The sequence below is a fragment of the Arcobacter pernae genome (genome assembly GCF_049472135.1).
In the GTDB taxonomy this organism is placed as follows: domain Bacteria; phylum Campylobacterota; class Campylobacteria; order Campylobacterales; family Arcobacteraceae; genus Arcobacter_B.
In genome coordinates this window covers 115,344-230,686 of the sequence record NZ_JBMOVV010000004.1, presented here as the reverse complement: position 1 = coordinate 230,686, position 115,343 = coordinate 115,344, and the positions used below count along the sequence as shown (strand labels likewise).

Sequence of the window (115,343 nt, the reverse complement as noted above, 5' to 3'; positions counted from 1 at the left end):
TATTGGGCAGCTCAAACTCAAAGAAGTATTGAAAACTTTCCTATTGGTGAAGAAAAAATGCCAAAAGAGATAGTTCATGGTTTTGCATATCTTAAAAAAGCTTGTGCAATAGTAAACAATAAACTTAAAAGATTAGATGATAAAAAGACAAAAGCAATTTTTCAAGCCTGCGATGAAGTTCTTGATGGTAAACTTGATGGGAATTTTCCCTTGGTAGTATGGCAAACAGGCTCTGGCACACAATCAAATATGAATATAAATGAAGTCGTAGCAAATAGAGCAAGTGAAATTTTAGGTAGTGATTTTAGAGTTGAAAAATTTGTTCATCCAAATGATGATGTAAATAAAGGTCAAAGTTCAAACGACACTTATCCAACTGCAATGAGAATAGCTTTTGTTTTAGAAATTGAAAATAGATTATTACCAGCAATTAAAGTTTTAAAACAAACATTAGAAAATAAAGAAAAAGAGTTTGAAAATATAGTTAAGATAGGAAGAACTCATTTGCAAGATGCCACACCTCTTACTTTAGGACAAGAAATATCAGCTTATGTTCATATGCTTGATAAAGCTTTATTACAAATAGAAGATTCAATAAAATATATAGTAGAGCTTGCTATTGGTGGTACTGCTGTTGGAACTGGTCTTAATTCTCATCCTGATTTCTCACCAATGGTTGCAGAAGTTTTAAATGAAATTACACAAACAAAATATAAATTTAAATCCCACCCAAATAAATTTCATGCTTTAACTTCCCATGATGCAGAAGTAGTATTAAGTGGTGCTTTAAATGCCTTGGCTTCAAATCTAATGAAAATAGCAAATGACATAAGATGGCTTTCATCAGGCCCTAGATGTGGAATAGGGGAGATAAATATTCCAGAAAACGAACCAGGAAGCTCTATCATGCCTGGAAAAGTAAACCCTACACAAAGTGAAGCTATGACTATGGTAGCTGTACAAGTTATGGGAAATCATACAACTATTAGTATAGCAGCATCACAAGGTAATTTTGAGTTAAATGTATTTAAGCCTGTAATTGCATTAAATATTATTCAATCAATTAGGTTATTAAGTGACACAATGCATGCTTTTAATGATAACTGTGCAGTAGGAATTGAAGCAAATAGATTTAATATTGAAAAGTATTTAAATGAATCACTAATGTTAGTTACAGCATTAAATCCATATATAGGTTATGAAAAAGCTGCATTGATTGCAAAAACAGCACATAAAAACGGTACATCATTAAAAGAAGAAGCTATGAATTTAGGTATTTTAACTTATGATGAGTTTGATAAGTATGTAAGACCTGAAGAGATGATTAAAGCAAAAGTGTAAGAGATCTCTTACACTTTGATAACATATATACCTTCAAAATCAACACAAACTTCATTATCTTCAATAATTGAGGATTTGATTTTTAAAGAAGCACTGCCTTTTTCTTTAATTTTTTGTGCAACATTTTCTATCTCTTTAGGTGAAGGTTTTTGTGTATAACAAAGAATATCTTTCGTTACTGGTTTTCTATAAGAGTTTTCATTTTTTATTACAACAATATTTTTACTATCTATATTTAATTCTTGAGAAATTAACCAACACATACTCCAAGAAGAGATAATAGTCATAGTACTTAAACTTCCACCAAAAGCAGTGCCTTTATCATTTATGTTTATTTTTAATGGGGCTGTTGTTATAAGCTCTTTATCATTAAAAGTATTAATTTTTATATCCATAAGCTTTGTTAATGGTATTTCATTATGTAGTTTGTTCTCTAATTTTTTTATCAAAATCATTCCTAATATAATTAAAAGTATGAGATTATAGTAATATCTACTTTAAATCATAGAAAAAATAGTAATGACAGTTTTTGTCAAAAGGTGCACAAAAGTTGTACAAAGTATTAAAAATGAGAAATTTAAGTTTTAAGAGAAAATTATATAAAAGTAGAAAAAAATGAGTAAATTTAGACTCTTTATTGCCCTAGAATACTATTTTTCACTAGGGCATCCTTTTAAAAATAGCTTAATGACAGCTAATTTTGTAACTTTTATTTACATAAATTAAAACTTGTACAATAGTTTGCAATTTTTGTACATACTAATTTTTTTGTTTATGTTATAATGATTCCAAACTTTTTAAATCAAATAGGAGATAATATATGAGTTTATTAGCTGATTACAAAGCACACACGCAAGAAAGACTTAATGAGGGTGGATTACCTCCATTAGCTTTAACTGCTGAGCAAACTGCTGAATTAATAGAATTATTAAAAGCAGATTCTGTAAAGGAAGCAGAGTACTGTTTAGAATTATTTAAAAACAAAATCAACCCAGGTGTTGATGATGCTGCATACGTTAAAGCTGCATTCTTAAATGACGTTGTTCAAGGAAATGTTGCATGTTCTGTAATTTCTAAGTCTGAGGCTGTTGAAATTTTAGGAACAATGATGGGTGGATTTAACGTTACTCCATTAGTTGAAGCTCTTAAAGTTGAAGAAGTTGCTGATTTAGCTGCTACTCAATTAAAGAACACTATCTTAGTATACGATTCATTTAATGATGTAAAAGATTTAGCTGACGCTGGAAATGCAAAAGCTAAAGAAGTTATCGAGTCATGGGCAAATGGTGAGTGGTTCACTAACAAGCCAGCATTAGAAGAAGAAATTAAATTAACTGTTTACAAAATTCCAGGTGAAACAAATACAGATGATTTATCTCCTGCAACTGTTGCATTTACAAGACCTGATATTCCATTACACGCAACTGCAATGTTACAATCAAGAATGGAAAACCCACTTGAAACTATGGAAGAATTAAGACAAAAAGGTAACCCATTAGCATACGTTGGTGATGTTGTAGGTACTGGTTCTTCAAGAAAATCAGGTATCAACTCTGTTCAATGGCACATGGGTAGAGATATTCCAGGTGTTCCAAATAAGAGAACTGGTGGTGTTGTAATTGGTTCTATTATTGCTCCAATTTTCTTCAATACTGCAGAAGATTCAGGATGTTTACCAATCGAAGCTCCAGTTGATGCATTAGAAACTGGTGATGAAATTGTTGTTAAGCCATACGCTGGTGTAATCGAAAAGAACGGTGAAGTTGTTTCTGAGTTTAACTTATCTCCAAACACTTTAACTGACGAAATGAGAGCTGGTGGTAGAATTCCATTAATTATTGGTAAAGGTTTAACTGCTAAAGCTAGAGAAGCTTTAGGATTAGGTGCATCTGATTTATTCTTAGCTCCACAACAACCAGAAGATAATGGTAAAGGTTATACTCAAGCACAAAAAATGGTAGGTAGAGCTTGTGGTATCGAAGGTGTTAAACCAGGTATGTACGTTGAGCCAATCGCAACTACTGTAGGTTCTCAAGATACAACTGGACCAATGACAAGAGATGAGATTAAAGAATTAGCAGCATTATCATTTGGTGCTGATATGGTTATGCAATCATTCTGTCACACTGCTGCTTACCCAAAACCAGCAGATATTAAATTAAGACATACTTTACCAGATTTCATCAACTCTAGAGGTGGTGTTACATTAAGACCAGGTGACGGTGTTATTCACTCTTGGTTAAATAGATTATGTTTACCAGATACAGTAGGTACTGGTGGAGATTCTCATACAAGATTCCCAATTGGTATTTCATTCCCAGCTGGTTCAGGTCTTATCGCATTCGCTGGTGTAACTGGTTCTATGCCATTAACTATGCCTGAGTCTGTATTAGTTAAATTTACAGGTGAAATGCAACCAGGAATTACTTTAAGAGATTTAGTTAACGCTATTCCTTACCAAGCAATCCAAGATGGATTATTAACTGTTCCTAAGAAAAACAAAAAGAACATCTTTGCTGGTAAAATCATTGAGATTGCTGGATTACCAGATCTTAAAGTTGAGCAAGCATTCGAATTATCAGATTCAGCAGCAGAGAGATCAGCAGCAGCTTGTTCTGTTCAATTAGATAAAGAACCAATCATTGAGTACTTATCTTCAAACATCGCATTAATTGAGAAAATGATTGAAGAAGGTTACGAAGATGCTAGAACTCTTCAAAGAAGAGCTGACAAAATGAAAGAATGGTTAGCTAACCCTGAGTTAATTACTCCAGATGCAGATGCAGAATATGCAGCTACTATCGAAATTAACTTAAATGAAATTACTGAGCCAATCTTAGCTTGTCCTAACGATCCAGATGATGTTGATACATTATCTAACATCTTAGCTGATGAAAACAGACCTACTAAAATTGATGAAGTATTCGTTGGTTCTTGTATGACTAACATCGGATTATTCAGAGCTTTAGGTGAAGTTGTTAAAGGTGAAGGTGAAGTTGCTGCTAAATTATGGGTTGCACCACCAACAAAAATGGATGAAGCTCAATTAACTGAAGAAGGTTACTACGCAATCTTTGGAGCAGCTGGTGCAAGACTTGAAATGCCAGGATGTTCTTTATGTATGGGTAACCAAGCACAAGTATCTGAAGGTTCAGTTGTATTCTCTACATCTACAAGAAACTTCGACAACAGACTTGGTAAAAACTCTAAAGTTTACTTAGGTTCTGCAGAAATGGCAGCAGTATCTGCTTTATTAGGTAGATTACCTTCTAAAGAAGAGTACATGGAGATTGTACCTGCTAAAATTACTGAGCAAAACAAAGATGGTGTTTATAAATACTTAAACTTCCACCAAGTTTCTCAAGAGCAATTAACAGGATTAATGGCTTCTAGATAGTCTTAATCTTTTATCTAAACAAAGAGGATTCCCTCTTTGTTTTTTCTAAATATTTTCTTTCATATATTCCTTCAAACCATTTAAATTTTATTTTTATTGTGTATAATTCAAAAAAAATAAAAGGTTTTTAATTGCCATATATCAAAAAAAAACTTACTGTTACTAAAACTATGAAAATAGAAGAGTTTTTACTTCAAGAAACAAATCTAGACAAAAAAACTATTTTGAGTCTAATAACAAAAGGAAAAATTCTAAATGGTAAAAATAAACGACTACAAAAAAATGAAACAATCAAAGATGGCTATATAAATCTTTATGTTTTTGAAGCAATAACAAAAGGTTTAAAACCTTTATTTGAAACTTTCCATTTTGCTATTTTTGATAAACCATCTGGACTTAAAGTGCATCCAAGTGCAATTGATAATGAATATACACTATTAGATGAAATAGAGTTTCATTTAGGAAAAGAAGCCTCATTGGTTCATAGAATAGATGCCCAAACTTCAGGTTTAGTTTTAGTTTCAAAAAATCCATATAGTCAAATGGTTTTAAATAGTATGTTTGAGGAAAAGAGATATACAAAAAATTATTTAGCCTATGTAGAAGGAAAGATAAATGAGTCTTTATGTATAGATAGTAAAATAGCCAATAGCAAAGGTTTAATAAAACTAAAAATGATAACTTCAGAAAACGGCAAAGAGTCATTAACAAAAATAGAACCTATTTCTTATAATAAACAAAAAGATATTACTTTGGTAAAAGCTATTCCTATAACGGGAAGACAACATCAAATAAGAGTGCATCTAGACTCAATAGGACATAGAATAGTTGGAGATCCAATATATGGAATAAGTGAAGAGTCTTGTGATAAGTTACTTAGAAAAGAAATCTCTTTAGAACAAAGAATTGGACTTACAAAAGCTAAGAGATTAATGCTTCATGCACATAGTCTTGAGTTTGAATTTATGAATACAAAATATAAAATTGTTTCAAAACAAGATTTCAAAATATAAAAACTCTTTTATGAAAACTCATTCACTATTAATTAGAAATATTGTATTATTGGACACTATTTTAATATAATTAAGGATTCATCATATCTACTGCAAAAGAGACTAAAAAAAATTCTATTATTGAAAATTCATTAAAGCTTTTTTCTAAAAAAGGTTTTTATAATACAACAATTCCAGATATTGCAAAAGCCATGAAAATGAGCGTTGGGAATATGTATAATTATTTTTCTTCAAAAGAAGAACTTGCTAAATATGCTATAAAATATTCTACTAATATTTTAGCAGCTGAACTTAAAAAAATAAATCAAATGGATATCTCTTCAAAAGATAAAGTATATCTTTTTGTACGAAACTATTTTGAAAATGTTAAAAACTCACCAGAAGTTGTAGAGTATTTTTTAAGAGTATATTTATCAAATAGAGAAGTATTCAAACAAGGTTGTGAAGGCTTTTTATGTGTAGGAGAGTTTGTAACTGAAGTTATGATTCTTTTAGATGAAGGTGCTCAAAACAAAGAGTTTAGAGAACAAGAGTTTTTCCCTGCATTTGCAATGATTATGGGTTGTTTAGGAGGTTTTGCTTTTCTTTCAGGTGAAGCTGTTCTTGACAAAGATATCTTAGAATACTCTGACTCTATTGCCGATAATATATTTAGAGCCTTAAAGTATGAAGAACAATAAACCAACTATTGTTTGGTTTCAAGCAATAACTTGCAATGGTAATACTCATTCATTATTAAGTGCAAATTCTTCAAGGTTAGAGCTATTTTTAAATAGCTTTAATCTTATCTATCACCCATCTCTTACCATAGATACTTCTTTAGATGATATTTTAAAACTAAAAAACATTGATTTTTTATTAGTTGAAGGCTCAATTACTTCTGATGAAAAATATTATTCAATTAATAAAAACTCAACAAAAAATATCTTAGAAGAGTTATCTAAAAAAGCTAGTTATATTATAAGTGTAGGTTCATGTGCTTCTTATGGTGGAGTTCATAAAAAGTTTGAACAAAACGGTGATATTTTTGGTGTTGAAGAAATTATAGACACGCAAAAATATAAAAATCTAAAACATGAGATAGTAAATCTTACTGGTTGTCCAGTTCATCCAGAGTGGATACTTCAAACAGTTTTTTCTTTAAATAGTTTTGGAAAGATGGATTTAGATGATGAAAAAAGACCACGAGAGCTTTATAGTAATTTAGCACATCATGGCTGTACACGAAATGAGTATTTTGAATGGAAGGTTGAAGGAGATTTTGGTCAGAAAGAAGGATGCTTATTTTATGACCAAGGTTGTAGAGGACCTATGACACATAGTTCTTGTAATAAGATTTTATGGAATGATGTAAGTTCTAAAACTAGAGCTGGAATGCCATGTATTGGTTGTACTGAGAAAGATTTTCCAAGAGAAAATATGCTTGAAACAAAGAAAAATATTGGAATTCCTTTAGATGTACCACTTGGAATTCCTAAGCGTGCTTATCTTTCAATAACAGGTGTTGCTAAAACTTTTAAAATTGATAGATTAAATAAAAAATTAATGGACTAATTTTGAAAACAGTAGATATAGTAGAGAGAATAGAAGGTGAAGCAAGACTTAACTGTACTTGGGAAGATGGCTTAGTAAAAGATGCACAAATTGATTTTTTAAATTTCAGAGGGTTTGAATATATCCTAGAAGGCAAGTCTGCATTAGATGCTTTAGTTTATACTCCAAGAATTTGTGGTATTTGTGGACAAGCTCACTTAAAAGCAACTGTTGAAGTTTTAGAAAATATCTACAAAAGTGTAAATGAAGAACTAGTTATTACAAATAAAGCAAAAATATTAAGAGAAATTGGCTTAAATATTGAAATAATTGATTCACATATTAAATGGTTTTATATGTTTATTTTACCTGATGTAATTAAACTAAAACAAAATGACTTAAATGAGTATGCACCGCTAAAAGGTAAAAAATGGTTAGAAGCTTGTAAAACAGCAAGTGAAACTATAAAAGCTTTAGCAATTATAGGTGGTCAGTGGCCACATACTTCTTATATTATACCAGGTGGAGTGGTTAGTGATCCCACTTTACTTGATTTAACTTCAATGATTAATTATTTGGATTTAGCAGTAAACTTTTTTGAAACTTCTATTGCAGGGGTTAGTTTTGATAAATACTTATCTTTTAATAGTGTTGATGATTTAAATCTTTTAAATGGTGATTTAAAATACTTTACAAATTTAAGTTTTGAATACTCTTTACAAAAATATGGTACTTCTTATGATAGATACATCTCGTTAAGTGATTCTACTATTTCAAGAAAAGGTAAGATTAGACAAAGGCTTACAAATAAACTTGATTTAAATAAAATAAAAGAGAATAATGAATTAACATTTGTTGTTGAAGATGATATTCAAAATAAACAGAAACATACTTGGTCAAAAGCAGTTACTTATAACTCAATGTTTTATGAAACAGGACCTCTTTCTCGTGCAATGATATCAAATAGAGAGTTTATTTATGAACTTCATAAATCTTATAAAGATTCAGTATTTACAAGAGTAATGGCTAGAGTTGATGAAATAGCTTATCTTTTACATAGTACAAAAGAGCTAATCAAACAAGTGGATATAAGTGAAGAGTCATATATAAAACCAAAAATTTCATTGAAAGATATACCAAAAGCAAATGCAAAATCAGTTGTTGAAGCTTGTAGAGGTTCGCTTTATCATAATGTCTCAATTGAAAAGGGAATTATCACAAAATATGATGTTATTACTCCAACTGTTTGGAATTTAGGACCACAAATCAAAGATGAAAAAGGAGTGGCACAAAAAGCTATTATTGGCTCTCCTTCTTTAGAAATCGCAAAAATTGTACTTAGAAGTTTTGATGTATGTTCTGTTTGCACAACTCATTAGTATAAAATAACTGTTACCTTTTTAAACATAATAAAAAATATTTTGTAAATAATAATTCTATTATAAAAGCCATCTTTCAGCTTTATATATGAATAATCATTCATAAAATAACCATCTAATGGTTACTTGGTGAATAAGTATTCAAAAATCTTATACTAAAAGCTATTTTAATGCTATAAATCCATGAATATTATTAAGTAAAGAATAAGTTTCATATTGTTAATTTTACAATAGTAAATGAATATTCATTTTTAGGGAGAAGTATATGATTGATTCTACAGAGATGGTAAAAAAAGTTTTTACCCAAAAATCAGGTAGAGTGGACACAAATAAAGGTGACGAATATTATAACTCTTTATTTGAGAAAGCTAAAGAAAGATTATCTACTTTAAGAGCACAAGAGCCACTTAAAGATATAGATATGATGGATGTAATTGAAAGTGAAGGGGTAAACAGAAGAGATTTCATGAAGTGGGTTAGTGCTACAACTGCAACACTTATGTTACCTCCTATGTTTGCTCCTTTAGTTGCTGAAGCAACTGAACTTATGAATAGAGTTCCTGTTGTATGGTTAGAACTTCAAGATTGTGCTGGTAATACAGAAGCACTTTTAAGAAGTAGTGCTCCAACAGTTGATGATTTATTATTTGATGTATTAAGTTTAGAGTTCCACCATGCTTTAATGGCTGGTGCGGGTCATGATGCTGAACATCAATTAGATGAAGCAATTGAACACTTCAAAGGTCAATATTTACTATTTGTTGAAGGTTCAATTCCAATGGGAATGAATGGTAACTATGGAACAATTGGTCCATCAGGTGAAACTTTCCACGACCATTTACAAAGAATTGCAAAAGATTGTGCTGCTGTTGTTGCTGTTGGTACTTGTGCAACATTTGGTGGTGTACCTGCTGCTGCTCCAAATCCAACTGGTGCTGTTGGTGTTATGGATATTGTAAAAGGTAAGCCTATTATTAATATTCCTGCCTGTCCTGCAAATCCTGCAAATATGGTTGGTGTTGTTTTACACTATATTTTAACAGGTCAAGTTCCAGAGTTAGACTCACTATTAAGACCTAAGTTTGCATTTGGTTATAGAATTCACGATAACTGTGAAAGAAGAGCACACTTTGATGCAGGTGAGTTTGTAGAAGAGTGGGGAGATATTGGTGCACAAAACAACTGGTGTTTATATAAAGTTGGTTGTAAAGGTCCTATGACATTTAATAACTGTTCAATTATTAGATATAACGAAGGAACAAACTGGCCTATTGGTGCTGGTCATGGATGTATTGGATGTTCTGAGCCAGACTTTTGGGATAAATATGCATATCAAAGACCAATGGCAAATGCAAATATTAAAGCTCCAACTGGTGGTGTTGAAAAAACAGTTGATGAGTTTGGATTAGGTTTATTAACAGCAACAACTGTTGGTATTGGTGTTCATGCAGTTGCAAGTATAGTAGCAGGTAAAAAATCAGGTGAAGAAGAAGGAGAAGATAAATAATGGCAAAAAAACACTTAGTAATTGACCCAATTACAAGAATTGAAGGACATCTTAGAATTGAGGCAATTATAGATGAAAACAATGTTGTAACAGATGCATACTCTTCTTCTACTATGTTTAGAGGTATTGAAGAGATTTTAAAAGGAAGAGACCCAAGAGATTGTGGTTTACTTGCAATGAGAATTTGTGGTGTTTGTACAGGTACTCACTATCAAAGATCTATTGAAGCAGTTGAACATGCGTTTAATGTAACAATTCCAAAGAATGCAAGGTTAGTGAGAAACTTAATCCAAGGTGCACTTTATGTACATGACCATATTGTTCACTTTTATCACTTACATGCTCTTGATTGGGTTGATATTACAGAAGCACTTAAAGCTGATCCTAAAAAAACTGTAGCAGAAGCACAAAAATGGGCAAAAGTTGCAGGTGATAAACCATGGAATGCAAGTGAAGATAACTATAAAGCTGTTCAAGAAAGAGTTGAAAAGTATATCAAGCAAGGAAGATTAGGTATTTTTGGAAATGCTTATTGGGGATCAAAAGGTTTCAAACTTACTCCTGAGCAAAACTTAATTGGTTTATCTCACTACCTAGATGCTTTAGAAATCCAAAGAGAACTTGGAAAAATGATGGCTATCTTTGGTGGTAAAAACCCACACCCACAATCATTTGTTGTTGGTGGTGTAACTTGTGTTCAAGATATTAAAAATCCTGCAAGAATTGCTGAGTTTAAACAAATACTAAAAGCTGGAAGAAAGTTTACAAAACAAGCATATTTACCAGATGTTTATATGGCTGGAACTATGTATGCTGATGAAGCACTTGAAGGAATTGGTGGAGGTTTAGGTAACTTCATGTCTTATGGTGACTTTAATATGGATGATTTACCATTCTATGAAGCTTCTAAATTATTCCCATCAGGTATTGTAAAAAATAAAGATTTATCAAAAGTATATGAAGTAAATCAAGAGAAGATTACTGAAGATGTAACTCATGCTTGGTATGAGGGAAGTACAAACCTTCACCCATACGATGGTGAGACTAAACCAAACTTTACAGGTTTTGGTAAAAAAGAGAATAATATCGCTTACTTAGATACTGAAAATAAATACTCTTGGATTAAATCACCATTATATGATGATGAGAGAATGGAAGTAGGACCACTTGCAAGAATGATTGTAGGTGTTGCAAAAGGTGATGAGAGAATCTCTAAATATGTAACTACTTTCTTAAAAAATGGTAACTTACCAACAAAAGTTTTATTCTCAACAGTAGGAAGAACAGCTGCAAGAGCTATTGAAACTGAACTTATGTGTGATGTTATGATGGAATGGTGTGATGAGTTAGCTAAAAATGTTGCTATGGGTGATTTATCTACATGGACAGAGTTTGACTTTGATTCTGTATCTGGTGATGCACAAGGTTATGGTATGGCTGAGGCTCCAAGAGGTGGTTTAGGTCACTGGGTTAAAATCAAAGATGGAAAAGTTGCAAACTATCAAGCGGTAGTTCCTTCAACATGGAATGCCGCACCAAGAGATTATAAAGGAAGATTAGGAGCTTATGAAGCTTCGCTTGTTGGAACAAAAGTTGCAAATCCAGATCAACCTTTAGAAATCTTAAGAACTGTTCATAGTTTTGACCCTTGTATTGCTTGTGCTGTACATATTATCGATACTAATGGAAAAGAATTAGGTGTTTATAAAGTAGATCCAATAGGAGGAACTAGCTGTGCCTAAATTAAAAAGGGTTGAAAGAATGACAGGAACTATGAGAATCATACACTGGGCTAATGCTTTTTGTATGGTAGTTGCTGTTATAACCGGGCTATATATTGGTTACCCTTATTATCAAACATTAATAGCTGATCCAGCTGTTGATAAGTATGTAATGGCATGGAATAGATGGGGGCATTTTATTGCTGCTATTATCTTTGATGTTACAGCTATTTTAATAGGGTATTTGTATTTCTTTTCAAGATTTGAGAAACCTTATAAAAAACTAATTCCAAATAAACAAAATATTGTTGAATTTTGGGAAGTGTTTTTAAATTTAATTACATTTAATAGAAGAAAGAAATTTGATTCTTCTCATGCTGATAGTTATAATATTGTATTTTTTACAATCTTTCACTTACTATTAGTATTTATGTTATTTACTGGTTTACAGTTATATGTACATGGTTTAGCTTCTGGACACAGTTCAATTGGAGCTTGGTGGCCTGCAATGCTTCACTTAGTGACAGATTGGACACTATATGTATTTGGTGGAAATATGGGAGTTAGAATAGCTCATCACTATGCTATGTATTTAATCTTAGTTTGGGTTATGTGTCATATTTATTACCAAATCTGGAGAACTATCTTCTGGAGAGAAGGGGATATTGGGATTGTGTTTAGTGGACATAAATTTGTAAAAGAAGAAGAGGATAAAAAACAGGATTAATTCCTGTTTTTATCTTTTTTATAAGCAGTATAAAAATAGTGTTTATAAAAGAGATACAGAAAAAAATAGATAACAACGGAGTTATAAAATGAAGAAAAATATAGTTATTGGTGTAGGAAATATGCTTTTCAAAGATGAGGGTGTTGGTATTTATGCCTCTGAGTATTTAAAACAAAATTATGAGTTTGATGGGGATTTAGAGATTATAGATGGTGGTACATTAGGTTTTAAACTAATGACATATTTTCAAGAGTATGAAAATGTAATCATTCTTGATACTGTATCTATTGAAGAGAATGCAGGTGAGATATATAGACTTCCTTCTGATGTACTTTTAGGTATGGGGAACTATAGAAAAACTGCCCATGAAGTAGAAATAGTTGAAATGCTTGAGATTGTATCTGTTTTAGACTCTCATGCTAAAGTTACTATTTTAGGAATTATTCCTGAAGATATAATCTCTGTTGGTATTGGTTTGACTGAAACTATTGAAAATAGATTTGAAGAGTTTATTTTAAATGCCGTAAAAGAGATAGAATCACTTGGTGTAAAAACTAAAAAAGTAAATAATATAGCCATTCCAGATATTGTAAAAAGCATGATTGGTAGTTATAATGGTGAACACTTAAGTAGAATTCCAAATGAAGAAGATATAAGATATGCAACTAATATATAAAATAGAATTTAACACAACTAACTCATATTTCAAATACATAATAAATAAACTAATAGATGAAGCAAATGTAAATGCCACTTGTAAACAATACAAAGGTTTCATAATCTTAAAGCTTGAAGAGAGTGCTCAAAATATTGAGAGTTTTTTTGCCTTACTTGAAAAAAAGCTTCCTGTTTCGATTTTTTTAGGAAAGTCATATGTAATAGAAGAGTTTGATGAAACACTAGAAGAGTTAGAGTGTAAACACATAAAACAAAATCTTACACTTCTAACAAATGACTCAATCAAAGATATTATAGAAAACAATGATATTGACTTTTTAAATGATATAGTAAAAGTATCAAAAGGTGGAGTTTCAAGATTTGAAACACACAATGGTTTAAAAGATTTGTTTTTACCAAATAAAGAGTTAAGAGAAGAGTTTGAAAGCAAAGGTCATGAAGTAAAACTTCTAATTACTGATTTAAATAAAATCACAGACTTATTTGATGTAAATGCAAAAGATTTACAACTTTTATGCTCTATAGAAAGACCTCTTGTAAAACTAAAGTTTAAACTTTTGCAAAATAAAGGAAATGAGTACTCATCTACAAACTTTATTTATGCAAAAATACCTGATGATAAAGAGACTGTTTTATTTGCTCAGGCTTTAAAACAAAAAGATATTTCTCATATACTTTATGTAAATGATGATGTTTATCAAGATGGACTAAAAGTTACATACTTTAATGATGAAAACCTAATCATTCACGGAGATAAAGGACTTTTCCCTAAATTTGACTATCTTGCAAATAAGAAGTTTAACTCTTCAAAAGAGTATTTTGATGAAAATGGTGGAGTTTATAAAGCAATACTAGCTCAATACAATAAAAGACTTGTTCCAAGTGCAGGAGTTTATTTCTCTTCTAACTCAAATAAAAGCTCAGTTTTAATGAACCTTCCAACAAAGGGCTTAAAAGAAGTAATAGCAATACCAAATATAATAAACTCTTTTGAAAACTGTTTAGAAGAAATAGCTGAAATAGATGAGTTTTGTGAAAGACTTGTTTCAAACTATAAAAACAAATTTCCAACATATTTTGAGGAGATGAGTGTAGATAAAAATGCTCATGGTTTTGAATCTATAATAAATATGTGTGCAAAAGCCTTAGGTATGAAAGGTGGAGCAAAAGAGTTTGAAGATACAGCTTTAAGTATAAACATAAAAAGTGGAATACAAATAGATATGAAGCTTGTAAATTTAGATGGGGTTAATTATCTAGATTATAGAAGAACAGTTCAATCTATCATGTCATATAAGATGGCAGATGTAGATAATGCTACTTTAGCTTACTCTTTTTATGAAAGCCTTAGTGAGTTTATCTGCAACTACACAGATGAGGTTGCAAAAGAGATAAAAGCAAAAGATGTAGTAATGAGCGGAGATATGTTCTCAAACTCAATCTTACTTTCAAAAACACATAAAAAACTAAGTAAAAACTATAACTTCATTCTTCCTAAAGAGTATCCTTTAGATTACTAAAAATAATAGCCTAAATATCTTTTAGGCTATTATATAGTCTAACAAGCAAAATAGCTCAATTTAATAATTAATACAGTATTAAAATATTAATATATAATACTTTAATGTTTAGTTTAATAAAATAAAAAAGGAGCTTATTTGCAAGTAACAAATAATACATATACAAACTATTATGCTCAAACAAATAACACAACAAAAGCAGAAAAAACAGAAGAAAGCTCTTTCGCTTCAATGTTGAAAGATTCACAAAAAGAAGATGTAGATGAGCAAGGAAGATTTCTAAAGTACATGGATAAGTATAATGCTTTTGATTCACTTTCTCAAGAAGATAGAAAAGTCTTTAGAGAAATACTAAAAGATGATAAAGTAACAATGGCTGAAATAGATAGTTTATCTTATAATCAAGCAGAAATCTTCTTGGATTATACTTTCCCTCCAACTAACTTACCTAAAGAAGAATTTAATAAAGGTCCAATTGTGAACATACCAAATCAAGGAGTTCATATGTTATTTGCTACAAGAACAACAAATGATAAAACTTTTAATGAAGCTTTATATAGAACAGCAAGAGAAATAGATGACGACTCATATAGAAGTAAAATCTTAGGACAAGTACGAATGAATATAGCACAAGTTCATTTCGGTTATGAGTTGAAGGCTTCTTTTTATGCTGGTGTAGAAACAGAAAACCAATGGAATTGGGACTATGATAATATGAACATAAATTTTGATGATTTCTTAACTAATGTGATTTCAATGCACGAAAATGAAATTGAGAACCCTCCGAATAATGATCCAGACTTTATAAAACAACACCAAGAAAGACTTGATGGATATAATATAATCTTAAAACATTACAATGACATAAAAAAAGAATCAATTTATGTTTGATTTTTAAAGATTATTGTATAAATAAGAAGAATGATTAATTAATACTTTAAAACCTTCTTCTAAATAATTTTACAATAAGAATTTTTTTATACAATTATAAATAAACTTATATATTGGATGATTGATGAAAACTTTACAAATTGAGATTAAAGGTATAGTTCAAGGAGTAGGGTTTCGACCATATGTATATAATCTAGCTTTAAAACATGACATAAAAGGTTGGGTTAACAATGATGAAAAAGGAGTAAATATAGTAGTTTACTCTTTTGAGCAAAACTGCGAAAATTTCATAAATGAATTAAAAAACAATCCCCCAGTTTTAGCAAGAATAGACTCTTTACAAATAAAAGAAATAACAAAAATAAAAGAGTATAAAAGCTTTGAGATTATACAAAGTACTAACCAGAACAACAAAACTACAATAGTCTCACCAGATATGGCAATATGCCAAGACTGCATAGATGATATAAATGATAAAAACAACTTTAGATACAATTATGCTTTAACAAACTGTACAAACTGTGGTCCAAGATACTCTATAATCAAAACAGTTCCTTATGATAGAGAAAATACCTCAATGAGTGAATTTAAATTATGTCAAAAATGTAAAGAAGAGTATGAAAATCCTGCAAACAGAAGATACCATGCCCAACCAGTTGCATGTGAGTCTTGTGGACCAAATGTAACTTTGTATAATAAAAATAAAGCTATTTCTTTAAATATAGAAGCAATAAAACAGTGTGCAAACTATATAGATGAAGGAAAGATTGTTGCAATCAAAGGCTTAGGAGGTTTTCATCTAATTTGTGATGCAACAAATAGCAAAGTTGTTAAAGAGTTAAGACTTAGAAAAAATAGAGCAAGTAAACCTTTTGCAGTAATGTTTAAAAATATAGAGACTATTAAATATTATACAGCTTTAAGCTCAAAAGAAGAAGAGTTATTAGACTCAAGAGAAAAACCAATAGTTTTAGTCAAAAAAGCACAAAATACAAAGTTATGTGAAGAAGTTGCACCAAGTATTGATAGACTAGGGTGCTTTATAGCTTATACACCTTTACATCATTTACTTTTTAGATTTACAAACAAACCTTTAGTTGCAACAAGTGCAAACTTAAAAGATGAACCTATTATTAGATTTAAAGATGAGATTCTTGAAAAGTTAGGTCATGTTGTGGATTTTGTACTTGATTTTAATAGAGACATTGTAAATGCTTGTGATGATTCTGTTATACAAGTTGTGAATGATGACATTTTGAAGCTTAGAAATGCAAGAGGTTATGCTCCTACAGCTATAAACTTACAAAAAAAAGCAAATAAAAAGATATTAGCTCTTGGTGCAAATCAGAAATCAGCAATAGCAATAGCTTCAGAAAATAATCTTATTTTATCTCCTCATATTGGAGATTTGAACTCTATTGATGCAGTTGAGTATTTCATAAGAACTATTGATACTTTTAAAAGATTTTATGACTTTGAAGCTGATGTTATTGTTTGTGATAAGCATCCAAATTATGAGAGTGTAAAATGGGCAAAATCACAAGATATTAAACTTGTACAAGTTCAACATCATTATGCTCATATTTTATCAACTATGGCAGAATACAAGCTTGAAAAAGATGTTTTAGGAATAGCTTTTGATGGTACAGGTTATGGTGATGATGGAAATATATGGGGTGGTGAAGCTTTTATTTGTAATAAAAAAGAGTATAAAAGAGCTTATCATCTAAAGTATTTTAAACTCTTAGGAGGTGAAAAGGCTGTAAAAGAGCCTAAAAGAATAGCTCTATCTCTTCTTTTTGATAACTATACTTTAGAAGAGGTTCTATCACAAAACAACAGTGTCGTAAATGCCTTTAGTGCAAATGAGATAAAGCTTTTACATACTATGTGGCAAAAAGGTTTAAATGCCCCACTTACAAGCTCAATAGGAAGGCTTTTTGATGCAGTTTCTAGTATTGCAAATCTTGCTCATATACAAAGCTATGAGGGACAAACAGGTCTTTTAATAGAGCAAAATTATGATGAAAAAATAAAAGATATTTATTCCTATGCGTTAAATGAGGAAGAAATAGACATAAGCTCAATGATAAAAGAAATGCTAGAAGATAAACAAACACAACTTATATGTACTAAGTTTATAAACACACTAGTTCAAATAATCCTTGATATTTCAAATAGATATGATGACTTAGAAGTGGTTTTAAGTGGTGGAGTTTTTCAAAACAAAACCCTTTTAGAATTAGTAACAAAAAAGCTTGAAAATCAAAATAAAAAATACTACTACTCAAAACAAATTCCTTTAAATGATGGTGGAATTTCAGTTGGTCAAATCTATCATATAATCTAAAATTTAAACCTAGTTTACTAAATAGAGTAGGGCTATTTAGTAAACATCTTTCAATAATTTTCTTTATAATCTACATAAAAAATAAACTAGAACAATAAATCTATATTTTATTTAAAAACCAACAGTTTATAAAATACTTATACTATTACAAAATGTTTTCTACTTATTACTCTATTTATATTAAATAAAATGTATGAAAATATTCTATAGCTCCTAAAATTAGGCAAAATTTGAAAAAATAATTTTTTGAAAAAATCTTATAAAAATTTCTTTTAAATAGGATGAAAATTCAATACTATAAATTATATAATATGTATATATTTTAATAGTATTAAAAGTATATAGTTTAAAATATATAATAATATATAAATCTTAGTATGTTAAAATCATGAAAAAATTTTAAGGTAACTTATGATTAAAACAACACATGAAATTTCAAATGAAAACGGATATATAAAATACAACTTCTTTGAAATCCACCCTGACTTAGAAGCAATAATCGCAGAAGATTATCATACATACGGAACTGATAAATATGAAAAGCAAGAGTATTGTGAAGCTATGTATAAAAAGAATTTTTACGACAAATATGATGAGAGTTTATACAAAGAAGTTTATGATAAATATATCAACAATGAAAAGTTTAAAGAAAAAGCGATGTTTGTATATAGTGTTATAGACTATGATAAATATAAGCAGTTTGTAAAGCTTAATCCTGAGATTGAAAATCCAAATGAATTAACTATTACATATTCTATTTTAGATAGTAGTGGTGTGAAAGTTCAGATTTATAATCTAGCAATTTCAGATATTGCTTTTGTGTTTTAGTGAGTTTAAGAACTAGACTTTTAAGTCTAGTTCTTATTTTATGATAACTATTTATATTCAATTACAAAAAAAAGAGCTTTTGTTTTTTTCACAAACTTCTTTTTGAATTTTAGGATTTGTTGTTTTATTTTCTACACACTCTTTTAGAATTTCTTGTTTATATTTTTCTAACTTTTTTTTGTCTTGATATATTTTTTCCATATTTTTTAATAAATATTCTTGTCCTTCTTTTTCTAATTTTACTAATGTCTTTTTAGTAGTTATAAGACTTTGATAGTATTCAGTACTTGTATATTTATCTATAATTTTTTCTAACTCTTTTATTTCTTCTTGGACTGATGTATAGTTTTTTTCATATTCATCAAATTTTTCTAATTCAAAGTTTTTATATATTAGTTCTTGAGATTTTGTTGATTACTAGATAGTGTTGTTATTGCTAATGCAGATGATAATACTATTTTATTTATTGTTTTGAAATGCATGTTCGTAATACTTTTCCATAATTCTAACATATATTTAGTAATTTTAGATATTGCATTTGTATTTATAGATTTTAAAGACTAGACTTTTTGTCTAGTCTTTATTTTTAGAAATCTTCCCAAATTTCTTCTTCTTGTGTCTCTTTTGTTTTCTCCTTTACTATCTCTTTTTTTTTAATTGCTTCAAGGTTTTGAGTTTTATTAGAGAATTCTGTTTTTGCTTTTACTTCATTCTTCCCTATAAACTCTTTTGCATCAGCATTTTTTACAATTGTATTTGCAATTGTTGAAGTGTTTGTTGCAATTTGCTGAGTTTGACTTGCAATATTTGCATTTTTTTGTGTTTGCTCATCAAGTGAGTTTATAGCATCATTTATTTGAACTATACCAGTTTGTTGTTCATTTGCAGCATGTGATACATCATTTATAAGTTCTATAGTTTCATTTATATTTGATTTTAATAAAACATAACCTTCTTGCATATTATGAGCAATATTTTTCCCTTCATTTGCTTTTTGTGTTGCTTTTTCAACCAACTCTTTAATCTCTTTTGCTGCTTCTGCACTTCTAGAAGCTAAGTTTCGCACTTCAGCAGCAACAACTGCAAACCCTTTACCAGCTTCACCAGCAGTAGCAGCTTCAACAGCAGCATTAAGTGATAGGATATTTGTTTGGAAAGCAATTTGATCAATAACAGTAATTGCTTCATTAATAGCACTAACTTGAGTGTTTATATCTTCCATTGCTGTAGTTGTTTGAAGTGCAAGGTTCTCACCTTTATTTGCTGAACTTGTTACACTTGAAGTTAAATCATTCATTTTTGTAATTTTTTGTGTTGTAAGTGAAATATTACTAGTTATCTCTTCAAGAGCAGCAGCAGTTTGCTCAAGTGATGCAGCAGCTTCATTTGAACTAATGTTTAATGTATCAACATTTGAAAGTAGTATTTTTGAACTATTGTTTAAAGTAAGACCATTTGATTTATTTTCAACTAACATACTTGTAATAGATATACCCAAACTATTAACACCATTTGCTAATCTTTCTAAATGTTGTTTAATACCAGTTGTATCAACTTTATTTAAATAGTTATAGTTTGAGAACTGCTCTAATACATCTAGAATGTTATCAATATTATGTTCTAAAGTATCTCCCATATTATTTAGAACATCTTTTAGTTTATTTAAAGCTGGATTGTTTACATTTGTTGTAATTCTTTGATATAAGTCACCTTTTTCAAACTCACTTAATACTTCTACTGTTTCATTTATAATTGCTCTATCTTCTTCAATATTCTTTTTAGCAATTTTGATATTTTCATTAACTACCCTTGACATGATACCAATCTCAGTTTTAGTAGTGTTCTTTAGTTCTTCAACATTTGGAATTTCTCTATTTAAATATTTGAAGAAGTTTAGTAAACCTTCTTGGAATTGTGTAATTTGATTGTTAATGTCTCTTGGTATATAAACTCCAAGTATTAATATAATAGATATAACAATAAGTGAAATAATTTTAATAGCAAGTTCTAAGTTGTAGTTTGTTTCAGCTACATTTGGACCAATAGTATCTTGTTCTTTTTTTATAGAGGTTTTAAGTTCTTGTGCAATATTGGCAATATTTGGACCAATAGTGTCTAATCTTTCAATAACTTTGTTTCTCTTATCAATCACTTCAATAACATCATCTAGCCCATTTTTATAAATTTCTATTAGTGCAGTGGCTTCTTTTAATTGTTCTAATCTATTGTTATCTTGAACTTCATCTTGTAAAACTACTATTTGTTTTTTTAGTAAATTAAACTCTTTATGAGCTCTTTGATTATCAGCATGTTTATTTGAAATTAGAAATTTTGCAGCATACAATCTTGCTAAAAGTAGTGTTCTTACAGTTTTAGCAGCTTCAAGTGAAGCTGTTAGATCATTATCCTTTTGAGCACTATTCATTACTTTAGTAAGTAAAGTTTCTATTCCCTTACCATTTATATCTAAGTTTCCATAAACTATTTTATTTCTTTGTTCCATATAATCAACAACCATAAAAAAGTTTTTTCTATACTCTTCTAGATTTTTAGATAACTTTTTTACTAAAGGTTTTCTATTTGTATTTTCAATCTCTTTTATAGCATTGTTGATATGTTGTTTCGTTTTTTCATAATAAAACTCAAAATCTTCAATATCTTTTTTGTTCATGTTATGAATATAATCTTTTACATTCATTCTTACCATCAACATATTTGACTGAACATTACTAGCTAGAACTGTATCTTTAGCCATTTCCCTATAACTTGAAAAGCCTTTAGCAGCTTTATCAATACCAAATATACTATATAATCCAAGTGAAACTATAAGTATACACACAATCGTAAATGAAATAATCAGTTTTAACTTAATTGTTAAATTATTCATTTTTCTTATCTCCTCCATAAATTTTACTTATTTTACTTAATATATGATAATAGTTCTCAGTATTGAAGTTACAATTCTGGTTATATTTTTGAATATATTTTTTATTGTTATTAGTTTATTATTTAATAGTTATAAGTTTATAAAGTAAATTAATTTTGAAATTAATATGCAATAAATTACAATATAGTTACATAATAGTTTAACTTAATTTTAGATAAAATCTTTGTTTTTAAATTAAGGAGAATTATGAATTCATCAAGATTTACGAGGTTTGGATTTATTTTAGCCGCTGTTGGATCAGCAGTAGGGCTAGGAAATGTATGGAAATTTCCATATGTAACAGGAGAATATGGAGGGGGAGCCTTTGTATTAGTTTATTTAATCACTGCTTTATTTATTGGAGTATTTGTATTAATTTCAGAGTTACTTATAGGTAAGCTAGGTAGAAGTGATGCTGTTTCTATGTTTGAGAATTTAGCAGTTAGAAACAAAAAGCTTTGGAAATGGGCTGGTTTTATAGTAATTGTGCCATTAATAATTCTGTCATACTACTCTGTAGTTATTGGATGGATTTTCCATTATATTGCAATTTCATTACAAGGTCTTCCTTCAACAGTAGAACAATCAAAAGATATCTTTATGTCATTGCTTACTACTGATGTTCAAACACAATTAATGTACCACACAGTTGTATTTGTATTAGTTACTGCGATTATTTTAAGAGGTATTAAAGATGGTATTGAAAAAATAAATAAAATTTTAATGCCTTTATTAGCACTTATTTTAGCTATTTTATTTGTTTATTCAATAAATGTAGATAGTTTCTCTAAAGCGGTTCATTTTATGTTTGACCCTGACTTTTCAAAGTTAACATCTGAAGCAATTATTGTAGCTATTGGACAAGCATTCTATACTTTATCTTTAGGTATGGGTATTATTATTACATATGCTGCGTCATTACCAAAAGAAGCTAATATTGTAAAATCATCTATTTTAATTTCAGTTATTGATACATTAGTTGCTATTGTTGCTGGACTTATTATCTTTACTTTACTATTTGATAAAGGTGCAGAGTCTACAAAAGGTGCTGGATTAGTATTTATTTCATTACCATCAGTATTCTATGAATTTGGTTCAATTGGTTCAACTTTAGCATTATTATTCTTTATTGCTATTGCATTTGCAGGTATTACTTCAGCTATTTCTATGTTAGAGCCAATGGTTTCTTACTTTATGAATAGATTTAATATGTCAAGAATTAAAGCTGCTGTTATCTGTAGTGTTTTCTTCTATGTACTTGGTATTGCTGCATTGTTATCAAATATAGGAGATTATTCACCTATGTTAAAGATTGGAGAAAAAGGATTATTTGACTGGTTAGACTTTGTTTGTTCAACTATTTTAGTACCAATTGGTGGTATTTTAGTAGTAGTGTTTATAGGACACTTTATGGATAAAGAAAAAGTTGAGGGTGAATTAGTTCCATTAATGGGTACATTCTTAACTAAAGTATGGTTCTTTATGGTTAGATATATTATTCCAATTGCATTAATTGTAGTAATTTTAAATGAAACAGGATTATTTAAATTCTAAAAGATTAGATACTTTAAAAGTAAAAAGGGGCTAGATATTTTATCTAGCCCCTTTTTTTATACAAATAAAAATATATAAATACTAATTCCCATTATAGAAGTTAGTGTAAGTGAAGCAAATATAGCTTTACCTATTTTTTTATGTTTACTAGTTGAAAACTCTTTAAATCCACTTTTTTTATAAAGCTTATAAGAGCTTATATATAAATACAACCAACCTGCAACAGCAAAAATTGCTATAACAATATGCACTAATAAAAATAGAATTAAGAAGTCATATGACAAAGTACTATCTTTTGCATACTCTATAAAACCTCCCGTAAATCTAACACCTATTTCAAAAATCAAAACCATTACTAATGTAATAGCTAAAATAATTGTCTGCCATAGAAAGTGAAGTTTATATTTTTGATTTATTGCAAGTTTAATACTATATGCTAGTAAAAAAGGAAGTAGTCCAAAATAGATTGTAACTACATCCATAAATAGTAAAGCTTTTGTACCTAAAAAGCCTTGTGCCGTAAACATTTTAGTTGTCTTGAGGCTGTTTTTTTAGTGATTTTTCTATGATAATAAATCCAAATGGAATTAGTGAGTATACAAAATATTGAAAGCTCACACCTTTATCCCAATTACATTTTCTTAATGCTTCAAATAAGAAAATACAAAATAGTATAAATAGTATCCCATGACCCATTCCTACAACTTTTACAGGATAAGGGTTTTCACCAATATATTTAATTGGCATTGCTATAAATACTAAGATTAAGTATGATAAACCTTCTAAAATAGAGATTACTCTAAATCTAGAATACGCGTTTTTTAACATTTTCATCCTTTAAAATAAAAGCATAATTATATGAAAGTTTTGTTTATGAAAGGTTAATGCGTTATATGTTGAAAGAGTTATTTGGTCTTTTTTTTCTTTCTTCAAGATTCTTTTTTATTAAAATATTTATATCTTTTGATAGACATTTAGAAAAATAAATAAAAACAGCATAAGTAGCTATAAATAAAACTAGTAAGAAAAATATTGGTGTTAAGATTGCAAAAATAATATCAAGCATAAAAAATCCTTTAAAGTCTGCATATTACAATATATTTTATTATAATAAGATAATATAAATATTATTATTGAAAGATTTTTATATTTATAAAAAGTTAAAGCAGATTAGTTATAATAGTTTCAAGGAGTTTTTATGAATACAAATAAAGTAATTTTTTCTTTGTTAGTTTTATATATCTTAGCAGATATTATGCACACTTATTTTTTTAACTAAGATTGATTTTTATAAGGAACTCAACTCCTTCATTCTCTTTACTATTACAAGTTATTGTTCCATTTAGCTTACTTGTTATGATATTATAGATTATATTTAAACCAAGTCCAGTACTACCACTATCTCTATTTGTTGTAAAGAATGGTTCAAAAATCTTAGTTAAGTGTTCTTCTTTGATTCCTTTTCCATTATCCTTGTAGTTGATTAGAAGCTGGTTATTCTCTTTTTTTAGACAAATATATATTTCTCCATCATTCATATCTTTGAACCCATGCTTGATTGAATTGATTAATAAATTTGTAATAATTTGAGAAAAATATCCTGGATATGAATAAAGCTCAATATCTTCATCTGTATCAATATTTACAATTACATGATTTTTCTTGATGATATTATTTAAACTAAATAATATATCATAGATGTATTGGTCTAAAAAGAACTTTCTTTCATCTTCACTTGTTTGATCAACTGATATTTGTTTGAAACTTTTTACTAGTTGGGCTGTTCTTTCAAGATTAGAATTAACAAGTTTCGAGATTTCATCACTTACATTTAAATATTTCTCAAAATCCTCTTGAGTCATTTTCTCTTCTTTGTAAAGAAGGTTTATTTTTTTAGTCTCTTCTAATAGATGTGTTATACCAGTAAGTCCTATTCCAACAGGAGTATTTATCTCATGTGCAACACCTGCAACCAAAGAACCTAAGCTTGCTAATTTTTCTGCTTCTACAAGTTTGTCTTGAGTTTGTTTAAGATTGTTTATTGTTGTTTGAAGTTCTTCATTTGATTCTTCTAATTCTTCTGTTCTTTCATATACTTTTTGTTGAAGTTCTTCATTAAACTTTTCAATTTTTTCTTTTGCTTTATTTATTTCAGTAATATCTAAATATGTACCAATAATAAGTTTGGTATTTGTTTTTTCATCTTTAAAAAAGTTTTTATATATGATTATATCTTTTACATTATTTTTAAAGTTTTTGATTTTACAGAATTTACTTTTTGGTTTTTCTTTTTTAAGTACATCAAAATCTATTTCTCTTTGCTCTTCAATTAAGGCATTATCTTTAAATATAGTGATATTTGAACCTATAATCTCTTCTTTTGTTTTACCATAAAATTTTGCAAATGAGTTATTACAGTTTACATAAGTTAAAGTATCATCTTTAATAAAAATAGGAATATTAATACTTTCAATTAATTGATGTTGAAAATCTAATTGTTGATTGATTGTATCAATTCTGTTTTTTAAAGAGTTTCTCATTTTGTCAAAATTCTGAGCAAGTTTTGCGATCTCATCTTTTGAATTTAGATTTATTTCAAAATCAAGATTTCCAGAACTGATTTGCTCTGTGGCATGAGATAGATAGTTTATTGATTTTATAGTTTTACTAACAAAGTAATAAATAATACCTAGTAAAAGAATCAAAACCATTATAGTAGCATTTATAATAGCTTCTTTATATCTTTCAATAGTATTTTGAATTGAAGCATTAGAGTAATAAATGTTTAAAGTACCTAATTGTTCATTTGATATTTTTAAAGGAATAGAACTTTTTATAGAATTTCCATTTAATTTTATTCTTTTGTCAATAAGAATATTTACAACTTCACTAAAATCTATTAATTCAATTTTTAATATATCTTCATCTAAAGATAAGGCATTTAAGTTTGTAGTTAAGATATTTTTATTTAAATCAAAAAGTAGTTGTGCAATTGTGTCTTTATTTATTTTTTTATGATACTCAATTTTTTCAGTTAATTTATTTTCTGCTTCAACTTTTTTTATGTTAATTATATAGTTAACAAAGAGTGATATTGAGATTATTGTTGTAATTGAAATTGATAAAAAAATCTTCATAAAAATAGACATATTCAACCCTTTAAGATATTATACAATAAAGACAACTTAATAAAAGGAAAAATTTGAATAAAAAATCTCTTATTTAATTAAGGATAAAATTATTTAAAGTACACTTTTAGCTAGAAATACTATTTTAAAGGTTATATTAAATGAGTAGTGAACAAATTGAAACAATAATAAAAAATGAAAATTTGGAAGATTTAGATATTAAGACTATAAACGAATTAGCTTATAACAAAGATATTTTAAACAATTTTACAACTAAAGTAAATAAACCTTATTCAAAAATTATTTCTGTTTTAATACATAAAAAACTTGAAGAATCTCAAGCGAAAGTTACATGGACAGAGATTGTTACTCATATGAAAAGTTTGGAAAAAACTTTAAAAAGACCTGTTGGAATAAATGTTGCAAGTGTTGATTATATTGAGAATATTAAAAACAGTTCAGAAGATATGAGAATTATATTAGAGAATGAATTAGAATCTATATCAAAAATAGCAACAATAGATGATTTAACATCTCTTTATAAAAGGGAAGTTTTAGATGTTTTTATAAAAAAGATATATGAAAAAGCAAAAAGAAAAAATAGTTGTTTCTCTTTTGTAATGATAGATATTGATGATTTTAAAAATGTAAATGATACATATGGTCATCAAAAAGGTGATGAGGTATTAAATAAAATATCTACTATTATAAAAAAAAGTATTAGGCAAATGGATATAGCTTTTAGATATGGAGGAGAGGAGTTATGTGTAATCTTCCCTGATACAAAAAAACAGGATGCTGTTAATATTGCTGAAAAAATAAGAGAAAATGTTCAAAAAGAGTACCAAAATGATATGGAGATTACTATAAGTTTAGGTGTAAGTGATAATACAGACTCTTCTAAGAATGAAAAAGAAATTATAGAAATAGCAGATAAGTTTCTTTATGAAGCTAAAAATAGTGGTAAAAATATAGTAAAGTTTTAAAACTCTAAACCATATCAAAATAGTTCATTAAGAATTTCTTCTTGCTTCTCTTTTGCATAGTTAAACTTGAACTCACACTCTTTTAAATAGTAAAAGAAGTAGTCCTCATTAAAGCCTTTATACTTTTTCAAACTCTCTTCTAGGAAAAGCCAAAACTCTTTCAGTCTTGTTTTGTATGAGTTCTGAGAGTGTATTTTACGCCAATTTAAATACTCTTGAAAATGTTCATTACTCTCTTGATTTCTTTTTGGTAATTTGGGCATTAAAAGTGTGTATACTTTATCATTAAAGTGAAAACCAATAACATTTACACCTTCGTATAAAGAGGTTTTATTGGTTTGTTTTTGTTTTGTATTAAAATAATAGTACTCTTCATAGTCACTATAATCTTTAATGGTTTTATTGTATTCTTCTTCTAAAAACTTTGCAATTTTGTATCTTAACTGGTCATATCTGTTTTTTACAGTTCTGTAATTAACACTTAAAATTTTACTACATTCATTTGCATTTATATTTTCACAAAAACTTCTGATTATCTCTTTATCTTTTTGTAGTTTTTTCAAGGAGTATTTTTTATTACAGTTTTTACATTTTATGTAGTTTGAGTCAATATGATAAAAAGTGCTATTTTTACAGTTTTTACATTTCATAAAAACATTTTAGCACTTTTTATCAAAGTTATTGTTTATAAATTAGGTTTAGAAACTAGTCCATTCATCTTCATCATCAGATGTAGTGTCTTTAAACTCTTTTGGACAAGATTTTATTTCATTTGAAGGAGTAGTTTTTGATGAAGTTTTTACTTCATATTTTTTACTCTCTTGTGTTTCATTTGAAGTTAACTCTTTAGCTTGAACTTTATCTTTACCAATAAACTCTTTAGCATTTGCATTTTCTACTACAAGCTTAGCAATATTATCAGTTTGAACTGCTACATTATAAGTTTGATTAGCAATCATTGCATTTTCTTGAGTTTGTCTATCTAGTGCATTTACAGCATCATTGATTTGTTCAATTCCAGATAGCTGTTCTTTACTTGAAGCTTCAACATTTTTAATTAAATCAATAGTTTTGTTAATATCTTCATTTAACTCTTTATATCCAGAGATCATTTCATCAGAAATCTTTTTACCTTCATCAGCTTTAATTGTTGCAGTTTCAACTAACTCTTTAATCTCCTTAGCAGCCTCAGCAGATCTTGCAGCTAAGTTTCTAACTTCTTGCGCAACAACGGCAAAACCTTTACCAGCTTCACCAGCAGTAGCAGCTTCAACAGCAGCATTAAGTGATAGGATATTTGTTTGGAAGGCAATTTGATCAATAACTGTAATAGCTTCATTAATTGCATTAACTTCATTGTCAATTTCTGTCATTGCTTCAGTAGTTTTGTTAGCTAAAGCTTGACCTTGTGATACTGATGTAGTTACACTTGAAGCTAGTTGAGACATTTCAACAACATTTTGTGTGTTGTTTGAGATGTTACTTGATATTTCTTCAATAGCAGCAGCTGTTTGTTCAAGTGATGCAGCAGCTTCATTTGAGTTTTTATTTAATGTATCTACATTTCTTAATAAGATGTTACTACTATTACCTAATGTTAATCCATTAGATTTATTTTCAACTAACATATCATTAATAATATCAGCAAGATTGTTTAATCCAACCGTTACACCACTATTACAACCTTTAATTCTGTGAGTGAAATCTAATGCTGCATATCTTTCCAGTGCATATGAAATATCATTGATATTAGTACAAACTCTTAGTTGTAAGCTATAAAGCATTTCATTTATTTGTTCTCTTAGGTTTTCTAAACTTGCAGTTTTAGTTTCATTGTCTAATCTTTTATTTAAGAAACCATCTTTAATTACATGAACAATATCATTTATTTCATCTAAGAATTTATTATCTGAATCAATAGTATCTTTTGCTTGTTGGATATTTTCATTTACAACTTTAGCCATATCACCAAATTCATCTTTTGAAGAATCATCTAATAACTCTACATGGTCACTTTGTTTATTTACATATTTAAAGAAACTAAGAAGTCCATCTTGGAAGTTTTTAATTGAGCTTAGTAATTGATTTGATAATAAAATACTAAATGTTAAGAATAAAAGAATTGATAACACAGCAATTAAGATTAAAACAATATTCATTGTTTCTTGAGCATCAACTTTTGCTTCTATAGCATTTTCATTAATATTATTTAACTCTTTTTCAAGTTTTAAACCAGTTTGTACCATCTCTTTTATGATATTTAAAACTTTTGGACTATCCTCTTTAATCCCTTTGTTAAAATCATTGATTTTTTCTGGTGCAAATTTGTTAAAGTTACTAATATACTCTTCTGATAAAGAAAGAATATCGTTTGCAAGTTTTAGATTCTCCGAGCTATCAAGTAATGGCTTTAAGTTTTTTACTTGAGTATCAAGAGATTTAAAATCTTCTACAACTTTATTAGCTGTTTGCTCGTTAGGAGCTCTTAAGAATTGGTATACAGAAATCCTACCTTTTAACACTTTCTGTATAAATACATCTGTTTCCACAGCAACATGAGTTCTTTTTTCAGATACACTATTGAAATAACTGAAAACAAAACCTGAAATAACAACTATCCCTATAAATGTAATAGGTAATAGTAATAGTTTTACTTTTGTACTAATGTTTTTTAGCATAGTACCTCCCTTAAAATATTGAAAGCCAAAATAAAATTTTACTTAAATTAGATGAAAAATAAATAAAAAAATACCAACACATGTTATTTATAGTGTTATATTTGTGAATTTGATATGAGAATTACTTATAATAATCATAAAATTATATTATTTAACTCTTTTTGTATTCCTAAAAATACATAAGTGATAGATAAAATTAGATTAGATTTATTTTTTTTGAGATAAACTACTAAAAATGAATAACTATTCACAATAAAATAGATTATAAAAGGAATAAATATGTGTACAGATTGCGGATGTTCAATAACAGACCACCATCATCATGATCATGAACACTCACATGGAGATAGTCAAACTCACCAAGCTGCTCATGAAACTTTACATCATAACCCTCAGTTAAATGATACAAAAACAATTTCAGTTATCAAAAAAATCTTAGATAAAAATGACCACGAAGCAGCTCACAATAGAGCTCACTTTGATAAACAAGGTGTTTTAGGTATTAATCTTATGTCAAGTCCTGGTAGTGGAAAGACTACTTTACTTGAGCATTTAGCTGATATGGTTGATTTTAAATACGGTGTTGTTGAGGGTGACCTTGAGACAAATAGAGATGCGGATAGATTAAAAGCAAAAGGTATTAAAGCAACTCAAATTCAAACAGGAAGTGCATGTCACTTAGATGCGTTTATGGTTCATAAAGGTTTACATGATATGCCTTTAGATGATTTAGATGTATGTTTTGTAGAAAATGTAGGAAACCTTGTATGTCCAGCTTCTTATGATGTGGGAACTCACTTAAATATTGTTCTTGTATCAGTGCCTGAGGGTGAAGATAAGATTGCTAAATATCCAGTAATGTTTAGGTGCGCAGATTTAATACTTATTACAAAGACTGACCTTTTACCTCACTTCCAATATGATGTGGAAAAAGAAAAAGCGGAAGCTAGAAAGTTAAAACCAAATGTAGATATTTTAGAAGTAAATATTAATGATAAAGAATCACTTCAAAGAGTAGTTGATTGGATTGAATTTAAAAGGAAGATGAGATAATGTGTTTATCAATTCCTTCAAAGATTAAAAGTATAGATGAAGAAATGAACACTTGTGTAGTTGATACTATGGGAGTTGAAAGAAGTGCTTCTTTAGATTTAATCGACCAGCCTGTAAAAGTTGGTGATTATGTGTTGTTGCATATTGGGTTTGCTATGAATAAAATAGATGAAGAAGACGCTTTAGAGTCTCTGAAAGTCTATCAAGAGATAATAGATAAAATGGATGAAAATGATAGGCTCGCAGCAATAGAAGAGTCAGAAAACTGTCCTAATAAATAAGTAGAGAACTATGGAAAAAGAACTAGAACTAAATGATTTATATGATGGATTTAGAAATCCAGATGCTATGAAAGCTTATGCAAAACTTGTAAAAGAAGATGCAAGTAAATTAGGCAAAACAATAAATATTATGGAAGTTTGTGGCGGGCATACCCATACTATTATGAAGTATGGAGTGCCACAACTTCTACCAGATAATATAAACTTTATTCATGGACCAGGATGTCCTGTATGTGTTATGCCAAAAGATAAAATCGATAGTGCATATACACTTGCTATGCAAGAAGATATTATCTTAGTTACTTTAGGAGATATGATAAAAGTTCCTGGAAGTAATGGAAGTTTACAAGATGCAAGAAGTAAGGGAGCTGATGTAAGGTTTGTTTACTCTCCAATGGATTGTATAAAAATCGCAGATGAGAACCCTTCTAAAACAGTAGTGTTTTTTGCAATAGGTTTTGAAACAACAACACCTATGACATGTTCACTACTAAAAAGTGTAATAGCAAAAGATATAAAAAATTTATATTTCCATGTAAATCATGTAACAGTTCCAGAAGTAATGGAAGTTTTAGTTCAAAGTGATGATTGTAAGATAGATGCTTTTTTAGGGCCTTCTCATGTATCAGTTATAAGTGGCTCTAAAATTTATGAACCTTTTCCTAAACAGTACAATAAACCCGTAGTTGTAAGTGGTTTTGAGCCTGTTGATGTAATGCAGTCTATTCATATGTTAATTAGACAGTTTGTAGAAAATAGAACTGATTTAGAGGTTGAGTATAAAAGACTAGTTTCTTTTGAGGGAAATCTAAAAGCTCAAGAGATGATTGATACATATTTAAAGAAAGTTACTTTTAAATTTAGAGGAGTGGGTGAAGTTCCTTTAAGTGGTTATGATTTAAAAGATGAGTTTGATAAATACAATGCAAAAGTTATATACAAAGATATTTTGCCAAAAGAGACACCAAAAGAAAACAAAGCTTGTAAGTGTCCAGATATTTTAAAAGGTGTAGCAAAACCAACTGATTGTAAAATCTTTGGAAATGTATGTACTCCTACAAATCCTGTTGGTTCTTGTATGGTAAGTAGTGAAGGTGCATGTGCTGCGTATTATAAATATGGTAATCTCTTAAAATAAGTAAAGGAAATAGATGAAGAAAGTTACATTAGCCCATGGAAATGGTGGAGCAGAAAATCAAGAGTTAATATCTAAGGTTTTTTATAAAGCTTTTGAAAATGAGACTTTAGCAAAAAGCGAAGATGCAGCTATTATAGATAATGGAAGATTAGCTTTTACAACTGATTCTTTTACTGTAAGTCCTATCTTTTTTAATGGAGCCGATATAGGAAAACTCTCTATTTGTGGAACTTGTAATGACTTAGCAATGATGGGCGCAAAACCAAAATATCTTACTTGTTCAGTGATAATAGAAGAGGGCTTTGAGATTGATAAGTTAGAAACTATTGTAAATAGTATGAAAATTGAGCTTGAAAAAAATGGTGCAAAAGTTGTGAGTGGTGATACAAAGGTAGTACCAAAAGGAAGTGTTGATAAGATATTTATAAATACTACTGGAATAGGTGAAGTTCAAAAAGAGGGTATTAGTTCAAACAAAGTATCAACTGATGATGTGATTATTGTAAGTCGTGATATTGGAGCTCATGGGGCAACAATCTTTGCTTCAAGAGAGGGTATGGATATGAATACTGATTTGCAAAGTGATTGTGCCTCTTTATGGCCTCAAGTAGAAGCTTTAATAAATGCAAACATAAACATAACAGCTTTAAGAGATGCTACAAGAGGTGGTTTAAGTGCTGTTTTAAATGAGTGGGCAGTTCAATCTGATATATGTATCGAAGTAAATGAAGAAGCAGTACCTGTAAAAGATGAGGTTAAGGGGTTATGTGAACTTTTAGGCTTTGATGCTATGAGCTTAGCAAATGAAGGTACGTTTGTATTAGCAGTAAAAAAAGAAGACGCAAAAAAAGCAATAGAGGTTTTAAGTAGTTTTGAAAATAGCTCAAATGCTTCTATTATTGCTGATGTTACAAAACAGTATGATAAAAAAGTAGTTTTAAACAGCCCTTGGGGAACAAAAAGATTTTTAGAGTTGCCAACTGGTGAACTTTTACCTAGAATTTGTTAGGAGATTTTTGTGCACGAATATAGTATAGTTCAATCCTTACTAGAGTCATGCGAAGAGCATGCAAAACAAAATGAAGCTAAAGAAGTTACAAAAGTAGTAGTAAAAATAGGTGTTTTATCAGGAGTTGAACCTGATTTATTAAAAACAGCTTTTGATACTTTCAAAGAGCAAACAGTTTGTCATAATGCTGATTTTATTATGAATATTCAAAAAATAATGATTGAGTGTTATAACTGTAATACTCAATCAGAACTTGAAAAGAATGAATTTTCATGTCCAAAATGCCAAAGCACAGACCTAAAAGTCCTTGATGGTGAGGATATGTTTCTTATGTCACTTGAAATGGAATAATCCGTAAGCCCTTAAAATAGGGGCTTTATAATTCTATCGTCTATCTCTTGTATTTAAAGAATATCAGGTATATCAATATTTGTTTCTTTTTCTATAACATTATCAAATACTATCTCAACGGGTGTTATATTTTATCCTCTATGGATTGAAATTTTGAAGTATGTTTTATAAATTCAAGTCTAACAGTTCCAGTTACACTATTTCTTTGTTTGGCTACAATTATTTCTACTTCCTCTATAGGCTAAGTTATAATTTGTATATTATCTTTATATATAATCTAGTAATTAAGCCGTACAGGTTTACTGTTAGTATCAGCCCAATGCGAACTTTTTTAGAATATTACTCAGCTTATTTTTCTGTCATTCTAGCTATCTTAATAATATTAAATGATCTAGCTTCATTTAATATAAAAGGTTAAGCCATAATTTAATCTTTTTATGTTTAATATTAGATAGTATGTCGTATATGACATAAAAATAATTTCGATATTTAATTATTATTGATTTTTATATAATTTTACTTCAGTTTTATTATACTATTGATATATTTATTATGAATCTTTCTATAACAGAATATATCTTTTATAAATAACATTAAAAATTCATTAATAGTAAATTTAAACATGTTGTATAGTTTCAAATAACAAAAATAAAGTTTTAAATTAGTCGAATTCGATGAGTTTAGAAATTGAGGATAAGATAAAATGCTAGAAAAAAATTGGAATGAACAAGCTAAGGGAATACTAAAAGCCCACTTAGCAAGGAAAAGTATAAAGTATCATGATTTAGCGCGTAAATTAAATGCTATGGGTATAGAAGAAAATCAAAACACAATAGCTACTAAGATTAGTAGAGGAGCTTTTAGCTTCGCTTTTTTTCTACAATGTATGGCTGCTTTAGGAATAAACAAAATAGACTTAAATATAGGAGAATAATAAAATGACAGCAATTAACGCATTCAAAGAATTTGATAATAAATATAAAAATATAAAAACTATAGACACGAATTGGTATAAGCAAGAATTAGGTGTTGTAACGAAAAAAGGCGTAAATGCTAATGCCTTTGATTCTAAAGGAGAACCATTAGAAGAGTACATTAGAGCAAGGTTTGTTTATATGCTAATTGCTACAGATAGATATAAGCCAGAAAATATTTGTGTTGAAGCAACACTACCTAAGGGAAATGGTGGTAAATCTATTGATTCTGATATTGTAATTTTTAAAGATAATAACTGGGTAGGTAAAGATTTTGGATCTTCTGAAATTAGGCAGAATATTCTTGTAATTATGGAAGCAAAAAGAAACAGTAAAAAAGAAAACATAGAGTCTGTTATCAATAAACAACTTAGAACAGCAATGAATGAATATGAAGGTAATCCAGAAAATGAAATAAACTTTGTATTTGGTGTGTATTTTGACGAGCAAAAAGATATTGTAATCTTCAAAAAAGAAAACAATCACCCTATAAAAAGATATGATAAAACAAAAATTATGGAAGACGATCCATATAATTTAGGGAACAGAGATCAATTAGAGTCCCTACCAACCTATTCTGATTTTATGGAAAACATAGAGAGATTCAAAGATAAATCAAAATTACTTATATCAGATCTTGAACCTATAGATCAAGATACTTTTGTTGATTTACTAGAACCTTTAAATAGAGCAAAAGATAAAATCGGAGTTTCTTTAGATATACATTCTTTAATTGTTGAATTTTTAACATATAAAGTATATGACGAAAAGAAAGCAAAAAAAGATAGTTCATATCTTAGATTTTATCTTGAGAAAAAAGAAGAAAACATTGCAACAGAAATTCAGAGTTTTAGGAGAAGAATTTATAGCCTTCAAAAAGAAGCACAAAATGATTATGAAACAATTTTAAGTAGTCCAATATTTACATATAATGAAAGAAATGGGAAGCTTCAACCAAACCACAAAGACGGTGAAGATTTTTTAAAAGAGCTTATTAAAGTAATGGAGTTTAAATCTATTTTAAATGCAAGTAATGAAAGTTTTAATCAAATTATTTTCAATAACTTTGGTTCTAGTGTTGATAAAGCTTTAGAGAAACAATTTTTTACACCTATTCCAGCTGCAAAAATGATTGTTCAAATGCTAAGACCTAATAAAGATGAAACACTTATAGATCCTTGTTCTGGAATATGTGATTTTCTTGCTGTTAGTTTTAGAGCTATGCACGACAAAAATTTACACTTAGAAGACATTGGAGAAGCTAAAAACCTTTATGGTTTTGATAAAGATAAAAAAGTTTTAAAACTTGCAGAGTTAAATCTTGTATTAAATGGAGACGGTGGAGCGAATATCCACCATATGAATTCTTTAACTGAAAAATTAGCTTCTAATGGAACAGTTATTCCTGAAGGAAATTTTAACTTTGACGAATATGATCTGATAGATTGGAGTCCAATAGGAAATAAACCTGAATTAAAAAAATTTAATTTGGTTGTAACTAATCCACCATTTGGTAAAGGTAGGGATTTAAAATTAGGTAAAGATAGCAAATGGGATATTCCAAAAAATGTAGCTAAATTATATGAAACATATTGGCTTAAATCTATGAAAGATTTTAAAGACCCTGATACTAAAAAAGTTATTCAAGGTTCAGCTGCAAACTTCATTTATAATAGCAATATCAACTATGAAAATGAAAGTGATTTTGATTTTCCTAAATCAATGGATATGGGAGTATTATTTCTTGAAAATGCAGTTAAGATTTTAGAGGAAGGTGGAAGAATGGCAATAGTTCTTTCTAATTCTATATCTTCCATAAAAGAATGGATAAATATTAGAGCATGGTTTATGTCAAAAATGAGACTAGTAGCAGCTGTTGATTTACCAGCTGGAACTTTTGGAGAGACAAGTGTTGCGACGACTGTTTTATTTGCATACAAGCCTAAGAATAAAGATATATTAAAATCTCAATACAAAGTATTTTCAAAAGAAATTAAAAATATTGGATATGAAGTTAAAACAAAAGATAGAATAGTAACTTTCCAGCCAAGCTTTTTAATTGACGAAACTACATTTGATATTGCTAAGGATAATGACGGAAATAAAGTATTACTAGAAGATTTTTCTACAACTATTGAAGATTTCTCAGACTGGTTAAAATTTCAAGAAGTAGAGCTTAGAGAAGCTTATAATGCTTAAACTGGAGGTGTATTATGCTTACAGACAAGAAAATTAAAACTTTTACAAGTGAACCTTATAATTTTATCTCTGGAGAGATTTTAGAAAGAAACTTTTCTTTTTCTCCTCAGTCACATAGGCAAATAAGTGTTCCTAGTGTAAATTATGTACCTTTATCAAGTTTAATTGAAAAGAAGCAAAAAGGGTTTGAACCAGGAAGTGCTGATTATATAACGTTTGGAGATAATCATTTTGTTAGAATATCAGAAATGAGTGATACTGATTTTACTTTTAGTATATCTAATCAAACAAAAAAACTTTTACCACAAGAAAAAGGAAGTTTAATTAATGAGGGTGATTTATGTTATCAAACAGCAAGTAATGTAGGGAATGTTTGCTTTTATTACGGTAAAAAAGCATTTTATAATAGTCATATTTTAAAATTAGAATTAAAAGAGGAAGATAAGTTTTATATATTTGGTATATTAAAATCTGCTTACAATAAAGAGCAAGTAGATATTGGCGGCTCTATTAAAGGCTTAGATAATTTTAGTGAAGATTTTCTAAACAATACTATGATACCAATGCCCAAAAATCAAGAAAGTAAAAAACTATTATCTTTAATAGTTCAAAATATTATAGATAAAGAGCAGCAAATCAAGTTAAAAAATAAAGAAATTAATTCATTAATTAAAAATGAACTTGAAACACATTCACATACTGAATTAAAAATGCCAGTATCCAATGAGGTATTACAAAATAATTTTAGATTTGATAGTGGACTGTACTCACCAGAATATAAAGCGATTAAAGAGTCAATAGAGTTTTATGAGGGAGGTTATTTTAATCTTTTAGATCATTACAATTCTAAAAGAGGACAAAATCTACAAGTTAGTAATATTGGAATAAGTATATATACAAATGAGAAAAAAGATAATTTTTATAGATTAGTGACTAATGTGGAATTTACAGAAGATAGAACTATCTCAACATTTAGATATTTAGGGAATAAAAAAGACTTAACTTTAATACCTAATGATTGTATTATGCTAAGTGCTGACGGTTCAGTTGGTCGTTGTATTTATGTTGACGATCTAGGAAAGACAATTACAAATATACACCCTTGGATTTTAACAGCTAAAGATAAAAATAGAGCAAAACATAAAAATATCTTTACGGCAATGTTTTTAGGTTATCTTAGAACTGTAGGTTATTATGAAAAAATTCAAGATAAATCAAATGGCGGTGGTATCAAAGCTCCGCATTTAGAGAATTGGATTAAGATTCCAGAGTTTCCAGATACTTTACAATGCATTATTTCAAAAAAATATCATAATAAAATAGATAGAAATAAAGATTTAACACTAGAAAACTATCTTGGAAAAGAAAAAGAAAGAAATGCAAAATTAGGAATATGGCAATTAAATATGGAGTTATTTGATCTCAAAGATCAAATAGAGAATTTAGTACATGATATAGTTTATGATATTGAAATTAAGATAGAAGATTATTTACAAAAACAAGAGGACTAAAACCCTCTTGTCTCCACAAATAGAACCTTTTTATCATTATACTGTAAATTTGATAAATTTAATTATTTTTATAAGTTTTGTATCTTTTTTAATATTGTAGGTTTATAAAAGATATATAGACCAAGGTGTTAATAAAAATAACTGAATTGTGTAGTATTTATTGAAATTTCTAATTTTTCTTAGAAAAAGCCATTATATGTATCTTATGAGTTTGGAGATGAATTAATATATATTTAAATTTATAACTGATATTCTTTTCATAACAAGTAAAAAATAATTTAAGGCTTTAGAAAAAATGTAAAATTTACATATAAAGAACAGTTATGAAAAAAATATTATTAGAGAAATTAATTTATAAAAACTACTTAAAAACTTCATTGACTTCACTTTTGTTAATTGAAGTTTTATTGATTATTATATACTTTGCAGTAAATAATAATATGACAAATACTAGTGTTAATTTTATATTAAAAGATATAAAAGAAAATACTTATGAACTTGTAGAGAGTCGTATTCAGAATCTTTCAAATAAATTTTCATATATTGAAAGCTTTACTAAAATCTTACAAAATGAACATGAATACTTTTTTGAAAATCAACACTTATATGAAAATAGAGGCAAGGAAGAGCTATTTAAATACTCTAAATATGGAGTATATTATAAGTATAAAAATAATGGTGGAAGTTCAGTAATATTATCAAGAGATACTAGTCTTACACCAAATCTGAAGAAAACCCTTTATGATACTGAGTATTTCGATAAAACATTAAAATCAATTGTTGAAAATGATAAGAGTATTATTGCTGCATATTTTAATTCTAAAGATAACTTTAGTAGATACTATCCTTTTATTCCAAAAGTTTATTCTGTTTTCCCAAAAGATTTAAATATGACTAATTATAACTTTTATAATAAAGCACTAATTCAAAGTAATCCAAGTAAAAAACCAGTTTGGACAGATGTTTATTTAGATCCTGCTGGAAAAGGGTGGATGATAAGTAGTGTAGCACCTATTTATAATGATGAAAAACTAGAAGGTGTTTCAGGTGTGGATGTTACAATAGATAGTTTTATAAAAGATTTTTTGAATATCAAACTGCCTTATGATGGAAAGTCTTTTATTTTAAGTTCAAATGGAAAAATAGTAGCAATGCCTAAAGGAATTGAGTCTATTTTAAATATTGATGAGGTTACAGCTTATAACTATAAAGATAGTTTGTTAATTGAAAAGACTATTTATAAATCTGATAAATTTAATCTTTTAAACTATCATGATAAAAAAGTTGCTGATAACTTTAAAAATATAATAGCTTCAAAACCTTATAGTCATAAAATGACTTTTGAAGGTAAAAACTATTTGGTATTTACTAAAAAACTTGAAAAAACTTCATGGCATATTATATCTTTAATACCAGAAGAGAAAATATTAGAAAAGATTAATAGTCTTAAAATGGATTATGAAAAGTTAGGATATTTAATCATAGCATGTATTCTTATTTTCTATTTTTTATTCTTTATCTTCCTTTACTATAAAGCAAAATGTTTAGTAAATGATATAAATAAACCTTTAATGAAAGTAATTGATTTAACAAGAAACATTGGTAAAACAAAAAACATTAGAAAACTTGAAAGATGTGGAATTGAAGAGATAGATAAGTTAAGTGATAATTTTAATCTAATGGCACAACAGTTAAATGATAGAACAAAAAAACTTGTTTCTTCTGAAACAAAAAGAGTATTAACAGAAAAACTTGCAAATACAGATACTTTAAGTGGAGCATATAATAGAAGATTTTTAAATGAATTTATAGAAGGTTATTTAAAGATTGTTAAAAGAGAAAAGAATAATTTTTCAATTTTATTAATTGATATTGATAACTTTAAAAAAATAAATGATAGCTTTGGACATGATATAGGAGATGATGTTATAAGAAACTTCTCAAAGTTCACAAAAAGTGCAATCAGAAAAAATGATTTACTTATTAGGTTTGGTGGTGATGAGTTTTTAGTTCTTTTACCAAATACAAAATTTGAAGATGCAAAAAATGTTGCAGAAAAAATCTCAAAGAAGATTTATAAAAGTAATCAAAATCTAGAAGAAAAGTATCATCATACAATTAGTATTGGAATTGCAAGTTATATTGAGAGTGATAATAGTATTGATGATATTATTATTAGGGCTGATAAGTCTTTATACAAGGCAAAAGCTAATGGAAAGAACAATATAGTATAAAATATACAAAAAAACGAATAAAATATGTAATTTTCCTATAAAAAATACATTTTAGTAAGCTAGTTTTATATAACTTTTACGTAAAATTGTAACATTGTTTTTAACAAAAGGAGAATTAATGAAAAAAGTATTAAGTTTAGCTCTTGCATCTGCCTTGACTTGTGGCGTTGCAATGGCAAAAGAGATTAAGGTTGGTGCAGTTATGCCAATGTCTGGTCCATTAGCAGCTTATGGACAAGTAACAAACCTTGGTGTAGAGCTTGCTCATAAACTACAACCTACACTTAAAAATGGAGATACTATTAAATTAGTATTAATCGATAATAAAGGTGATAAGGTTGAGACAGCAAATGCTACAACTAGATTAATCTCATCTGACAATGTTGTTGCAATTTTAGGTGCATTAACATCTACTAATACTGCTCAAACAATTGCTATTGCAGATAAGAAAAAAATTCCAGTAATTGCTTCAGTTGCTACTAATGATAGATTAACTGCAAGAAGAACTTTTGCAAATAGAGTTTGTTTTACTGACTCATTCCAAGGTGAAGTTGTTGCAAACTATGCTAAAGATCAAGGTTACAAAACGGCGGTAGTTGTAGTTGATCAAGCACAAGTTTATTCACTAGGTCTTGCAAAAGCATTCCAAAAAGCATTTAAAGATAATGGTGGAAAAATTGTAAAAGTTATAAAAGTTACTTCAGGAGATAAAGACTTTAAAGCGGTAGTTTCTCAAATCAAGAAAATTAACCCAGACTTTATGTTTATGCCTTTATATCACCCAGAAGCGTCAATGATTGCTAGACAATCTAAGCAATTAGGTTTAGATAAACCAATGTTCAGTGGTGATGGTGTTGCAAACCAAACATTTATTGACTTAGGTGGTGAGTCAGTAGAAGGTTACATGTTTACAGACTTCTTCGATTATACAAATCCTCCATCTCAAACTTCAGCTGAATTTGTTAAATTCCATGAAAAAGAGACTGGAAAAGCTGAAATGAACTCATTTACTGCTTTAGGTGCAGATACTTATAATATTTTAATTGACGCAATGAATAGATGTGAAGATCCAAGTGACTCTATTTGTGTTAACAATGAAATCAAAAAAACAACTGACTTTGATGGTGTTTCAGGAAAAATTACTATTAGTAAAGATGGTAATGCTACAAGATCAGCAGTTATTAAAGAGATTAAGGGTGGAAAAGCTAGCTTTAAAGCGACGGTTAACCCATAATACTTTAACTATTTATTTAAAAGTCTAGCAGCTGATGCTAGACTTTTTTTTTGCTATAAGAAAAGCAATGATATTACTTTTCTTATTGTAAAAGTGGATTTTTTACAAAATTTGGAGTTTCGATGGATTTATTAACATTTATGCAACAAATGGTAAATGGATTTTCTTTAGGGTCTATGTACGCATTGATTGCAATTGGGTATACGATGGTATACGGGGTTTTAAGACTTATTAACTTTGCCCACGGTGACATTATGATGGTTGGTGCCTTTTTAGGTTATGCTTTTTTAGCAATTTTTGAATTACCCTTAAGTATTGCGGTTTTATTGGCAGTTACTTTATCTGCTTTAGTTGGAATCTTAACAGATAAGATTGCCTATAAACCTTTAAGAGATGCACCTAGAATCTCTTTACTTATTACAGCTATTGGTATTTCATTCTTCTTAGAAAATGCCTTTACAGTTTTTGCAGGTGGAGTTCCTAGAGCATTCCCTGTTCCTGAATATATGGAAAATATTTTTAATGTAGCAGGAGTTACATTTACAGTATCTTCTATTATGGTTCCAGCTGTTACATTGGTTTTATTAATTGGAATTTTATATGTACTTTATAAAACAAAGTACGGTATGGCAATTAGAGCTTTATCTTTTGATTTTAAAACTGTAAATCTTATGGGAATAGATGCAAATATGATTATTGCATTAGTATTTGCTTTAGGTTCTGCCTTAGCTGCTGTTGGTGGTATCTTTTGGGTTGTTAATTATCCATCAGTTGAGCCTATGATGGGAGTACTTGTTGGACTTAAAGCATTTGCTGCAGCTGTTGTTGGTGGTATTGGTTCTGTAACAGGTGCTGTTTTAGGTGGATTTATTATTGGATTTACTGAAGTAGTTGTTATTGCATTTTGGCCTGAACTTGGTGGTTATAAAGATGCTTTTGCATTTATTTTCTTAATTTTAGTTCTTATTTTTAAACCAACTGGAATTATGGGTGAAGATTTAGAAAAGAGTAGGTTTTAATGATGAGCGATACTATATTTACAAAACAAAGATTAATCAATTTAAGTTTAATAGTTACAGCAATTTGGTTTACATGGTTCGCACAAGTAACTTTTGATGACTATACAGTAAGAATCATAAATAATGTTGCTATTTTTATAATTTTAGCAGTTTCATATAACCTTATAAATGGTGTTACAGGACAGTTATCACTTGAACCAAATGGTTTTGTTGCAGTTGGAGCTTATGTTACAGCAATTTTAACTTTAGATGCGGATACGATGCTTTATCAATACTATTTAGAAGATCCATCTGAGTGGGTTTTAGCACTACAAGCTGAGTTTGCATGGGCATTATTATTCGCAGGGATTATCTCTGCACTTTTAGCATTGACTCTGTCTTTTCCAGTATTTAGAGTAAGGGGAGATTATTTAGCAATCGTTACATTAGGTTTTGGTTTTATTATTAAAATCTTAGCTATTAATAATCCACAAATTACAAATGGTTCATTAGGTTTAAACGATATTCCTGAATATTCGAACCTTTATTGGACAGGTGGAATTGCCATTTTTGCTGTTGTTGCTATTTTAAATGTAATTTATTCAAAATATGGAAGAGCTATGAAAGCTGTAAGAGATGATGAAGATGCAGCTACAGCTATGGGAATTAATACATTTAAAACAAAAACATTAGCATTTTGTACTTCAGCATTCTTTGAAGGAGTAGGTGGAGGATTATTGGCTGCACTTTTAACTTCAATCAGTCCAGATTTATTTACATTCTTACTTACATTCCAGTTATTAATTATCATTATTTTAGGTGGTTTAGGTTCAACAACAGGAGCAATTTTAGGAACTATCTTTGTAATGGCAGGATTAGAATGGATGAGATTCCTTGATGAACCAATGAATATTTTTGGTTTCCAAACAGAAGGAACACCAGGTATGAGAATGGTTGTGTTCTCATTAGTTCTTATTGTTGTAATGCTTTTTGCAAGAGAAGGACTTATGGGTAAAAAAGAGTTATTTGATCTTAAGATTTTCAAGAGAAAAAAGGGGAGTAAATGATTTTAGAAGTATGTAACGTAACTAAGAAATTTGGAGGAGTTACTGCTATAAATGACACCTCTTTTCATGTAAACTCTAAAGAGATTTATGGTCTTATTGGTCCAAATGGAGCTGGTAAGACTACTATGTTTAATATTATTACAGGAAACTATGAACCAACTGAGGGTGCTATAAAATTTCATGGTCAAACATTAAATGGTATAAAACCTCATAAGATTGTACATAGAGGAATAGCAAGAACATTTCAAAATATTAGATTATTTAATTCAATGACAGTATTAGATAATGTTTTAATCGGATTTGATTATCAGGCCTCTTATACTTATCTTGAAGCAATGTTAAGATTCCCTAGATTCTTTTTGGAAGAGAGACGAATTAGAAAAAGAGCTTTTGAGATTATGGAAGTACTTGGAATTGCAGAGTTTGCAAATGAAATGGCTACATCTTTATCCTATGGGCAACAAAGAAAAGTGGAAATAGCAAGAGCCTTAGCAGCAGCTCCACAACTTTTACTTTTAGATGAACCAGCAGCTGGTATGAACCCACAAGAAACTCATGAATTAGCAGAGCTTTTCTTTAAAATAAGAGATGAGTTTGATGTTACAATCTTATTGATTGAACATGATATGAAGTTTGTAAATAAGCTTTGTGATAGAGTAATGGTTTTAGATTATGGAAAAACTATTTTTGAAGGTGATATAAAAGATGCCATTAAAGATGAAGAAGTTATAAAAGCCTACCTTGGAGATTTTAAACATGCTTAAAGTAAAAGATTTAAAAGTATATTATGGATTAATTAATGCGGTTAAAGGTATTGATTTTGAAGTGGGTGAGGGACAGATAGTTTCACTTATTGGAAGTAATGGTGCTGGTAAAACTTCTACATTACAATCAATTGTAAATGATGTTAAAAAAACTGGAAGCATTGTATATGTAGATAATGATATTTCAAAGATGAAAACTCACAAGATTATACAAAGCCATATTGCACTTGTTCCTGAGGGAAGAAGATGTTTTCAAAATCTAACTATTGAAGAAAACTTAAGAATGGGTGCTTTTAATAATGATGAAAAATATGAAGAATTATTAAAGCATATGTTTGAACTTTTCCCAAGACTAGTTGCAAAAAAAGGTCAGTTAGCTGGAACTATGAGTGGTGGTGAACAACAAATGTTAGCAATTGCTAGAGCTTTGATGTCAAGTCCAAAACTTCTAATGCTAGATGAACCTTCACTAGGACTTGCTCCTAAGATTGTAGGTGAATTATTTGAAATTATTCAAAAACTAAGAGATGAAGGTATTACTATTTTATTAGTTGAGCAAAACGCTTTTGCTGCTTTAGAAATCTCTGATTATGCTTATGTTTTAGAGAACGGTGAAATTGCCCTAGAAGGAAAAGGAAGTGAACTTATTGACTCTGATGAAATTAGAGCAAAATATCTAGGTGCTTAAACTTTAAAAAAGAAATAGTAGCTAAAATACGGCTACTATTTTTATAAACTATTATTTAACAACTATTAACTATCAGATAATATAATATTTATAATAATTAAAAAACTATTTAGGAATTTATGTAAATGCTATTAATGCAATTAGAAACAAAAGAGAAATTTTCATTTTTACAACTTGCTCACTATTTAGCAAGAATTGATAAAAACTTTGGAGAAAAAGAAGAAGAAATAATTTTAGAGTATTGTTCTGAAATGGGTATTGATAATATTGATATTTTTGATGAAGATAACTTTTGTTTGGAAACAGTATTAAGTCATTTTAAATCAAAGAAGAGCCAAAAAATAGTACTTCTAGAACTTATGATACTAATTCATATTGATAATAATTTTGATATAAACGAAAAAGAGTTTATTAAAAAAATTTGTGATAAATTTGAAATATCATTAGAAGATGCAGATGATTTTTCACAATGGGGTAAATCTGTAGCTATGTTATATCAAGTAGCAAAAATCTTTATAAATGAGAAAAAATAAGCATAACTACAATTCTTTAAACTTTCTTAGTAGGAAACTTTTGATAAAATCTCATTATGGAAATAATAGAGACATTAAATACTAAGCTTGATAAAATTTTACACGATTATGAAAGATTGAAATTAGAAAATCAGTCATTAAAACAAGAGTTAGAAACTCTTAAAAATGATAATGATGAATTAACTCGTAATAATCAAGATATGTTTCTAAGAATTGATAGTACTTTAACATTAACGAAGGCACGAAGAAGTGAATAAAGAAATTACATTTTATATTAATCACATGGCATATACTATCAATGTTGATGAGCAAATGGAAGCACAATTAACAAAATATTTAGAGCTAGATAAAGAGAATAATACAAAAGATTTATTAGCAGCTTATATAAGAATTACTCAAGAATATTCAACTTTTAAAAAAGAAGTTGAAAAAATATCAGATAAACTAGCAAGGTTTTAATGAAAAAAGCCTTTTCAATTTTAGAAATTATTATTGTCGTAGTTATAATTTCAATTATATTAAGTTTTGCCATAACAAAGTTTAACTTGATAAATGAAAACACAAATCTTACAAAATTAAAAGCTGATGTAGCTTTGATTCAAAATGGAATTACTAATTTAAAAAAACAAAAAGTTTTAAAAAATGATTATAATCAGATTGAAAAATTAGATTTAGCTTTAGATAATACAGCAAATGAAAAGCTTTTTTCAAATGTTTTACAATACCCTCTAAAAGCAACAAATAGCCATTTAAAAGAAGAGGGCTTTTGGTATAAGAAGTCACAAAATGAGTATTTATATATACTAAATTCAAGTAGTGAAATCTCATTTGAGTTAAAAAATGACTTCTTTACTTGTATAAAACCAAATAATATTTGTAAGGAGCTTTTTTAATGTATTATTATGAACTTGCCTTATTGAAATCTCCTTTAAATCCTTTGACTTATCAAAGTGAAAAGAGTTTAGCCCTTGGCTCAAAAGTCTTAGTAAAATTACAAAATAGAAAAAAACTAAATGAAGCTGTAGTAGTAAAAGAGGTTGAAAAACCAAGTTTTAAATGTGTAAATATTGAAGAGATTACAGATGAGTTTTACGATGAAAAGATGCTACAAGTAGCTAAATTTGTATCACAATATTATGTTTGCTCTTTAGGTGAAGCTTTAAGTGTTTATAGTCCTTTTACAAAAGAGTTTGAAAAAAGTATAGAGTTTGAAACTTTTGATAGTAAGATTGAATTATCAGCTGAACAGCAAGAAGCTTATAATTTTTTAAATGAAAAAAAACAAGCTTTACTTTTTGCAAATACGGGTGCTGGAAAAACAGAGATTTATATCAAAATTATTGAAGAACATTTAAATCAAAATAGACAAGCTGTTTTATTAATGCCTGAAATATCACTTACACCTCAAATGCAAAAAAGATTAGAAAAGGTTTTTGGAAATAGCGTTGCTATTTGGCATTCAAAAATCACTAGAAAGAAAAAAGATGAGATTTTACAAAAACTTCAAGTAGGAGAAGTAAAACTTATTGCTGGTGCAAGGTCAGCACTTTTTTTACCATATAAAGATTTAGGTTTAATTGTAGTTGATGAGGAGCATGATGAGTCTTATAAAAGTGATTCAAAGCCAAGACTTAATACAAAAGATTTATCAATTTATATGGCAAAAAAGTTTGATATACAACTTATTTTAGGAAGTGCAACTGTATCAGCAAGTTCTTTTGCAAAAATTCCATATTATAGACTTGATAAAACTTTTTATGATACTTCAAAGAGATATATTTTTGATGATGGGGAGTCTTGTTTGACTCCTAAAATTTTAAATAAAATTTCACAAACTTTAGACTCTTCAAATCAAGTAATTGTATTTTTACCTACAAGAGCTAACTTTAAGTATCAAATCTGTACTTCTTGTGGTAAATCAGTTGAGTGTCCTTATTGTTCTGTATCTATGAGTTTACATAAAAACGATTTAGCTTTAAAGTGTCATTATTGTGGTTATGCTCAACAAATACCAGATAGTTGTCCTTCTTGTGGCACGGGTATTATTCATAATCTAAGAGTTGGTACTGCACAAATAGAAGAAGAGTTAAAAGAGATATTCCCAAATAAAAATATAAAAAGATTTGATAGAGATGAAATAAAAACAAATAAGCAGTTAAAAACTGTATTAAATGATTTTAACAAAGGTGAAATTGATATTTTAGTTGGAACACAAATGCTTTCAAAAGGGCATGATTACCATAATGTGAAGCTTGCAGTTGTTTTGGGAATAGATTCTGTTTTAAATATGAATTCATATAAATCAAGGGAAAAAGCTTTGTCATTACTAATTCAAATTTCAGGTAGAAGTGGAAGAAAAGGTGATGGGGAAGTAATAATTCAGACGAAAAATGAAGAGTTTTTTGATTATTATCTAAATGAGTCTAATTATAAAGAGTTTTTAGAATCAGAATTAGAGTTTAGAGAGGAATTATACCCTCCATATTTAAAGCTTTCAAAAGTTATTTTTTCTCATACAAATGGTATAAAAGTAAAAGAAGAATTAGATAAATATGTAAGAATTTTAAAATCAAATCCAAATATTGAAGTTGTTGGTTTTGGCCAGTGCGCTATTTTTAAGATGGCAAATAAATATAGATATGAAATAGTTTTAAGGTCAAAAAATGTTAAAGCTATGCTTGAAGCACTACATAGTGTTACCTCTGTTATGGCTACTATAGATATGGACACTATTTATTAAATAAAGATTTAATTATCAAGAAATAGGATTATTTTAATCTTATATTAGTAAAGTTATTGTATAATCGGCAAAATTTTTAGGAGACATTATGGCTTATACAAAAGAAGATTTCAAGAAATTAGTAGAAGACATTCAAGGTCAAGAGTGGTATAAAAACCCTGTTGGTTTTGGTATTGCAAGAATTGACAGAGGGCAAGCAAACCCTGAAAAAGTTCTTCAAGCAACTTACCCATTAATTAACTGGGAAGAAAACTATGGAAGTGCGGCGGTATTATTAAATGCACTTAAAGTAGCTGGAGAAAATGTTGATACTTCAAAATCAGAATTAGTTTGTAAACTTTCTGATACTTTCTTAGCTGAATGTGTAGAAGCATTTAGACCTTATATCCCTGAAGCAAAGGGTGAAGCACACAAAAATGTTCAAGTTATTTCAACATTAGCTTCATTACCAATTGATTCTGGATTAACTGCTGAAGATTATAGAGTTGTATTTATTTTTGAAGATGCAGCAGTAGAGTCTGTAGAAGCAGCTTACTTAAAATTATATGCTTTATCAACTGGAAAAGCAGCTTTAAGATCATTAAACTTAAATGGAATCTTTGGTGCATTACATAATTGTGCATGGGTTGGAAACCAACCAATTGAATTAGACTGGTTAAGAGAAAATGAAATTGCATTAAAATTAGCTGACAAATGGCCAACTATTGATATGGTTGATAAATTCCCAAGATTCTTATCTCATGTAATTCCTGCAGATAACACAAGAATCTTAGAGACTTCAAAAGTTAGATTTGGAGCTCAATTGGCAGCTGGAACAACTGTAATGCCAGGTGCTGCTTACATTAACTTCAACGCTGGTACTGAAGGTGCTGTTATGGTTGAAGGTAGAATTTCATCATCTGCTAAAGTTGGAGCTGGTTCTGACGTTGGTGGTGGTGCTTCAATTCTTGGTGTATTATCAGGAACTGATGGTGTACCTGTAACTATTGGAGAGAACACATTATTAGGTGCTAACTCTTGTACTGGGACTGCTATAGGTGATGGTTGTATCTTAGATGCTGGTGTAACAATTTTACCAGGAACTAAAATTAGCCTATCTGAAAAAGCTGTTGAGCAGTTAAAAGAAATAAACCCAGATAAAGAGATCTCTACTTCTATGAAAGGAAGCGATTTCTTAGGAGTAAACGGAGTTCACTTTAGAGTTAACTCTACAACTGGTCAAACAATTGCAATGAGATCGACTAGAGAAGTTAAATTAAACGCTGACTTACACTAGTATAAAAATTACAGTTTAACTAAAACACTTAAAAGGACAAGAGAAATCTTGTCCTTTTTTTATTTATACTAATATAAATATGCTATAATTTTTAAAATTTTATAGGATAATCAAATAGTGAAACTTCAAAAAATAATACTTCTAATATTTATCACATTAAACTTTTCATATGCAAATAAACTTATCATGGGATATAGAGAAGATGAAAGAAAACCTTTAATTGGTGGAGTAAAAGATAATACAGGTTTATATTTAGAACTTTATTCTCTAGCTGCTAAGAGAATTGGTTATGAGCTTGAAGTTGTACGAAAACCTAAAAAAAGAATTTTATTAGAGATGAAACAAGGTAAAATAGATTTTTATCCAGGATTTACTTTTACAACTCCTCGAACAAAATTTAGCTATTTTATGGAAAATGGTTTACCTGGTGGTGATGTTGGTATTTCTTTAAAAGAGTTTCCAGATATAAAAAGTTTTAATGATTTATTAGGACAAAGGGTATTAGTAGCTGCTGGTGGTCCTACTGAAGCTAGATTAAGTGAACTAGATCATATTAAACTTCATAGAGTGCCAAGGTTAAGTATAGAAAAGGCTTTTAATCTTATAAAATTAAAAAGAGACGATTTTTATGTTTATAATAAATCTTCAATTGATTACTATATAAAAATGAACAATATAGATTATCTAAAAGTTCATAAAGATTGTTGCGGTGGATATAAGCCTATGTATTTAGGTTTCTCTTTAAACTCTGACAAATTTTCATATTTTAAAAACCCAAATTTTGATAAATCTAAAAAGGTTTCTATAGAAAACCTTCCAATAGTTATTGATAAAGCAAGTGTTGCTTATAAGTTTCAAAAAGCTTTGGAAAATATGCAAAAAGAAGGTATAACACAAAAGCTATATGAAAAGTACTATAATTAATCTCTAACTTATAATTTCATATAATCTGTCCTTAATTTCATAGAAAAGAAGATTAATGATAGAACTTTCAAATATTTCAAAAAGCTTTGCAAACAAAGAGTTATTTACAAATTTAAATTTTAGACTAAATAAAGGTAATAAAGTAGGTTTAGTCGGTAGAAATGGTAGTGGTAAATCTACTTTGTTTAAAATCATTTTAGGGGAAGAACATCCAGATGATGGAGAGATAAATATTCCTAAAGGTTATAAAATAGGAGCTTTAAAACAGCACTTAGTATTTACTGAAAATACAGTAAGACAAGAGGGAGCTACTGCTTTAAATGAGGAAGATAAATATAATGTATACAAAGTAGAAAAAATCCTTTTTGGATTAGGCTTTTCTCAAGAAGACTTAGATAAGTCACCTCAAAGCTTCTCAGGTGGTTATCAAATTAGAATTAATCTTGCTAAACTTCTTGTAACACAACCAAATTTATTACTTTTAGATGAGCCTACAAACTATTTAGATATTGTATCTTTAAGATGGCTAAAAGGTTTTTTACAATCTTTTGAAGGGGAAGTAATTATTATTACTCACGATAGGGACTTTATGGATAGCGTAACTACACATACAATGGGTCTAGTTAGAAGAAACCTAGAAGTTATTCCTGGAAACACACATAAATTTTATGCTCAATTAGAAGCAAATGATGAACACTATGAAAAACAAAAAGCTAGTAATGAAAGAAAGAGAAAAGAGTTAGAAGAGTTTATTGCTAAGAATAAAGCAAGAGCATCAACAGCAGCACAAGCTCAATCAAAACAAAAAGAGCTTGATAAAATGGAAGACTTTGGAAGTTTACAAAATGAAGCTACTTTAGATTTTGATTTTAATTATAAAGATACACCTTCAAAAGTTTTATTAGATGTAAAAGATGTTTCATTTGGTTATGATGAAAATAATTTACTATTTAAAGATATATCTTTTGCTTTAAAAAAGGGTGAGACTATTGGAATTATTGGTAAAAATGGTAAGGGTAAATCTACACTTTTAAATACTATAGCAGGTGAATTAAAGCAACTTAGTGGAACAATTGATTTTCATACATCAACAACATTGGGGCATTTTGGTCAAACAAATATAGACCATTTAAATCCAAATAATACAATAATGGATGAGATTTATTTAGGAAATTCTAAATTAGCTGAAGCTAGTGTTAGAGGAATTGCTGGATCTATGATGTTTAGTGGTGATGATATAAATAAAAAAATCTCTCTTTTATCAGGTGGAGAGAAAAGTAGGGTAATGCTTGGAAAGATACTTGCAACTGATGTTAACTTACTTTTCCTCGATGAGCCTACAAACCATCTTGATATGCAATCAATTGATGCTTTAATAAAAGCTATAAAAAACTTTAAAGGTTCATGTTTGATAGTTACTCACTCAGAAGAGCTTTTAAGAGAAGTTTGTGATAGTCTTATTATCTTCTCAAAAGGAACAGCTTCTTATTTTGATAGAGGATATGATGAGTTCTTAGAGAAAATCGGTTGGGAAGAAGAGGAAGAAGAGAAAAAAACTAAAGCAGCTCCAAAAGTAAATAAAAAAGAAAACAAAAAGCTAAGAGCACAGATAATACAAGAAAGAAGCAAAAAAACTTCACCTTTAAAGAAAAAACTAGAAAAATTAGAAAATGAAATCATGGAACTTGAAGATGAAGTTAGTACTCAACAAGAAGAGCTTATAAAAGCTTCAAATGAAGGTGATAATAGCAAAGTAATAGAGCTTTCTCAAATAGTAACTAAAAATGAAAAGCAAGTTGAAGATATGTTTGAACAGCTAGAAATAACTCAACATGAATTAGATGAAATAGAAGAAGAGTATCAGCAAAAGCTAGATGAAATTTAATTATTTTCATCTTTAACTACTTTAAAAGTTAATCCTAATATAATAGTAAAAATTATATAAGGATTAATATGAAAAACTTTTTATTTATAGTTTCAATCTCTTTTCTTCTTACTGCTTGTTCTTTAAGTAGGCAAGTTCAAGAAGTAGATACTAAATCAACAAATATTTTTACAAATTATGTCTCTGAAAGCTATTTAAAAAAAGATGAAGGTTATGACTGGGTAAGTGTAAATCTTTCTAAGAATAATGAAAATAGTTTAAGAGTAAAAGTTCGTTCAAGAGCAGATAGAAAAAAGCCTACCTGTACTTTAGATACACTTGCATACAAAGTTGATAAAAACAAATACAATTTTTATAGTGATGGAAAAACAATAGAGTTATTTGTTTTTGAGAATAAAATAGAGTTTAAAGGTAAAACAAAAGATGATGAAATAGCCTTATATTATTTTTGTTCAGGTGGAGGAAGTATAAAAGGTGATTATATAAAATATGAAAAGTCATTAGATAAAGAACAGATTGATAAAAGAGCTTATGTTAATAGTCTGTCTTATGGCAAATACAGATTCTATATAGATAGTTCTGATAATAAATTAACAATAAAAACTTATGATTTAAAATACTCAAAGCAGCCTTTTGTGCATGATATAAAAGGACAAGTAGTATTTAGTGAAATAGCAGATATAAACAATGATACAAATCCAGAAATCTATATATATTTAAATGAGAATATAGAAGGTAAAACTTATGGAAAATTAATTGCATATAGTGTAAACGCAGCAGTTTCAATGAGTGAAATATATCTTGCACCACTAAAATATAATAAAGAGTTTTTTTCTTCATATTTTGGAAATGATGAATTCAGAGTAGTTGAAAACACTTTAGTAAGAAGATACCCTCTAAAAAATGGAAAAACAAAACAAATCCAATATAAATTAGTAGCAGGTGAGGCTACTTGGCAATTAAAAATTGATAAGATAGTAGAGTATTAGACTTTACTATCTTTAGGTATAAAATACATCACTGTTTCATAAATACCTTCCATATAATGTCTAAGGTATATATCATAGTCTTTACGTATTTCAAGTATCAAATTTGGTACTTCATACCAATCACTTGCTTTATGATAAACACATATAGCTAAGATAGGGTGATATTGTTTTATAGTTGCTTTCGCACCCTCTAGGGCTTTTATTTCATCACCTTCTATATCAAGTTTGATAAAGTCTATTTTTTCTTTGATAAGCTTATCTATTGTGTTTATATTTTGTGTTTGATAGTCATGCTTACAATTGTTTTGTACTTCATCTAGCTTATCTTCTATAAGTTGAGTTTTATTTCCTATCCCACAATTTATAAACTCAACATTTTTTAAATCTGGGTTTTCTCTTTTTGCTATATTTATATGAAGTAAGCTTGGCTCTACACAATATATTTTTTTATAATCAGGATAGTTTTTAAGTATATACTCTAAGGTATCACCAACATAAGCTCCTCCATCTAAGAAGTTTATATTTTTTATATAAGGAACTATTTCTTTATCGAAGTATTGATTTTCATGGTCATTTGTAAAACCTTGCATAAACTCTAAATCATAGCTTATTTTGAAGTTTATTACTTTTTCAAAAACTTCTTTTGATTTTTTATCTTTTAAAAGTTCATATGTTTTTTTATATTGTTCTTTATTTTTTAAAAAATCTTCTTTAAAATCATCCATAAATATAGGTGCAGGTAAGGGTAGTTTACTATAATTGAAAAAACTAAGATAATTAAAGTTTTTATATCCAAGTTCATCTAATCTATTTTTTACTTCAAGTGGACTACCCGTAGAAACACTTAAGATTATAGAGTTTTCTTTAGCTACGTCTTCTATCTTTAGGATATCTTTTTTTCTTGAACTTTGAACTCTTGTGAAATCATCTATTATTCCATCAACCTCAATATGTTTTGATACGGCTTTACCAAATTTATTTATACCTAAAATATATTTTTTGATATCTTTTGAGTTGATAAAAAGCTTAGTAAGCTCTTTATCTTTTGTATTTATATAGTTAAAATCTATTAGATTCATTTATTATTTTTGAGTAAGAAGTTTTAGGCTTTTTGCATTAAAAAGTCTTAATTCTTCACTTTTCATAGCTTTTAGTTCATTTGAGAAACCATTGTTAGCAAATAGAATAAATACATCAGCATTTAAACCAATATCTTTACAATCTTGCATAAGTTTAGTAAGAACTGCTTTTTTAATTTTTGCAGTAGTATTTTTGCAAACACCTACTACGATTTTATTATCTTTAGTTTGTAAAACTACATCAATTTCTCTACTTTTATCCCAGTATTTACCAAGGTCTTTGATACCTTCTTTCTCATAGAAATCTCTTGTATATTCCATACATAATTCTTCAAAAATAAATTCTTGAAATTGTGTAAAATTATTTTGAAATCTCTCTTCAAATTCAGTATATTTTCTATCTCTAATACCTTTATAAATTGGAGATACAAAAGCAAACCAAAACCTTAAAAAGGGAGTAGTAAATAGAAGTTTTTTTGCTATGTCACTATTGTTTGCTTTTTTAGCTAAGAAATTAAAAGAAGATTCAATCTCTATGATTCCTCTATCACATAAGTTTTCAACACTACTCATACCTTCTTCAAAACTAACATGTGCTCTTTTGAAAGAAGAATTAGTTCTTCTATCTCCTAAAGCTACACCACTTAGTATTGCATGGTCAATATGATATCCACCTGTTAAATAGTGTACTTCTCTTTTTAGCTCTTCATAATTGTTTAGTATATGAGATTTAATTAACTCTTCAAGAGGTTTTGTAGTATCAATTTTCACATCGTAGCCACCAAATACACTAAAGTATTTTATTGCTGTTTGCATATCATTAAGATTATTGTTTTCACAAAAAAGCGCAAACTGCTTTTTTGTTGATAGGTCGATTAAAAAAATGTTATTCCTTTTATTTTATATTTTAAATAAATCTTTCGGATTTATATGATAAGAGTTCTTTGTAGCCTGAAACATTAAGTTGTCGTTAACTCTACCAACAACATAACCTTTTTTTATCCATTTACCAACTCTAAGTGTTGGAGCTATTTCATCTAAATGTGAGTAGATTGTATGAAGTCCATTTTGATGCTGAACAATTACAACATTTTCAAGCATTCCGGCATTCTTTTTTGCATATACAACTTTTCCATTTAATACAGATACTACCTTTGCTTTAGGTCTTTTTGTTTTTAAAACAACTGACTCATTAAATAGTTTGATTTTATAAACAGGGTCATAGTATGTACCAAACTTTTTTACAACTTGAAAAGATTTTAATGGAGCAATTGTTTTTTCACCTCTATATTTAGTGATTTTTACTCCAGAAGTTGATGAACCAATTTTTCTAACATCAAGATTTAACTTTTGTGCATATTGTTGGTTTCTATCTTGTGCTGATTCAACCTTATTAGAATTAGAGCTATTTTGTTTTTTTTGTCTTGCTTCTAAAAGTCTTCTTATTCTCTCTTTTCTTTCTCTTTCTTTTTCAATCTCTTCTTTTTTTAGAATATTTAACTTTGAAAGTAAATTTTTTAAAGACTCTTGTTTTCTAACCACTTCTTTTAGTTGTTCTTGATACTCTTTATGTTGTTTTTCTAAATCTGTAAGAGACTCTGAGTGTTTTGATTTTAAAGAGTTTAAAGTCTCTTTTGTTTCTTGTCTTTCTTTGATATATGAAGATATCTTTTTTATTTTATTTTGATTCTCTTTTGTATTACTTGTAACTATTTCATAATTATTATTTAGCTTTAGTATTTCATCTTTTGAGTTTTGAGATAAAATAGTATATATTTCACTATCAACTAACTCTTTTAAACTATCTTTAGAAGCAAGTTTTAAAGCTATTGATGTAGAAAAATCTTCAATAATTGTATCAACAATCTGTTCTTCATTTGTCTTTTTTTGTTTTATAAGACTAGATGATTTACTTTTAAGTAGGGATATTCTTTTTTTAGATTCTTCAAGAAGTTCTGTATGTTTTTCAATATCAGCATTTATTCTTTCGATATCTTTTTCAAGTTTAGAAATATTTTTATTTTGTTCATTAATTTTTTGTGATAACTCATTTATCTTTTGAGTTGTAGCTCTTTTTTTTGATACATTACTACTTAATATTTTTTGATTGTTTTCAATCTTCTTATCAATAGCTTTTGTAGATGTATAAGAAAAGGTACTTAGTAAAATTATTGTGAAAAATATTCTAATCATTGTTAATTTTATACTTTAATAATACACCAATTATCGTAAACATAGAAATACCAAATGATAGTAAAAATAGTTTCGATAACTCATTGTATAGATCTATCTCAACATTTATTATATCTTTTAGCTCATATGGGAAAATAACCATCATATTGCTTGAAACATAATATAAAAATGCACCAACAATTATAAATGAAAACAGTGAACTTAATATAGCATAATTTAGAACACTTGAAGCACTATATAAAATAGAAGCACCATGAAGTCTTAAAATAGCTATCTTTGTACTGTGTTCATGAAACCAAAGTTTTACTTGTTTTGCAATTATAATTATTGCAAAAATTGTAATAATAAAAAATAGAATAAATGTAATACTATTTAATAAAACTAATAAAAGGTATGTTTGATTGTGGTTTTTTGAAAATACTTCTACTTTTCTTATATTTTTATTTTGAAGTAGGGTATCTTTTATCTCATCAAGTTGAGTTGTAGTAGGAAACTCTTCTAAATATATTTGATAGAAGTTTGGAAGCTTCCTTTTTAAAAGCTCAATAGATGTTTCTGATAAGTTTGATTTTATATTATTGATAATACGATTTTTCTTTAAAGTTTGTATTTTAGCTACATCAATTCCCGCTAATTCATTTATATTTTCTTTTATTAACGGAGTATTTGTAATTATTACAATTGAATAATCATCTGATATTCTTTGTTTATAATTATCAACTACATTATCTATTAAAAGATATATTGCAAATGTAATTAGCATTGAAGTTAGAGGAATTAAAAAAGCAAAAATATTTTTAAGAAACTTCATATATCATACCATCCTCTAAAGACAACTGTCTAAACTTTATTCCTAAGTTTTTAGGAACTCTATGCGTTACTACTACGATAGTTATTCCTAACTGTTCATTGGCACCTTTTAATAAGTTCCATACAACTTCAGCTGAATAATCATCAAGATTTCCTGTTGGTTCATCAGCAATAATAATTTTTGGATTGTGGGCAAGTGCTCTTGCAACAGCTACTCTTTGTTGCTCACCTCCACTTATTTCATTTGGGTAGTAACCAGCTCTATGAGATAATCTTACATGAGCTAAAAGCTTTTGAGCTTGGTCTCTTGAAACTTCATTAGAGTAACCATTAATCTTAAGAGGTATCATAATATTCTCTTCAATTGTGTATTCACTAATTAGTTTGTAATCTTGAAAAATAATACCAATATCTTTTCTTAAAACTCTAAGTTTTTTACCACCAATACCAAATACTTCTTGGCCTTCAATTTTTAGACTACCATGTTTTAAAGGGATATCTCCATAAAATGATTTTAATAAAGTAGATTTACCACTACCTGAGTTTCCACCTATAAAGATGAACTCTTTTGATTTGATAGTAAAATTACCTTTTTTTATAATATATTTGTTATCGTCGTATGATAAGTATATATTTTTTGCTTCAATCATTTACTTAAAATCTCTTTTAATTTTTTATGTGCATTTAGGTTTGAACTTGTAGGAATAGGGCTTCCTTGATAATAAGAAACTTTTCCTTCTTCAACTAAGACATATTTACTTACAGGTCTATCAAAATTACCCATAGTAAGTTGGATCATTCCTGAGTTTTCTTTATCTTCTAAAGTAAAAATATCTTCTACGTGAACAAAATATCCATTTTCAACAACAGATTTTGTAGGAATATTTTCAATAAGTTTTAAAAAGTCTTCTACTTCAAAATCAAAATCAAAATCAGGTTTTATATCAATCTGTTCATCTTCTTGAGCTGATACAAGTACTACATCATAGATGTTTTTACCCATTTTCTTCCATCTATCCTCATATTTACTAGATACTTCTAAATCTTTATTGATATCAATTGTAATTCTTCCTTTAGGAAGATTTGTAAGAAGTTCTGTACAATAGTCAAAGTATTTTCTACTATCTGTTCTAAGCTCTAGTGTTCCACCAATTTTTAGAACTCTTAATGCTTCATTTATAAACTCATTTGAGTAGATTCTTCTGTGAGGTTTTTTATCCCATGGTACAGGGAAATGAACAAAGATTTTACCTACTTTGTTTGATTTGATAAACTCCATAAATAGTCTTGCATCATAATTTACGATCAAAACATTGTCAACTTCTTGAAGTTCAAGCTGTTTAGATAATTGTTCAATTGATGGAGTGTGGATTTCAAGACCAATAAATTGTACATCAGGGTTATTCTTTGCTTGGTATATTAAGTGTCTACCACTACCAAAACCTATTTCTATTTGTATCTCTTTTTGTGTATCAAATTCATCTACAAAATAGTTTATATCTTTGATATATTTATTTTCAGGAACAACTTTATTTGATATGTTATTTGTATTTGAGAAAATAATATCAGCATCAATTGCTTTTGCATAACTGTTAATAGCATCTTTTACTACTGATACCGGAGAGATTCTTGTAACTTTGTCAAACTTAACCATTTGATTTTCATCTTTAGGTCTAACTGTTAGTAAAAAGTCTCTATTATCTTTTTGTACAGCAATTTTATACTCTGTGTTTCTAGGTTTTTCTGTAAAATTATATGACTTTGCAATAAATTTAAAGTCCACACCATCACATGATGATGGTGTATTAACTAGGTTAGTTTTCTTATATACGATATGTGGCATTTTCTACTTTACTACTTTTGGATTTTTGGTAAGATTAATTCAGCTTCATCAGTTTTCTCTGAAATTAATCCATATGTGTCATTTGCTTGGATAGAGTATTTGTATTGTACTCCATTGATGATATTATTGTCTTCGAATCTTAGACCTTTAATATCAGTAAATTTTTCTGTTTTACTTTCCCAGAAACCTGTTTGTGTTGTTTTGTAAACATTATATGAAACAGCTCTTTGGTCACCTGGCGTCCAGTTTAAAATAGCTTTAGAACCTTGTATCTGAGCTAGAGTCATTACTGGTTTTGATGGTTTACTTAAAGTCATACCCATTTTTGCATCGATTTTGTCAGAACTTCTTAAGAAGTCTTTATCAACAGCATAAACTTTATAGTAGTATGTTTTACCATCATCATCAATATGGTCTGTATAATCTAAAGTATTTTTAGTAAACTCTTTGTGTTTTGAAAACCCAATACTTTTAAATGGACTTCTATAAATTACATATTTTAAAACATCTTCAGTTGGACTTGGTTCCCATTTTAAAACAATCTTTTTAGGTTGATTTGTTGAAACTTGAAGATTCTGAACACCTATTGGTAAAGGCTTAGTTGTAGCAGCTACTGCCTTGCTTGGTTGAGTTGCAATATCTTCAAATGTATATGCTGTAACTCTATATTTAAAAGTTTCATTATTACCTAAATTAGTATCAATGTATTCAGCATTTAATCTACCTTGGATAGTTTTTAAAGTTACCCATTTACTATTTTTTTCATCAAGTTTTTCTATTTTGTAGTACTCGATTCTTAAATCAGGATGTGGTCTCCATACAATTTTTATTCTATTAGGAAGATTGTTTATTCCTTGAACAAAACTAACTGGTAAAGCTCTTGCTGCTGTACTTACAACATAAGCTTTAGTAGTTTTTGATTCCATCCCATTGTTTGCTTTTGAAGAGATTTGATAAACATACTTTGTGTTTGGTTCTAATTTTGTATCAACAAAGTGAGTAGTGTATCTGTTGTCTAAAGTTTCAATAAGTTTTAATCTTCTACCATCTTTGTGCATATTTGCTCTATAGAAGTTATATCCTACTACTCTTGGGTCGTCTACTCTTTTCCACTCAAATGCTATAGAAGTAATATCTGAAATAGCTTTAACTGAATTATTATCAATTACTTCTATAGTATCGTCAATTTTAGGCTTTATTGGAGTATTTAGGTTGCTTACACTACAACCACTAAATAAAAGAGCTAAAGCTGTTAATGATGTTGTTTTCATCAATGTTGTCATTTATAATCTCCGTTTGAAAGTTGTTATTTAAAAAGTCATTCATATCATTTGGTAAATCTGCTTTAAAACTCATCTCTTTTTTAGTTATAGGATGAGTTAAATATAGATTATATGCATGTAAATAAAATCTATTTATTTTATTTAATTCGCCCTTAAAACCATATAAATTATCTCCTAAAATATGCCTATTTATCGAAGCTAGATGAACTCTTATCTGATGTGTTCTTCCTGTAAACAGCTTTGCTGCAATTAACTCATATTTTTCATTTTTGCTATTGATTATTTTTACAAAAGCTGATTTTGCATTCTTTCCATTCTCTTCTATAGACATTTTTAATCTATTATTTGGGTTTCTTCCAATTGGTTTTTCTATTACTATATTATCTTTTAATGGTAAATCAATTATTGCAAGATAGTATCTTCCCATAGTTTTATCTTCAAGTTGTTTTGATAATCCAACATGGGCTTCATTTGTTTTTGCAACAACCATAACACCACTTGTTCCCTTATCTAATCTATGAACAATTCCATGTCTTTCTTCCCCACTTATTGTAGATAAAGAGATATTTTTTAGTTTTAACCAGTCAACTAAAGTTGCATCTTTAACACTTGGTGCATCATGAACTGTAAGATTATAGGGTTTATTTACCACTAAAATATGTTCATCTTCATATATTACTTTTACATCTTTCCCTTCAAGAGATTCTTTTACAAAAGTTTCATCTTTTACTGGGTTTAGTTCAGTTTCGGGGAAGTGAACATCTACTTTTTGATCTACCTTTAGTTTAAGACCTGTTTTTGAAACAGTCTTTCCATCTACTTTAACATACTCTTTTTTTATAAGTTGTTCTATTTGATTTCTTGATGCATCAATTTGTGATGCAAGAAATTTATCTAGTCTATTTGCTTCTTGAACAATAAAATTTTTATCCATATTTAGATACTCTTTCACTATGCGTTTATTTGATAAGAGGATTATATCCCATTTTGATTATTTATTACTAATCTTTGTTTTACCTTTGGTGTTTTTATCACATCACCTTATAAGTGAAACAAATGAAATATTAGCAAAGAAACAATTAATATACTTTTCAATTTCACTATTTGCTTTTGCATTTGTGTTTATTTTACCAATTAGGAAAAAATTAAGACTAATTCCATTTTTATATTGGGTAGGAATAGCATTGCTTTTAGCTGTAGAATTCTGGGGAGTTACAAAACTTGGTGCAAAAAGGTGGCTGCCAGTACCTATTTTAAATACTACTATGCAACCATCAGAGTTAATTAAGCCTATTTATATCTTAATGCTTGGATATTTAATACATAATAGACCTCCACCAAAAAATGGTTATGGATTAAAAGATTTTATATATTTTTCTTTTTATATTTTATTACCATTTATATTAATTGCAAAAGAGCCTGATTTAGGTACAGCTCTTGTAATGCTTTTAGTTGGTTATGGAATTTTATTTATTATTGGTGTTAATTGGAAGATATGGGCAACTATTGTTTTAAGTATAGGTTTAGCTTCACCTTTAATTTATACTTATTTAATCAAAGATTACCAAAAGAAAAGAATTAAAGATTTTATATCTGAAAAGCCAAGTTATCACGTACAGCAATCAATTATTGCTATTGGTTCTGGTGGACTTGTTGGTAAGGTAAGTGAAGATGCAACACAAACACAATTAAAGTTTTTACCAATTGCGACAAGTGATTTTATATTTGCATATTTTGTTGAAAGATATGGATTTTTAGGGGCATTAGGTTTAATATTTATATATGCCTTATTGATTATGCATCTACTTAGTATGAATTATTATTATAAAGATGATTACGTCATACGGTGTTTTGCATCAGGCTTGGCACTCTTAATATTTTTAAATATGAGTGTAAATATTTTAATGGTTATTGGATTTGCTCCAGTTGTTGGACTTCCTTTACCTTTATTCTCCTATGGAGGAAGTTCATTTATAAACTTTGTAGTTATTTTTGCAATTTTAGAGAACTTACTAGCTTTTAGATATATGGACATGTATAACTATGAAAGAAGGTTATAGCTTATTTTTTACAATAAAATAAGCTATTTACTTTTTATTAAACATTTAGGAGTATCATTGATTTGTGTATGAAATTTTATACAAAAAGGATAAAAAATGACACACGAATTAATGAAATTACCTTATGAAATGGATGCCCTAGAGCCTTTGATGTCAAAGGAAACTTTAGAATATCACTACGGTAAACATCATCAAACATATGTAAATAAATTAAATGATTTAATTAAAGATACAAAATATGAGAATCTATCTTTAGAAGAGATTATTAAAACATCTGAAGGTGGCATTTTTAATAATGCTGCACAAGTATTTAATCATGACTTTTTTTGGAATGGTTTGTCACCAAATGAGAAACAAATACCTAAAAATTTAGAAAACAAACTTTTAGAGACTTTTGGATCAGTAGAAGAGTTTAAAAAAGACTTTATTGATAAAGCAACAACTCATTTTGGTTCAGGTTGGGCATGGCTTGTTAAAGATAAAGAGAATAAATTAAGTATTATTTCAACTGCAAATGCACAAACTCCTATAGTAGATGGTTTAACACCGCTTCTTGTTTGTGACGTGTGGGAACATGCTTATTATATTGATTATAGAAATGCAAGACCTAATTATTTAGAAAACTTTTGGAAACTTATAAATTGGGATTTTGTAGCAAGTAATTTAGAGGATTAAAAAAAAGGCAACTAAATTTGTTGCCTTTTTTTCTATACTTTTAGTTTTCTTTAATTATTTTCTTAACTTCATTAAGAAGGTCAACTGAGGCTTCAATTTCTTCTTTTCTAATTGCAACACTTTCGATATTACAACCTACAGGAATTCCTCTTTTTTTACCAAATTTATATAACTCTTCAAATATATCTCTTGATAGTTTTACAGACTCTTCTAGGATATTACCTGACTCTTTTAAATCCTCTTCTAAATAGTTTGGAATATTAATACCAAGCCATTTCATAAAGTCAAGCGTTTTTGCACTACCGCATGGAGTTAATGTAAAAATAATAGGAACCATTTCTAGGTTATTTTCTTTTACATATTTTGCATAATCAGTTAAAAATATCTTTGATGCTTCTAAGTCATATACACATTGAGTAATAAAAAACTCACAAGAGCTATTGATTTTTGAAGCTACTCTTAAATGCTCATCGTGCTTTTTAGAGTGTCTTTCAGGAATAGCAATACCACCTAAACAAAGATTATCATTTACTTTTCTTTTTAATTCATAAGCTTGTTTTAGTGTAATATTTGTTTGCTGTTCATGTGAAGCAGCACCTACAAATACTGAGTGAACTTGACTTTGTTTAGTCTCTTCAAGCCAAGCTGAAAATCTCTCTTCATTATAGTTACCAACTGCTCTATATACAATTCTTGGAGTTTTTAAATCTTGTAAATAGTTTTTTGAATACTCACAAGGATTGATTGTTTTGATAAATGGAAAAGGTCTTTTTTCATCAGTTCTATCTGATTCATCTTGAATATCATATAAAACTAAACCATCAACATTTAATTTAGAGATTCTTTCAACATGTTTTTTTGCAATCTCTTTGATTTCTTCTTCTGTGTGCTTTACTTTAGGTGGTGTAATACCATATAAAATAATGCCTTCTTCTTTCTTTCTTATCTTATCTGTTAACATTTGTTACCTTGATATAAATTATTAAAATTTTCGTATTTTACTAAGTTATGTTTAAATCTATGTAAAAAATTAAATCTGACCTTGTTTGTAAAGTATATCTTTTAGTATATCTAAATCATAAATTGAAGGCCCACAAGTAGTTTTTGTAGTAGTTATCTTAATAAGTTCTTTCTCTTTATTATCTAAATAATTATATTGTAGAATATAATCTTTTTTAAGTAACTCTTTTGTTGTCTCATCTTCACATAAAGAGTTTTGAACATCTTCTTCAAAACTTTTAAGATTTAAAGCAGCTACATGGGAAAAGTTTTTGTTGATTATTTGATAAGTGTATTCAATCTTTTTTTCAACTTTATCAATATATTTTAAATTTGTATAAGAGTTTACTTTTATGGGCAAATTATCTTTATAGGAATCAATTTGTACCTGAATAAAATAGTCTTCTAGTGCATAAGTCTTTACAATGTCAAGTGTTGTAAATAGAGTTATTATTAGATTAAATGTTACTATTAATTTGGCAAAAAAAGATAAAAACTTAGAACCTTTGTAATTATTTGCAGTTTTTATAACAGCTACAAAAATAAAAATCGTATATAAAAAAAGTATTGTAAATAAAACTAAATTTTTTATAGTTTCTTCTTTATTAAAAGTAAGTTCATAGTAACTATTATCTAAGTTTAAATCTATAAAACTATTTAGTACCAATGTTAATAAAACAAAATAAATCCAAAATACTATATTAAGGGATAGTTTTCCACTTATTAGTTTTTTTAAGAATCCATTTTTTTCGTTCATTTATTTCTTCCTTTTAATATAATCTATAGTTTACATCAAATATTAATTTTGTAGCAGTTTTAGGTTTTGGGTAATCTTTATATGCAATTTTTATTAAATCTAATGTGTAATCATCAAATATTGAATATCCAGAAGATTTAGTTATTCTAAGATTTGATATATCTCCATTTGGATGAAATAAAAAAGAGACTTGATTACTTCCTGCTAATCTCATTTTTCTTGCTATGTATGGATAACCCATTTGATTTAAGACTCTTTGAGTAATAGCTTGGAATTTATTTAAATTTTTCTTAATAAAAGCTTTTTGTACCTTTGTAAAAGTTTCAAACTCTCTACCATAAAGTCTTTCAACTTGATTTATCATTTGTTCTTCTTGTTTATTACTTTGTGATAAAAAGTCTTCAAGTGTTCTACTTTGAATGGAATCTTGCTTATTTACTATTTGATCTTGTAGAATTTTATTTTGTAGTTTTTGGGTTTTCTCAATTTGTTTTTTAGATACCTCTTTTTTAGGCTTTGTTTTTTTTATAGTAGCTGTTTTTTTAGTTTTTTCTTTTGTTTTTGTTTTAGTCTTAACTGTTTTTTCAAGCTTTTGAGCTATTTTAGTTTTTTCTATTTTTTTTGGCTCTTCAATCTGAACTTTCTTAGGTTCTTCTTTCTTTTTTAGTTTTACATATGTGATTTCAGTTGATTTTTTTTCAGTTTTTTCGATTTTATCTATTTGTTTATTCTCTTTTTTTGTTAAAGGAAAAAGAAATAGTAAATGAAAAGTAATAGATAGTAAAAATGCCATTAAAATTAGTTTCATAATGGGATTATAGTAAAAAATTACTAATATAACATTAACCAATGTTTTTATAAGCTTTTATTTTATTATTATGTGTTATACTAAAAGTTATATAAGTTTTAGGGTTTATTTTGAAAGAACAAAGATTTTTTAATATCTTAAGAAATATATTTACAACAAGAATTTATTTACTTATTACCGTTTTAGTTTTTACTTTAATGATATTTATCTCATTTCTAGTGAAAAACACTATTATTCCCTCGTTTAAAGAACAAATTGTAGCGAATATTATCGATGATACCACAAGATTAACATATCGTATTTCTAAAAATATTGATTTTGAGAATTTAAATAAAGAAAAATTAGATAGAAATTTAGAGCATGATTTAAATATATTTAAAATCTATAAAGTACATTATTTTGATGAACATGGAAAGATTATTTATTCTTCAAATCAAAATGAAGCAAAATTAGAAGAAACAGCTAGTTATTTTTTTGATGTAATAGCAAAGGGTCAAATTTATTATGAAATTGATGAAAAAGCTGATATTTCTGTATTAGAAATATATATACCTATATTAAAAGGTACAAAATTTTTAGGTGCTTTTGAAGTTTACTACAATATTAGTTCTCAAATAAGTAGTTTTGAAGAGCTTTCCTCAAAGATTATGAGTTCAGTTGTTTTAAGTGGAACACTTTTTTTAATACTGTTTTTTATAATTATGTATAATGCAAGTAAAAACAATCTTATTCTTAAAAATAATGAGTATAAACTAAAGAATTTAGCTAATACAGATAGTCTTACAAAACTTTATAATAGAAGATACTTTTATAAAATTGCAATGAAAATATTAAAACTTTCTAGAAGAAGTTCACATAATATTTGCGTTTGCATGATTGATATTGATAATTTTAAATTAATCAATGACACATATGGACATCATCTTGGAGATTTTGTTATAAAAAATCTTGCTAAAAATTTGACTGATTTAACAAGAGAAAGCGATATTGTTGCTAGATATGGAGGAGAAGAGTTTATACTTTTATTGCCAAATACAAATTTAAGTGGAGCAAAAGTATTAGCTAATAAAATTTGTAAAACAATAAGTGAACAAGAATTAATTTATAAAAATACAGATTTAAGCTATACCATTTCTATGGGTATTAGCTCTTACAATGGTTCAGACTCTATTGATGATTTTATTATTAAAGCAGATGAATCACTTTATATGGCAAAACATGCAGGAAAAAATCAAGTTGTAGCCTAACTTATTACTTTTTACTATATCGTAAATATTTTTTGGGTATCCTATCACAAATTTATTACTGGATAGGATATTTAATGTTTGATAAGTCAATAAAAGCATATGAAGAAGCAAAAGAAGTAATTCCTGGTGGTGTTGATTCACCAGTAAGAGCTTTTAAAAGTGTAGGTGGAACTCCTCCATTTATTCAAAAAGGTGAGGGTGCTTATCTTTTCGATATTGATGGAAATAAATATGTGGATTTTGTACAATCATGGGGACCATTAATTTTTGGTCATGCTGATAAAGATGTAGAAGAAGCAGTTATTGAAACAGCAAAAAATGGTTTATCTTTTGGGGCACCAACAGTTTTAGAAACTGAACTTGCAAACGAAATTGTAGAAATGTTTGATAATATTGATAAAGTTAGATTCGTAAGTTCTGGAACAGAAGCTACAATGTCTGCTATTAGATTAGCAAGAGGTGTAACTGGTAAAAATGATATTGTTAAGTTTGAAGGTTGTTATCATGGTCACTCGGATTCTTTATTAGTTCAAGCAGGTTCAGGATTAGCTACTTTTGGTAGTCCAAGTAGTCCAGGTGTTCCAGCAGATTTAACAAAACATACTTTACTTTGTGAATATAACAATATTGAAAATTTAAAAAGATGTTTCGAAGATTCAAATGACATTGCTTGTATTATAATTGAGCCAATAGCTGGAAATATGGGATTAGTTCCTGCAAGTGCTGAATTCATAAAAGCTTGTAGAGAGTTATGTGATGCAAATGGTGCTTTATTAATTTATGATGAAGTTATGTCTGGATTTAGAGCTTCATTAAAAGGTGCAAGTGGTATTTTAGAACAACAAGCTGATATTATTACTTTTGGTAAAGTAATTGGTGCAGGTATGCCTGTTGGTGCATTTGCTGCTTCAAAAGAGATTATGGGACATTTATCTCCAGATGGTGCTGTTTATCAAGCTGGTACATTAAGTGGAAATCCAGTTGCTATGAGTGCAGGACTAGTAAACCTTAAAAAATTAAAAGCTAATCCAGCAATTTATGAAGAATTAAATGTAAAAGCTGTTAAGTTAGTTACAGGATTAAAAAAAGTAGCTACTAAAAATAACATTCCTCTACAAGTTGATACAAGAGGTTCTATGTTTGGTTTCTTCTTCTGTGAAGAAGTACCAACAAACTTCAAAGAAGTAGGAAAGTGCGATTTTGATAGATTTGCAAAATTCCACCATGAAATGATTAAGAAAGGCTTCTATTTTGCTTGTTCTCAATATGAAGCAGGATTTATGTCAACTGCTATTTCAGATGAAGATATTGAAGCTTGTATTAATGCAGCTGATGAAGTAATGAAAAATTTATAATTAGGAAAAAAAATGGATATTTTAAAAAACGTTGATTTAGTTAAAAAAGCAAATGTTTACTTTGATGGTAATGTTACAAGTAGATCTTTTACAGATTCTGATGGTGAGAGTAAATCTTTAGGAATCATGATGCCAGGTGAGTACAATTTTGGTACTAATGCAGCAGAATTAATGGAAATTCTTGATGGTGAAGTAGAAGTTAAATTAGCTGGAAGTGACACTTGGAATACATATACAGCAAATACTTCTTTTGATGTTCCAGCAAATTCAAGTTTTGATATTAAAGTTAAAACAATTACTGATTATTGTTGTTCATATTTAAAATAAGGTTTTAATATGGCAAACATAGAAAACAATGAACCAAAACACCAAGGTAAGTTAAGAGCTTTAGATAACTTATCTTTAGGTATTTCAATGGTTGCAGCAGTTGCTATTGGATTTGGTGTAGGATATGGTTTAAAATCTTTAACAGGTTATGAGTGGACATTATGGCTTGGAGTATTTTGGGGTGTAGCAGCAGCTGTTCTTAATGTACAAAAAGCTTATAAAAGAGCTAAAAAAGAGTTTGAAGGTTTAGAAAACGATCCAAGATATGCTCATAGAGCTAAACATGGAGATCAACCACATAATAATGATGAAGATAAATAAAACTATAATTGATTTTGCAAAGGTTTTTATAGTTATTGATCTTTGTTTGGTTTTATACTCTTTATCTTTTCATGATAAATATTGGCTATTAAATGCACAAGCTGCATTTATAGCCTCTTTATTTATTACTATTACATCATTTTTCTCTTATAAAAGAAATATTCAAAACAGACTTTCAAATATTGATTATTCAAAGCAAGAGTATTCAAGTGAGCAAAGAGACAAAGTAGATGAAATTGATGATCCATTTGATTTATATAGTGAGTATGAAGAGATTCCAGAAGAGGAACTTACTCCTGAAAAAATTAAAGAGATAATCAAAGATGAGAAGTCAAAGGTAAAAAGAAATTCTTTAAAGAATACTGTATTTAGTGCAGGGGGCTTTTTATCTATTTATAGAGTTCTTGGATATGGTTTATTAGTTTTTGCATTCTTTGCATTAAATAATAACAATCTTTTTCTACCTGTAGCATTTTTAGTAGGATTAGGCGTTGTTCCTATTGGTGTTTTATTCTCTAAGTTTATTTTTAAAACTTAGAGAATAAATTTAAATAATTAGAGGTAAATCAATAGTAATACTATCTTCTTCACAACTTAAAATAAACGCAGAATGTTCTTTCGCTTTTAGTATAGATACATCCGTTTTTTTATCTGATTGAATTTTTACACTAATTAAAGAGTATTTCTTTCCATCAATTCTTATATATTCACCAATTTTTAGCATAACTGAACACTTTATTGTTGACGCAATATTAAATGTTTCAAGTATTTCATTTACTACTTTTATAAAAGAACTAGCTTCAAGTTTAAAGTCAGGGATTGAAGGATCATAGTTCTTTACATAATTGATTTGGTTTTTGATTTTTTGTGTTGATATTGCTAAGTCTAGTATAGTAAAGATATTAGTTTTATCAACATTAGAAATATTTAGTTTTGACTCTTTTTTTACCATTGCACTTTTATAAAGTTTCATATGAATCTCATCTTCATCTTCATATCTTACTGTAATAGCATAAAAAGTATAGTTCTTCATAGATAAGTTAATATAAGAAGTTTTTGCTCCAAAAGATTGAGAAGCATATTTTAATGCTAACTCAAAAAGCTCATTTTGCTTAATTCTACTAAGCAAAAATTGAGCTTCACTATTGGAGTAAGTGATTTTTCCACTTTGGTTAAAAGATATTATAGGGTTTAAATCTAAATCAACCCATTCTTCAAAGAAGTTCATGTCTTAACTCTCAACATAGTTTTTAAGGTTCTTACCTACTTTAGGGTGTTTTAGTTTTTTAATTGCACTTGATTCAATTTGTCTAACTCTTTCTCTAGTAACTGATAATTCTTTACCAATCTCTTCTAAAGTTCTGTCAGATGCATCTTCCATTAAACCAAATCTCATTCTAACAACCGCTTGTTCCCTCTCATTTAATTGAGCAAGAATTTGATCAATTTGACCTTGTAAGTCTTCTTTCATGATATTATCAACTGGTGTTGGAGCTTTTTCATCTGGTACAAAGTCACCAAATTTACCGTCATCATCAGAACCAATTGGTGCTTCAAGTGATACAGGCTCTTTAGTAATTTTAATTACTTGTTTTACTTTATCAACTGCAAGTCCAACTTCTTTTGCGATATCCTCTACATCTGGCTCTTTACCATTTTCTTGAATACCTTTTCTAATAATTTTATTAATTCTATTAATAGTTTCAATCATATGAATTGGAATTCTAATAGTTCTAGCTTGGTCAGCAATTGCTCTTGAAATTGCTTGTCTAATCCACCATGTTGCATAAGTAGAGAATTTATAACCTTTTTTATATTCAAACTTATCAACGGCTTTCATTAGACCAATATTACCTTCTTGAATTAAGTCTAGGAATGGTAAACCTCTGTTTGTATATCTTTTTGCAATAGATACAACAAGTCTAAGGTTTGATTTAGCCATTCTAGTCTTAGCTTTATCAGTAATTTGCTTACCTCTTTTGATTTGCTCTAAAACGTCTTTTAACTCTTCTGGTTCAAGGTCAAATCCACCTTTAGATGCTTCTTTAGTTTGGAATAACTTTTTGATTTCCATATATGTAGAAACCATTGTTGCTTCAGGAACCATAGAAGTAATTTGTGCTTTAGATAAGTTAATGATGTTATCTAAAATCTTTTGGTGATTAGCTAATAAAGTATCATTAAATAATGGTAATCTATACTCTAATCTTTTTAATTCACTGTCAAATCCAGTATCAGATTTAAGTGCAGTTTCCATTGCTTTTACAATTTCTGTAATAAGTTTAGAAGTAGGACCTAAGTCTAATAATGCTTCTTTTAAGATTTTCTTTTTAAATGCAACTGCTAAATTATGTTGCATTTGGTGAATTTCATCTTCTGATTTTGCTTCTTCTTTAGCAAGGAATTTAAGCCAATCTTTTTTAGCTTTTTCTAAAATCTTAAATGAATCAATAATAGTTTGTGCTCTTTTATCAATTTTTTTAAGTTTTTTCCCTTTACCATCTTCATCATCAGAATCATCTTCAGAAACCTCTTCTTCAGCGTCATCTACAGAGTCTCCATCAGAATCTTCATCATCAAAGTTTCTAAATAACTCTTTTACTTTTCTTTCTCTATTTACTAAAGGTTCTTTATACTCTAAAATGAAATCAATTAAGTACGGTACATAACAGATTGCATCAAGAATTACATCTTCACCTGTTTCAATTTTTTTAGAAATTTCAATCTCTTCTTCTTTTGTAAGTAATGGAATTTGTCCCATTTCTCTTAGATACATTCTTACAGGAGAATCAGATCTAGACCACTCTAATAATTCTTTGTTTTTTAATAAATCGAAAACATCATCTTCGTTTTCAATTAATTTTTCTCTTTGTTCTCTTTTCTTTTTTGCTTCTTCAGCATTCATTCTTTTTGCTTGTTCTTGTGAACTAATTACAGTTACATTATATAACTGTATAAAAGCTAAAAGTTTTTTTACGTTTGCTGCTGATGGAGCTTTAGGAAAGATCTTAATAATTTTTTCATATGTTAATATAGAGTCTTTGTATTCTTTTACAGTTTGCTCTATAGCTTTATTTAAATCTTTTGCACTCATTGACGAAAAATCCTCTTCTTAAGATAGGCATTTATTATACCGAAATTACATAAGAAAGTTATTAAAAATTTGTTATTTAATCAAATATTACTAAAATTTTAGATAAAATGTTTGTTTTCTGAAAATAATCATGTTTAATAAATTGAAATATTTATTAAATACAAGGATACAAAATATGAATAAAATTACTGGAAAAGTATGGAATTTTGGTGCAAACATCGATACTGATGTTATTATTGCAGCAAGATATTTAAATAGTTCAGACCCTGAGCATTTAGCAAAATATGTTATGGAAGATGCAGACCCTGACTTCCCAAATAAGTTACAAAAGGGAGATATTATTGTTGCAGGTGAAAACTTTGGATGTGGAAGCTCTAGAGAACATGCTCCAATCGCTTTAAAAGCAGCAGGTGTAGCAGCGGTAGTTGCACCTTCATTTGCTAGAATTTTTTATAGAAATGCATTCAATATGGGATTACCAATTTTTGAATTACCAGAATCTTTAGAGATTAAAGAGGGTGAAGAAATTTCTATTGATTTAGATGCAGGTGAGATTACAAATAATACAACTAGTAAAACTTATAAATTTATTCCAATTCCAGATTTTATGCAAGAGTTAATTGCAGCTGGTGGATTAATCAACTTTGCTAATATTGAAGCAGCAAGAGAAAAGGAAAATAACTAATGAAAAGATATAATATCTCTTTAATTAAAGGTGACGGAATTGGTCCAGAAATTGTAGATGAAGCTGTTAAAGTTTTAGATACAGTTGCAGGTGCTTGTAATTTTACATTAGATTACAAAGAGTACTTAATGGGTGGAATTGCTATTGATGAAACAGGTGTTCCTTTACCAGAAGAAACAGTTCAAGGTGTTTTAAATTCTGATGCTTGTTTATTTGGAGCAATTGGTGGTGAGAAATGGGATACATTACCAAGAGATTTAAGACCTGAAACTGGACTTTTAAAATTTAGAGAAGAGATGGGTGTTTATGCTAACTTAAGACCTGCTATTGTATATGATGAATTAGTAAATGCATCTACATTAAAACCTGAAGTTATTGAAGGTTGTGATATTATGGTTGTAAGAGAGTTAATTGGTGGTATTTACTTTGGACAACCAAGAGCAAATGATGGTCAAAAAGCTTACAATACTATGGTATATACAAAACCTGAAATTGAAAGAATTGGTAGACAAGCATTTGAGTTTGCAATGAGAAGAGATAAAAGAGTTTGTTCTGTTGATAAAGCAAACGTTCTTGAAGTATCTCAATTATGGAGAGATACAATGGAAGAGATTGCAAAAGATTATCCAGCTGTTGAATTAACTCATATGTATGTTGATAATGCTGCAATGCAATTAGTTAGAAATCCAAAACAATTTGATGTAATTGTTACTGGAAATATTTTCGGAGACATTTTATCTGATACAGCTTCTATGGTAGTAGGTTCAATTGGATTATTACCATCAGCTTCAACAGGTGATAAAACTGCTATTTATGAACCAATTCATGGTTCTGCTCCTGATATTGCAGGGCAAGGTATAGCAAACCCAATTGCAACAATTGAATCAGCTGCAATGATGCTTAGATACTCTTTAGGTGAAGAAAAAGCTGCTGACATGATTAGTAATGCAATTAAAAATGTATTAAAAGATGGATACAGAACTAAAGACTTAGCTGCATTTGATGCAAAAGAAGTTGTTACAACTGCAGAAATGGGTGATATAATCGCTAACTACATTAAATAGTAAAAAAGGGAAATCCCTTTTTTACGACTCTTACTATATATTTACACTTTTACATAATTTTATTTAATAGATTTTAAGAAGCATTTATGCTAAAATGCATAAAACTTTAATTTAGGGACTTCTAATGGATAAAAAATATAGACTTGTTACTAGAAGTGATATGGATGGATTAGTGTGTGGTACACTAATGAAATATCTAGGTATTATTGATGAGATTACTTTTGTACATCCAAAGGATATGCAAGATGGTAAAGTTGAAATAACTGAAAATGACATTACTACTAATTTACCTTACGTAGATGGCGTTTATTTAGCTTTTGATCATCACTTCTCAGAAACATTAAGAAATGATAAAAAAGATAATCATATAATTGATGCTAGCGCTCCTAGTGCAGCAGAAGTTGTTTATCAATATTATGGTGGAAAAGAAAAATTTCCAGAGGCTTTCGATGCAATGATGATTGCTGCTAATAAAGCAGATAGTGCAGCTTTTACAAAAGAGGATATATTAAATCCAAAAGGTTGGGAATTATTAAGTTTCTTAATGGATTCAAGAACAGGTCTTGGAAGATTTAGAGAGTTTACTGTTTCAAACTATCAATTAATGATGGATTTAATTGATTATTGTAAAGATCATAATATTGATGATATTTTAGCTTTACCAGATGTAAAAGAAAGAGTTGATTTATACTTTAAATATGAAAAAGAGTTTAAAGAACAGCTAGAAAGATGTACAAGAGTTGAAAAGAATCTTTTAATTATAGATTATAGGGATGAAGAGATTATTTATCCGGGAAATAGATTTTTAGTTTATGCAATGTATCCAGAAGCAAATATTTCAATCCATGTTGTTTGGGGTAGAGATAAACAAAATGTAGTTTATAGTACAGGTAAATCTATTATCAATAAAACATCAAATACTAATGTTGGTGAATTAATGCTTAAATATGGTGGAGGGGGTCATCAAGCTGCAGGTGGATGTCAACCAAGTCATGAAGATGCTCCAAAAGTATTAGAAGAGTTAATCGCACAAATTAATGCAGATGGATAAGACTTTAAAGTAAAGAAGAGTTATAAACTCTTTTTTACTAATTCATAAAATTCTTTAAAAGAGGGTAACTCAAGGTTTGATTCTCTTTGTTCTTTCCCCCACATTGGTTCAGGAAAATAAGAGTCTTCTTTAAATCTAGCCATAATATGAAAATGTACATGAGGAACATAATTCCCAAATGATGCAATATTTACTTTATCACAATTAAAATATTCTAACATGATTTTTTCTATAATATCTAAGCATCTAAATATTTCCATTTTAGTTTCATTATTACATTGAGATAACTCTTTTATATTGTCATTTGTAAAAATCTTAAGCCATGGAATTTCACTCTCTTCAATTTGTATATTTATTAGTTCATTAGTATAAATTTTAGACATTTATTTCCTTTTTATTTGAATATTAGGATTTTACAACAATAAAGCTGAAAGAGTTTTAAGCTTTAAACTATATTTAAGTAAAAATTAATTATAATCCGAATCCATTTTTTCAACCATCAAGGAAGTTTTTATAAAATATTTGTGTTTTATAAAGAGTTGGTAAGGGGGAAGAAAGCGATCGAAAGTCTGCTTCTCTTACTATATATACATCCAAAAGGGTTTTATAGTTAAGGAAACATAGTTTCCAGCGGCTTTTGCGCTACAGGCGTATGAAAAGTCGCCATGAGGCTTTAAACGTGAAGCACTTCGCGTTTTTTATACGCCTCTTGCCTGTTGAAAAGTGGTAATAAACACAAAAAAGAGGAATGACTGATGAAAGTTAGAGCTTCAGTAAAGAAAATGTGTGATAAATGTAAAGTTATCAAAAGAAATGGTATCGTAAGAGTAATCTGCGAAAACAAAAAACACAAACAAAGACAAGGATAAAAAGACATGGCAAGAATCGCAGGTGTTGATTTACCAAATAAAAAGAGAATGGAATACGCGTTAACTTATGTTTACGGTATTGGTTTACATAACTCTAGATTAATCTTAGATGCTGTAGGTATTGATAGAAATAAAAGAGCACACGAATTAACAGAAGACGAAGCAGCGGCAATTAGAAAAGAAATCCAAGAAAACTACATGGTAGAAGGGGATTTAAGAAAGAAAGTTGCAATGGATATTAAAGCTTTAATGGACTTAGGTTCATACAGAGGTTTAAGACATAGAAAAGGTTTACCTTGTAGAGGGCAAAAGACTAAAACTAATGCTAGAACAAGAAAAGGTAAAAAGAAAACTGTTGGTGCAGCAACTAAATAAGGGATTGTAGATGGCAAAAAGAAAAGTTACTAGAAAAAAAATTGTAAGAAAAAATATTGCTGACGGTGTTGTACATATTGCTGCAACATTTAACAATACTATGGTTACTGTTACTGACAACGCTGGAAACGCTATTGCATGGTCAAGTGCAGGAAGCTTAGGTTTCAAGGGTTCTAAAAAGTCTACTCCTTTCGCAGCTCAAGCAGCAGTTGAAGATGCAATGACTAAAGCAATGGAACACGGAATTAAAAACGTTGGGATTAAAATTCAAGGACCAGGTTCAGGTAGAGATACTGCAGTTAAATCTGTAGGTGCTATTGACGGTATTAGAGTTACTTGGTTTAAAGATGTTACACCATTACCACATAATGGTTGTAGACCTCCTAAAAGAAGAAGAGTGTAAGGAGCAATAGATGGCAAGATATAGAGGACCAGTAGAAAAAATCGAAAGAAGATTAGATGCAGACCTTGGATTAAAAGGTGAGAGAAGACTTAACGGAAAATCTGCATTAGAAAAAAGACCATTCGCTCCAGGACAACATGGACAAAGAAGAGCTAAAATCTCTGAGTATGGTTTACAATTAAGAGAAAAGCAAAAAGCTAAATTCATGTATGGTGTTTCTGAGAAACAATTCAGAAAATACTTCAAAGAAGCTGCAAGAAGAGAAGGTAATACAGGTGCTAACTTAATTACTTTAATTGAGCAGAGATTAGATAACGTTGTATATAGAATGGGATTTGCTTCAACTAGAGCAAACGCTAGACAATTTACAACTCACGGGCACATCTTAGTAGATGGTAAGAAAGTTGATATTCCTTCTTACGTTGTTAAGCCTGGACAAAAAATTGAAATTAAAGAAAAATCTAAAACTAACCCACAAATCGTTAGATCTTTAGAGTTAACTAACCAAACTGGACTTGTTGACTGGGTTGAAGTAGATAAAGATAAAGTATTCGGAATTTTCACAAGAATCCCAACTAGAGAAGAAGTTGTTATTCCTGTAGAAGAGAGATTAATCGTAGAGTTATATTCTAAATAATAAAGCATAAAAGGTAGCCAATGAAGAAGTTTGCAGATACACCGTTTTTACCAACAGAAGTTGAGATCGAAGCTATTAGTGATAATGAAGCTAAGATTTCTGCATATCCATTTGAGAGTGGTTTTGCAATAACTTTGGCACACCCTTTAAGAAGACTTTTATTAAGCTCTTCAGTGGGATATGCACCTATCGCAGTGAAAATTGAAGGTGCTTCACACGAGTTTGACTCTTTAAGAGGGATGCTAGAAGATATAGCTATATTTATTATTAATCTTAAAAATATTAAGTTTAAAATAAATAGTGAAGAAGAGCAAGTAGTAGTAGAATACTCTTTTAACGGACCAAAAGAGATTAAAGGTGAAGATTTAATCAATGCTGATGTAGAAGTAGTTTCTCCTGATGCACACTTAGCTACTATTAACTCTGATTGTAATCTTACTTTCTCTGTAATTATTCAAAAAGGTATCGGATATATGCCTTCTGAAGATATTAGAGATATAGTTGGACCAGATTACATTCCAATCGATGCTTTCTTTACTCCAGTGAAAAAAGTAGTTTACGATATTGAAAATATGTTAGTTGAAGATAATCCTAACTTTGAAAAAGCTGTATTTAATGTACAAACTAATGGACAAATTTCTCCAATTACTGCATTCAAAGAAGCAGTATCTGTTATGTACTCTCAAATGTCAGTATTTAATAAAGTATTTGATTTATCTGAAGTAACAGTAAGTGACGCAGGTGAAGAGCCAGTTGAACTTAAAGATTTAATTATTAAAATTGATGATTTAAATTTAAGTGCTAGATCATTTAACTCTTTAGATAGAGCAGGGTTAAAATACCTTGGTGAATTAGTACTTATGAGTGAAGTTGAAGTTAAAAACATTAAAAACTTAGGGAAAAAATCTTACGACGAGATTGCTGAAAAGTTAGAGTCATTAGGATTCCCAGTTGAAGATACACTTCCAGAAAATGTTGCTTCTGCATTAAGAAGAAAATTAGAGCAACTAAAAGCATAATTTAAGGGTTTAGAATATGAGACATAAGCACGGATATAGAAAGTTAAACAGAACTTCTTCTCATAGAAAAGCATTACTAAAGAACTTAGCAATCGCTTTAATCGAAAGAGAAAAAATTGAAACAACTGTTCCAAAAGCAAAAGAATTAAGAAGATACATCGAGAGATTAGTAACTACTGCAAGAAATGCTGACTTTAACACTCACAGAGCTGTTTTCGCTGCATTACAAGATAAAGAAGCTACTAAAAAATTAATTAACGAAATTGCACCAAAATACGAAGGTAGAAATGGTGGATATACTTCAATAATTAAAACAAGAATTAGAAGAGGTGATGCTACTCAAATGGCATTCATTTCTTTTGTATAATCTTAAATAGTATACATTCTTCAAAAGGTAGGAGTTTTAAACTTCTACCTTTTTTTATTTTTATAAAATAATACTAATAATTACTTCAATCTTAAAAATTACTTTTTAATTTCATTTAATTTTTCTTTACCAAAATTTAATCATTTTTTAGATACAATCGGGTGTATACTACAATTGTAAAATACAGGAGAGGCTTTTGATAACTCTAAAAGAAGCACTTACTTTAAGTGATGATGATATTCAAAAATTAAGAGACGATTTAAAACAAAAAATTAAAGATGACAACACTGGTGCATATGTTGAGCAACTAACTTCACAAGATATTTCTGAATCAGGTTCTGGTATTCCAATAGCTATTAAAGATAATATAAATGTTAAAGACTGGGAAATTACTTGTTCAAGTAATATCTTAAAAGGTTACAAATCACCATATAACGCAACTGTAATTAATAAATTAAATGAAGCAGGTTTAAGCGCATTTGGTAGAACAAATATGGATGAATTTGCAATGGGAAGTTCTACAGAATCTTCTTGTTATGGTAAGACTTTAAATCCAGTGGATAATACTAAAGTTCCTGGAGGAAGTTCTGGTGGTTCAGCTGCTGCTGTTGCTGCAGGTACTGCAATAGCTGCTTTAGGAACAGATACTGGTGGTTCAATTAGACAACCTGCTGCTTACTGTGGTGTTGTTGGTATGAAACCTACTTATGGTAGAGTTTCAAGATATGGAATCACTGCTTATTCTTCTTCACTTGACCAATGTGGTCCTATTACTCAAAATGTTGAAGATGCTGCTATTTTATACGATATTATTTCAGGAAATGACCCAATGGATTCAACATCAGCAAATGTTGAATATGAAGCTGTAACTCCTAAATTAGATGAGAACAGAAAATTAACAATCGCAGTAATTGATAGTTTTGTTGAACAAGCTAGTCCTGCTATTAAAGCTGGATATGAAAAAGCTATTAAAGCTTTAGAAGAAGCTGGACACACTATAGTTCATAAAAATATGTTAGATACAAGTAAAATTTTATCTTCATATTATATTGTAGCAACTGCTGAAGCTTCTGCTAACCTTTCTAGATTTGATGGTGTTAGATATGGAAATAGAAAAGGTGATGCTGGTTTAAAAGATATGTATGTTCAGACTAAAACTCAAGGTTTTGGTGAAGAAGTACAAAAAAGAATTATGTTAGGTTCATTTGTATTAAGTTCTGGTTACTATGATGCATATTACATAAAAGCTCAAAAAATTAGACATTTAATTAAAGATGAGTATGAAGCAATTTTTAATGATGCAGATTTAATTCTTTCTCCAGTAGCTCCTACAACTGCTCCTGAGTTTGGAAGTTTTAAAACATCATTAGAGATGTATTTAAGTGATATTTACACTATTTCAGTTAATTTAGCTGGTTTACCTGCAATTTCATTACCAATTGACAGAGATGAAGATGGAATGCCTGTAGGATTACAATTAATTGGAAAAGCGTATGATGAACAAACTGTGTTTGATGGTGCTTTATCATTAGAAAAAGCTGTAAATTATAAATAAATTAAAAAAATAGGATATTATATTATGAGAATTAGAAAAAGAGCATTAACATTTGAAGACGTTTTATTAGTACCAGCTAAATCTGAAGTATTACCAAAAGAAGTTTGTATTAAATCTAAACTTACTAAAAATATTGAATTAAATATTCCATTTGTATCTGCTGCGATGGACACTGTTACTGAATATCAAGCTGCAATTGCTATGGCTAGACTTGGTGGTATTGGTATTATTCACAAAAATATGGATGTTGAATCTCAAGCTTTACAATGTAAAAAAGTTAAAAAATCTGAATCTGGTATGATTATTGATCCTGTAACTATTAAACCAGATCAAACTTTACAAGATGCAGAAGATATTATGGCTTCATATAAAATCTCTGGTGTTCCTGTTGTTGATGAAAACAATATCTTATTAGGTATTTTAACAAATAGAGATATGAGATTTACAAAAGACTTCTCATTATTAGCTAAAGAAAAAATGACAGTAATGCCTTTAGTTACTGCTAAAGAGGGAACTACTTTAGATGAAGCTGCTGATATTATGCATGCTAATAAAATTGAAAAATTACCAATTGTTGATGAAAACAATAAATTAATTGGTTTAATTACAATTAAAGATATTAATAAAAAAAGAGAATACCCAAATGCTAATAAAGATGAATTTGGTAGATTAAGAGTTGGAGCTGCTATTGGTGTAGGTCAATTAGATAGAGCAAAAGCACTTATTGATGTTGGTGTTGATGTATTAGTACTTGATTCTGCGCATGGACACTCTAAAGGTATTTTAGATACTGTAAAAGCTATTAAAGAACAATTCCCAAATACTGATATTATCGCAGGTAATGTTGCAACTGCAGAAGCAACTGAAGATTTAATCAAAGCAGGTGCTGACGCTGTTAAAGTTGGAATTGGACCTGGTTCTATTTGTACTACAAGAATCGTTGCTGGTGTTGGTGTTCCTCAAATTTCAGCAATTGATGAGTGTGCAGCTGCTGGTGCTAAACATGGTGTTCCAGTTATTGCTGATGGTGGTATTAAATATTCTGGTGATGTATCAAAAGCTTTAGCTGTTGGTGCAAGTGCTGTAATGATGGGTTCTGCATTAGCAGGTACAGAAGAGTCTCCAGGTGAAGTAATCTTATTCCAAGGAAGAAAATTTAAATCTTACAGAGGAATGGGATCAATTGGTGCAATGACAAAAGGAAGTAACGATAGATATTTCCAAGAAGGTACAGCTGCTGATAAACTTGTACCTGAAGGAATTGAAGGTAGAGTTGCATATAGAGGTGCAATCGCTGATATTATTCACCAAATGGTAGGTGGATTAAGAGCATCTATGGGTTATTTAGGATCTAAAGATATTCCTACATTCCAAGAAAAAGCTGAATTTGTTGAAATTACATCTGCTGGACTTAAAGAGTCTCATGTTCATGATGTAACTATTACTAACGAAGCACCAAACTATCACGTATAATAAATTAAAAAGGTAATACACCTTTTTAATTTAAGAAATTCTCATAAAATTAAAATAATTCGGGATTAAATATGGCTAAAAGTCAAAATAACAATAGTGTAAAAACTACAAAAATGAATCTAATTCAAGCAAAAAGCAATTCTACTCCTAAAGCTTTTAGTAAAGATACAACAGTAAAAGATCAAGTTGTAAATGCTAGAAAAGCTGCGAGTCAAAATAAAGCAAAAGCTAAGAAAAAAGCTAAAATTGCAAAAGCTTCTAGAAAAAAATCTAAGTAAAAAACTTTAGATTTTTTTCCCAAATTCTCAAAATATTCACTAAACATACTACTTTTTCTTAAAAATTTTATCTATAAATGGTACTATTATCTATAAAAAAGGAAAATTATATGTTAGATAAAATAAAAAACTATTATAAAATTGCTAAACAAAAAGAAGTTGATGGTTATTTAATAAAAATAGGTATTCTAGGTGTTATCATTGGCGTTGTTTTTTCTATTCCTATTGTCAATCAAATATTTGTATGGTTTATTTTATTTGGTATATGTATTAAACTTTATGATTTTACTGAAAGAATTGAAAGAGATATAGTTCCTTATGATTTTAATAGAATCTTACCACCTCCACCTAAAAAAGATTAAAATAGATGTTTAAAAATATAAATAATCAAATTAATGAATTTACAAAAAATATCAAAGAAATAGAGGGATGTGATAAACTCACATCTTATATGAATAGTAGTTATGTTTCTAGTATTAAGCTTTTGATGTTTGCTTCAAGTACATTTTCTATTTATGCAAAGCTTTTGATATTTTTTATTATAGCAAATGGTGGTTTATTGATGTTTACATTTATAGGTTCACTACCTTTTGATTTTAAACCTTTTTTAGTTGTATCAATTATGTTAATTACATTAATGTTAATTTATACATTTTATTACAAAAATATCTTGAGTTCCAGTATAGAAAAAGTAAAAAATGATATGAAAGAGTAAAAGTAAGCACTTTATTTTTAATTTATGGGGCTAATTGTTTTATCTTAGGTGATATTAACTACTTTTTTTATACAATCACACAAAAAGAAATCAAGGAAATTGAATATGAATTTAATGGTATTTGGTGCACCAGGTGCAGGAAAAGGTACACAAGCAAAATTTTTAATAGAAAAGTATGACATCCCTCAAATCTCTACAGGTGATATTTTAAGAGCTGCTATTGCAGATAAAACTGAAATGGGTATGGAAGCTAAGAAGTTTATGGATGAGGGTCAATTAGTTCCTGATTCAACTATTATTGGTATTATTAAAGATAGACTTGCTGAAGATGACTGTAAAAAAGGTTTCATCTTAGATGGTTTCCCAAGAACTTTAGCACAAGCAGAAGCTTTAAAAGAGTTAATGGCTAATATGAACATCTCTTTAGATAAAGTTATTTCATTAAACGTTCCAGATGAGTTAATCGTTGGAAGAATTACAGGAAGAAGAGTTTGTCCTGACTGTGGTGCTTCATTCCATGTTGACTTCAATCCTTCAAAAGAAGAGGGTAAATGTGACTACTGTGGTGGTGAATTAGTTATTAGAAAAGATGATAATGCTGAAACTGTTAAAAGTAGACTTGGTGCATACCATGATCAAACAGCTCCATTAATTAAATTCTATACTGAAATGGGTGTAATGGTAGAACTTGATGGTACTAAAGATGTATCAGAAGTTACTGCTGATATGTTTGCTGCTATTGAAGCATAATTCTTAATAAAAGAGGTTGCGAAATCAACCTCTTTTAAAACTTCATTTATAAATCACTTCTTTTTTTAATTCATCTACTTTTTTATAAGTTAATATTCATTTAATCTGTATTATGTTAATTTCTTTATATTATTTGACTAAATAGTCAAAAAAGGAAATATCATGCAAGAGATTGAAAAAATAGTAGAAGATGTAAACTATACAGCTGTAAACTTAGGAAGTTTAGATGAATTGATGAAATACTCACTAATTCACAAAGTAAATAAACAAGAAATAGAAGGTAAAGTATTTTTAAAAGATGCTACAAATGCAACAGGGACGGAAATATCATTTAATTCTTTGCCAGCAAAAACAGAACAACCATACTTTCATATTCATAATAAAAATGAAGAAACATATATTATTTTAAAAGGGCATGGATATTTTCAGGTTGATGGTAATTGTTTTGATATAAAAGAAGGCTCAGTTGTAAGAGTTGCACCTAAAGGAGTAAGAGGTATTAGAAATGATTCTAATGATTTTATGACTTATATGGTGATACAATCAAAAGAAAACTCTATGGAAGAGTATTCAACAGATGATGGAAAGAGAGTAGCTTTTGAACCTAAATGGTAAAAACAAAAAATTAGCTTAAAAAATAATTCTTAGTTGTATTATAAAATAAAATTAACATAGTTAAAAAATACTTTAATTTTAGAAAGTAAAATTTTTTTGACTATATTCACGCTATAAAACTTTTGTATTATTCTATTTTTAAAAAAGTAGAAGGATATTTAAATATGAAAAAAGAGAATATTGAACAGAAAGTAATTCAAAAATTAAAAAATATTCAGGATATAGAATTACCAGTAAGTATTTATGATTTAGGGCTTATTTATAAAACTGATGTTGAATTAAAAGATGAAAATGTTTATGTAAATATTGAAACAACAATGATTAATTCAAGATGTAATAGTACATACTCTTTTTCTGAAGAAATAGTGAATCAAATCAAAAGTATTGATGAAGTTGATGATTGTAATGTTAAGTTTGTATATTCACCCAAATGGGATGTATCTATGATTTCACAAAAAGGTTTAGAGCAACTACAAAGTGCTAACTCAAAATGCATGTAGACTTTTATCTTAAAGAAGAAAACTTAAAAAGAGTTATCTATTGTATATAGTTCTTGATTAGTTTTCTTTTTTAATTCATCAACTTTATTTATAAGATCTTCTTGATTTTCAAACTCAAGTTTTTTGCAAATTGATTCTATCAAAGTATATTTAGTCTCAATACTATCATCTATTTTTTTCTTTTCTTGTTCTTTAATTAAAGAATTTCTTTTCGTTATAACATTTTTTAAGTATAAATCAACAGCCTTAGTACTAACTTTGCCATCAATAATAAATATATTTGTCTTTTCTAAAACTTTTTCAACTTTTTGTTTTAACTCATCAAAGTTATATTTATTCTTATCATTTATTAATATTGCTATTTCTTTATCAATATTTTCAAGTTCATTTGTATTCATAAAATTCCAGTATTTAAAAGTATAAAAGAATTTTACCATAAAATTATTATTGCATTAATCAGGCTATACTTTTTTGTTAAAATTCGCAAAAGGAGTTAACTTGGATAAAAAAGTATTTAATCTATTTTTGTTGCTTTTTGTTTTAACTATGGAGTTATTTGCTCATGGTATGAGTGATGAAGAAAAACAAATTATAATTGATGGTGGAAACTTTAGTTATATTTATATTGGAATGACTCATATGCTAAGTGGCTATGATCATTTACTTTTTATATTTGGGATACTTTTCTTTATAAAGAGTATTAAAGAGATTATAAAATTAATAACACTTTTTACAATAGGGCATTCTGTTACTTTAATAAGTGCAACTTTTTATGAAGTACAAATAAACTACTATTTAATTGATGCAATTATTGCTTTAAGTATTTGTTATATAGCTTTTGTAAATCTTGGATTTTTAGACAGCATATTAAAAACTAGATTTTTTAATATGAATATAATGGTTTTAATCTTTGGTTTGATTCATGGATTAGGTCTTTCAACAAGATTACAGCAAATGCCTTTAAATGAGAACGAACTTCTTTTAAATATATTAAGTTTTAATATTGGAATTGAGTTAGGTCAAATAATTGCATTAATAGTTATGTTTTTATTACTACAATTTATTTATAAAACTATTTATTTTAATACTATTAAAAAAGTTGTTAATATTATTTTAATATTCTTAGGTTTTATTTTAGCAATAATGCAGTTTATGGATTATAAAAAAAGTTTAAGTGAAACTAATAGTGAAGAGTTTAAAGATATTATTACTATTTCTATTCCTGCAAAAGGTGAAAAAGAGTATAAATTATGGGTTTTAAAGAATCAAAAATTTAGTTATGAATGGCAAAGTAATGAGAAGTTATATTTCGATTTTCATGGAGAACCATCTACAGCTGTAAATGGGTATTTTGAGAGTTATAAAGAAAAAACATCTTCAAATGACGAGGGATTATTAAAAGCTAAATTTATTGGAACACATGGTTGGTATTGGAGAAATGATACATTAAATAATGTAACAATAATTCTTAAACTAAATGGAGAGTATAAACTTATGCATAAATAAAAGGATATAAAATCCTTTTATTTAACTGTATCTATAATAGTTTCAACAGCTGATTGAACTTTATTTACTTTCTCTTGTGCTTCATCTACATGTTCATTTACACTTCTGTTATTTTCATATCTTCTATCATCTCTGTCATATTCTCTATCTTTTCTTTTTTCCCAATCTCTTTTTTCTGATTCATGCTTTTTGTTATATTTTTTTTCTTCCTTCCAATCTCTTTTTTCTCGCTCTTTTTTCTCTTTCCAGTATCTTTTTTCTCGTTCTTTATCTTTCTTCCATTCTTCTCTTTCATACTTTTTATCTTCTTTCCCAACCCAATCAGGTTTTCCATTTTGTGCCCAGCTAGGTTTATCAGCACTTACAATCTGTGGTAATGCAAGTAAAGAAATAAAAGCAAATGTGATTAATCTTTTTTTCATTTGGAATCCTTTTTTCTTATTGTAGTATATAATTGTATAATAATTGAATATGACTTAATTTATTTAAGTCAATTTTGTACAATCCTTTAAATTGAGATTATGTTATAGTAAACAAAAAGATAGTTATGGAAAAATTTTTTACAAAAATATATTCAAATGAGAATTTACCTTTTTTTCAATTAAGATACTCAAATTCAAATAAACATTTTAAAAAACACTTTCATTCTACATTTTGTTTAGGTATTAACAAACAAGGTTCTAGTATCTATACTAATCAAAATAAGAAGTTTTTGTTAAATAAAAATAAACTAACAGTAATAAACCCTTATGAAGTACATTCTTGTAATTCATGTGACAATATTTTAAATAAATACTATATGATGTATCTAGATGTGTCTTGGTGTTTAAAAATTCAAAAAATAATTAATAAAAACATAACAAAATTTATTTATCTAGATAAAAGTCTTTTGGAGTCAAAAGAGTTTTATAGTAGATTTTTAAATCTATGCGATTTTATTTATGAAAATAATAGTATTGAAGAAAAAGAGAATGAGTTAATAGATTTCTTTTTAGACTTTTTTTCACTTTATTTAGATGAAGACAAAATAAATATAAAGGATGAAAAGTTTGAAGAAATAAAAAACTATATGCAAAATAATTATAAAGAGAATATCTCTTTAAAGGATTTATCTTTAATGTTTGATTTAAATGAATATTACATAATTAGACTTTTCAAAAAGCATTTAAATATAACTCCTCATTCTTATTTACTTAATTTAAAAGTTAACAATGCAAGAACTTATTTAGAAAATGGAGTAAGTATTGTTGAAACTGCATTAGAGTGTGGGTTTTATGACCAAAGTCATTTTCATAGAAACTTTATAAATTTTGTGGCTACTACACCAAAAGAGTATCAACTCAATTTTATACAATAAAAAAATATAATTTTCTAATAAAATTCTTTAATTAAAAAAATTAAGGAATTCTATGACTATATCTTTTATTATATCAATGCTTTCGTTTTGTATTGTTTTATCTATTTCTCCAGGGCCTGTAAATGCTATGATAGTTACATCTGGCTTAAATAATGGCTTTAAAAAAACATTTTCATTTATATCAGGTGCAACAATTGGGTTTACTCTTTTGTTAGTAGTAATTGCATTTACTTATGAAAGTTTTTTTATTTCAACTAATAAAAAGTTTTTATTGATTTTAGAGCTTATTTCAGCATTATTTATCATTTATATTGGATATAAAATTGCTAGTAGTTCTATAATAGATTTAGACACAAAAGAGAGTAAAACTTTGAAGTTTTATGAAGGGTTTTTATTACAGTGGTTAAATCCTAAAGCTTGGCTAGCATGTTTTGCTGGTGTTTCAATGTTTGTAAACTCTAAAGAAACATTAATTCTATTTATTCTTATGTATTTTATTATTTGTTATGTATGTCTAAGTTTATGGGGAATATTAGGTCAAAAAGCCACTATATTTTTTAATACAAAATTTAAAATAAAAGTGTTTAATCTATTAATGGGAAGTATATTGATTTTAAGTGCAGTAGTATTGTTACTAAATAATATCTAAATCTTTTTAGTATAAAATCTGTTTATGATTAAAAAAATACTATTTCCAATACTAATTACATCATCTTTATTATTTGCTGATTTTCAAGAAATAAGAATAGGTAAGATTGACAGATACTACGAAGATAAGATAAATGAAAAACAGTTAAAAGATATTCTAGATGAAATAGAAGAGCATTTTGAGTCAAAACTTGGTTTTGATGTATTTGATTACTCTTCTATGGGAAAACCTATTGATATTGTTTATGTAGAACCATCAAGTATGGAAAAAAGAATAAATAGGGCAATAAAAAGATTTGATAGAAAAAAAGAGAAGATAAGTGAATATCAAAATGAGTTTGAGTCAAAAAAAATTCAGATTGATAAACAAACAAAAATTTATAGAAATCTAGAAAAAGAAGTAAATGATAAAACGAATGAGTTAAATACATATATAAACAAAGTAAATCAAAAAAGGGATGTTAATCAAAAAGAGTTTGATGAAATTCAGATATATGTAAAAACAAAAAAAGTAGTAATAAATCAAAAATTAAAAGAGTTAAGAAAAGAGCAAAGAGCCTTAAAAAGACTTATTAATAGTTTCAATAATAAAGTACATTTATACAATACTCATATCCAAACATATTATGCTATAGCTAATGAAATTGAGTCTTTAAATAGAGGTTTCAAAAAAGTTAAAGGCCAAGCTATTGGAGAGAAACAGATTGTTTTAAAAACTTATATAAAAGATGGTATTACAATAAAAGAAAAAACAGTAACAAATAGTATGAATAAAATAGAGATTTATGGCTTTGAAAGTCTTAGTGAATTAAAAGCAATTTTAGCACATGAAATAGCACATCTAGCAGGAATACCACATATACAAGAGCAGGGTACATTAATGAACCCTATCTTGCAAAAAAATCAAAAGCAGAATTTAAATCTAACTTATGATGATATTTTGAATTTTAAAGAGCACTTTTAAATAATGATTTCACCTTTTGGGGTAGCTCTTACTTCTTCTATTTTAAAACACTCATTTGCTGTGTTTCTAGGAGAAGTTTCTAGGTATTTTTCTACAACTTTATGGATAGTAGTTAATTCTTCTTTTTCAAATAATTCTTCATCAAAATCTTCTTCCATTTTGATAAATTTTAATTCAATAAACTTATCATTTGCTTTTACTTCAATATCTAAGTAATCTAATAATTCTTGAATTAAAAATAGTCTTGGATCTTCTTCATCTAAGTCTTCTTCATTTGCAATTATGTCAAATAATTCACTTAAAACTGCAGGTTCTGGATTTCTAGCTGCTTTAATATACTCTTCATTGAAAATTTTACTTCCACAATGTTTTGAATGGTTAAAATCCATTAAAAAAAGCATAATTGATAGTTTTTTATCATTTAAGTGTTTTACTTGCTTATGTAACATATATAAAATTACATTTGCAACTTTCGTCATATCTATATTCAAATAGTTTCCTTTTTTTTAATTTATATTTGATAATCTGGTGTATTATCATCCCAATCAAAGATGAAACACATTGGTAATTTATCTCTTTTATTTAAGTATTTAGCTGTAATAACAGCACTTATAAAAATAGAAATAATTGCAACAGCAGAAGCTAAAGCTAAAGTAGAAAGTCCTGTTAAACCTTGTCCTACAGTACATCCAATTGATAATACCCCTCCAATACCCATTAAAGCTCCACCAAACATATTATATTTTGATCTATTGATATTTTGGTTAGCAGTACATCCAAAGCTGTATTGTTTGTTTATTTTAGACATTGCAAATGCTCCTAAAACAACACCAATAACAACAGCAATACTAAATGTAAGAACATTTACTTGATAGAAACTAAATAGTTCAAAAGTTTTAGCAGTAGGGTAAATAAAAGTAATACCATTTAATTCAATCATTCTTTCGATACTCTCTTCACCCATAACACCTGTTACATACCATGAAGCAGCAATTAAAAGACCAATTAACACACCATCAACTAAGCTTATTAATCTTTTTGTTTTTTTGATAATAAACGCAAGAATTAAAACAAGAACACCTACTACAAAGTATACATTCATCGTAACATTACCAAGTATTGCAGACCATTCAAGTAAAGTTTCATTTCTTGTAATTGGTGCGAAAAAGCCATTTAAAAGACCATTTGCTGTAGCAAAAGCAAAAATACCTATAAATACTAAAGCAATAAGTGAATTAGGGTCACCTTGAGCAAACTTTACAAGCTGTCTATTTCCACAACCATCTGCAATCATCATACCTGCACCAAAAAGTGCTCCACCTAACATAATTGAAAAATAGTTAATATTTTCTCTATAATAATTTGATTGTGTTAAATCAATTTCATAGTAAGAAGCTACAATTGTAGTAGAGATTATAGCTACTATCATAGCCATAATTACTGATGAACCTCTTTTTGTTGATTTTGTTAGCATATAGTCTTTTATAGAACCACTAAAACAAAACTGCTTTTTTTGTGCAATTGCACCAAAAGCAAGACCAATAATAAGTCCTAAAATATTAATTATTTCATATATCTCAAAATCCATTTTAAACCTCTTGGTTTTCTACTCTCATATCTTCAAGACCTTCTAAGATATCTTCTGCTTGGTCTTGTGTTAGAGTATTATTTTCAATATCTAAAATTACTTCATCAAAGTATAATTTAACTTGTTTCATATACTCTAATTCTTCTTTTAAATCTTTTGCTTCTTTTTTGCTAGCAGTTTTAATATTTGTTTCAAATTCTTCTATTGTTTGGTTTACTTCTACTAGTACATCGTTTTTTAATAGTTCTTCTAATCTTTTAATATTATCCATATGTTATTATCCTTTTTTCGAAATTATAACTAAATCTAAATAAATAAGTTGTTTTAATAAAGATTATAAGAAATGTATATTAAATAAGTTTATATTATTGGTTACTTGAAGTGACTATAACCCAAAGAGTTGGGTTATAGAAAAAGAAACTATTTTTTATGATTAGCTACAGTAGTTGGTATAGTATTACCACTTGCTTGATACTTAAGTGCATCTGTATTATTTTTATAAAATTCTCTAACTTTATCTGCTAGTTTTAGTTTTGTATCTATATCAATTAAACCTTTGTCGTTTATGCAAGATACTAAAGCTTCCACTAAAGTTTTTTGAGCCATTGGAACTTTCTCTTTCCATGAATTTAATAACTCTTTATTTATAAATTTAGGAAGCGAACCCATTATTCCTGCATCATTTTGAGAATGAACTAAAAGTCCAGAAGTTGTACCTCTATCAAGCGTCAATACTTGAAATAAGTATAAAGTGTGGTAGTCTAGTTGTTGTTTTATATCATGTACACTAAATAAAACTCTTTCATTTATTGCTTCTTCTAGTATTTGTGCATATGTATCAATTACACCTTCTCCAAAATTAAGTGCAAAATTGTAATCTGCTTTTTTATTATCAGTTTTGTAGTTTTCTAAATAAAAGTGACTAACACCTCTATGTCTATTAAGAGCAGGAATAAAGAAGTATTTTTCACCTTGCTTAACACCTTCTTCATACTTTTCTTTTGAAAGTTCTTTTAAAGCAGACTCAAACTTTTCTGTATCTTTTTCGTTTTTTATACTTGGATTTAAATCAGCCATAACTCTCCAATAAGAGTATCCATCTCTTAAACATGTAAGTGAAATATGGATATGAATTGATGGAAGTTTAGGATTATTTGGATGGATAATAGTTGAAATAGCAGTTGCACTTTGTAGTTTTTTATCTTCCATATCATCATAATGAACTTGAGATACATTTATACTAGCTGTATTAAACAAAGCCTCATCTCTAGCTTCAAATCTACTTCCTCCCCCATGTATTCCTTCATCTCTTAACCATAAAACTTCTTCAAATTTTTTATCATCACCATATTTTTTACTTAAGTTATTTAATTTATTTGCAAATCTTTCTTGTAAAGACCTAACTAAAATATAAGCCTCTTTTGCTTCTTGTGAGTTTGCCATAATCATATTCATAAAATAAAACCTTCAAATTTTTTTTGTATTGTAACATATGAGTATAAAAACTATTAAGAAAGTTTATTCATGTTTGGTTATACTTCCGAAAATTTAAATGAAGGGAAATTGATGAATATTGGAATTTATATATATGAAAATGCTGAAGTATTAGATTTTAGTGGACCTTTTGAAGTTTTTTCAACTGCATCAAGATTCTTAAATAAAAAAGAAAAATTTAATGTTTTTTTAGTTGCACAAGAGAATAAAACTGTTAAAGCAAGAGGTGGTTTTAATATATTCCCTCATTATTGTTTTGCTGATTGTCCATCTTTAGATGTTTTAATTGTTGTTGGCGGAGTACACAATGATGAGCTTGAAAAACAAGAAGTAATATCTTGGATTAAAGAAAAATCTAAAGAGTGTAAACAAATAGCTTCAGTTTGTACAGGAGCTTTTTTACTTGCTAAAGCAAAAGTTATTAAAAAACAAAAAGTAACTACTCATCATGAAGATATAGAAGATTTAAGAAAACAGTTTCCTAAACTAGAAGTTGTTGAGAATATTAGGTTTGTAGAACAAAATAATATTATTACATCTGCTGGTATTAGTGCAGGAATAGATATGAGCTTATATTTACTGAGTAAACTAAAAGATAAAAAATTAGCTAATAAAACAGCAAAACAAATGGAATACGACTGGAAAACTAAATAAAATAGGAAAAGAGAATTGAAAGATTTAATTAAAGCTTTACCAAAAGCAGAACTACACTTACATATTGAAGGTTCACTTGAACCTGAACTTATGTTTGAGTTAGCAAAAAGAAATAGTATTGAAATACCATATAAAACAGTAGAAGAAGTAAAAACAGCTTATAACTTCACTAATTTACAGAGCTTTTTAGATATTTACTATGCAGGTGCAAATGTACTTATTGAAAAACAAGACTTTTACGATATGACTTGGGCGTATATTTTAAAGTGTAAAGAAGATAATGTTTTACATACAGAAATATTTTTTGATCCTCAGACACATACAAAAAGAGGAATCTCATTTGATACAGTGATTAGTGGAATAAAAGAGGCATTAGAAGAAGCAAAAAATCAATTTGGGATTACTTCAGAAATTATCATGTGTTTTTTAAGACACTTATCTCAAGAAGAAGCTTTTGAGACTCTAGAAGAAGCATTGCCTTATAAAAGTAGTATTATTGGAGTTGGACTTGATTCATCAGAATTAGGAAATCCTCCAAAAAAATTTGAAGAAGTTTTTAAAAAAGCAAAAGAGTATGGATTTAAACTTGTCGCTCATGCTGGAGAAGAGGGTGATGTATCATATATAGAAGATGCACTTGATTTACTTCATATTGAAAGAATAGATCATGGAGTACAAGCTATAAATAGTCAAACTCTAATGAAAAGATTAAAAGAAGAGCAAATACCACTTACAGTTTGTCCAAACTCAAATATAGAGTTAAAAGTATTTGAAAACTATAAGCAACATAATATAAAAGAGCTTTTAGATTTTGGTCTTAATATTACTGTAAACTCTGATGACCCTGCATATTTTAAAGGTTATATGAATCAAAATTTTTATAATCTATATGAAAACTTACCATTAGACAAAGACGATATTATAAAACTTGTAAAAAACTCTTTTAGAAGTTCATTTATAAGTGATGAATTAAAACAAAAGTATTTAAATAAAGTAGATGAAGTAGCAAAGGATTTTTTATAATGGAAGATATTTTAAATTATATAAAAATAAACGAGTTAATACATACAAGTGGACAACCTACAATTGAACAATTTTCTAAACTAAAAGAAGAAGAGTTTGAAGTTATTATAAATATTGCTTTATGTAACTCTTCAAATGCTTTAGAGAATGAAGATAAAATAGTAAGTGAATTAGGTATGACATATATTCATTTACCAATAGATTTTGAAGAACCAAAACTTAGTGATTTAAAGTTATTTATAAATATTTTACAATCATTAGGAGCTAATAAAGTTTTAGTTCATTGTGCTAAAAACTATAGAGTTAGTGCTTTTATGTATGTATATCATAAGTATATACTTCAAACACCATTTGATAATATAGATTTATCAATGTTTGAGCAGTGGAGTCCTAATAAAACATGGCAATCCCTAATGAAAGTAAGCTTTGACGACTTAAAGAAGGCATATTAGCTTTTATAATTAAACCAAATTCTTATATTATTTTTGCTAATATAAATGGGATTAAAATATTAAGTATATTAAAGAAGATGGAAAGAATTTGAGAATTGAGACTAAAACTGAAAAATTTGATGAACCCTTACATTTAGAGAGTGGTAGGATTTTAGAGTCTTTTGAGTTGGTATATGAGACTTATGGAGAACTAAATGAGGATAAATCAAATGTTATTGTAATTTGTCATGCCCTAGCAGGCTCACATCACGCAGCAGGAAGATATGCTAATGAAGCAAAGCCTGGATGGTGGGATAAATTTATAGGTGATGGTAAAGTAATAGATACAACAAAATATTTTGTTATTTGTTCAAATAACTTAGGAAGTACTTTTGGATCAACTAATCCTTTAAGTATAGACCCTTCAACAGGGAAAGAGTATAGATTTAAATTTCCAGTACTTACGATTTCTGATGTTGTAAGAGCACAGATGAAACTTTATAAAAGATTAGGAATCGAAAAAGCAGTAGCTGTAATTGGTGGTTCTATGGGAGGAATGCAAGCTCTTTGTTATTCTATTGAACAACCAGATTTTACTGATACAGTTATAGCAATGGCAACAACTGCTTATACAAGACCGTGGGCAATAGCTATAAATAAAATTGCAATTGAGTCAATTAGACATGATCCAGCATTTAAAGATGGTTTTTATGATACTGATGATTTACAAGCACAAGGTTTACCTGGATTAGCTGTAGGAAGAATGGCTGGCTTAATTGCTTATTTAAGTCCAGAATTATTTAATACAAAATTTGGTAGAGAGTATGCAAGAACAGATGGTTTATATGAGTTGTTTGGTAGATTTGAAGTTGAGAGATATTTAGAATATAACTCATATAGTTTTCCTAAATTCTTTGATCCTTTATCATATTTATATATTTGTAAGACAATGAATATTTTTGATGCAGGAAGAAATAAAGATAAACTTGAAGACTCTTTTGATAAAGTAAAATGTAATTTACATCTTATCTCTTTTAAAGATGATATGCTATTCTTCCCTGAAGAAATGGAAGAGATTAGAGATATTATGATTAAACTTGGAAAGCAAGATCAAATAACTTATAAAATGGTTGATAGTCAATCAGGACATGATTCATTCTTAGTTGAGGTTGAAAAGTTTGAAGACCATGTAAGAGATATTTTAAAAGGAATAGAATAATGAGTGAAGAGATAAAAGAAGAAAAATTAGTATTTGAAGATAAAATTATAAAAGCAAAAACTCTTTTAGATAAACTTTCAAATCCAGAAATTACATTAAGTGATTCATTAGAAGTATATAAAAATGGAATGAAAGAGTTAGAAGAGGCTCAAAAACTTTTAGACGAAGCAAAACTTATTTTTACAACTCAAAATAAAAACTAACACTTCTCCCCAAGGGAGAAGTAACACTACTAATATACTCAACAATCATTTCAAGAGAAGTCAAAGAAATTTAACCTAATTGTGTTATCATTACGTCATAATATAATTTTTATAAACTTTACTTATTTACTAAGGATTTAAACATGAGTGAAATTCATGAATTTTTTAATAGACAGATAAAACTATGGGGTGAAGAGACACAGGATTCACTTCAAAATAAAAAGGTAGCTATTATTGGTAGTGGTGGACTAGGGTGTACTTTAGGTATTGCTTTGGGTGCTTCTGGTATAGGTGAGTTTGCTTTTGTTGATTTTGATGAAGTTGGTGTTCATAATATTCATAGACAAATTGGTTTTAAAGTTGGTGATGATGGAAAGCCTAAATGTGAGGTTTTAAAAGAGTTAGTTGAGTCAAGATGTCCTTATACAAAAGTTACAGCTTACAATGAATCTTTTGATGAGTTTGCAAAAAGAGGATTAGAGTTTGATTTAATTATAGATGCAACAGATAACTTACCAAGTAGAGCAGCTATAAATGAGTATTGTATTCAAAATAATCAACCTTGGATTTATGGTTCAGTAGAAGAGTTTCATGGTCAAGTTTGTTTCTTTGATAAAGCTTCATATGAAGCAGTATTTGTTGTAAATGATAGAAAACCAAATGGTATTGCTTGTCCAATTGTTATGCATATAGGTTCTCTTCAAGCAAACTTAGCTATTAGATATTTAGCAGGACTTCCTGTGAAAAAAGATGTTTTATACTACCTTTCATTTGATGATGAAGGAGTTATTTCTACTAAGAAATTTAACTTACCAACTGCATAAACTATATAAAAATAGCATTATGAAAATATAATGCTATTTTTTCCAACAAAAAATTATTATACATTTCGTGTAACCCTAGTTTAAGTACTTTTTAGCTATACTTCCCAAATTTTATAAAAAAACATGTGGGGAATTTTTTATGCCAAAAAGAGAAGATATAAAATCTATTTTACTTATTGGTTCTGGACCAATCGTAATTGGACAAGCGTGTGAGTTTGACTACTCAGGTACACAAGCTACTAAAACGCTAAAAGAACTAGGATACAGAGTTGTTTTAATTAATTCAAATCCAGCTACGATCATGACTGATCCAGAATTTGCTGATAAAACTTATATTGAACCTATTACAGAAGAAGTTGTTGCTAAAATTATTGAAAAAGAGAATATTGATGCTATTTTACCTACTATGGGTGGGCAAACTGCACTTAATGTTGCAACTACAATGTATGAAAAGGGTATGCTTGATGGAGTACAGTTCCTTGGAGCACACCCTGATGCAATTAAGAAAGGTGAAGATAGACATCTTTTCAATGAAGCAATGATTAAAATTGGTATGGATTTACCAAAAAGTGCAAATGCTTATTCAGTTGAAGAGGCTATCAAAGTTGCAAAAGAGATTGGTTTCCCTGTAATTTCTAGGGCTTCATTTACCCTTGCTGGTGGTGGTTCTGGTGTAGCTTATAATATGGAAGAGTTTAAAGCTCTTGCTGAAGCAGGTATCGAAGCTTCTCCTATCAATGAAATTGAGATTATGGAATCAATGCTTGGTTGGAAAGAGTATGAAATGGAAGTTATCAGAGACAAAAAAGATAACTGTATTATCGTATGTTCTATTGAGAACTTAGACCCAATGGGTGTACACACAGGAGATTCAACTACTATTGCTCCTGCACTTACTCTTACTGATAAAGAGTACCAAGATATGAGAAATGCATCTTTTGCAATTTTAAGAGAAATTGGTGTTGATACTGGTGGATCAAACGTACAGTTCTCTATTTGTCCAAATACTGGAAGAATGATTGTAATTGAAATGAATCCAAGAGTTTCTAGATCTTCTGCTCTTGCATCTAAAGCTACAGGTTATCCAATTGCTAAAGTTGCAACTTTACTTGCTGTTGGATTTACTTTAGATGAAATTACAAATGATATTACTGGAACTGCTGCATCATTTGAACCAGTAATTGATTATGTTGTTACAAAGATTCCAAGATTTACTTTTGAAAAATTCCCTAAAGCTAACTCTACATTATCAACTGGTATGAAATCAGTAGGTGAGGTTATGGCTATTGGTAGAACATTTAATGAGTCTATTCAAAAAGCATTATGTTCTATGGAAACTGGAATTGTTGGTTTTGATCCAATTTGTGATGATTTAGAAAAAATCAAAGCTGAAATTAGAAGACCAAATGCTGATAGATTAAGATACTTAATGGATGGTTACAGACAAGGTCTTACAAATGAAGAACTATTTGAATTATGTAACATTGATCCTTGGTTCTTATCTAAATTTAGAGAAATCTATAACATTGAAACTTCAATGAGTGAAGCTATATTAACAAATGAAGAAGCTATGAGAGAAGCTAAGACAAATGGATTCTCTGATAAGATGATAGGTCTGTTAATTGGTAAAACTGAAGAAGAAGTTTACTCTGCAAGAAAAGCTTTAGATATTGATTTTGAATACAATGAAGTTGATACTTGTGCTGCTGAGTTTAAAGCTTTAACACCATACCTTTACTCTTCAACAAATATTACTAAATTACCAAAAGTTGAAAAACAAGACACTGATAAAAAAGTATTAATTATTGGTGGAGGTCCTAACAGAATTGGTCAAGGTATTGAGTTTGATTATTGTTGTGTACACGCATCATTTGCATTAAATGAAATGGGTATCAAAACAATTATGTATAACTGTAACCCAGAAACTGTTTCAACTGATTATGATACTTCTGATATTTTATATTTTGAACCAATTGACTTTGAACATGTAAGATCTGTAATTGATCAAGAGCAACCAGATGGTATTATTGTACACTTTGGTGGACAAACTCCATTAAAACTTGCAAATGCAATTCATGAAGCTGGTGGAAAAATCATTGGTACTACAGCAGAAGTTATTGATTTAGCAGAAGATAGAGAAAAGTTCTCTACATTTGTTGAAAAAGTAGGATTATTACAACCAGATAATGGTACAGCTGTATTAGTAGATGAAGCAATTGAAATTGCTGAAAGAATTGGATACCCAGTACTTGTAAGACCATCTTTCGTACTTGGTGGAAGAGGAATGAGAATCGTTTACTCTACAGATGAGTTAAAGCAATACATGGATGAAGCAGTATCTGTATCAAATGATGCGCCTGTATTAATTGACAAATTCTTAGATAGAGCAATTGAACTTGATGTTGATTGTATTTGTGATGGTAAAGAAGTTTACATTGGTGGAATTATGCAACATATTGAAGAAGCTGGTGTTCACTCAGGTGACTCTGCTTGTTCATTACCTCCTGTATCAATTTCAGAAGAGTTAATCAAAGAATTAGAAGAAAAAACAAAAGCTATGGCACTAGGACTTGGTGTTGTAGGTCTTATGAATACTCAATATGCAATTCATAAAGGTCAAATTTACTTAATTGAAGTAAATCCAAGAGCTTCTAGAACTGTTCCATTTGTATCAAAAGCTACAGGTATGCCTTTAGCGAAGATTGCAACTAGAGTTATGTGGGGTGAGACTTTAAGAGATGCTTTATCTGTATATGATAAAGATATTGTTCATGAAGATAATGGTGTATTAAAACCAAAATTAAAAGGACACATTGCAGTTAAAGAAGCTGTATTCCCATTCAATAAATTATCAGGTTCAGATCCTATCTTAACTCCAGAAATGAAGTCAACTGGTGAAGTTATGGGTATTTCTGATAACTTTGGTGAAGCTTATGCAAAAGCGCAAAGTGCTGCTAAAAATGGATTACCAACTGAAGGAAAAGTATTTATCTCATTATGTGATTTAGATAAAGAGTTTGCTCCTCAAATTGCAAAAGGTTTAGTTGAAGAAGGATTCTCAGTAGTTGCTACTGGTGGAACTCATAAAGCTATTACGGATGCTGGAATTGAGTGTGAAAAAGTACTTAAAATTTCTGAGGGTAGACCAAACATTACTGATGCAATTACAAATGGTGAAATTGCATTAGCATTTAATACATCTGATGGAAAAGAATCATCAAAATCTGATGGTCAAGATATTAGAAGAGCTGTATTAAAAGAGAATGTTCCTTATGGTACAACAGCTTCAACAGCTTTAGCTTGTATTGAAGCTATGAAAGCATTAAAAAGTGCTGATGGTGTAAATGTAAAATCTATTCAGGAGTATTTAGAAGATTAATGAATTCATCGTTAGTTTATCTTGTACAAACTGATACAACTGTTGGTTTCTCATGTTCTTCGCATGAGAGACTTTCAGATGTAAAACAAAGACCAAGAAGTAAGAAAATATTAAATACTGTAGATTCATTTAATACATTAAATCAAAATACTAGAGTTCCAAAAAAGTTCAGAAAAGAAGTTAGAAGAGCTTCAAAAACAACTTATATTTATCCAAATCTTAAATCTTTTAGAGTAATAAATAAAGAATCATTGTTTTATCCTTTTATATCTAAATTTAAAATATTATATTCTACATCTGCAAATTTAACTGGTAATAAATTTGATGAAGAATTTGCTTTAAAAAATAGTGATGTAATAGTAAATCAAAAAGATGGCTTTAGTGAAAAAATCTCTTCTTCAATTTATAAACTCACAAAATCAAAAAAAATAAGATTAAGATAAGCTCTTATAATAAATCTTTAGGATTTTTAAGAGAAATGCAATATATTTTACATTATAATTTCACTCTTTCAAAATGACCCCGTCGTCTAGAGGCCAAGGACGTCAGGATTTCCTCCTGAAAACGTGTGTTCGAATCACACTGGGGTCGCCAAAATCCACAAATTATACTAAATTTCAAATTTAACATTAAAAACATTGTATTTTTATATTTGTTTAAGATTTCTTTTATAGAATAAAGTAATATTTTATTACTAAAGGATAGGAAAATGAAAATTGAATACTATGATTCATGTTACAGCTCAAAGTTAAGTTCAGTAGAAATATTGTCTCAATTTAAATTACAAGGATTGTTTTTAAGTGCAACAATTTTAATTAGTACTTTTTTTGCAACAATCTCATAAGTTTTATTTACTAATAAACTATTTATTTAATCAAAGGTTTATAAAAAAATTTGATATATTTTGGTTTTAATAAAGCCCCAATTTATAGAAGTTTTAAACCGTTAATTAGATTTTTTTAGATAAAATCATTAGAAATTAGATTAAATGGATTTTATATGATAGTAAATATTACTTTACCAAATAACACTTCTTATGATATTACAATTGATAAATTAAATGAAATATATTTTGATACAAAAGTTGTAGTTGTTACAAACCCAACTGTTAGTGGATTTCATTTAGAGTATTTAAAAAAATATTTAAGTGCAAAAGAACTTAGTGTCGTTACGATTCCTGATGGGGAAGAGTATAAAAATATGGATACAATTGATATGATTTTAAATCATTGTTTTGAACATAGACTTGATAGAAAATCACTTCTTGTAGCTTTTGGTGGTGGAGTAATTGGAGATATGACAGGTTTTGCTGCTTCAATTTACCAAAGAGGTATTAATTTTGTACAAATTCCTACTACCCTTCTTTCTCAAGTTGATGCAAGTGTTGGTGGGAAAACAGGGATTAATAATAAATTTGGAAAAAATCTTATAGGTGCTTTCCACCAACCAAAAGCAGTTTTAATTGACCCTTCAATGTTAAAAACTTTACCAAAAAGAGAGTTTGGTGCAGGTATTGCTGAAATTGTAAAAATGGCAGTTACTTTTAACAAAGAGTTTTTTGAATGGTTAGAACAAAATGATTTAACAAATGAAGACAATATCAAAATTGCAATTGCAAAATCTGTTGAAACAAAAGCAGATGTAGTTTCAAAAGATGAAAAAGAGCATGGAATTAGAGCTGCTTTAAATTATGGGCATACTTTTGGTCATGTAATTGAAAATGAAACTAATTATGATACATATTTACATGGTGAAGCTGTTGGTATTGGTATGGTAATGGCAAATAAATTAGCAGTAAAAATTGGTTTAATGAATGAAGAAGAAGCTTTAAGAGTAAAATCATTATTAGAAAAGTATGATATCCCAACTTCATATAAAATCAAAGATGTTGAAGACTTCTACGAACACTTCTTTTTAGATAAAAAATCTTTAGATAATAAAATCAAATTTATTTTACCAAAAGGTTTAGGAGATTGTGTAATTACTGATGAAGTTAACAAAAATGATGTTATTGAGGTTTTAAAGGATTTCTAAATTGATTAAAAAATTTCTATATTCTGCTTTATTTATTTCTTCTATGCTTTTCTCGCAAGAAGTAAATAGTGTTGATACAATTGCTCCTGAAGATAAAGCAGTTGTTGATGAGATTGAACAAAAGATGATAAAACAGAAATTTGATGCTGCTCAAAAAGAGCTTGAAGCTAAAAAAGCAAGAGAGTTAGCAGAAAAAAAGGCAAGAGAAATTGATATGCAAAATCTTGCTAAAATAAATGTTTTATTAGAGAGAATTAAAAAAATTGATTTAGAACTAAAAGATAATATTCTATTAAAAAGATATTCAAATTATATTTCTTATAGTAAAATCTCAACAGAACTTGCAAATCTTAAAAAAGATATTGCATACAAGAAAAAAATACATAATGAAGAAAAACTTTATCAACTTCACAATAAAATAAAAGTTAAAGAAAATGAGCTTGAACTTATTAAAGAGTATAAAGGTTCACCAATTGGTGGGCTTATTAATCCTCCTGAAGTTGAAGAGTATGAAGAAATAACAAATCCTTTTGGAATAATTAATGCATTATCTCATATCAAAAGATTAGAAGATAATAAAAGACAATTCCAAAATTTAGAAAAAGATATAGAAGAGCTTACAACTAAACTTGATAAAGAATTAGTTTTATATTTAGAACTATTTAATCTTGATCAAAAAAGTGTTTACAAAGATAAAATCACTTTTTTAGATAAACAGAAAAAAGATTTTGTAATGGTTTTAGAGATTGTATCAACAACTCAAATTGTTTATACAAGAAAAATTGAGCAAGTAATATTAGAAATTAAAGACCAAATATCTCAGCAAATTCAAAAAATTATAATTATTCTTGCAATAATTGTACTTTTATGGGTAATTACATTTTTAGTAAAGCTTACACTTAAGAAGTATTTCTCTCAAAATGAGAGTTATTATATGACAAACAAAGTAATCAACTTTACAGTTGTTTTCTTAGTTGTAATGGTTATATTATTCTCTTACATTGACAATGTTTCTTATGTAGTTACAATCCTTGGATTCGCATCTGCTGGTATTGCTATTGCTTTAAAAGATTGGTTTATGTCAATTTTTGGATGGATGGTTATTGTAACATCTGGTTCAATTCAAGTTGGGGATAGAATTAAAGTTACGAGAAATGGTTTAGAAGCTGTTGGTGATGTTTTAGATATTTCATTATTTAAAATTACAATTAGAGAAGATATCACATATACATCATATACAGTAAACAGAAGAACAGGAAGAATTTTCTTTATTCCTAATAACTATGTTTTCTCTGAAATGATTGCAAACTATACGCATTCAGGTTTAAGAACTGTTTGGGATGGAATTGATATTACTATTACTTTTGATTCAAATCATAAAAAAGCTCAAAGAATAGTAAAAGATATTTTAAAGCATTATTCAAAAGGATATACTGATATTACAAGAAAACAGTTATCTAAGATGAGAAGTAAATATCAATTAAGAGCAACAGGTGTTGAACCTAGAGTATTTACTTTTGCAGAGCAACATGGTATGGTTATTTCAGGTTGGTATTTAACTAACTCTTATGCTGCTTTACAGTTAAGAAGTACTATGTCTCCGGAGATTATAAATGCATTTATGAAAGAAGATGATATTCATATTGCATACCCAACTCAACAAATTAATATTAATAGAACAGATAATGCATATGGTGTGTCAGTTAAAAGAAAAAACATTCCTGACGAAATAGAAGATGCAATTATTAGAAGATAAATTAAGGACAAATATTTAATGAATTTTTCAAGTGATAAGCCAAAAGTATACTTTAAAACTTTTGGTTGTAGAACAAATGTATTTGATACTCAAGTAATGATGAGTAATCTTAAAGATTTTGAAATTACACAAAAAGAAGATGATGCTGATGTAGTTGTTATTAACTCATGTACAGTTACAAATGGTGCAGACTCAACTGCTAGAGGTTATATAAATAGTTTAAAAAAACTTCCAAAAGATCCAAGAGTTGTTTTTACAGGTTGTGGAGTTTGGACTAAGGGTGAGAGTTTATTTAAAGAACAAAAAGTTGACTCACTATTTGGACACTCTGAAAAAGAGAATATTAATGAGCTTCTAAAAAAAGAAGAGAGATTTTTCCAAGCGGGTGATTTAGAACATATTGATGAAACTATTGTTGAAGAGTTTGTAGGAAAAAGTAGAGCCTTTATCAAAATTCAAGAGGGATGTGATTTTAGATGTTCTTATTGTATTATCCCTTATGTAAGAGGTGATGCAAGGTCATATAGAGAAGATAAAATTTTAGAACAAGTTACAACTCTTGCAGCAAATGGTTTTGGAGAATTTATCTTAACTGGAACAAATGTTGGTTCGTATGGTAAAAAACAACATACTTCTTTAGCAAAACTTCTAAAGAAAATGTCTCAAATAAAAGGTGTTAGAAGAATTAGAATGGGAAGTATTGAGCCTATTCAAATTGATGATGAATTTAAAGAAATCATAAATGAACCGTTTATGGCTAAACATCTTCATATTGCCCTTCAACATACATCAAAAGATATGTTAAAGATTATGAATAGAAGAAATAAGGTTTTATCAGATTTAGAACTTTTTGAATTTTTAAGAGATAATGGTTATGCTTTAGGAACTGACTTTATAGTAGGACATCCAGGTGAAACTGACGAATTATGGAAAGAGGCTATGGAAAATCTTCATAAGTTCCCACTTACACATGTTCATGCATTTACTTATTCAAAAAGAGATGGAACTCCAAGTGCAACAATGAAACCTGAAATAAAAGGTGATATTGCTAAATTACGATATAACGAATTGACAAGTATAATAGAACAAAAAAATCTTGACTTCAGACAAAACAACAAACAAAGACTTGAAGTTTTAATTGAGCAAGAAAAAAATGGAAAATATATTGGGCTTGATCAATTCTTCAATCAAATAGAGGTTGAATCTCCTGTTGATTTAGTAGGAGATTGGATTTTCATAGATGATTATGAAGCAAAGGCTGATAAAAATGTCGCAAGATTCAAATAAAATAGAGAAAAACTTAGATAAAAACTTCAAGTTGATGGCAATTTCTGCCATCGTTCTTATAATCCTTTTTTTATATACAATTTATAAAAGTAGCGCTCACATACAAAATAGTTCTTATTATTTAGGAATAGGCTTTTTATTTATATTATTAATATTTGCATTAGTACTAAAGTTTAATCAAGAAAAGTTAAGAGATTATATTGAGAGAAAAAGAGGTATTAAGCCAGTTAAAAATTCTGCATTTAATGAAGAGTTAGTGAAATCAAGGGCACAAACTTCAAATGAAATTTTAAACTCAGATATAACAGCAGTTAGCTCAAACATAACTTTTAAAGATATTGCAGGAATTTCAGAGATAAAAGAAGAACTTGAAGAAGTAGTTGATTTTTTAAATGAACCAAAGAAGTATTTAAAATATGGAATTAAACTACCAAAAGGTGTACTACTTGTAGGACCTCCTGGTGTTGGTAAAACACTTATAGCAAGAGCTGTTGCAGGAGAAGCTGATGTACCTTTCTTTTATCAAAGTGGAGCTTCATTTGTACAAATTTATGTTGGAATGGGTGCAAAAAAAGTTAGAGAATTATTTGCAAAAGCAAAAGCAAGTGCCCCTGCAATTGTATTTATTGATGAAATTGATGCTGTAGGAAAAGCAAGAAGTGGAAAGTCAAATGATGAAAGAGAAGCTACACTAAATGAACTTTTAACTCAAATGGATGGTTTTGAGGGTGATAGTGGTGTAATTGTAATAGCTGCAACTAACAAAATTGAAGTTTTAGATGATGCACTTTTAAGAGCAGGGCGATTTGATAGACGTGTGCATGTAGGTCTTCCAAATATTGAAGATAGAAAGAAAATTTTAGAGTTATATTTAAAAGATAAAAATCATGAAATAAATATTGATAAATTAGCAACAGATACTTCAGGATTTAGTTCTGCTTCACTTGCAACATTAATCAATGAAGCTCTTTTATGTATGATAAAAAGAGACTCTAAGATTTTAGATAGTGATGATATTGAAGTTGCTAAAAATAAATTAGAGTTTGGAAAAAAACAGATAAAAATACTTGATGATAAACAAAAAGAGATATTATCTATTTATCAAGCTTCAAAAGCTTATATCTCAAAATCTAAAGTTGCTTTATTTGATGAAAGTGTTGAAAAGTTAAACTCAACATATCCTTCATATCATGAATTATGTGAAAATATCAAAAGAGATTTAGCTGGTATTATAGGTGTTGAAGTTATAAAAAAAGAGAAATATGCAATCAATCATAAAGATTTAGATTCAGCTTATAGTATAGCATCTGAAATAGTTGAAAAGTATAAGATGAGTAGTTCTGTTGAAGAACTAATTACAAATATTAAAAATGATTTAAGAGCTGAGCTTTCACACAATGCTGCAAATATTGAAAGGCTTAAAAACATTATGCTAGAAAATGAGGTTATAAATATTGAAGATATCTAAGACTTATCACTCTGGATTTTGTTTACAAAATGAAGAAGAGTTATTTAAAGAGTATTTAGTAAAAAATGATTTTACAGTTTCAGGGTTTTCATATGGTGCAATTAAAGCTTTTGAAGAAGTTTATTCAAGCTCTGTAAGAGTTGATAAACTTCAACTTTTTTCTCCTGCATTTTTTCAAACTAAAGACAAAAAGTTTAAAAGAATGCAATTAATGTTTTTTAAAAAAGATGCAAAAGCTTATTGTGAGAACTTTTTAGAAAACATCTCTTATCCCAAAAATCTTGATACTTCTAAATATTTTAATCTAGGTACATTTGAAGAGTTAGAAGAACTTTTAAATTATGAATGGGATGAAAATAAACTTCAAACACTTTTAGAAAAAGGCACTAAAATAGAAGTCTATTTAGGTGAAGAAGATAAGATTATAGATAGTTGTGCAGCAAATGATTTTTTTAAAAACTATGCAACTGTTTATTATATGAAAAATCTAGGGCATATATTATAAATTAAATAAATTTGAAAGGATTATAAAATGAGTAAAGAAATAGCAAAAATAGGAATTATTACAGCATCTGATAGAGCAAGTAAAGGTATTTACGAAGATATTAGTGGAAAAGCAATTGAAGAGACAATGAATGATTACTTAACATCATCTTGGGAGCCTGTATACAGATGTATTGAAGATGACCAAAAAACTATTGAAGATACAATGAAAGATTTAGTTGATAATGAAGGTTGTTGTTTAGTTGTAACTACAGGTGGAACTGGACCTGCTAAAAGAGATGTAACTCCTGAAGCAACAGAAGCTGTGTGTGATAGAATGATGCCAGGATTTGGTGAGCTTATGAGAGCTGAATCATTAAAGTATGTGCCAACTGCAATTTTATCAAGACAAACAGCAGGTTTAAGAGGAAGTTCATTAATTGTAAATTTACCTGGAAAACCAAAATCAATTAGAGAGTGTTTAGATGCAGTATTTCCTGCAATTCCGTACTGTATTGATTTAATGGAAGGACCTTATTTAGAGTGTAATGAAGAGGTAATTAAGCCTTTTAGACCTAAAAAGAAGTAAATTATATGTAAAATGTACATAAGATGTACTTAATGTGTAAAAATAATGTTATAAGATTTTTTAATGTTACTATAGGTAATTTTTTTCTTTAGCTTATACAATTTTTATACACTTTCTTTTGCTATTTAGCCTATTGTTCAATACAATGTAAATAGTAGTTAAAAAAGAAAGGATTAAATTGAAAAAAATAGCTATAGCATTAATTTTAGCGCTAGCTACATTTTTTGTAGCTGGTTATGCGTTTAATACGCAGCATGCAACACTTCTTGGAATCATTGTATTTCTTGTTGCACTATGGACAAATGAGGCATTACCATTAGGTGTAGTATCACTGCTTCCAATACTACTTTTCCCTACATTTGATATTATGAGTACAAACGCAACTTCTGTGAATTACTCTAAGTCTATTATTTTTCTATTTTTAGGTGGTTTTATGATTGCAATTGCAACACAAAAGACCAATTTACATAAGTATGTTTCAAATAAGTTATTGACACTTTTCCCAAATACTCCAAGAGGAATACTATTCTCTCTTTCAATAACTTCAGCATTCTTAAGTTCACTTATTTCAAATACAACAACAGCACTTTTACTTATTCCAATTGCTATGTTCTTAACTGATGATTTAAGATTAAAAATGAGATTAGTTCTTGCAATTGCATATGGAGCAAGTATTGGTGGAATTGTTACACCTATTGGAACACCACCAAATTTAATTCTTTTAGGATTTATGGAACAACAATCAATTGAAGCTATTCCTTTTGTTAAGTGGATTTTCCTAACTGGACCATTAGCATTTGTTATGTTATTAATTATTCCATTTGTATTATCTCTTGGTGTAAATAATCTTAAGTTTGATACTCATTTAGAAGATAGAGAGCATTTAAACTCTGAACAAAGAAGACTTTTATATATTTTAGGTTCATTAGTTGTTCTTTTATTAGTTAACTCTAAAATTGAACCATACTATTCTGGATTAGGAATAAATGAGAAAGGTATATTACTTGGTTATGGTTTACTAATGTTCTTACCAAAAATTGGTTTCTTAACTTGGGATGATACTAAAAAAATTCCATATGAGATTATCTTCTTATTTGGTGCAGGTTTCTCAATTGCAGCAGCATTCTCATCAACAGGACTTGCTACTGAAATTGCAAACTATTTATTACAGTTGACTAACTTACCAGTTGTATTCTTAATAATCTTAGTTGCTACACTAATTACATTTACAACAGAAGTTACATCAAATACAGCGCTAATTTCTATTGCTTTACCTATTATTTATTCATTAAGTCAGGTTGCAAATATTGATAGTACATTAATTTTATTTGTTGCTACAATTTGTGCTTCATATGCCTTCATGCTTCCAATTGCAACTCCTCCTAATGCAATTGCTATGAGTAGTGGAGCAGTAAAAGTGAAAGACATGGCTAAATTTGGTATTGTATTTAATATCTTTGGTATTATATGTATTACAACTATAGCTTTAGTTTACTGGCAGTATTATTTATAATAAAAGTATTATAGCCTTTTGGCTATAATGCGCCCATGCAAAATATATTAAAAAAATTAGATTTAACAGATTATATAGAATCATTTTCGAAGCTTTTAGCTAGAGAAAAATCAATCATCTTAGAAGGGGATATAAACCTTCATTTCAAACTTATAAGTGAACTTTCAAAATATGATATAAATGAACCAAAAAAAGTTGAAAATTTAGATAATCAATTAGTTCATCTTCAAAAACAAGGTATTTTAAAAGTTTATGAGATTTATGAATTCATTAAAATAATTAACTATTTTAACTATTTAAAGAGATTTAACTTTGAAGGTAAACTTCAAGAGTGGATAGATAAGATTATTATTCCATCTGATATTAATGAAGTATGTAATTACTTTGATGAAAAATCAAATTTAAAACATGGTGTAAACGATGACTTTGATAGAGTAAATGAAGCTATCAAGAAAAATAAAGAACAAATCAAACAAAGCCTTTACAAATCTATAAATAATAGTAATTTAAGAACATATCTTGTTGATACACAAGTTCACTATGTAAATGGGGAAGAGTGTTTACTTGTAAGGGGTGGTTTTAATCATGTATTAAAAGCTTCAGTATTAGATAGATCAAATTCAGGTTTTTTCTATGTTTTACCTCATAGTGTTAGTTCACTTAAACAAGCACAAAGTGATTTAGTAAATAAAAAAGAAGAAATTTTATTAAAAGTTTGTAAGCAAATTAGTTCAACTTTTGAAAAGAACTTAATGTTTTTAAAATTTATAAATAAAGAGTTTGATAGGTTTGACCACTATCAAGCAAGAATTTTCTTTGCTAAGATAGAGGATAAAAACTTTATTCTGCCATCAAAGAAAAAAACAAATAAACTTGTAAACTTTTCTCACCCAGCTCTACATGATGCAAAACCTATTACAATTGATTTTACTAAATCAGTTGTTATGATTACAGGGGTAAATGCTGGTGGTAAAACTATGATGTTAAAATCTATTTTATCAGCTGTTTTTTTATCTAAGTATTTATTACCTTATAAGGCATCAAAAGAGACGGAAATTGGAAGCTTTAAAAATATCAATGCTGTTTTAGATGATCCACAAAGTGTAAAAAATGATATTTCTACATTTGCAGGAAGAATGGTTGAGTTTTCAAAACTATTCTCATCAAAAAATGCAATAGTTGGTGTAGATGAGATTGAGTTAGGAACTGATTCAGATGAAGCAGCAAGTTTGTTTAAAGTAATAATTGAAGACTTAATGAAAAGAGATATTAAAGTAATTATTACAACTCACCACAAAAGACTAGCTGCACTAATGGCTGCAAATGAAGATGTAGAGTTAATTGCTGCATTATATGATGAAGAGAATCAAAAACCAACATATGAGTTTTTACAAGGAACTATTGGTAAATCTTATGCTTTTGAAACAGCAAGTAGATATGGAATTCCACATAATGTTGTAAAAAAAGCAAAAGAAGTTTATGGAGAAGATAAAGATAGATTAAATGAGCTTATTGAAAGAAGTAGCGATTTGGAGCGAGAATACAAACTTAAAATTGCTAAGCTTGATGAAGAAATTGAGAATATGCAAAGATTATCAAGAAATCTAAAAGAGCAAAAAGAGACTTTAGATGAGCAGATTTATTCTGAAAAATCAAAACTTCATAAAGAGTATAGAGATGCAAGAGAAGAGGCTAAAAAAGCTATTAAAGCTAAAATGGTAAGAGAAAGTCATCAACATCTAAATACATCTCATAAAAAAGCAAGTGAGATTAAAACTAAAAAAGTTGTTGATCCAGTTGAGTTAAAAGTAGGGGATAGAGTTAAGTATAGAAATACAAAAGGTACACTTATTTCTATTAAAGGTAAGAAAGCCTTTATTGAAAATGATATGGGTATGAAAGTACAAGTAAAATTAGAAGATTTACAAAGAAGTGGTAATCCTCCAAAGATAAAAACACCACCAAAAAAAGCTACAGTCAATGTACAAAAACCAGATAGTGGTCATGTAAAACTTGATTTACATGGACAAAGATCTGATGAAGCTATTGATAACTTAGATAAGTTCTTATCTGATGCCTTAATAGCAGGTTTTGATGAAGTTTTAGTTTATCATGGAATTGGTACAGGAAAGTTAGCTTATGCTGTTAGAAAATTTTTAGATTCTCATCCAAAAGTTAAAGGCTATGATGATGCTCATCCAAGCCAAGGTGGTTTTGGCGCAAAGGTTATTAAGCTTTAGAAAGAAAAACACTATTTAAAGTTAGTTTTTTAATAATACTATTAAAGTACTTTTTTCAAATATACTCTTTATAAATACAAAAGGAGTATTTTATGTTTGATAATATATTTTTAGATTTATTTTATGGATTACTTTTTACAGTTACAGCTATATGTAGCTCATCATATAGCTTTTGGATAGGTTTAAATATAAACTTTAATAAATAATAAGTACATGTTTTACACTAGTTCTTTAATGAAAGGATTGATTTTATTGCACAATCAATTCTTTCATTTAAATCACTCATATCATCTTTCATATAATCTGTTTGTATTTTATATACTGTTTTTTTATCTAAAATAAACTCTAAAACAATATACCCTGAATAAATTTTACAACTGTCGCCTTTTTTTCTTTTATCTTCTCTATCATTTTCATAGATATAAAACTTTATGTTTAGGTTTTTATCAAAAGTTAGATTACTCTTTTTATAAGCTTTTATTACTTTAGTAATTCTATTTTTTATCTCTTCCTCTGAAATTATTTCTTTTATATTACTTTTCATAAATTTAGAGTAATCAATATAACCCTCAATTTTATATGAACCATTTTCTAAAAGTTTAATTGCCTCAATAATGTTTGCTTCTGTATTTATCTTTTCAAATGTTGTTGTTTTATTTTGACAAGGAACTCTTTTCAAGTTTTTAGAAGAAGCTTTATTTATTTGGCTAAATACACCATAAAATATAAAACCTAAAAGAATTATTATAACTAAAACTAAACTATTTTTCATAATATAACCTTATATTTAAAATATAAATCATGAGAATATTATCAGATTATTATAAATATGTCAAATGACATATTTATAAGTTTAAGTTATATATTATTTTGCTTGTGAAATTTCTAAATCAATATTTGAAGTTTTTTTACTTTGAGTTTTTACTTTGATTTCATCACTTATGATTACTTGACTTGTTTTAATGTTTTTTGATTTAGTTAAATATTCTTTAATATTTATAACTCTATTTTTAGCCATATTTTCTAAATCTTGTTTTGTAATATTTTGTTTTTTAATAAGATTTTCTTCAAGATATTTAGTATATTCAACTGTATTTAGCTTTCCATTTTTAGTAAAGCTTTTTTTAGAAGTTAGTTTTTTATCAAACTTTTTATACATATCCATCATTACTTCTAAATATCTTTTTTCATAATCTCTGATTTGGTCATTTGGTATTTTTACTTTGATTTGTTTATCAAAGGCATCTTTTTTCATAGCATACATATCTTTTGTTTCATCATATGAAGCAACTAGTTTTAAAGCTAGGTTTGGTCTTTTATTTAAGATTTTAGATATTTTATCAAGTGTCTCTTTTTGTATAGGAGTAATCTCACTTTTTGCAAAATCGAAGTTCACACTTTTTATTTCATTTTCATCAAATCCAAAAATTGCTCCTAAAAGAGAAAATGGTGCAGTTATAGCTTTCATTATTAAGTTAGAGAAAGCTTTCCATACAACTGAACCTATTTGGAATTTTGGATCATCAACATTTCCAGATACAGGAATATTTAAATCAATAACTCCATTTGAGTCTTCAAGTAAAGCTATTGCTAGACCAAGTGGAAGTGAAACTGCATCATCACTTTTCACATCTTTACCTAATTCTATTTTAGTAATAACGATAGAGTTTTGAGCTTCTAAGTCTGATTTTTGGATATTGTATTTTAAATCTAAATCAAGTTTACCACTATCTAACTCTTTTCCTATAAATTTTGAAGTATAAGGAGTAAAGTTTTTCATAGAGATATTTTTAAATACCATATTTACATCTGTAAGTATTTTTATGTCATTTGGATTTACAACACCTGTAATTTTTGTTGTTCCATACTTATCAACTACACCATTTACTTTTAATCTTGTTTTACTAGCTTTTGTTGTGTCTAGCTCTGATATTTGACCATTTAGTTTTGATACTGTTGTGTTAAAAGGAAGTGGTAAGTTTTTATCTTCAAATTCTAAAGAAGCATTTTTGATATTAACAGGGCCTATATTTAGTTTTGCACTATTTTTATTTGTTGTCTTATTCTCTTTTTCTACTTTTTCATTTTTTGCAATCTCTTCTTTTGCTTTTTTAGGAAGAGAAATAGATACTTTTGGATTTATAATATCTGTACTTGAAACACTTAAAAGACCATTTGTATAGCTTTTTATGTCTTTTACTAAAACATTTATATTTGAAGTATCTATTTTTGTTTTCTCTTTTGTATTGTAGATACTAAGATTAGGCTCTTTTAATCTTAGTTGTTTTACTCTTACAAGTTTAGAGTTTTTACTAATACTATTTAAAGTCAATTCAAGATTATTTGCATTTATTAAACTATTTGATTTTTCATTAGCTAGTTTTATTGATGGTTTTGAAATCTTTGCGCTTGAAACAGATATATTTTCACCATTTAAAACAATACTATTTAAATTTAAACCTAAGTTATTTACATCAATCTTTTGTTGCTCTTTTGGCTGATTTAATGTTATTGAATTAATTTTTGTATTAACACTATTTATTGATGTTTTTGAATCAATAAGTTTGATTCCTGAAATATTGACAGAGCCTTTTGAAGTATTTAAATACATAGAGTTTTTAGTGTCTTTAAATATTAGTGCTTTTTTATTTATATCTAGACTTGCAATATTGATTTTACTATCTATTAAATCAAGCTTATTTAAGTTTATATTTAAATCATTAGTATTGATAGAAACTCTATTCTTATCATCTTTAAATGAAAGATTTGGATTATTTAGAGTAAGTTTATTCAAGGCTATATTTGAGCTTTTGATGTTAACTTTATTTGTATTTATAGAAAAGTTAGAGTTATTAACTTCCATATTATTTACAAAGTCATTGAAGTTTAAATTACCATTTGCAAGCTTTACATCACTCACATCTATTTTCCAGTTATTATCTGTTTTTTCTTTAGTTTGCTCATCTTTTTTTTCATTATTTGAATTGATAAGTTTTGAGACATTTAAACCATCTTTATTTTGGTTTATATTTATAACTGGTTTTGATAAAGTCACACCAGATATTTTTATGTCTTCATTTTTTAAGTTTAAATCAACTCTATTTATATCGAAGCTTTCAAGTTTGAAAATATCTTGTTTTTGGCTATTGATATTAAGGTTTGATAACTTTAGTTTATCTGTAAAAAGTTCTAGATTAAACTCATCTTTTGTTGTAATATCAAAGTTTACAACTGTATCAAATTTTGCTTTTTTATCAAGTGTGAAGTTTAACATTTCTCTTTCATACTCTAAAAGCTTTGCAAGCTCTAAGTTTTCTAAAGTTGCTTTTCCATACATAGTAAAAGGCTCTAATCTAAATGCACCTTGAATTAAAAGCTTTGCATTTTCATTTAAAACTAATGAAAAGGTATTTGAAGAAAGTGGGTTTTCAAAGCTTCCTAAATCATATAACTCATAGTTTATATTATCAA

At 28.3% G+C, this 115,343-nt stretch carries 115 protein-coding genes and 1 tRNA gene (2 of these 116 cut by a window edge); 85 read left to right on the top strand and 31 right to left on the bottom strand.

The features are described 5' to 3' along the window. A protein-coding gene (gene fumC / locus ACH5BF_RS06785) for a class II fumarate hydratase (protein WP_423273456.1) crosses the window boundary here: on the top strand, positions 1-1,341 show its 3' portion. It extends 57 nt beyond the left edge of the window; only the last 1,341 of its 1,398 coding nucleotides appear in the window; the start codon falls outside the window, past its left edge; it ends in the stop codon at positions 1,339-1,341. 8 nt (positions 1,342-1,349) lie between these two features. On the opposite strand, the gene ACH5BF_RS06780 is transcribed toward fumC, so the two are convergent. Beyond that, entirely contained in the window at positions 1,350-1,796 is a 447-nt protein-coding gene (locus ACH5BF_RS06780) for a YiiD C-terminal domain-containing protein (RefSeq protein WP_423273455.1), read from the bottom strand. A gap of 365 nt (positions 1,797-2,161) precedes the next feature. Here ACH5BF_RS06780 and ACH5BF_RS06775 point away from each other — a divergent pair, with 365 nt between their 5' ends. The 13 genes from ACH5BF_RS06775 (at position 2,162) to ACH5BF_RS06715 (ending at position 18,885) form a co-directional block, all read left to right on the top strand. Further along, the gene (locus tag ACH5BF_RS06775; protein ID WP_423273454.1) at positions 2,162-4,738 is read left to right on the top strand and encodes a bifunctional aconitate hydratase 2/2-methylisocitrate dehydratase; all 2,577 of its coding nucleotides are present in this window, start codon (positions 2,162-2,164) and stop codon (positions 4,736-4,738) included. Positions 4,739-4,869: 131 nt separating this feature from the next. Then, entirely contained in the window at positions 4,870-5,751 is an 882-nt protein-coding gene (locus ACH5BF_RS06770) for an RluA family pseudouridine synthase (RefSeq protein WP_423273453.1), read from the top strand. Between the two features lie 80 nt (positions 5,752-5,831). Next, a complete protein-coding gene (locus ACH5BF_RS06765) occupies positions 5,832-6,431 on the top strand; it encodes a TetR/AcrR family transcriptional regulator (RefSeq protein ID WP_423273501.1) in 600 nt (199 codons plus the stop codon). Beyond that, the gene (locus ACH5BF_RS06760; protein ID WP_423273452.1) at positions 6,418-7,305 is read left to right on the top strand and encodes an NADH-quinone oxidoreductase subunit B family protein; all 888 of its coding nucleotides are present in this window, start codon (positions 6,418-6,420) and stop codon (positions 7,303-7,305) included. The genes ACH5BF_RS06765 and ACH5BF_RS06760 overlap by 14 nt, the downstream gene beginning before the upstream one ends. A 2-nt stretch (positions 7,306-7,307) precedes the next feature. Beyond that, a complete protein-coding gene (locus tag ACH5BF_RS06755) occupies positions 7,308-8,663 on the top strand; it encodes a nickel-dependent hydrogenase large subunit (protein WP_423273451.1) in 1,356 nt (451 codons plus the stop codon). A 265-nt stretch (positions 8,664-8,928) separates the two neighbouring features. Then, complete coding sequence (locus ACH5BF_RS06750; protein WP_423273450.1) at positions 8,929-10,170, top strand: hydrogenase small subunit; 1,242 nt, start codon at positions 8,929-8,931, stop codon at positions 10,168-10,170. Beyond that, a complete protein-coding gene (locus ACH5BF_RS06745) occupies positions 10,170-11,912 on the top strand; it encodes a nickel-dependent hydrogenase large subunit (RefSeq protein ID WP_423273449.1) in 1,743 nt (580 codons plus the stop codon). The genes ACH5BF_RS06750 and ACH5BF_RS06745 overlap by 1 nt, the downstream gene beginning before the upstream one ends. A gap of 19 nt (positions 11,913-11,931) precedes the next feature. Continuing rightward, complete coding sequence (locus ACH5BF_RS06740; RefSeq protein ID WP_423273500.1) at positions 11,932-12,618, top strand: cytochrome b/b6 domain-containing protein; 687 nt, start codon at positions 11,932-11,934, stop codon at positions 12,616-12,618. Between the two features lie 88 nt (positions 12,619-12,706). Continuing rightward, on the top strand, positions 12,707-13,294 hold the full coding sequence (locus ACH5BF_RS06735; RefSeq protein ID WP_423273448.1) for a HyaD/HybD family hydrogenase maturation endopeptidase: 588 nt from the start codon (positions 12,707-12,709) through the stop codon (positions 13,292-13,294). Then, the gene (locus ACH5BF_RS06730; RefSeq protein WP_423273447.1) at positions 13,278-14,816 is read left to right on the top strand and encodes a Kae1-like domain-containing protein; all 1,539 of its coding nucleotides are present in this window, start codon (positions 13,278-13,280) and stop codon (positions 14,814-14,816) included. The genes ACH5BF_RS06735 and ACH5BF_RS06730 overlap by 17 nt, the downstream gene beginning before the upstream one ends. A gap of 138 nt (positions 14,817-14,954) precedes the next feature. Beyond that, the gene (locus ACH5BF_RS06725) at positions 14,955-15,707 is read left to right on the top strand and encodes a hypothetical protein (RefSeq protein ID WP_423273446.1); all 753 of its coding nucleotides are present in this window, start codon (positions 14,955-14,957) and stop codon (positions 15,705-15,707) included. 124 nt (positions 15,708-15,831) lie between these two features. Further along, complete coding sequence (hypF, locus tag ACH5BF_RS06720; protein WP_423273445.1) at positions 15,832-18,057, top strand: carbamoyltransferase HypF; 2,226 nt, start codon at positions 15,832-15,834, stop codon at positions 18,055-18,057. 411 nt (positions 18,058-18,468) lie between these two features. Beyond that, on the top strand, positions 18,469-18,885 hold the full coding sequence (locus ACH5BF_RS06715; RefSeq protein ID WP_423273444.1) for a hypothetical protein: 417 nt from the start codon (positions 18,469-18,471) through the stop codon (positions 18,883-18,885). Between the two features lie 57 nt (positions 18,886-18,942). On the opposite strand, the gene ACH5BF_RS06710 is transcribed toward ACH5BF_RS06715, so the two are convergent. Beyond that, positions 18,943-19,086 carry a hypothetical protein gene (locus ACH5BF_RS06710; protein ID WP_423273443.1) on the bottom strand — a complete coding sequence of 48 codons (144 nt, stop codon included), beginning with the start codon at positions 19,084-19,086 and terminating at the stop codon, positions 18,943-18,945. Between the two features lie 385 nt (positions 19,087-19,471). Continuing rightward, positions 19,472-21,772: a HAMP domain-containing methyl-accepting chemotaxis protein gene (locus ACH5BF_RS06705; RefSeq protein ID WP_423273442.1), complete on the bottom strand. Its 2,301-nt coding sequence runs from the start codon at positions 21,770-21,772 to the stop codon at positions 19,472-19,474. 246 nt (positions 21,773-22,018) lie between these two features. On the opposite strand from ACH5BF_RS06705, the gene ACH5BF_RS06700 reads away from it, so the two are divergent. Next, positions 22,019-23,365, top strand: a complete 1,347-nt coding sequence (locus ACH5BF_RS06700; RefSeq protein WP_423273441.1) for a sodium-dependent transporter — start codon at positions 22,019-22,021, stop codon at positions 23,363-23,365. Between the two features lie 56 nt (positions 23,366-23,421). Here ACH5BF_RS06700 and ACH5BF_RS06695 read toward each other — a convergent pair whose 3' ends face one another. The 4 genes from ACH5BF_RS06695 to ACH5BF_RS06680 all read right to left on the bottom strand — a co-directional run bounded on the left by ACH5BF_RS06695 (position 23,422) and on the right by ACH5BF_RS06680 (position 26,514). Continuing rightward, positions 23,422-23,892, bottom strand: coding sequence for a DUF420 domain-containing protein (locus ACH5BF_RS06695; RefSeq protein WP_423273440.1), 471 nt, complete (start codon positions 23,890-23,892; stop codon positions 23,422-23,424). A 1-nt stretch (position 23,893) separates the two neighbouring features. Next, positions 23,894-24,193, bottom strand: a complete 300-nt coding sequence (locus ACH5BF_RS06690) for a DUF3817 domain-containing protein (RefSeq protein ID WP_423273439.1) — start codon at positions 24,191-24,193, stop codon at positions 23,894-23,896. Positions 24,194-24,254: 61 nt separating this feature from the next. Continuing rightward, positions 24,255-24,431 carry a TadE/TadG family type IV pilus assembly protein gene (locus ACH5BF_RS06685; RefSeq protein ID WP_423273438.1) on the bottom strand — a complete coding sequence of 59 codons (177 nt, stop codon included), beginning with the start codon at positions 24,429-24,431 and terminating at the stop codon, positions 24,255-24,257. 205 nt (positions 24,432-24,636) lie between these two features. Continuing rightward, positions 24,637-26,514, bottom strand: a complete 1,878-nt coding sequence (locus ACH5BF_RS06680) for an ATP-binding protein (RefSeq protein ID WP_423273437.1) — start codon at positions 26,512-26,514, stop codon at positions 24,637-24,639. 140 nt (positions 26,515-26,654) lie between these two features. Between ACH5BF_RS06680 and ACH5BF_RS06675 the strand changes: the two genes are divergently transcribed. Next, positions 26,655-27,479 carry a GGDEF domain-containing protein gene (locus tag ACH5BF_RS06675; protein WP_423273436.1) on the top strand — a complete coding sequence of 275 codons (825 nt, stop codon included), beginning with the start codon at positions 26,655-26,657 and terminating at the stop codon, positions 27,477-27,479. A 14-nt stretch (positions 27,480-27,493) separates the two neighbouring features. On the opposite strand, the gene ACH5BF_RS06670 is transcribed toward ACH5BF_RS06675, so the two are convergent. Then, complete coding sequence (locus tag ACH5BF_RS06670; protein ID WP_423273435.1) at positions 27,494-28,042, bottom strand: hypothetical protein; 549 nt, start codon at positions 28,040-28,042, stop codon at positions 27,494-27,496. 135 nt (positions 28,043-28,177) lie between these two features. Further along, complete coding sequence (locus tag ACH5BF_RS06665) at positions 28,178-30,157, bottom strand: methyl-accepting chemotaxis protein (RefSeq protein WP_423273434.1); 1,980 nt, start codon at positions 30,155-30,157, stop codon at positions 28,178-28,180. A 279-nt stretch (positions 30,158-30,436) separates the two neighbouring features. Between ACH5BF_RS06665 and hypB the strand changes: the two genes are divergently transcribed. From hypB to ACH5BF_RS06550, 23 genes are all read left to right on the top strand, one after another. Then, on the top strand, positions 30,437-31,210 hold the full coding sequence (hypB, locus tag ACH5BF_RS06660) for a hydrogenase nickel incorporation protein HypB (protein ID WP_423273433.1): 774 nt from the start codon (positions 30,437-30,439) through the stop codon (positions 31,208-31,210). Beyond that, positions 31,210-31,491, top strand: a complete 282-nt coding sequence (locus ACH5BF_RS06655; RefSeq protein WP_423273432.1) for a HypC/HybG/HupF family hydrogenase formation chaperone — start codon at positions 31,210-31,212, stop codon at positions 31,489-31,491. The genes hypB and ACH5BF_RS06655 overlap by 1 nt, the downstream gene beginning before the upstream one ends. A gap of 10 nt (positions 31,492-31,501) precedes the next feature. Further along, entirely contained in the window at positions 31,502-32,629 is a 1,128-nt protein-coding gene (gene hypD, locus ACH5BF_RS06650) for a hydrogenase formation protein HypD (RefSeq protein WP_423273431.1), read from the top strand. Between the two features lie 13 nt (positions 32,630-32,642). Continuing rightward, positions 32,643-33,638: a hydrogenase expression/formation protein HypE gene (gene hypE, locus ACH5BF_RS06645; protein WP_423273430.1), complete on the top strand. Its 996-nt coding sequence runs from the start codon at positions 32,643-32,645 to the stop codon at positions 33,636-33,638. Positions 33,639-33,647: 9 nt separating this feature from the next. Next, positions 33,648-33,989, top strand: a complete 342-nt coding sequence (gene hypA, locus ACH5BF_RS06640; RefSeq protein WP_423273429.1) for a hydrogenase/urease nickel incorporation protein HypA — start codon at positions 33,648-33,650, stop codon at positions 33,987-33,989. Positions 33,990-34,692: 703 nt separating this feature from the next. After that, the gene (locus ACH5BF_RS06635; protein WP_423273428.1) at positions 34,693-34,923 is read left to right on the top strand and encodes a DUF6471 domain-containing protein; all 231 of its coding nucleotides are present in this window, start codon (positions 34,693-34,695) and stop codon (positions 34,921-34,923) included. Positions 34,924-34,927: 4 nt separating this feature from the next. After that, entirely contained in the window at positions 34,928-37,162 is a 2,235-nt protein-coding gene (locus ACH5BF_RS06630; RefSeq protein ID WP_423273427.1) for an HsdM family class I SAM-dependent methyltransferase, read from the top strand. A 14-nt stretch (positions 37,163-37,176) separates the two neighbouring features. Further along, entirely contained in the window at positions 37,177-38,673 is a 1,497-nt protein-coding gene (locus ACH5BF_RS06625; protein WP_423273426.1) for a restriction endonuclease subunit S, read from the top strand. 323 nt (positions 38,674-38,996) lie between these two features. Beyond that, positions 38,997-40,907 carry a diguanylate cyclase gene (locus tag ACH5BF_RS06620; protein WP_423273425.1) on the top strand — a complete coding sequence of 637 codons (1,911 nt, stop codon included), beginning with the start codon at positions 38,997-38,999 and terminating at the stop codon, positions 40,905-40,907. Between the two features lie 118 nt (positions 40,908-41,025). Further along, a complete protein-coding gene (locus ACH5BF_RS06615) occupies positions 41,026-42,141 on the top strand; it encodes an ABC transporter substrate-binding protein (RefSeq protein ID WP_423273424.1) in 1,116 nt (371 codons plus the stop codon). Positions 42,142-42,263: 122 nt separating this feature from the next. Further along, on the top strand, positions 42,264-43,160 hold the full coding sequence (locus ACH5BF_RS06610; protein WP_423273423.1) for a branched-chain amino acid ABC transporter permease: 897 nt from the start codon (positions 42,264-42,266) through the stop codon (positions 43,158-43,160). Beyond that, positions 43,160-44,206, top strand: a complete 1,047-nt coding sequence (locus ACH5BF_RS06605) for a branched-chain amino acid ABC transporter permease (RefSeq protein WP_423273422.1) — start codon at positions 43,160-43,162, stop codon at positions 44,204-44,206. Before ACH5BF_RS06610 ends, ACH5BF_RS06605 begins: the two co-directional genes overlap by 1 nt. Next, positions 44,203-44,970, top strand: coding sequence for an ABC transporter ATP-binding protein (locus ACH5BF_RS06600; RefSeq protein WP_423273421.1), 768 nt, complete (start codon positions 44,203-44,205; stop codon positions 44,968-44,970). The genes ACH5BF_RS06605 and ACH5BF_RS06600 overlap by 4 nt, the downstream gene beginning before the upstream one ends. Then, positions 44,963-45,658: an ABC transporter ATP-binding protein gene (locus tag ACH5BF_RS06595; protein WP_423273420.1), complete on the top strand. Its 696-nt coding sequence runs from the start codon at positions 44,963-44,965 to the stop codon at positions 45,656-45,658. Before ACH5BF_RS06600 ends, ACH5BF_RS06595 begins: the two co-directional genes overlap by 8 nt. Positions 45,659-45,783: 125 nt before the next feature. Continuing rightward, on the top strand, positions 45,784-46,191 hold the full coding sequence (locus ACH5BF_RS06590) for a TerB family tellurite resistance protein (RefSeq protein ID WP_423273419.1): 408 nt from the start codon (positions 45,784-45,786) through the stop codon (positions 46,189-46,191). Between the two features lie 56 nt (positions 46,192-46,247). Continuing rightward, positions 46,248-46,448 carry a hypothetical protein gene (locus ACH5BF_RS06585; protein WP_423273418.1) on the top strand — a complete coding sequence of 67 codons (201 nt, stop codon included), beginning with the start codon at positions 46,248-46,250 and terminating at the stop codon, positions 46,446-46,448. Beyond that, complete coding sequence (locus tag ACH5BF_RS06580; protein ID WP_423273417.1) at positions 46,441-46,650, top strand: hypothetical protein; 210 nt, start codon at positions 46,441-46,443, stop codon at positions 46,648-46,650. The genes ACH5BF_RS06585 and ACH5BF_RS06580 overlap by 8 nt, the downstream gene beginning before the upstream one ends. After that, the gene (locus ACH5BF_RS06575) at positions 46,650-47,084 is read left to right on the top strand and encodes a prepilin-type N-terminal cleavage/methylation domain-containing protein (RefSeq protein WP_423273416.1); all 435 of its coding nucleotides are present in this window, start codon (positions 46,650-46,652) and stop codon (positions 47,082-47,084) included. Before ACH5BF_RS06580 ends, ACH5BF_RS06575 begins: the two co-directional genes overlap by 1 nt. Beyond that, positions 47,084-48,931, top strand: coding sequence for a primosomal protein N' (locus ACH5BF_RS06570; RefSeq protein ID WP_423273415.1), 1,848 nt, complete (start codon positions 47,084-47,086; stop codon positions 48,929-48,931). Before ACH5BF_RS06575 ends, ACH5BF_RS06570 begins: the two co-directional genes overlap by 1 nt. An 88-nt stretch (positions 48,932-49,019) precedes the next feature. Further along, positions 49,020-50,207 carry a tetrahydrodipicolinate N-succinyltransferase N-terminal domain-containing protein gene (locus ACH5BF_RS06565; RefSeq protein WP_423273414.1) on the top strand — a complete coding sequence of 396 codons (1,188 nt, stop codon included), beginning with the start codon at positions 49,020-49,022 and terminating at the stop codon, positions 50,205-50,207. Between the two features lie 117 nt (positions 50,208-50,324). After that, a complete protein-coding gene (locus tag ACH5BF_RS06560) occupies positions 50,325-51,131 on the top strand; it encodes a substrate-binding periplasmic protein (RefSeq protein ID WP_423273413.1) in 807 nt (268 codons plus the stop codon). A 55-nt stretch (positions 51,132-51,186) separates the two neighbouring features. Then, positions 51,187-53,016 (top strand): ABC-F family ATP-binding cassette domain-containing protein, encoded by a 1,830-nt coding sequence (locus ACH5BF_RS06555; protein ID WP_423273412.1) that lies wholly within the window; start codon positions 51,187-51,189, stop codon positions 53,014-53,016. 68 nt (positions 53,017-53,084) lie between these two features. Beyond that, positions 53,085-54,005, top strand: coding sequence for a hypothetical protein (locus ACH5BF_RS06550; protein WP_423273411.1), 921 nt, complete (start codon positions 53,085-53,087; stop codon positions 54,003-54,005). On the opposite strand, the gene ACH5BF_RS06545 is transcribed toward ACH5BF_RS06550, so the two are convergent. The 8 genes from ACH5BF_RS06545 to ACH5BF_RS06510 all read right to left on the bottom strand — a co-directional run bounded on the left by ACH5BF_RS06545 (position 54,002) and on the right by ACH5BF_RS06510 (position 62,147). Beyond that, positions 54,002-55,084, bottom strand: a complete 1,083-nt coding sequence (locus tag ACH5BF_RS06545; protein WP_423273410.1) for an FkbM family methyltransferase — start codon at positions 55,082-55,084, stop codon at positions 54,002-54,004. The genes ACH5BF_RS06550 and ACH5BF_RS06545 overlap by 4 nt on opposite strands. 3 nt (positions 55,085-55,087) lie before the next feature. Next, positions 55,088-55,900 (bottom strand): DUF234 domain-containing protein, encoded by an 813-nt coding sequence (locus ACH5BF_RS06540; RefSeq protein WP_423273409.1) that lies wholly within the window; start codon positions 55,898-55,900, stop codon positions 55,088-55,090. 84 nt (positions 55,901-55,984) lie between these two features. Then, positions 55,985-57,277, bottom strand: a complete 1,293-nt coding sequence (locus tag ACH5BF_RS06535; protein WP_423273408.1) for a murein hydrolase activator EnvC family protein — start codon at positions 57,275-57,277, stop codon at positions 55,985-55,987. After that, the gene (locus tag ACH5BF_RS06530) at positions 57,270-58,088 is read right to left on the bottom strand and encodes a cell division protein FtsX (RefSeq protein ID WP_423273407.1); all 819 of its coding nucleotides are present in this window, start codon (positions 58,086-58,088) and stop codon (positions 57,270-57,272) included. The genes ACH5BF_RS06535 and ACH5BF_RS06530 overlap by 8 nt, the downstream gene beginning before the upstream one ends. Beyond that, positions 58,075-58,737, bottom strand: a complete 663-nt coding sequence (locus ACH5BF_RS06525) for a cell division ATP-binding protein FtsE (RefSeq protein WP_423273406.1) — start codon at positions 58,735-58,737, stop codon at positions 58,075-58,077. Before ACH5BF_RS06525 ends, ACH5BF_RS06530 begins: the two co-directional genes overlap by 14 nt. Continuing rightward, positions 58,734-59,930 (bottom strand): tRNA (guanosine(46)-N7)-methyltransferase TrmB, encoded by a 1,197-nt coding sequence (gene trmB, locus ACH5BF_RS06520; protein ID WP_423273405.1) that lies wholly within the window; start codon positions 59,928-59,930, stop codon positions 58,734-58,736. Before trmB ends, ACH5BF_RS06525 begins: the two co-directional genes overlap by 4 nt. A gap of 11 nt (positions 59,931-59,941) precedes the next feature. Next, positions 59,942-61,213 (bottom strand): hypothetical protein, encoded by a 1,272-nt coding sequence (locus tag ACH5BF_RS06515; RefSeq protein WP_423273404.1) that lies wholly within the window; start codon positions 61,211-61,213, stop codon positions 59,942-59,944. Then, positions 61,161-62,147 carry an RluA family pseudouridine synthase gene (locus ACH5BF_RS06510; protein ID WP_423273403.1) on the bottom strand — a complete coding sequence of 329 codons (987 nt, stop codon included), beginning with the start codon at positions 62,145-62,147 and terminating at the stop codon, positions 61,161-61,163. Before ACH5BF_RS06510 ends, ACH5BF_RS06515 begins: the two co-directional genes overlap by 53 nt. 19 nt (positions 62,148-62,166) lie before the next feature. On the opposite strand from ACH5BF_RS06510, the gene ACH5BF_RS06505 reads away from it, so the two are divergent. Together ACH5BF_RS06505 and ACH5BF_RS06500 are read left to right on the top strand one after the other, a co-directional pair. Next, positions 62,167-63,273, top strand: coding sequence for an FtsW/RodA/SpoVE family cell cycle protein (locus ACH5BF_RS06505; protein ID WP_423273402.1), 1,107 nt, complete (start codon positions 62,167-62,169; stop codon positions 63,271-63,273). Positions 63,274-63,369: 96 nt separating this feature from the next. Further along, a complete protein-coding gene (locus tag ACH5BF_RS06500) occupies positions 63,370-63,948 on the top strand; it encodes a superoxide dismutase (RefSeq protein ID WP_423273401.1) in 579 nt (192 codons plus the stop codon). Positions 63,949-63,988: 40 nt separating this feature from the next. Here the strand turns inward: ACH5BF_RS06500 and ACH5BF_RS06495 are convergent, their stop codons facing one another. From ACH5BF_RS06495 to ACH5BF_RS06485, 3 genes are all read right to left on the bottom strand, one after another. Next, positions 63,989-64,909 (bottom strand): methylenetetrahydrofolate reductase, encoded by a 921-nt coding sequence (locus ACH5BF_RS06495; protein WP_423273400.1) that lies wholly within the window; start codon positions 64,907-64,909, stop codon positions 63,989-63,991. 69 nt (positions 64,910-64,978) lie between these two features. Beyond that, positions 64,979-65,704 carry a hypothetical protein gene (locus ACH5BF_RS06490; protein WP_423273399.1) on the bottom strand — a complete coding sequence of 242 codons (726 nt, stop codon included), beginning with the start codon at positions 65,702-65,704 and terminating at the stop codon, positions 64,979-64,981. 13 nt (positions 65,705-65,717) lie between these two features. Continuing rightward, the gene (locus ACH5BF_RS06485) at positions 65,718-66,497 is read right to left on the bottom strand and encodes an energy transducer TonB (RefSeq protein WP_423273398.1); all 780 of its coding nucleotides are present in this window, start codon (positions 66,495-66,497) and stop codon (positions 65,718-65,720) included. A gap of 125 nt (positions 66,498-66,622) precedes the next feature. On the opposite strand from ACH5BF_RS06485, the gene ACH5BF_RS06480 reads away from it, so the two are divergent. From ACH5BF_RS06480 to ACH5BF_RS06460, 5 genes are all read left to right on the top strand, one after another. Then, complete coding sequence (locus ACH5BF_RS06480) at positions 66,623-67,759, top strand: GGDEF domain-containing protein (protein WP_423273397.1); 1,137 nt, start codon at positions 66,623-66,625, stop codon at positions 67,757-67,759. Positions 67,760-67,833: 74 nt separating this feature from the next. After that, positions 67,834-69,114, top strand: a complete 1,281-nt coding sequence (gene hemL / locus ACH5BF_RS06475) for a glutamate-1-semialdehyde 2,1-aminomutase (RefSeq protein WP_423273396.1) — start codon at positions 67,834-67,836, stop codon at positions 69,112-69,114. A gap of 12 nt (positions 69,115-69,126) precedes the next feature. Continuing rightward, positions 69,127-69,441 (top strand): pyrimidine/purine nucleoside phosphorylase, encoded by a 315-nt coding sequence (gene ppnP / locus ACH5BF_RS06470; RefSeq protein WP_423273395.1) that lies wholly within the window; start codon positions 69,127-69,129, stop codon positions 69,439-69,441. A 9-nt stretch (positions 69,442-69,450) separates the two neighbouring features. After that, positions 69,451-69,762: an AtpZ/AtpI family protein gene (locus tag ACH5BF_RS06465; RefSeq protein ID WP_423273394.1), complete on the top strand. Its 312-nt coding sequence runs from the start codon at positions 69,451-69,453 to the stop codon at positions 69,760-69,762. Further along, positions 69,746-70,300, top strand: a complete 555-nt coding sequence (locus ACH5BF_RS06460) for a hypothetical protein (RefSeq protein WP_423273393.1) — start codon at positions 69,746-69,748, stop codon at positions 70,298-70,300. The genes ACH5BF_RS06465 and ACH5BF_RS06460 overlap by 17 nt, the downstream gene beginning before the upstream one ends. A gap of 9 nt (positions 70,301-70,309) precedes the next feature. On the opposite strand, the gene ACH5BF_RS06455 is transcribed toward ACH5BF_RS06460, so the two are convergent. Together ACH5BF_RS06455 and rpoD are read right to left on the bottom strand one after the other, a co-directional pair. Continuing rightward, a complete protein-coding gene (locus tag ACH5BF_RS06455; protein WP_423273392.1) occupies positions 70,310-70,990 on the bottom strand; it encodes a hypothetical protein in 681 nt (226 codons plus the stop codon). A 3-nt stretch (positions 70,991-70,993) separates the two neighbouring features. After that, entirely contained in the window at positions 70,994-72,856 is a 1,863-nt protein-coding gene (gene rpoD / locus ACH5BF_RS06450) for an RNA polymerase sigma factor RpoD (RefSeq protein ID WP_423273391.1), read from the bottom strand. Between the two features lie 175 nt (positions 72,857-73,031). Here rpoD and ACH5BF_RS06445 point away from each other — a divergent pair, with 175 nt between their 5' ends. The 3 genes from ACH5BF_RS06445 to ACH5BF_RS06435 all read left to right on the top strand — a co-directional run bounded on the left by ACH5BF_RS06445 (position 73,032) and on the right by ACH5BF_RS06435 (position 75,656). Then, on the top strand, positions 73,032-73,541 hold the full coding sequence (locus tag ACH5BF_RS06445; protein ID WP_423273390.1) for a 3-isopropylmalate dehydratase small subunit: 510 nt from the start codon (positions 73,032-73,034) through the stop codon (positions 73,539-73,541). After that, positions 73,541-74,605 (top strand): 3-isopropylmalate dehydrogenase, encoded by a 1,065-nt coding sequence (gene leuB, locus ACH5BF_RS06440; RefSeq protein ID WP_423273389.1) that lies wholly within the window; start codon positions 73,541-73,543, stop codon positions 74,603-74,605. The genes ACH5BF_RS06445 and leuB overlap by 1 nt, the downstream gene beginning before the upstream one ends. 124 nt (positions 74,606-74,729) lie before the next feature. After that, positions 74,730-75,656, top strand: a complete 927-nt coding sequence (locus tag ACH5BF_RS06435) for an exopolyphosphatase (RefSeq protein WP_423273388.1) — start codon at positions 74,730-74,732, stop codon at positions 75,654-75,656. A gap of 20 nt (positions 75,657-75,676) precedes the next feature. Here the strand turns inward: ACH5BF_RS06435 and ACH5BF_RS06430 are convergent, their stop codons facing one another. Next, positions 75,677-76,039: an HIT family protein gene (locus ACH5BF_RS06430; protein WP_423273387.1), complete on the bottom strand. Its 363-nt coding sequence runs from the start codon at positions 76,037-76,039 to the stop codon at positions 75,677-75,679. Between the two features lie 372 nt (positions 76,040-76,411). Between ACH5BF_RS06430 and rpmJ the strand changes: the two genes are divergently transcribed. The 14 genes from rpmJ (at position 76,412) to ACH5BF_RS06360 (ending at position 85,212) form a co-directional block, all read left to right on the top strand. Next, entirely contained in the window at positions 76,412-76,525 is a 114-nt protein-coding gene (gene rpmJ, locus ACH5BF_RS06425) for a 50S ribosomal protein L36 (RefSeq protein WP_254577927.1), read from the top strand. Positions 76,526-76,531: 6 nt separating this feature from the next. After that, entirely contained in the window at positions 76,532-76,900 is a 369-nt protein-coding gene (gene rpsM, locus ACH5BF_RS06420) for a 30S ribosomal protein S13 (RefSeq protein WP_423273386.1), read from the top strand. Between the two features lie 10 nt (positions 76,901-76,910). Further along, on the top strand, positions 76,911-77,303 hold the full coding sequence (gene rpsK, locus ACH5BF_RS06415) for a 30S ribosomal protein S11 (protein ID WP_423273385.1): 393 nt from the start codon (positions 76,911-76,913) through the stop codon (positions 77,301-77,303). A 10-nt stretch (positions 77,304-77,313) separates the two neighbouring features. Next, a complete protein-coding gene (rpsD, locus tag ACH5BF_RS06410; RefSeq protein WP_423273384.1) occupies positions 77,314-77,940 on the top strand; it encodes a 30S ribosomal protein S4 in 627 nt (208 codons plus the stop codon). A 20-nt stretch (positions 77,941-77,960) separates the two neighbouring features. Then, the gene (locus ACH5BF_RS06405; RefSeq protein WP_423273383.1) at positions 77,961-78,959 is read left to right on the top strand and encodes a DNA-directed RNA polymerase subunit alpha; all 999 of its coding nucleotides are present in this window, start codon (positions 77,961-77,963) and stop codon (positions 78,957-78,959) included. Positions 78,960-78,975: 16 nt separating this feature from the next. After that, the gene (gene rplQ, locus ACH5BF_RS06400) at positions 78,976-79,326 is read left to right on the top strand and encodes a 50S ribosomal protein L17 (RefSeq protein ID WP_423273382.1); all 351 of its coding nucleotides are present in this window, start codon (positions 78,976-78,978) and stop codon (positions 79,324-79,326) included. Between the two features lie 196 nt (positions 79,327-79,522). Then, positions 79,523-80,881, top strand: a complete 1,359-nt coding sequence (gatA, locus tag ACH5BF_RS06395) for an Asp-tRNA(Asn)/Glu-tRNA(Gln) amidotransferase subunit GatA (protein WP_423273381.1) — start codon at positions 79,523-79,525, stop codon at positions 80,879-80,881. A 24-nt stretch (positions 80,882-80,905) separates the two neighbouring features. After that, complete coding sequence (guaB, locus tag ACH5BF_RS06390) at positions 80,906-82,354, top strand: IMP dehydrogenase (protein WP_423273380.1); 1,449 nt, start codon at positions 80,906-80,908, stop codon at positions 82,352-82,354. A gap of 71 nt (positions 82,355-82,425) precedes the next feature. Continuing rightward, positions 82,426-82,632 carry a hypothetical protein gene (locus tag ACH5BF_RS06385; protein ID WP_423273379.1) on the top strand — a complete coding sequence of 69 codons (207 nt, stop codon included), beginning with the start codon at positions 82,426-82,428 and terminating at the stop codon, positions 82,630-82,632. Between the two features lie 110 nt (positions 82,633-82,742). Continuing rightward, positions 82,743-82,994 (top strand): hypothetical protein, encoded by a 252-nt coding sequence (locus tag ACH5BF_RS06380; RefSeq protein WP_423273378.1) that lies wholly within the window; start codon positions 82,743-82,745, stop codon positions 82,992-82,994. A 5-nt stretch (positions 82,995-82,999) separates the two neighbouring features. Next, positions 83,000-83,347 (top strand): hypothetical protein, encoded by a 348-nt coding sequence (locus ACH5BF_RS06375; RefSeq protein ID WP_423273377.1) that lies wholly within the window; start codon positions 83,000-83,002, stop codon positions 83,345-83,347. A gap of 105 nt (positions 83,348-83,452) precedes the next feature. Then, positions 83,453-84,097: an adenylate kinase gene (locus ACH5BF_RS06370; protein WP_423273376.1), complete on the top strand. Its 645-nt coding sequence runs from the start codon at positions 83,453-83,455 to the stop codon at positions 84,095-84,097. 162 nt (positions 84,098-84,259) lie between these two features. After that, the gene (locus tag ACH5BF_RS06365) at positions 84,260-84,712 is read left to right on the top strand and encodes a cupin domain-containing protein (RefSeq protein ID WP_423273375.1); all 453 of its coding nucleotides are present in this window, start codon (positions 84,260-84,262) and stop codon (positions 84,710-84,712) included. Positions 84,713-84,876: 164 nt separating this feature from the next. After that, a complete protein-coding gene (locus ACH5BF_RS06360) occupies positions 84,877-85,212 on the top strand; it encodes a metal-sulfur cluster assembly factor (protein WP_423273374.1) in 336 nt (111 codons plus the stop codon). Positions 85,213-85,235: 23 nt separating this feature from the next. Here ACH5BF_RS06360 and ACH5BF_RS06355 read toward each other — a convergent pair whose 3' ends face one another. Then, positions 85,236-85,610 carry a hypothetical protein gene (locus ACH5BF_RS06355; protein ID WP_423273373.1) on the bottom strand — a complete coding sequence of 125 codons (375 nt, stop codon included), beginning with the start codon at positions 85,608-85,610 and terminating at the stop codon, positions 85,236-85,238. A gap of 100 nt (positions 85,611-85,710) precedes the next feature. Here ACH5BF_RS06355 and ACH5BF_RS06350 point away from each other — a divergent pair, with 100 nt between their 5' ends. Further along, the gene (locus ACH5BF_RS06350; RefSeq protein ID WP_423273372.1) at positions 85,711-86,718 is read left to right on the top strand and encodes a HupE/UreJ family protein; all 1,008 of its coding nucleotides are present in this window, start codon (positions 85,711-85,713) and stop codon (positions 86,716-86,718) included. Positions 86,719-86,735: 17 nt separating this feature from the next. On the opposite strand, the gene ACH5BF_RS06345 is transcribed toward ACH5BF_RS06350, so the two are convergent. Then, complete coding sequence (locus tag ACH5BF_RS06345; RefSeq protein WP_423273371.1) at positions 86,736-87,140, bottom strand: hypothetical protein; 405 nt, start codon at positions 87,138-87,140, stop codon at positions 86,736-86,738. 125 nt (positions 87,141-87,265) lie between these two features. Between ACH5BF_RS06345 and ACH5BF_RS06340 the strand changes: the two genes are divergently transcribed. The 3 genes from ACH5BF_RS06340 to ACH5BF_RS06330 are packed head-to-tail and all read left to right on the top strand — an operon-like array spanning position 87,266 to position 89,687. Beyond that, positions 87,266-88,075, top strand: coding sequence for an AraC family transcriptional regulator (locus ACH5BF_RS06340; protein ID WP_423273370.1), 810 nt, complete (start codon positions 87,266-87,268; stop codon positions 88,073-88,075). A 52-nt stretch (positions 88,076-88,127) separates the two neighbouring features. Next, on the top strand, positions 88,128-88,724 hold the full coding sequence (locus ACH5BF_RS06335; protein ID WP_423273369.1) for a LysE family translocator: 597 nt from the start codon (positions 88,128-88,130) through the stop codon (positions 88,722-88,724). A 24-nt stretch (positions 88,725-88,748) separates the two neighbouring features. Beyond that, positions 88,749-89,687, top strand: coding sequence for a matrixin family metalloprotease (locus ACH5BF_RS06330; protein WP_423273368.1), 939 nt, complete (start codon positions 88,749-88,751; stop codon positions 89,685-89,687). Here ACH5BF_RS06330 and ACH5BF_RS06325 read toward each other — a convergent pair. From ACH5BF_RS06325 to ACH5BF_RS06310, 4 genes are all read right to left on the bottom strand, one after another. Further along, positions 89,684-90,178 carry a type II toxin-antitoxin system antitoxin SocA domain-containing protein gene (locus ACH5BF_RS06325; protein WP_423273367.1) on the bottom strand — a complete coding sequence of 165 codons (495 nt, stop codon included), beginning with the start codon at positions 90,176-90,178 and terminating at the stop codon, positions 89,684-89,686. The two genes, ACH5BF_RS06330 and ACH5BF_RS06325, sit on opposite strands and share 4 nt — an antisense overlap. Before the next feature lie 20 nt (positions 90,179-90,198). Further along, complete coding sequence (locus ACH5BF_RS06320) at positions 90,199-91,275, bottom strand: YeeE/YedE family protein (protein WP_423273366.1); 1,077 nt, start codon at positions 91,273-91,275, stop codon at positions 90,199-90,201. Between the two features lies 1 nt (position 91,276). Then, the gene (locus ACH5BF_RS06315) at positions 91,277-91,546 is read right to left on the bottom strand and encodes a hypothetical protein (protein WP_423273365.1); all 270 of its coding nucleotides are present in this window, start codon (positions 91,544-91,546) and stop codon (positions 91,277-91,279) included. Positions 91,547-91,695: 149 nt separating this feature from the next. Then, positions 91,696-92,730 carry a coproporphyrinogen III oxidase gene (locus ACH5BF_RS06310; RefSeq protein WP_423273364.1) on the bottom strand — a complete coding sequence of 345 codons (1,035 nt, stop codon included), beginning with the start codon at positions 92,728-92,730 and terminating at the stop codon, positions 91,696-91,698. 111 nt (positions 92,731-92,841) lie between these two features. Here ACH5BF_RS06310 and ACH5BF_RS06305 point away from each other — a divergent pair, with 111 nt between their 5' ends. The 18 genes from ACH5BF_RS06305 (at position 92,842) to ACH5BF_RS06220 (ending at position 111,872) form a co-directional block, all read left to right on the top strand. After that, on the top strand, positions 92,842-93,423 hold the full coding sequence (locus ACH5BF_RS06305) for a DJ-1/PfpI family protein (protein ID WP_423273363.1): 582 nt from the start codon (positions 92,842-92,844) through the stop codon (positions 93,421-93,423). 15 nt (positions 93,424-93,438) lie between these two features. Next, the gene (locus ACH5BF_RS06300; RefSeq protein WP_423273362.1) at positions 93,439-94,446 is read left to right on the top strand and encodes an adenosine deaminase; all 1,008 of its coding nucleotides are present in this window, start codon (positions 93,439-93,441) and stop codon (positions 94,444-94,446) included. Then, positions 94,446-94,898: a protein tyrosine phosphatase family protein gene (locus tag ACH5BF_RS06295; protein ID WP_423273361.1), complete on the top strand. Its 453-nt coding sequence runs from the start codon at positions 94,446-94,448 to the stop codon at positions 94,896-94,898. The genes ACH5BF_RS06300 and ACH5BF_RS06295 overlap by 1 nt, the downstream gene beginning before the upstream one ends. Before the next feature lie 88 nt (positions 94,899-94,986). Further along, a complete protein-coding gene (gene metX / locus ACH5BF_RS06290) occupies positions 94,987-96,096 on the top strand; it encodes a homoserine O-acetyltransferase MetX (RefSeq protein WP_423273360.1) in 1,110 nt (369 codons plus the stop codon). Then, positions 96,096-96,299 (top strand): exodeoxyribonuclease VII small subunit, encoded by a 204-nt coding sequence (xseB, locus tag ACH5BF_RS06285; RefSeq protein ID WP_423273359.1) that lies wholly within the window; start codon positions 96,096-96,098, stop codon positions 96,297-96,299. Before metX ends, xseB begins: the two co-directional genes overlap by 1 nt. A gap of 143 nt (positions 96,300-96,442) precedes the next feature. Further along, positions 96,443-97,123, top strand: a complete 681-nt coding sequence (locus ACH5BF_RS06280; RefSeq protein ID WP_423273358.1) for a HesA/MoeB/ThiF family protein — start codon at positions 96,443-96,445, stop codon at positions 97,121-97,123. A 139-nt stretch (positions 97,124-97,262) separates the two neighbouring features. After that, complete coding sequence (gene carB / locus ACH5BF_RS06275) at positions 97,263-100,502, top strand: carbamoyl-phosphate synthase large subunit (RefSeq protein WP_423273357.1); 3,240 nt, start codon at positions 97,263-97,265, stop codon at positions 100,500-100,502. Then, positions 100,502-100,945 (top strand): Sua5/YciO/YrdC/YwlC family protein, encoded by a 444-nt coding sequence (locus ACH5BF_RS06270; RefSeq protein ID WP_423273356.1) that lies wholly within the window; start codon positions 100,502-100,504, stop codon positions 100,943-100,945. Before carB ends, ACH5BF_RS06270 begins: the two co-directional genes overlap by 1 nt. Before the next feature lie 75 nt (positions 100,946-101,020). Further along, positions 101,021-101,096, top strand: a tRNA-Glu gene (locus ACH5BF_RS06265). Positions 101,097-101,211: 115 nt separating this feature from the next. Then, on the top strand, positions 101,212-101,346 hold the full coding sequence (locus ACH5BF_RS06260; RefSeq protein WP_423273355.1) for a hypothetical protein: 135 nt from the start codon (positions 101,212-101,214) through the stop codon (positions 101,344-101,346). 155 nt (positions 101,347-101,501) lie between these two features. Then, positions 101,502-102,536 (top strand): 3-dehydroquinate synthase, encoded by a 1,035-nt coding sequence (aroB, locus tag ACH5BF_RS06255; protein ID WP_423273354.1) that lies wholly within the window; start codon positions 101,502-101,504, stop codon positions 102,534-102,536. Position 102,537: 1 nt separating this feature from the next. Beyond that, the gene (locus ACH5BF_RS06250) at positions 102,538-104,292 is read left to right on the top strand and encodes a mechanosensitive ion channel family protein (RefSeq protein ID WP_423273353.1); all 1,755 of its coding nucleotides are present in this window, start codon (positions 102,538-102,540) and stop codon (positions 104,290-104,292) included. 18 nt (positions 104,293-104,310) lie between these two features. Continuing rightward, positions 104,311-105,579 carry a tRNA (N(6)-L-threonylcarbamoyladenosine(37)-C(2))-methylthiotransferase MtaB gene (gene mtaB, locus ACH5BF_RS06245; RefSeq protein ID WP_423273352.1) on the top strand — a complete coding sequence of 423 codons (1,269 nt, stop codon included), beginning with the start codon at positions 104,311-104,313 and terminating at the stop codon, positions 105,577-105,579. Further along, complete coding sequence (locus ACH5BF_RS06240; RefSeq protein WP_423273351.1) at positions 105,560-107,047, top strand: AAA family ATPase; 1,488 nt, start codon at positions 105,560-105,562, stop codon at positions 107,045-107,047. Before mtaB ends, ACH5BF_RS06240 begins: the two co-directional genes overlap by 20 nt. Beyond that, positions 107,034-107,552 (top strand): pimelyl-ACP methyl ester esterase BioV, encoded by a 519-nt coding sequence (bioV, locus tag ACH5BF_RS06235; RefSeq protein WP_423273350.1) that lies wholly within the window; start codon positions 107,034-107,036, stop codon positions 107,550-107,552. The genes ACH5BF_RS06240 and bioV overlap by 14 nt, the downstream gene beginning before the upstream one ends. Positions 107,553-107,579: 27 nt before the next feature. Next, the gene (mog, locus tag ACH5BF_RS06230; RefSeq protein ID WP_423273349.1) at positions 107,580-108,119 is read left to right on the top strand and encodes a molybdopterin adenylyltransferase; all 540 of its coding nucleotides are present in this window, start codon (positions 107,580-107,582) and stop codon (positions 108,117-108,119) included. Positions 108,120-108,297: 178 nt separating this feature from the next. Continuing rightward, entirely contained in the window at positions 108,298-109,632 is a 1,335-nt protein-coding gene (locus ACH5BF_RS06225; protein ID WP_423273348.1) for an SLC13 family permease, read from the top strand. 35 nt (positions 109,633-109,667) lie between these two features. Continuing rightward, on the top strand, positions 109,668-111,872 hold the full coding sequence (locus ACH5BF_RS06220) for an endonuclease MutS2 (protein WP_423273347.1): 2,205 nt from the start codon (positions 109,668-109,670) through the stop codon (positions 111,870-111,872). 223 nt (positions 111,873-112,095) lie between these two features. On the opposite strand, the gene ACH5BF_RS06215 is transcribed toward ACH5BF_RS06220, so the two are convergent. After that, complete coding sequence (locus tag ACH5BF_RS06215; protein WP_423273346.1) at positions 112,096-112,644, bottom strand: hypothetical protein; 549 nt, start codon at positions 112,642-112,644, stop codon at positions 112,096-112,098. 93 nt (positions 112,645-112,737) lie between these two features. After that, positions 112,738-115,343 carry the 3' portion of a DUF748 domain-containing protein gene (locus tag ACH5BF_RS06210; protein WP_423273345.1) on the bottom strand. The gene runs 511 nt beyond the window's last position, so only the last 2,606 of its 3,117 coding nucleotides appear in the window; its start codon lies beyond the right edge, outside the window; the stop codon is at positions 112,738-112,740.

Excerpts from the sequence above, each read along its gene's own strand:
- rpoD (WP_423273391.1), bottom strand. The coding sequence starts at position 72,856 with ATGAGTGCAAAAGATTTAAATAAAGCTATAGAGCAAACTGTAAAAGAA.
- ACH5BF_RS06535 (WP_423273408.1), bottom strand. The coding sequence starts at position 57,277 with ATGATTAGAATATTTTTCACAATAATTTTACTAAGTACCTTTTCTTAT.
- ACH5BF_RS06340 (WP_423273370.1), top strand. The coding sequence starts at position 87,266 with ATGGAAAAATTTTTTACAAAAATATATTCAAATGAGAATTTACCTTTT.
- ACH5BF_RS06550 (WP_423273411.1), top strand. The coding sequence starts at position 53,085 with ATGAAAAACTTTTTATTTATAGTTTCAATCTCTTTTCTTCTTACTGCT.
- ACH5BF_RS06240 (WP_423273351.1), top strand. The coding sequence starts at position 105,560 with ATGTCGCAAGATTCAAATAAAATAGAGAAAAACTTAGATAAAAACTTC.
- xseB (WP_423273359.1), top strand. The coding sequence starts at position 96,096 with ATGAGTGAAGAGATAAAAGAAGAAAAATTAGTATTTGAAGATAAAATT.
- hypE (WP_423273430.1), top strand. The coding sequence starts at position 32,643 with ATGAAGAAAGTTACATTAGCCCATGGAAATGGTGGAGCAGAAAATCAA.
- ACH5BF_RS06665 (WP_423273434.1), bottom strand. The coding sequence starts at position 30,157 with ATGCTAAAAAACATTAGTACAAAAGTAAAACTATTACTATTACCTATT.
- ACH5BF_RS06280 (WP_423273358.1), top strand. The coding sequence starts at position 96,443 with ATGAGTGAAATTCATGAATTTTTTAATAGACAGATAAAACTATGGGGT.
- hypB (WP_423273433.1), top strand. The coding sequence starts at position 30,437 with ATGTGTACAGATTGCGGATGTTCAATAACAGACCACCATCATCATGAT.
- ACH5BF_RS06730 (WP_423273447.1), top strand. The coding sequence starts at position 13,278 with ATGCAACTAATATATAAAATAGAATTTAACACAACTAACTCATATTTC.
- ACH5BF_RS06215 (WP_423273346.1), bottom strand. The coding sequence starts at position 112,644 with ATGAAAAATAGTTTAGTTTTAGTTATAATAATTCTTTTAGGTTTTATA.
- ACH5BF_RS06555 (WP_423273412.1), top strand. The coding sequence starts at position 51,187 with ATGATAGAACTTTCAAATATTTCAAAAAGCTTTGCAAACAAAGAGTTA.
- ACH5BF_RS06775 (WP_423273454.1), top strand. The coding sequence starts at position 2,162 with ATGAGTTTATTAGCTGATTACAAAGCACACACGCAAGAAAGACTTAAT.
- carB (WP_423273357.1), top strand. The coding sequence starts at position 97,263 with ATGCCAAAAAGAGAAGATATAAAATCTATTTTACTTATTGGTTCTGGA.
- rpsK (WP_423273385.1), top strand. The coding sequence starts at position 76,911 with ATGGCAAAAAGAAAAGTTACTAGAAAAAAAATTGTAAGAAAAAATATT.
- ACH5BF_RS06385 (WP_423273379.1), top strand. The coding sequence starts at position 82,426 with ATGGCTAAAAGTCAAAATAACAATAGTGTAAAAACTACAAAAATGAAT.
- ACH5BF_RS06320 (WP_423273366.1), bottom strand. The coding sequence starts at position 91,275 with ATGGATTTTGAGATATATGAAATAATTAATATTTTAGGACTTATTATT.
- ACH5BF_RS06565 (WP_423273414.1), top strand. The coding sequence starts at position 49,020 with ATGGCTTATACAAAAGAAGATTTCAAGAAATTAGTAGAAGACATTCAA.
- ACH5BF_RS06685 (WP_423273438.1), bottom strand. The coding sequence starts at position 24,431 with ATGCTTGATATTATTTTTGCAATCTTAACACCAATATTTTTCTTACTA.
- ACH5BF_RS06600 (WP_423273421.1), top strand. The coding sequence starts at position 44,203 with ATGATTTTAGAAGTATGTAACGTAACTAAGAAATTTGGAGGAGTTACT.
- ACH5BF_RS06295 (WP_423273361.1), top strand. The coding sequence starts at position 94,446 with ATGGAAGATATTTTAAATTATATAAAAATAAACGAGTTAATACATACA.
- ACH5BF_RS06575 (WP_423273416.1), top strand. The coding sequence starts at position 46,650 with ATGAAAAAAGCCTTTTCAATTTTAGAAATTATTATTGTCGTAGTTATA.
- ACH5BF_RS06445 (WP_423273390.1), top strand. The coding sequence starts at position 73,032 with ATGAATAAAATTACTGGAAAAGTATGGAATTTTGGTGCAAACATCGAT.
- rpsD (WP_423273384.1), top strand. The coding sequence starts at position 77,314 with ATGGCAAGATATAGAGGACCAGTAGAAAAAATCGAAAGAAGATTAGAT.
- ACH5BF_RS06690 (WP_423273439.1), bottom strand. The coding sequence starts at position 24,193 with ATGTTAAAAAACGCGTATTCTAGATTTAGAGTAATCTCTATTTTAGAA.
- ACH5BF_RS06460 (WP_423273393.1), top strand. The coding sequence starts at position 69,746 with ATGATGAAGATAAATAAAACTATAATTGATTTTGCAAAGGTTTTTATA.
- ACH5BF_RS06610 (WP_423273423.1), top strand. The coding sequence starts at position 42,264 with ATGGATTTATTAACATTTATGCAACAAATGGTAAATGGATTTTCTTTA.
- guaB (WP_423273380.1), top strand. The coding sequence starts at position 80,906 with ATGAGAATTAGAAAAAGAGCATTAACATTTGAAGACGTTTTATTAGTA.
- ACH5BF_RS06260 (WP_423273355.1), top strand. The coding sequence starts at position 101,212 with ATGAAAATTGAATACTATGATTCATGTTACAGCTCAAAGTTAAGTTCA.
- ACH5BF_RS06605 (WP_423273422.1), top strand. The coding sequence starts at position 43,160 with ATGATGAGCGATACTATATTTACAAAACAAAGATTAATCAATTTAAGT.
- ACH5BF_RS06330 (WP_423273368.1), top strand. The coding sequence starts at position 88,749 with ATGATTAAAAAAATACTATTTCCAATACTAATTACATCATCTTTATTA.
- ACH5BF_RS06465 (WP_423273394.1), top strand. The coding sequence starts at position 69,451 with ATGGCAAACATAGAAAACAATGAACCAAAACACCAAGGTAAGTTAAGA.
- rpmJ (WP_254577927.1), top strand. The coding sequence starts at position 76,412 with ATGAAAGTTAGAGCTTCAGTAAAGAAAATGTGTGATAAATGTAAAGTT.
- ACH5BF_RS06735 (WP_423273448.1), top strand. The coding sequence starts at position 12,707 with ATGAAGAAAAATATAGTTATTGGTGTAGGAAATATGCTTTTCAAAGAT.
- ACH5BF_RS06635 (WP_423273428.1), top strand. The coding sequence starts at position 34,693 with ATGCTAGAAAAAAATTGGAATGAACAAGCTAAGGGAATACTAAAAGCC.
- ACH5BF_RS06220 (WP_423273347.1), top strand. The coding sequence starts at position 109,668 with ATGCAAAATATATTAAAAAAATTAGATTTAACAGATTATATAGAATCA.
- ACH5BF_RS06360 (WP_423273374.1), top strand. The coding sequence starts at position 84,877 with ATGAAAAAAGAGAATATTGAACAGAAAGTAATTCAAAAATTAAAAAAT.
- ACH5BF_RS06315 (WP_423273365.1), bottom strand. The coding sequence starts at position 91,546 with ATGGATAATATTAAAAGATTAGAAGAACTATTAAAAAACGATGTACTA.
- ACH5BF_RS06715 (WP_423273444.1), top strand. The coding sequence starts at position 18,469 with ATGATTAAAACAACACATGAAATTTCAAATGAAAACGGATATATAAAA.
- rplQ (WP_423273382.1), top strand. The coding sequence starts at position 78,976 with ATGAGACATAAGCACGGATATAGAAAGTTAAACAGAACTTCTTCTCAT.
- rpsM (WP_423273386.1), top strand. The coding sequence starts at position 76,532 with ATGGCAAGAATCGCAGGTGTTGATTTACCAAATAAAAAGAGAATGGAA.
- ACH5BF_RS06680 (WP_423273437.1), bottom strand. The coding sequence starts at position 26,514 with ATGTCTATTTTTATGAAGATTTTTTTATCAATTTCAATTACAACAATA.
- ACH5BF_RS06495 (WP_423273400.1), bottom strand. The coding sequence starts at position 64,909 with ATGTTAACAGATAAGATAAGAAAGAAAGAAGAAGGCATTATTTTATAT.
- ACH5BF_RS06620 (WP_423273425.1), top strand. The coding sequence starts at position 38,997 with ATGAAAAAAATATTATTAGAGAAATTAATTTATAAAAACTACTTAAAA.
- ACH5BF_RS06780 (WP_423273455.1), bottom strand. The coding sequence starts at position 1,796 with ATGATTTTGATAAAAAAATTAGAGAACAAACTACATAATGAAATACCA.
- mtaB (WP_423273352.1), top strand. The coding sequence starts at position 104,311 with ATGAATTTTTCAAGTGATAAGCCAAAAGTATACTTTAAAACTTTTGGT.
- ACH5BF_RS06370 (WP_423273376.1), top strand. The coding sequence starts at position 83,453 with ATGAATTTAATGGTATTTGGTGCACCAGGTGCAGGAAAAGGTACACAA.
- ACH5BF_RS06305 (WP_423273363.1), top strand. The coding sequence starts at position 92,842 with ATGAATATTGGAATTTATATATATGAAAATGCTGAAGTATTAGATTTT.
- ACH5BF_RS06270 (WP_423273356.1), top strand. The coding sequence starts at position 100,502 with ATGAATTCATCGTTAGTTTATCTTGTACAAACTGATACAACTGTTGGT.
- ACH5BF_RS06570 (WP_423273415.1), top strand. The coding sequence starts at position 47,084 with ATGTATTATTATGAACTTGCCTTATTGAAATCTCCTTTAAATCCTTTG.
- ACH5BF_RS06430 (WP_423273387.1), bottom strand. The coding sequence starts at position 76,039 with ATGTCTAAAATTTATACTAATGAACTAATAAATATACAAATTGAAGAG.
- ACH5BF_RS06490 (WP_423273399.1), bottom strand. The coding sequence starts at position 65,704 with ATGAACGAAAAAAATGGATTCTTAAAAAAACTAATAAGTGGAAAACTA.
- ACH5BF_RS06515 (WP_423273404.1), bottom strand. The coding sequence starts at position 61,213 with ATGACAACATTGATGAAAACAACATCATTAACAGCTTTAGCTCTTTTA.
- ACH5BF_RS06485 (WP_423273398.1), bottom strand. The coding sequence starts at position 66,497 with ATGGCATTTTTACTATCTATTACTTTTCATTTACTATTTCTTTTTCCT.
- ACH5BF_RS06525 (WP_423273406.1), bottom strand. The coding sequence starts at position 58,737 with ATGATTGAAGCAAAAAATATATACTTATCATACGACGATAACAAATAT.
- ACH5BF_RS06380 (WP_423273378.1), top strand. The coding sequence starts at position 82,743 with ATGTTAGATAAAATAAAAAACTATTATAAAATTGCTAAACAAAAAGAA.
- ACH5BF_RS06740 (WP_423273500.1), top strand. The coding sequence starts at position 11,932 with ATGACAGGAACTATGAGAATCATACACTGGGCTAATGCTTTTTGTATG.
- ACH5BF_RS06655 (WP_423273432.1), top strand. The coding sequence starts at position 31,210 with ATGTGTTTATCAATTCCTTCAAAGATTAAAAGTATAGATGAAGAAATG.
- ACH5BF_RS06745 (WP_423273449.1), top strand. The coding sequence starts at position 10,170 with ATGGCAAAAAAACACTTAGTAATTGACCCAATTACAAGAATTGAAGGA.
- ACH5BF_RS06405 (WP_423273383.1), top strand. The coding sequence starts at position 77,961 with ATGAAGAAGTTTGCAGATACACCGTTTTTACCAACAGAAGTTGAGATC.
- ACH5BF_RS06335 (WP_423273369.1), top strand. The coding sequence starts at position 88,128 with ATGACTATATCTTTTATTATATCAATGCTTTCGTTTTGTATTGTTTTA.
- ACH5BF_RS06455 (WP_423273392.1), bottom strand. The coding sequence starts at position 70,990 with ATGAACTTCTTTGAAGAATGGGTTGATTTAGATTTAAACCCTATAATA.
- ACH5BF_RS06625 (WP_423273426.1), top strand. The coding sequence starts at position 37,177 with ATGCTTACAGACAAGAAAATTAAAACTTTTACAAGTGAACCTTATAAT.
- mog (WP_423273349.1), top strand. The coding sequence starts at position 107,580 with ATGAGTAAAGAAATAGCAAAAATAGGAATTATTACAGCATCTGATAGA.
- ACH5BF_RS06435 (WP_423273388.1), top strand. The coding sequence starts at position 74,730 with ATGGATAAAAAATATAGACTTGTTACTAGAAGTGATATGGATGGATTA.
- ACH5BF_RS06710 (WP_423273443.1), bottom strand. The coding sequence starts at position 19,086 with ATGGAAAAAATATATCAAGACAAAAAAAAGTTAGAAAAATATAAACAA.
- ACH5BF_RS06310 (WP_423273364.1), bottom strand. The coding sequence starts at position 92,730 with ATGAATATGATTATGGCAAACTCACAAGAAGCAAAAGAGGCTTATATT.
- ACH5BF_RS06675 (WP_423273436.1), top strand. The coding sequence starts at position 26,655 with ATGAGTAGTGAACAAATTGAAACAATAATAAAAAATGAAAATTTGGAA.
- ACH5BF_RS06375 (WP_423273377.1), top strand. The coding sequence starts at position 83,000 with ATGTTTAAAAATATAAATAATCAAATTAATGAATTTACAAAAAATATC.
- trmB (WP_423273405.1), bottom strand. The coding sequence starts at position 59,930 with ATGCCACATATCGTATATAAGAAAACTAACCTAGTTAATACACCATCA.
- ACH5BF_RS06585 (WP_423273418.1), top strand. The coding sequence starts at position 46,248 with ATGGAAATAATAGAGACATTAAATACTAAGCTTGATAAAATTTTACAC.
- hemL (WP_423273396.1), top strand. The coding sequence starts at position 67,834 with ATGTTTGATAAGTCAATAAAAGCATATGAAGAAGCAAAAGAAGTAATT.
- ACH5BF_RS06750 (WP_423273450.1), top strand. The coding sequence starts at position 8,929 with ATGATTGATTCTACAGAGATGGTAAAAAAAGTTTTTACCCAAAAATCA.
- ACH5BF_RS06500 (WP_423273401.1), top strand. The coding sequence starts at position 63,370 with ATGACACACGAATTAATGAAATTACCTTATGAAATGGATGCCCTAGAG.
- hypD (WP_423273431.1), top strand. The coding sequence starts at position 31,502 with ATGGAAAAAGAACTAGAACTAAATGATTTATATGATGGATTTAGAAAT.
- ACH5BF_RS06615 (WP_423273424.1), top strand. The coding sequence starts at position 41,026 with ATGAAAAAAGTATTAAGTTTAGCTCTTGCATCTGCCTTGACTTGTGGC.
- ACH5BF_RS06355 (WP_423273373.1), bottom strand. The coding sequence starts at position 85,610 with ATGAATACAAATGAACTTGAAAATATTGATAAAGAAATAGCAATATTA.
- ACH5BF_RS06345 (WP_423273371.1), bottom strand. The coding sequence starts at position 87,140 with ATGAAAAAAAGATTAATCACATTTGCTTTTATTTCTTTACTTGCATTA.
- aroB (WP_423273354.1), top strand. The coding sequence starts at position 101,502 with ATGATAGTAAATATTACTTTACCAAATAACACTTCTTATGATATTACA.
- leuB (WP_423273389.1), top strand. The coding sequence starts at position 73,541 with ATGAAAAGATATAATATCTCTTTAATTAAAGGTGACGGAATTGGTCCA.
- ACH5BF_RS06595 (WP_423273420.1), top strand. The coding sequence starts at position 44,963 with ATGCTTAAAGTAAAAGATTTAAAAGTATATTATGGATTAATTAATGCG.
- ACH5BF_RS06545 (WP_423273410.1), bottom strand. The coding sequence starts at position 55,084 with ATGAATCTAATAGATTTTAACTATATAAATACAAAAGATAAAGAGCTT.
- ACH5BF_RS06695 (WP_423273440.1), bottom strand. The coding sequence starts at position 23,892 with ATGTTTACGGCACAAGGCTTTTTAGGTACAAAAGCTTTACTATTTATG.
- ACH5BF_RS06590 (WP_423273419.1), top strand. The coding sequence starts at position 45,784 with ATGCTATTAATGCAATTAGAAACAAAAGAGAAATTTTCATTTTTACAA.
- hypF (WP_423273445.1), top strand. The coding sequence starts at position 15,832 with ATGAAAACTTTACAAATTGAGATTAAAGGTATAGTTCAAGGAGTAGGG.
- ACH5BF_RS06760 (WP_423273452.1), top strand. The coding sequence starts at position 6,418 with ATGAAGAACAATAAACCAACTATTGTTTGGTTTCAAGCAATAACTTGC.
- ACH5BF_RS06540 (WP_423273409.1), bottom strand. The coding sequence starts at position 55,900 with ATGCAAACAGCAATAAAATACTTTAGTGTATTTGGTGGCTACGATGTG.
- ppnP (WP_423273395.1), top strand. The coding sequence starts at position 69,127 with ATGGATATTTTAAAAAACGTTGATTTAGTTAAAAAAGCAAATGTTTAC.
- ACH5BF_RS06510 (WP_423273403.1), bottom strand. The coding sequence starts at position 62,147 with ATGGATAAAAATTTTATTGTTCAAGAAGCAAATAGACTAGATAAATTT.
- ACH5BF_RS06705 (WP_423273442.1), bottom strand. The coding sequence starts at position 21,772 with ATGAATAATTTAACAATTAAGTTAAAACTGATTATTTCATTTACGATT.
- ACH5BF_RS06530 (WP_423273407.1), bottom strand. The coding sequence starts at position 58,088 with ATGAAGTTTCTTAAAAATATTTTTGCTTTTTTAATTCCTCTAACTTCA.
- ACH5BF_RS06365 (WP_423273375.1), top strand. The coding sequence starts at position 84,260 with ATGCAAGAGATTGAAAAAATAGTAGAAGATGTAAACTATACAGCTGTA.
- ACH5BF_RS06630 (WP_423273427.1), top strand. The coding sequence starts at position 34,928 with ATGACAGCAATTAACGCATTCAAAGAATTTGATAATAAATATAAAAAT.
- ACH5BF_RS06700 (WP_423273441.1), top strand. The coding sequence starts at position 22,019 with ATGAATTCATCAAGATTTACGAGGTTTGGATTTATTTTAGCCGCTGTT.
- ACH5BF_RS06505 (WP_423273402.1), top strand. The coding sequence starts at position 62,167 with ATGCGTTTATTTGATAAGAGGATTATATCCCATTTTGATTATTTATTA.